Raw genomic sequence first — 112,969 nt, 5'->3', positions numbered from 1 at the left:
CGGACCCGACAGCAACGGCGTGCGCACCGAGCTGCAGGCTGACTGCTACGCAGGCGCCTGGCTGGGTGATGTCACCGAGCAGAAGGACGAGAACGGCGTCGCGTACCTCCAGAAGCCGACCGAGGCGCAGATCACCGACGCCCTGAACGCCGCGTTCACCGTCGGCGACGACAACATCCAGGAGCAGCAGGCGGGTCGGGTCAACCCCGAGAGCTTCACGCACGGCAGCAGCGAGCAGCGCCAGGCGTGGTTCGCCAACGGCTACAAGAACGGACTCGGCGTCTGCGACACCTTCGCCGTCTCCGGCGACGACCTCTGATCGGCGGGCAGGGGGGTCAGGCGCGCAGCGCCCGGAGCAGCGTGCGCAGAAGCACCGGGATGCCGCCGTGAGCGCGGAACCTGGTGAGGCCCTCGCTCACGGCGGATCCGGTGCGCGACGAGACGAACCATGGCGGGGTCGGCAGGATCGTGATGCGACCGCCGCCGTTCAGCAGGGGCAGCGACCGCGGGAAGGGACGGAACGGCCCGCGCAGGACCGACCGCTCCACGTCGTCGAGCAGCAGGGCGTTGTGAACCACCCCGATGCCGCTGCCGACGTCGTCGAGGGTGCTGCCCGGGAACGCGCCCCAGGTCAGCGTCGGCGTGATGAACCCGAACGCCGTCCACGCGTTGATCGCGATCGACCCGTAGCGCAGCTCGGCGATCGCACGCTCGAAACCCCTGCCGAGCGACTTCTCGGTGGTCGGGTCGATGATGAGGTTCGCCCCGAGGGTGCCCTGCAGCTCATCGTTCGCGTGGGCGATCGCGGCATCCAGAAACGCCTGTCCGGTGCCGGGCAGCTCGACGACGCCGAGCACCGGGGCGAAGTACTCTGTGGACTGCAGCGCCGTGGCATCCGCGCCGTCGCCGATCTCGATCAGCAGCCGGTCGGCCAGCACCAGGGCATCCGGATAGTCCTCCGCGGCCCTCCGCATGCGCGCCGCCGAGCCCGGGTACCAGATCGGTCGCTCGGGAGCGGCCGCGTACGCCCGGCGCAGCGCGGTGCGGAACTGCTCGGCCTGCGGCCAGTCCGACGAGATGATCACGACCTGACCGGCGATGCAGTTGTGCCCGCAGTTCTGCAGGCGCATGGTCGCCACGTGCTCAGCCTGGAAGGCGATGTCGGCGTCGCTCCACTCGCCGGGCACCACGATGATGGGCGACACACCGCCGAGTTCGGCCGTGATCGGCTTCGTCAGCAGCGGTCGGTTCTCTCGCCGACGCGCCGCGGCCTGCGGCTGCTGCCCCCAGACGATGGCGTCGAAGGTCGCCGCCGACCCGGTGATGTGCACGTGCATCAGGTCGCGATGCGCCGTGAGGTACGACCCGACCGCGGCCCCGCCGCGCACGATCCGCAGGAACCCGGGCGCGATCAGCGGCGCCAGTGCGCGCTCGTACACGGCGACGAGGGAGTCCTGCGTGGGATTCACCTTCAGCAGCGCCACGCGATTGTGTGCGAGAAGCTCGTACAGCACGTCGAGCACGGGGATTGCGGTGACGTTACCCGCACCCAGCACGAGACCGACGCCGCCCGGGGCATCCGACCGCTGTGCCAGTCCGGCGTTCGCACGGGCCGTGCTCGCGGTGACGCCGGGCCGCAGCCACACCTCACCGCTGAATCCGGCCAGCAGGAACCGGTCGAGCCCGGTGAGAGGGAACGCGGCCACCGTGGTGCGATCGCCCGGTGCGCGACCGAGCGTCACGCCGTCGAGCGGCGAGCGGCCTGCCGACAGCTTCGCGAGGGTGTCGATGTACGCATCGAGCGCGCCGAGCACCGAGTACGGGCCGCTCAGCCACTCCTCGCCGCGCAGCGGATGCCGCCGGTCGAGGCCCTTCGAATCCGCTGCGGTGTTCGCCCAGTCCTCCGCCGCGGCGGCGACGCTCGAGCGCAGTGCTCGCAGCAGCGTCGCGCGCTGGCCCACGGTGAGTCGCGCCCACGTGCGCGAACCCTGCTGCAGCACGTCGACGTCGGCGTCCAAGGCCGCGCGCTGCGCGTCGTCGAGTTCGGCGGCCGGCGCCGTCTCCTGCGTCATCGTCGTGTCCCGGTGGCGGTGAGGAAGCGGACCGAGGTCAGATGAGCGAGAGCTCGCGCAGCTTCGCCTCGACGTCGGCGTTGCTCGGCTCGACGTGGTGGCTCGCGTCAGGGTAGACGACGACGGGGATGTTCATCCGGCCCGAGATCTCCTTGGCGATGTCCGCAGCCGCCGGATCGGCGACCAGGTCGATGTAGGTGTACTCGATGCCCAGCTCGTCGAGCTGCTTCTTGGTGCGGACGCAGTCGCGGCACCAGTCGGCGCCGAACATGGTGATGGTGTCGGAGGCGGGGTTGCTCATGCCACCAGCCTACGGCTGCGCCGGTGCACGGGCGCGGGATGCGCCCGGCCACAGCGAGCCGTGGAACGATGGATGCTGCGACGCCGCGCGACACCGCAATCCAGAGGACACCGTGGAGGAGAACCCGTGAGCGCCCCCTCCCTTCCTCCCGTGACCGTCATCGTGCCCACGTTCAACGAGCGCGACAACGTCGCCGAGCTCGTCGCCCGCACCTCGGCCGCGCTCGCCGGGATCACGGCCGAGATCCTGTTCATCGACGACAGCGCCGACGACACGATCGACGAGATCGCCCGCGTCGGGGCGTCGGCGACCCTGGCCGTGCGCGGCATCCACCGAGACCGCAACACGGGCGGGCTCGGTGGCGCGGTCGCGCTGGGTCTCGCCGAGGCCGCTCACGATGTGTGCATCGTCATGGACGGCGATCTGCAGCATCCGCCCGAGCTGCTGCGTGCCATGCTCACGCGCTACGCGGAGGGCGGGGTCGATGTCGTCGCCGCCTCGCGCTACGTCGGCGGGGGCGACTCGGCAGGCCTCGGCACGGCCGTGCGCTACGGGGTGTCGAAGGCGGCGACCGCCGTCACCAAGGCGATGTTCCTGCGGCGCCTGTGGCACAGCACGGATCCGATGACCGGGTTCTTCCTCATCGATCGCTCGCACATCGAACTCGACGAGCTGCGGCCGCAGGGATTCAAGATCCTGCTCGAGATCCTCGTGCGCGGCGGCGAGCGGCGCGAGCTGCGCATCGCCGAGGTGCCTCTGGAGTTCGGCGCACGTCGGCACGGCGACTCGAAGGCGAGCCTGCGGCAGGGCGCGACGTTCCTCGCCCACCTGGCCCGTCTGCGGTTCGGCAAGATGGGCCGCTTCGCCCTGATCGGCGGGATCGGCGCGGTCGTGAACATCGGCATCATGTGGGCGCTCACCCACCTCGGCGTCGACTACGTGCTGGCCGCGATCGTCGGCGCGGCCGTCACGATCGTCGGCAACTTCGTGCTGCAGGAGCTGTTCGTCTTCCGTGACGACCGCCAGGACGCTCCGCGGCTGTGGGTGCGCTTCGCGGCATCCGTCTCGTTCAACTCCATCGAGGCGGCGCTGCGCATCCCGCTGATGGCGCTGATGGTCGAGACCTGGCACATCTCCAGCGTGATCGCCACGGCGATCTCGCTGGTGGTCGCCTTCTTCGCGCGGTTCCTGTTCCACGCATTGGTCGTGTACGCGCCCCGCCGGCGGTCGGATGCCACGGACGAGCCGCCCGCTGACACCGCGGCGCTGCGGGTCATGCGCGCCATCGATGCCGAGGCGATGCGGCCGGGAGAGCTCTGAGGGTCAGACGCTGTCGGCCGTCGCGGCGTCGTCGTCCGGGGTGTCCGACTGCTCGTCGTGACCGATGCTGCGGGCTTCGAGGTACGAGCACAGCTCGGCGGCGACCGCGAGCTCGCTGGCGAGGGAGTGCAGCTGGTGGCTGTTGAGGATGGTGTTCTCGTCGCTCGGCTCGAGCGTGACGTTCCACCGCGCCTCGCCGATCTGGATCGGCTGCATGAAGATGCTGACGGAGGAGTTCTTCACCGGCACGATGACGAGCCCGGTGTCGGAGCCGTCCGAGCCGTCCTGGATGATGACCCGGATGAGGTCTCCCGCCTCGCGCGCGGAGCGGAACTCCTCGAGCCAGGTCTCCAGCGTCTCCTTGCTTCGAAAAGTCACAGATGTCCTCCGTTTGCTGCGTCTGGCGGTCTTGTGGACCGCCTGGATCCCCTTGTCCTCTCCTATCATGACTTATGCGGGTAGCTCGGGCGCTCGCTGAAGGAGCGAGTGTGGCGGAATCACAGGCAGACGGCTATTGGTACGACCAGCGGAGCGAGCGTGAGCGCGCGCGGGAGGTGCTCGAGGCTCTCCGCACGTACCGCGCAGCCGAGCGTGCCATGCGGCGACGCACCCGCGATGAGATGTCGATGGGCGAGAACGAGCTGCTCGCGTTGCGCTACCTGTTCCGTCAGCCCGGCCACACCGCGCAGCCGTCCGCCCTCGTCGCCTACCTCGGCATCTCGCCGGCGGCGACGTCGGTTCTGATCGATCGGCTCGAGCAGTCGGGTCACGTGCAGCGCGAGGTGGACGCGGCCGGATCGCCGACCGCGGTCCGCGCCACCGCGCACGCCGACGAGGACGTGCGTCAGACCCTCGGTCGCATGCACGGGCTGATGTATTCGGTGGCGGCGGGGATGGATGCTCAGGCTCAGGCGAACGTCACCGGGTTCCTCCGCGCGATGACCGACGCGGTCGACGGGGTCGAGCCCGCGGCCGCGGGGCAGTACCGGCAGGGCTGAGGCCGGTCGCTCGACCCGAGCCCGATCCTCCCGGTCGTTGTCAACCCCATTCTGCGGCGCGCGTGCGCTTGGGATTCTTGACGTCAGGCAGGCCGGACGGTCCGCCCTATCGAAGGGAGCAAGAGATGACCATCGGCACTGGAGTCGTTCTGTTCGTCATCGGAGCGATCCTCGCTTTCGCACTCAACATCGACGTCGGCTGGGCTGACCTCACCATGATCGGCTACATCCTGATGGGTGCGGGTGTCGTCGCGTTCATCGTCGGGCTGCTGCTGATGGCACGTCGGCGTCGTACCGACGTGGTCACGCGCACGGACGCCGCTCCCGGCGCGTACGAGACGCGTCGCACCACGCGCGCGGCTGGAGACGACGAGGTCTTCTGACCGGAGGAACGTTCGCGCCCGGGTCCCGAGTGAGGCCCGGGCGCGAACTCTGTCTGCAGTGGTCTGACCGGCGCGGTCCGACTGGCGGACCGGATCAGGGAACGATGACGAGCTTGCCGCGGGTGTGACCGGCCTGGTTGGCACGGAAGGCGTCTGCCACCCTGTCGAGCGGGAACGTCTCGGAGATCTCGACTCTCAGGTGCCCCTCCTGCGCGAGGTCTGCGAGGCGGGCGGTCTGCGTGCCATCGGGGCGCACCCAGATGTAGCGGCCACCGTGCTGCATCACCGAGGGATCGGCCGTCGAGGCATGCGCCCCGCCCTCGCCGAGCACGTCGAGGGTCACGTCGAGCTGCCCGCCCACGAAGTCCGCGACAGCATCGACGGGCCCGCCGGCGAGCCCGCGCACGCGTTCGGCCAGTCCTTCGCCGTACGTGGTCGGCTCTCCGCCCAGCGAGCGGATGTAGTCGTGGTTGCGCTCGGATGCTGTGCCGATGATCTTCGCGCCTCGGGTCGCGGCGATCTGCACGGCGAAGCCGCCCACGCCGCCGGCGGCGCCGTGGATCAGCACGGTGCGTCCGGTCAGGTCGCCGAGGGCGTCGATCGCCCGCAGCGCGGTGCCACCGGCGAGGGGGAGGGCACCTGCCTCCTCCCAGGAGAGAGCGGCCGGCTTGCGTGCCACAGCCGAGACCGGAACGGCCACGCGCTCCGCGAACGTGCCCGCGCTCACGGTGTCTTTGCGTGCGTAGGCCATGACCTCGTCGCCGACCGCGAATTCGGGGGTGTCCATCCCGACGGCGACGACGACACCCGCCACGTCCCACCCCGGGATCACCGGGAACTGCGTGGGCAGCAGAGCGTCGAGCCCGCCCCCCATGACCTTCCAGTCGACCGGGTTGACCCCGGCGGCGCGCACCTCGATGAGCACCGCCGCGGGCGGCAGCTTCGGGTCGGGCATCTCGCGCACCTCGAGGGTGTCGAGATCCTTCGAGTACCGGTCGTACACGACGGCGCGCATGATGCCTCCTCGGAGTGGGTGCGAATGGCATCCACTCTTTCATGCGACGCGGGGCCGTGCTCGAGATCCGTGCGGGGCTTACAGCCCCTGCCCCGCATCCCACAGCCGCTCGGTGCGGCCGGCGAGCAGCGCGTCGAGCGAGATCGCCTGGGCGTCGGTGAGCGAGGCGACGTAGTCGATGATGCCGCGACCCCGACCGAGCATCTCGACGCCAGGGCCGTCTGCGCCGCTCCCGCCGAGGCGGCGATGGTCGTCGGTGGCCAGGTCGACGAGGTCGATCAGGCGGCGGGGCGCACGGCGGGCGTCACGCGGATCATCGAGCCACGCGGTGAACCCGTCGACGAGACGCTCGAGCACGCTGGCCTGACCGCGCTGATAGACCGCGAGGTCGGGTCGCTCGAGGATGAACCGCTCGTGCAGGAACTTCAGCACTGTCACCTCGTGCCATGCCTGGCGGTTGAGGCTGACGTGCCCGGAGCGGATGTCGGGATGCCGGTGGACCTCGATAGACGACTGCAGCCGGGCGATCCACGCGGTGGTGAACCGCGCGAGTGCGCGCTCGCTGGCGAGCGATCCGTCGAAGGGCTCGGCGACGAGGCCGTCGATCACCTCGGACGACACCTTGGCGACGGCTTCGCTGAACGCGTCGGGGTCGGCGATCCAGCTGTCCTTGACCTGCATCCGGCGCCACACCAGCTCGAGGGAATGACCGGGCGTGCGCGTGTCGGACGCGAGAGTCGAATACTCCGCCGCGCGCAGCTGGGCGAGGTTGCGACGCCACGATCGGAACTCGGCCGACAGGGTCGCCGGGTTCAGCAGCCCGGCGCGGTAGAAGTCGTCGAGGTCGTGCAGGGAGTACGCGATGTCGTCGGAGAGGTCCATGATCGAGCACTCGACGGTCTGCTGCCCAGCGGCGATCGCCGGGTATGCGGAGAGCGCCTGACGGGCATCCGGTTCGTCGATGGCGTAGAAGCTGAACTTGCTGCCGCCGCCGCGTCGCGGCCCGCCCTCGCCACGCAGCCAGGGGTACTTGAGCACCGCGGCGCGCACGGCGGCGGTGAGGTTGAGGCCGACGCCGGGCCGGTCGTGCTCGTCGAGACGGGTGAGGATGCGGTAGGTCTGCGCATTGCCCTCGAAGCCCTCGGCGAGACCGAAGCGGGAGCGCGCGAGGCGGTCGAGCGTCTGCTCGCCGAGATGTCCGAACGGCGGATGCCCGAGGTCGTGCGCCGCGGCGGCCGCCTGCACCACCACGGGGTGTGCGCCGCCGAGCTCGCCGACGATCCGGTTCGCCTCGTCGGTGCGCGTCGAGAGGTGGGTCGCGATGGCCCGCGCAACCGCCGCGACCTTGATCGAGTGCGTGAGCCGGTTGTGCACGGCGAGGCCGGCGCCCGCCTGCGAGATGACCTGCGTGACGGCCGAGAGGCGCGAGTAGTACGGCGAGAAGCGGATGCGCTCGACGTCGACACGGAACTGCGGGTGCCCTTCCGCCCGCTGGAACTCGTCGAGCGTCTCGGGCAGTCGTCGCGTCTGGCGGGGATCATCCGGCTGCTGGGGCATGGATGTCAGTGTGCCACGCGCCCGTGTGACGGTCGGCGGAATATCCGCCCGCTCGACGGGTTGTGTCCGATATGACGACTCTCGGAATCATCGGCGCAGGACACATCGGCAGCCAGATCGCTCGAGCAGCGATCGGCGCAGGCTATGACATCGTGATCGCGAACTCCCGCGGGCCGGAGACCCTCACGGATCTCGTCGCCGAGCTCGGCGACAGCGCCCGCGCGGCGACCGCGGAGGAGGCCGGCGCGGCCGGTGACGTCGTGGTTGTGACCGTGCCGCTGCATGCTCTGAAGCAGATCCCCGTCGAACCCCTCGCCGGGAAGATCGTGCTCGACACCAACAACTACTACTTCGAGCGGGACGGCCACATCGACGCTCTCGACCGGGGACTGACCACGACCTCCGAGATGCTGCAGGAGCACCTGCCGACGTCTCGCGTCGCGAAGGCGTTCAACCACATCCAGGCCGAGCAGATCACCGCAGGCGGCATGCCCGCCGGCACCCCGAATCGTCGAGCGCTGGCGACGGCGAGTGACCATGCCGATGCCGCGGAGTTCGTGACCCACCTGTACGACCAGCTGGGATTCGACACGGTCAACATCGGCCCACTGAGCGAGTCGTGGCGCGTCGAACGAGACCGCCCGGCATACGTCGTGCGGCAGAACGCCGAGGAGCTGACTCAGAATCTGGCGATCGCCAACCGGCTGCCCTGATGACCGCGAAGACGATCGTGCTGACGGGTGCCAGCGATGGCATCGGCGCCGCAGCATCGCGCACGCTGGTCGCTGACGGGCACACGGTCGTCCTCGTCGGGCGCTCGCCGCAGAAGACTGCAGCGCTGGCCGGCGAGCTCGACGCCGAGTACTTCACCGCGGACTTCGCGGACCTGTCTCAGGTGCGCGCGCTGGCAGGTGAGCTGAAGCGCGCCCACCCGCGCATCGACGTCCTCGTCAACAACGCCGGTGGCATCTTCGGCGACAGGACCAGAACAGTCGATGGCTTCGAGAAGACGCTGCAGGTGAACCATCTCGCGCCGTTCCTGCTCACGAACCTCCTCCTCCACACTCTGTTCGCGAGCAGCGCGTCGATCGTCAACACCTCCAGTGCCGCCGCGCGCCTGTTCGGATCGATCGACATCGACGACCTGAACAACGAGCGGGACTACTCGCCGAACAAGGCGTACGGCGACGCGAAACTCTGCAACATCCTCTTCACCAAGGAGCTCGAGCGTCGTTTCGGCCGCCGTGGTCTGTCGGCCGTCGCCTTCCACCCCGGCATCGTGCGCACGAGCTTCGCCTCGGACACCACGAGCGTGATGCGGTTCCTGTACCAGACGCCTCTGGCGCGCCTCATGGGTCTTCTCAGCCCCGAAAAGGGCGCCCGACCTCTGGTGTGGTTGGCAGAGGGTGATCCCGGTACGGACTGGGTGCCTGGCGAGTACTACGAGAAGCACGGGGTGGCGGCGACCAGTCCGCAGGCGTCCGACGAGCAGCTCGCCTCCCTGCTGTGGCGTCGCAGCGCGGAATACGTCGGATTGCCGGACGACGCCTCACCAGGGCAAAGCAAAACCCCCGCCATGTAGAAGCTAGGCGAGGGTTTCTGGGCTAATTGTAATGATCAGCCGTGTGGCTCCGACCGGCATCGATCCGGTGACCTTTCGATTTTCAGTCGAACGCTCTACCAACTGAGCTACAGAGCCGTGCGGCACATCATGATCTGCCGCACCCTAGACGAAGAGCCTCCTCGAAAGAAGGCTCAACGCTCGGAGCGACCCTGACGGGACTTGAACCCGCGACCTCCGCCGTGACAGGGCGGCACGCTAACCAACTGCGCTACAGGGCCATAACTTTTAAATTGTATCGGAAGAGTGACCCCAACGGGATTCGAACCCGTGCTACCGCCGTGAAAGGGCGGCGTCCTAGGCCGCTAAACGATGGGGCCGAAGAGATTCCCGGGGGTTTCCCTTGCCGACGCTCAAGCATAAGGGCTGTCGGCGGCAAAAACGAAATCGAGGGCGCGTCGGCTTACATCCCGGGCGTTTCGGGAGGACGATGGGGTGAGAAGAGGCACGCCTCGCGCCTCCGCGCGCCGTCGCGGAAGAGCCGGCACCTGGTGTGACTGTGACGAATGTTGTTACTGTTACAGCTGTGAATCCGGCGGAAGGAGCCGAGTGAACGAGGACATTGCTGCGGATGCCCGATCCGCAGGGGCCGACTGTGGGTGCGCCCCGACGCCCGCGGAACGCGAGGCCCTCTGGTCACGCTCGAAGCTCACCCGCCGCGGCGCACTGACCGTCGGTGCACTGAGTGCCATCGCCCTGTCGGCATTCGGCGTCTCGGCGACCACGCAGGGCGCCCAGGCCGCCGACTACCCCAGCTGGGACGACGTGCAGCGCGCGAAGGCCAACGAAGCGGCCAAGGCGTCTGAGATCACGCGCATCGAGGCGCTGATCAAGCAGCTCACCGATCAAGCCGCAGCCGCGGAGGCCGCTGCCCGCAAGGCCGGTGAGGAGTTCTACGCGGCACAGCAGGCGTACTTCGACCAGGCGGCCAAGGCGGACGATCTGCAGGCGCAGGCCGACGAGCAGGCCGAGATCGCCGCCGACAGTGCCCGCAAGGCCGGTCAGGTGGCCAACCAGCTCTACCGCAGCGGTGGCGACGAAGCCGCGCTCGAGCTCTTCCTCTCCGAGTCCTCCAACGGGGCCGACGACCTCCTCGCGCGCCTCGGCAGCATGGACAAGCTCGTCGAGTACAACCGCACGGTCGCCGAGCGCGCGGCATCGGCTCGAGACACCGCTCAGTCGCTCAGCAACCAGGCATCCACCGCGCGCGACGAGCGCGACCGGCTGCAGAAGATCGCCGAAGAGAAGATGCAGGCGGCCCAGCGCGCCGCCGACGCGGCGCAGGCCGCGCTCCAAGAGCGCCAGTCCAACCTCGTGACACTGCAGGCCCAGCTCGCCGCGCTGAAGGACAACACCACCGCGACGGTCGCCGGCTACCAGGAGGGCGAGCGTATCCGCAAGGCAGAGGAGGCGCGCCGTCGGGCCGAGGAGGCCGAGCGTCAGCGACGCGCCGCCGAAGAGGCCGCCAAGAACAACCAAGCCAGCGGCGGCGGCGGCGGCGGAAGCAGCAGCGGGGGTGGCGGCGGAAGCGGCGGCGGCGGCGGTGGAGCCGGGTCCGGTGCGTGGCGACGCCCGCACGGCGGGTACATCTCGTCGCACTACGGTCCGCGACCGCCGGTGTGCACGGGCGGCGTCTGCCGCTCGACCAACCACGGCGGCACCGACTTCGCGAACGGCTGCGGCGCGCCGATCTACGCGGCAGCGAGCGGCCGAGTGGACGCCGCGTTCTACAACGGCGGATTCGGCAACTGGGTGCGCATCCAGCACGGCAACGGCGTCGCGACCAGCTACGCGCACATGTCGGGCTACGCGGTCTCGTACGGCCAGCAGGTCAGCGCCGGTCAGGTCGTCGGATACGCCGGCAACACCGGCGCCTCCCAGGGATGCCACCTGCACTTCGAGGTGTACATCAACGGCGGCCGCACCAACCCTTACAACTTCCTGGCCGCCCGCGGCGCGATCTGACCCGCACAGCACCGAGAACGACAGAACCCCCGACCGACAGGCCGGGGGTTCTGCTGCAGATGCGGGGTGCGCGGGTCAGTGACCGTCGTTCGCGAAGCGCTCGATGGCCTCGTCGAGGATGCGCTGCGCCTCGGCGGCGTCGCCCCACGCGTCGACCTTGACCCACTTGTTGGGCTCGAGGTCCTTGTAGTGCTCGAAGAAGTGCGCGATCTCCTTCTTGGTGTACTCGGGCAGGTCGTCGATGTCCTGGATGTGCGCCCAGCGCGGGTCCTTCGACAGCACGGCGACGAGCTTGTCGTCGCCGCCGGCCTCGTCGCTCATCTTGAGCACGGCGACGGGGCGCACGTTCACGACGACGCCCGGGTAGATCGCGTGGTCGAGCAGCACGAGCACGTCGAGCGGGTCGCCGTCCTCGCCGAGCGTGTTGTCGAAGTAGCCGTAGTCGGCCGGGTAGCCGAAGGTGGTGTACAGGACGCGGTCGAGGTGGACGCGACCGGTCTCGTGGTCTACCTCGTACTTCACGCGGCTTCCGCGCGGGATCTCGATGACGGCGTCGTGTGCGCCCATGTGCTGTTCTCCTTGGATCGACGGTGTCGAAAGACGGGTGGATGCGCAGACCAGCCTACTCGGGCGACGTTCTCGTGACATGTGACCGCAGCTAGCCTGGACGCGTGCCCTCGCTCGATCCCGCCGTCGCCGAAATCCGCCGTGCCGTCCGTGCCGCGCTCGCGCCCCTCGGCGCTGCCCCCGTCGTCGTCGGTCTCTCCGGCGGGGCGGACTCCCTCGCGCTGACCGCAGCCACCGTCTTCGAAGCGCGGAAGCTCGGCCACAGCGTGGTGGCCGCGATCGTCGACCATGGCCTGCAGCCCGGGTCGGATGCCGTCGCCGCCCGCGTCGCCGACCGGGCTCGTGAACTGGGGGCGGATGCCGTCGTGCTGCCCGTGCGGGTCGATGCCGGGCATCCGGACGGGCCGGAGGCCGCCGCCCGCGCGGCGCGGCACACGGCGCTCGCGCGGTGCGCCGCCGACCGCGGTGCGACGGCCGTGCTGCTGGGACACACCCTCGACGACCAGGCGGAGACCGTGCTGCTCGGCCTCGCTCGCGGCTCGGGAGCCGCGAGCCTGCAGGGCATGGCGGCGGTGCGCACCGGCGATGACGGGATGCGGTGGATCCGGCCGCTGCTCGCGGTGCGCCGCGTCACCACGCGCGCGTTCTGCGCGGCATCCGGACTCGAGGTCTGGGACGACCCGCACAACCTCGATGACAGGTACGCCCGCGTGCGCACCCGCAACCGGGTGCTGCCGGTGCTCGAGGCCGAGCTCGGCCCCGGAATCGCCGAGGCGCTGGCACGCACCGCGGAGCAGCTGCGCGAAGACGCCGAGGCGTTCGACGAGATGATCCACGAGACCATCGAAGACATCGTCGAGCATGCCGAAGCGGGCATCTCCGTGAGCGTCGCGGCGCTCGCCGCGAACCCGGCGGCGCTGCGCAATCGCGTCATCCGCCTCGTCGTCGACAGCGAGTTCGGGGTCAGCCTGACGCGGTCGCAGACCCTCGAAGTGGCTCGCCTGGTGACCGACTGGTCGGGCCAGGGGCCGATCGATCTGCCCGCATGCACCGCACGACGGGCAGGCGGGCAGATCGTGTTCAGCGCGCGGTAGCTACTTGCGGCCGCCGAACAGCCCGCCGAGGATGTCGCCGAGGCCGCCGCCCAGGCCGCCGCCCGACGAGCCGCCCGAGCTGCGGTCGCCGCCGAGCAGACCGCCGAGGATGTCGCCCAGGCCGCCGCCCGAGCTGCCCTTGCTCTTGTTCGCGAGGATGCCCATGATGATCGGCGCGAGGATCGGCAGCAGCTTGCCGAAGTCGATGCCTCCGGCCGTCTTCTCGCTCTTGTTGAGCTTCTCGGCGACCTCGCCCTTGCGCTCGCCGAAGACGTGCGTGACGATCTTCTCGCCGTCGGCCTGGTCGACGTCGTCGACCGACGAGGCGCCGGCGAAGCCGCCGTGCCGGTTCAGCGCCTTCTCGATGGCGGCCGAGCCCTCGCCGCTCTCAGCATTCTTCGCCAGACCGCCGAGCAGCGTCGCGCCGCCCTCATGCACCGCCTGCCGCGCCACCTCGGGGCTGACGCCGAAGCGCTTCGCGATGTCATCGACCGGCACCTGCTTCAGGATCTCATCGACGTTCATGTCTTCCCTCCACGCAGGACGGATGCCCCGCTTCACCGCTCACAGTAGTGCGGAAGCGCCTGTCGATCGACCTAAGATCTATGCATGCGCGCTGCCGACATCCAGGACGACCTGACCGACATCCTCGTCACCGAGGAGGAGATCCACGCGAAGCTCGAGGAGCTCGCGGCGCAGGTGGCCACCGACTACTCCGGCAAGGACCTCCTGCTGGTCGGCGTCCTCAAGGGGGCGGTGATGGTCATGGCGGACTTCTCGCGCCGGCTGCCGATGAACGCGTCGATGGACTGGATGGCCGTCTCGAGCTACGGGGCGAGCACCAAATCGAGCGGCGTGGTGCAGATCCGCAAGGATCTCGACACCGACCTGCACGGCAAGCACGTGCTCATCGTGGAGGACATCATCGACTCGGGCCTGACGCTGAGCTGGCTGCTCGAGAACTTCGAGTCGCGCGGCGCCGAGTCGATCGAGGTGCTCGCACTGCTGCGCAAGCCCGAGGCGGCGAAGGTGCAGATCGACTGCAAGTACGTCGGGTTCGACATCCCGAACGAGTTCGTCGTCGGGTACGGCCTCGACTACGCCGAGAGCTATCGCAACCTGCGCGATGTCGCCGTGCTGGCGCCGCACGTCTACAGCTGACCGCACGCGCCTGGCGCGGGTACGCCCGTGGTGAACGTTCAGCGGACGCCTGAGTGCCGAGCGGTACGCTGAACGCATCATGGACGTCAAGAAGGTCTCCCGCAATCCGCTGATCTACGTCGCGTTGATCGGCGCGCTGCTCTTCGCCGGTTTCCTGCTGATCTCGAACCTTTCGGCGCCCACGCAGGTGACCGTGCAGCAGGGTCTCGAGCTGCTCGACGGCGACACCGTGACGAAGGTGGTCAACACCGACGGCGACCAGCGGGTCGACCTCACGCTCTCGAAGGAGTTCGAGGGTGCGAAGAACGTGCAGTTCTACTACGTCGAGGCGCGCGCCGACCAGGTCGTGGAGGCCATCGACGCCGCCGAGATCAAGGCGAAGGACGCCAGCGACGTGGTGCCACGGGCGACCTGGTTCGACGGCTTCATCTCGCTGCTGCTTCCGCTCGTGCTGCTGGGCCTGCTGTTCTGGTGGCTGCTCTCGTCGATGCAGGGCGGCGGCAGCAAGGTGATGCAGTTCGGCAAGTCAAAAGCCAAGCTCGTCAGCAAGGAGACCCCGACCGTCACCTTCGGCGACGTCGCCGGGGCGGAAGAGGCCATCGAGGAGCTGCACGAGATCAAGGAGTTCCTCCAGGATCCGGCCAAGTTCCAGGCCATCGGCGCGCGCATCCCGAAGGGCGTGCTGCTGTACGGCCCTCCCGGAACCGGAAAGACGCTGCTCGCCCGCGCCGTGGCCGGCGAGGCCGGTGCACCCTTCTACTCGATCTCCGGTTCGGACTTCGTGGAGATGTTCGTCGGCGTCGGAGCCTCCCGCGTGCGCGACCTGTTCACCCAGGCCAAGGAGAACGCTCCCGCCATCATCTTCATCGACGAGATCGACGCCGTCGGCCGTCACCGCGGTGCCGGCATGGGCGGCGGCAACGACGAGCGCGAGCAGACGCTGAACCAGATGCTCGTCGAGATGGACGGCTTCGACCCCAACGCGAACGTCATCGTCATCGCGGCGACCAACCGCCCCGACATCCTCGACCCCGCTCTGCTGCGCCCCGGTCGCTTCGACCGCCAGATCGGCGTCGACGCCCCCGACATGAAGGGTCGCCAGCAGATCCTCGAGGTGCACGCCAAGGGCAAGCCGCTCGCGCAGTCGGTCGACCTCGAGGTCGTCGCACGCAAGACCCCCGGCTTCACCGGTGCGGATCTCGCGAATGTGCTGAACGAGGCGGCCCTGCTGACCGCGCGCTCGAACGCGCAGCTGATCGACAACCGCGCGCTCGACGAGGCGATCGACCGCGTGATCGCCGGCCCGCAGCGCCGCACCCGGGTCATGAAGGACAAGGAGAAGCTCATCACGGCGTACCACGAGGGCGGCCACGCCCTCGCCGCGGCGGCGATGAACTACACCGACCCGGTGACGAAGATCACGATCCTGCCGCGCGGCAAGGCACTCGGCTACACGATGGTCATGCCGCTGGATGACAAGTACTCCGTGACCCGCAACGAGCTGCAGGACCAGCTGACCTACGCCATGGGCGGTCGCGTCGCCGAGGAGCTCGTCTTCCACGACCCGACCACCGGCGCCTCGAACGACATCGAGAAGGCGACCAGCATCGCCCGCAAGATGGTCATCGAGTACGGCATGACCACCCAGCTCGGCCCGGTCAAGCTCGGCTCCGAGGGCGGCGAGCCGTTCGCCGGTCGTGACATGGGGCGCGGTCGCGAGTACTCCGAGACGGTCGCCGAGCGCGTCGACGCCGAGGTGCGCGCGCTGATCGAGCAGGCGCACAACGAGGCGTACAAGGTGATCAGCGAGAACCGCGACATCCTCGACCGCCTCGCCCTGGCGCTGCTCGAGGAGGAGACCCTCGACCACAACCGGATCGCCGAGATCTTCACCGAGGTGCGCAAGCTCCCGGAGCGCCCGCAGTGGCTCTCGAGCGAGGAGCGCCCGGTGTCGACGCTGCCGCCCATCGCCGTGCCCCGCCGCGTCGAGGAGGGCGTGGCCGCGCAGACCGCGCAGACCGCCGGCTCGGCTCGCACGTCGAGCGCACCCGCGACCGGCGGGCAGGCCCGACCGGCGACGGCGTGACGTGAGCGTCGACAGGGCGCGCGTCGAGCGGCTCACCCGCGAACTGCTCGAGGCGATCGGCGAGGACCCGGATCGGCCGGGTCTCACGCAGACCCCGAGCCGCATGGCCGAGCTGTACGGTGAGTTCTTCGCCGGCGTCGGCGAGGACCCGGCGTCGCACCTCGCGCGCACCATCAGCGTCTCGCGAGGGCCGGCGCCGGACACCCTGCCCTCCGGGGCGGTGCTGATGCGCGACATCCGCTTCCGCTCGGTGTGCGAGCATCACCTGCTGCCCTTCGCCGGAGTCGCGCACATCGCCTATCTGCCCGGTGAGCAGGTGGTCGGCCTGGGTGCGCTGGTGAAGGTCGTCGAGACTCTCGCGACCCGTCCGCAGGTGCAGGAGCGGCTCGGCGAGCAGGTGGCGGATGCCATCGCCGAGAATCTCGACACCCGCGGCGTGCTCGTCGTGCTCGACGCCTCGCACGGATGCGTGACCATGCGCGGCGGGCGACAGCCGCTGGCGACCACGGTGACCATCGCGGCACGCGGCGCGTTCACCGATCCGGCCGCCCGCGCCGAGCTCATCGCCCTGATCAGCGCACCGCCCGCAGGCTCAGGTGTCCAGGGCGCCGGAGGCCACGGATGACGGGCATCTGGGGCATCCTGAACATCACTCCCGACTCGTTCAGCGATGGCGGCCGCTACGTCGAGCTCGACATCGCCGTCGCGCGCGCTCGCGCGATGCGCGCGCAGGGAGCCAGCATCATCGACGTGGGCGGCGAGTCCACCCGGCCCGGTGCGGAGCGCATCGGCAGCGCCGAGGAGCAGCGCCGTGTGCTTCCGGTGATCGAGGCGCTCACCGCCCACGGCATCCCCACGTCGATCGACACGCTCAACGCCGACACCGCAGCCGCAGCCGTCCGCGCCGGGGCGCGCATCGTGAACGACGTGTCCGGTGGCCTCGCCGACGACGAGATGCTCAGGACGGCGGCCGATCTGGATGCCGACATCGCCATCGGCCATTGGCGCGGACCGTCGACGGACATGTACGCCCGCGCGCAGTATGCGCGGATCGCCCGCGAGGTCGCATCCGAGCTGCGGGAGCGGGTCACGGCGGCTGCCGTCGCCGGCATCGCGCCGTCGCGGGTCATCCTCGACCCCGGCATCGGCTTCGCGAAGTCGGGCGAGCAGAACTGGGAGGTGCTGCGCGGGCTGGACGAGGTCATCGCCCTCGGGCACCGCGTGCTGGTCGGCACGTCGCGCAAGCGCTTCCTGGCCGAGACCCTCGACGGTGAGCCCGACCAGTCGCGCCGTGACCTCGCCACCGCCGTGACGAGCGCACTCGCCGCACGCGCCGGAGCGTGGGCGGTGCGGGTGCACGATGTGGGCGCGACTCGGGATGCACTGGCCGTGGCGAGCGCGTGGGATGGAGCCTGACATGGACGAACTCGACGAGATCACCCTCACCGGGCTGACCGTCTTCGGCTATCACGGCGTCTTCGACTTCGAGCGTCGGCAGGGCCAGGAGTTCACGGTCGACCTCACGCTGCAGCTGTCGCTCGTCGCGGCGGCCGCGTCGGATGACGTCGCCGACACCGTGCACTACGGCGAGCTGGCAGACACCGTCGCGGCGATCGTCGCCGGCGAACCGGTGAACCTGATCGAGACCCTCGCGAATCGCATCGCGGATGCTGCGCTGGAGGATGCGCGCGTGCAGAACGTGGTGGTCACGGTGCACAAGCCGAGCGCGCCGATCGAGCAGAGCTTCGCCGACGTGTCGGTCACCGTCCGCCGGGGGCGACCGTGATGGATCGCCGTCTCACGCACCTGCCCGCACCGCCCGACCCGCGGCCGGGCCGGCTGCCTCAGGTCGCGGTGATCGCGCTCGGATCCAACGAGGGCGACCGCGGTGAGATGCTGCGTGCCGCCGCGGACCGACTGCGTCGTCTGCCGCTGGTCGACGACCTCGTGATGTCGGAGCCCATCGAGACGGTCGCGGTGAAACCCGACGGACCCGACCCCGACGCGCCACCCTACCTCAACGCCGTCGCACTGATGACGACTCGCCTTGCACCGCAGGTGCTGCTCGGCATGCTGCACGCGGTGGAGGAGGAGCAGGGTCGGGTGCGGCTCGAGCGCTGGGGCGACCGCACGCTCGACCTCGACCTGATCGCCTACGGTGACCTCGCCAGCGACACCCCGCACCTGCAGGTGCCGCATCCGCGCGCTGCCGAACGGCTCTTCGTGCTGGAGCCCTGGCTCAGCATCGACCCCGACGCGGTGCTCCCCGGCGCGGGCCGAGTCGACGAGCTGGTGCGCAGACTGCGATCGTCGGACGACCGATGAAGCGCACCTCGGCCGCGTCGCTTCTCCTGCTCGCGCTGCTGTCTACCGGCGCCGGCTTCGCGTTCGACCACATGCTCACCGTCACCGGACGCGCGACCTTCACCCCGTCCGGCTTCCTCCCGGTGCTGCTCGTGCTCATCGCGATCGCCGTGCTGCTGCTCGCCGTGCCGGTGCGGCGCAGCACCCGCGGCGGTCGGCGTATCGATCCGTTCCGGGCGCTGCGCGCCGCCACCCTGGCGCGAGCGTCGAGTCTGCTCGGAGCGATCCTCGCCGGTTTCGGGGCCGGCCTGCTGCTCTACCTCTCCACCCGCCCGGTGCCCGCGCCGGTAGGGTCGGTGGTAGCGATGATCGCCCTCATCATCTGCGCAGCGCTGCTGGTCGGGGTGGCCCTCATCGCGGAACAGTTCTGCACCCTGCCGAAGGATCCTGATGAGCGACAGCCAGACGAACCCGCCTCGTGAGCCGAGCCTCGAACGTCCGGCTCCCGCAGCGGCCGACGTGCTCGACGAGGGCACGTACTCGGGCATCCGCATCCCGCGCGGCAGCGGAGCCCTCGCGCTCGACGGGACCTGGCACCAGATCTCACCGCGCTACGTGACCTCGCAGCTGGTGCAGAACGCGATCATCATCGTGATCGTCGCGATCGCTGCGGCCATCGCCGCCGTCGTTCTCGAGATGACGTGGGTCTGGATCCCCGCGGGCGCTCTCATCGCGATCGACGTCATCACGCTCGCGATCCTGCCCCGGCAGGCGAAGGCGCTCGGCTACATGCTCCGCCCCGACGACATCGTCTTCCGCCGCGGCATCCTGTGGCAGCGGATGGTGGCCGTGCCGTACGGGCGGATGCAGCTCGTCGACATCACGCAGGGGCCTCTCGACCGCGTCTTCGGGCTCTCGCAGCTGAAGATGGTCACCGCCGCGGCCGCCACCGGCGTGCAGATCCCTGGTCTGACACAGGCGGCAGCCGAGGCGCTGCGCGACACCCTCATCGAGGTCGCCGAGACGCGACGGACCGGTCTGTGAGCATCCCGGAGCAGCACCCCACGGCGCCCGGCGCCCTGCCCCAGGGCGGGTCGTCGTCGCTCGCCGACGGCGAGTGGCACCGGATGCATCCGCTCACCCCCCTGTTCAAGGGGGGACTCGCGCTGCTCGTGGTGGCGGGCATCATCATCACCAACATGCGCGACAAGGTGATCGACTGGGCCGTTCGGCTCTTCGCTCCCGACTCGGGCTTCCGCGCCAGCGGCGGCGACCCCGTCGACTGGGTCCTCGAGAACGACCTCGTGCTGCTCGCGCTGCTGGCCGTGCTCGGACTGGTCGTGCTGCTCATCGCCGTGTTCTGGTTCCTCTGGCGGTTCCAGCAGTTCCGGATCACGGGCGAGCACGTCGAGGTGCGCAAGGGGCTGCTGTTCCGGTCGCACCGCCGCGCACCGCTGGATCGGGTGCAGGGCGTGAACCTCACCCGCCCGTTCCCCGCGCGCCTGATCGGGCTGGCCAAGCTCGAGGTCGTCGGCGCCGGCAACGACGCGAACGTGCCCCTCGAATACCTCTCCACCGGAGTCGCGGAGGCGGTGCGCGCCGACATCCTGCGGCTGGCCGCCGGCGCCCGCAGCGCTCGACTCGTGGCATCCGGAGCGACGCCGCCGCAGACGGCCCGCGAGGCGATCATCGGGTCGATGAACGCGGGTGTGACGGGTCTGATCGAAGGGGTCGATCTTGCCGACATCGAACCCGAGAGCGTGGTCAAGATCCCCACCGGGCGGCTGATCGGCTCGCAGCTCGTCTCGGCGGTGCTGTGGCTGCTCTTCTTCGGCGGCATCTACGTCGTCTCCGTCGTCGCGATGTTCCTCGGGATGAGCGGCGACGGCGAGGATCCCGCCGAGATCGCGCTTCTGACGCTCGGCGTCAGCCTGGGCGTCGGCATCCCGCTCATCATCGCCGTGGTCGGCATCACCTGGGCGCAGATCTCGAAGTCGCTGCGCTATTCGATCGCGTCGACCCCGGACGGCGTGCGCATCACCTTCGGCCTGCTGACGACGGTCACCGAGACACTGCCGCCGGGGCGGATCTTCGCGGTCGAGGTGTCGCAGTCCCTGCTGTGGCGCCCGTTCGGCTGGTGGACGGTGAAGATCAACCGCATGACGGGCAAGAGCGCCGCGCAGCAGACATCCGGCAGCGCGCAGCAGTTCAACATCGTGCTGCCGGTCGGTCGCCGCGCAGACGTGGAGCGGGTCCTCGGACTGGTTCTGCCCGGCATCACCCCGGCCGAGATCGCGGAGATGTGGGAGGACGGCGTGGTCGGTCCAGGGGCTGACGATCCGTACCGGACCATCCCGGCGCGGGCGGCCTGGCGCCGCCCGCTGTCGTGGAAGCGGCACGGATACCGCCTCACCGAGCACGCGGTGCTGGTGCGCCGAGGGTTCCTGTGGCGACGCCTCGCCGTGTTCCCCCTCGCGCGGCTGCAGAGCCTGTCGATCTCGCAGGGGCCGATCGACCGACTGCAGCGGGTCTCGCACGGGCAGATCCATTCGGTCGCGGGACCCGTCACCGGCACGATGTCGGGTCTCGAGCGCGACGACGCGATCGCGCTGCTCGACGGCGTCAGCCGGGCGGCCGCGCTCGCCGCTTCGGCCGACCGCACCCATCGCTGGGCCGAGCACGTGACCGACGCGGTGCGCGCCGACGGTCAGGCGGTGCGCGCCGACGGTCAGGCGGTGCGCGCCGACGGTCAGGCGGTGCGCGCCGACGGCGAGGCGGTCCCGCCGCCCGGATGGGTGCAGCGATGACGCGCGAGGGGCGCCTGGGCATCGGCATCATCGGCGCGGGCCGCGTCGGCCCGATCATCGGAGCCGCGCTCGCCGGCGCCGGCCACGCGATCACCGGCATCACCTCCGGCTCGGACGACGACCGAGCGGCCGCCGTCCTGCCCGGCGTGCCCGTGCTGGATGCGCTGGAGGTGACGCGGCGCAGCGAGCTCGTGATCGTCGCCGTGCCGCACGCCGAGCTGCCAGGGCTCGTCAGCGGCATCGCCGAGCTCGGAGGCTGGCAGATGGGTCAGCTCGTGCTGCACACCGATCCCGCGTACGGCAGCGAGGTGCTGCGCCCGGCCGCCGAGCGCGGGGCGATCCCGCTCGCCGTGCATCCGGCCATCTCGTTCACCGGCACGACGATCGACCTGCGACAGCTGCAGGTCGCCTTCGCCGCCGTGACCGCCCCGGCGGCCGTGCTGCCGATCGCCCAGGCCCTGGCCGTGGAGATGGGCTGCGAGCCGGTCGTCATCGCCGAGCCGGATCGGCCGGCGTACGCCGAGGCGATCGCCACGGCATCCGAGTTCTCCCGCTCCATCGTGCAGCAGGCCACCGGTCTGCTGCGCGGCGTCGGGGTCGACAACCCGGGCGGCTACCTCTCGGCCCTGGTCGGCTCGACCGTCGAGCAGGCGCTGCGCGCGGCATCCGATCCGCTCGCGCCTCCTGCCGACTGAACCCTCCGCCGCGGCTCGCGTCAGCGACCGCCGGAGAAGCCGCCGCCACCGCCGCCACCCGAGAAGCCACCGCCGGTCGACCCGCCGGATGAGCTCGAGGCGGGCGTGTACGTCGCCGCGGTGGTCATCGAGGTGGAGTAGGTCGACAGGCGCGTCGCGAGGGAGACGCCGACGTAGGTGCTGACCCAGTCGGGGTCTCGTCCGGTGTCGGCGTACGTCGTCTCGAGCACCGTCGACCAGCTGCGCTCCTCGCCGAAGAGCATCGCGTACGGCAGCAGCTTCTCGTACAGATGGATCACGTCGATCGAGCCGTCGGCGCGACGTTCGGCGCCATCGACCGACTGCAGCATGCGCAGCCGATCGGTCTCCGCGACCCGGATGAACTCCCGCACCCCCCGCAGGTACTCGGAGCGCTCCGCGCCCTGCGGGGTGAGCACCGTGTGCCGGCTGAACGCCACGATCGCCGAGACCCCGACACCGACGGCGGTGATGACGAAGGCGATGATCGACAGCGGCAGCAGGTCGCGGTCCTTCGAGGCCGTCCAGATGAGCAGAGCGAGGGTGACGGCCAGCATCCCGAGCGACACCCAGCCGATCGTCGTAGCCGCTCGGCTGCGCTCGGAGGTGACCCAGCCGCGCCGCCTCGCCTCGGCCGCGCCCTTGCCGACCAGCTTCTGCATACGCTTGGCGAACGTGGTGCTCGTGCGCGGGATGCGACGGACCGTGGTCTCTCCGGGGAACAGGGCATCCAGGGTGGCGGCATCGAGAGGATGCCCGGAACGGGTCCTGTCGAGCAGGCGCAGGGCCGGCCGATCGTTGCCGTCGTCTTCCAGGCGCAGCGCACCCTGCACCGCGAGGTGCACCATCTGCGCGGGCGCGGGGTTCGGGGCACCGACGATGAGAGGGGCCGCGACGAGGGGCGGCAGGTCGGCGGGCACATCGAACTGGGCGACGATGATGCCCGTCGCGGTGCGACGGCGACGCCGCATGCGCGCGACCGCGATCCAGGCACCGACGGCGGTGACCAGCGTCACGCCGCCGGCGACGACCGGCGCGAAGTCCGCCACCGGATCGGGTTCCCTGGCGGCGGGCTGGGTGACCGTGCCGCCCGCGAACCCGATGGCCACGGTGACGCCGTCGCCCGCCTCGCGGGCGCCGGAGCGCACCCGGAAGGTGGAGCCGTCGTCCGACTCCTCGATCTCGCAGGCGATCCGCTGGCCCTGCTGCCCGGCATAGCAGGCGGTGTCGCCGGTCGCCGCAGAAGCGAGCTCGGGCGCGAAGCGGATCTCGCCGTCGAAGCGGCCGATGGCCTGGGTGCTGTTCAGGGGCAGGAGGTTCCAGTAGAACTCGTCGTTGCCCGACTCGGTGCCGTGCACCATCACGTCACGCATCGTCGAGCGGATCACGTACGTCGTCGAGCCGTGCACGTAGTCGTCGGTGCCGGTGAGCACGAGCACCATGTCGTCCTCGGTCTCGACCTCGAAGGGCACGTCACGCCCCTCGGCATCCGTCACGGAGACGATGTCGATGTCGAGCCCCGCGCCCAGATACCGCTGCGGGTAGCCGCGGATGATGCCCTTGTTCTGATCGTGCGACGGGAACTCGGCGACCAGCGTCTCGGTCACCTGTGCGATCGATCTGCCCTCTGCGTCGAGGGCGACGTCGTATTCGGCCGACCATGACGAGTACGAGAAGTCGTCGACGTCGGCGGACGCGGGAGCGACGGGGATCAACGCGGCGATCAGCCCGACGGCGAACGCGAGCGCGATGAGCACCCTCCGGACATCGGGCAGGGCGGATTCTCGCGGAGCGCGCATGCCGAGAGGCTATCGCGGCAGCAGACGGCAGCTCCGGGCCGACAGGCGCGCGCCGGTAGACTCGAGGGGACTTTCCAAGGAGCCCCACCCATGACTGACGCGCCCGCGCCGACCCCCGCATCCGCCGAGCTGGAAGACGACGTCTTCGAGCAGAAGGCGGTTCGCCTCGCCAAGCGGGAGCGGCTGATCGAGAAGCGGGCGGATGCCGGCGGTGGCGCGTTCCCCGTCTCGGTGCCGGTGACGCACAGCATCCCGTCGCTGCGGGCCGAGTACGGCGAGCTCGAGCCCGACACGGCCACCGGAGTCACCGCGGGTGTGGCCGGACGCGTGGTGTTCAGCCGCAACACCGGCAAGCTCTGCTTCGCGACGCTGCAGGCCGGCGACGGCTCGCGCATCCAGGCCATGGTGTCGCTGGCGAACGTGGGGGAGGAGTCGCTTGCCGACTGGAAGGCGCTCGTCGACCTCGGTGACCACGTCTTCGTGCGCGGCGAGGTCATCTCCAGCCGCCGCGGTGAGCTGTCGATCATGGCCGATGCCTGGCAGATCGCGTCGAAGGCGATCCTGCCGCTGCCGAACGCGTACTCCGAGCTCAGCGAGGAGGGCCGCGTGCGCAGCCGCTTCCTCGACCTCATCGTGCGCGATCAGGCACGCACCACGGTGCGCGCCCGCGCGGCCGTGAACGCCAGCCTGCGTGCGACGTTCACCTCGCACGACTTCCTCGAGGTCGAGACGCCGATGCTCCAGGTGCAGCACGGCGGAGCCTCGGCGCGACCCTTCATCACCCACTCCAACGCGTTCGACACAGAGCTCTACCTGCGCATCGCGCCCGAGCTGTACCTGAAGCGCGCGGTCGTCGGCGGCATCGAGCGGGTGTACGAGATCAACCGCAACTTCCGCAACGAGGGCGCCGACTCGACCCACAGCCCCGAGTTCGCGATGCTCGAGGCGTACCAGGCGTACAGCGACTACAACGGCATCGCCGACCTCACCCAGGAGCTCATCCAGAACGCGGCGGTCGCCGTCGCCGGATCCACTACGGTCACCTGGGCCGACGGCACGGAGTACGACCTCGGCGGCGAGTGGGATCGCATCTCGATGTACGGCTCGCTGTCTGCCGCCGCGGGGCGCGAGTTCACTCCGCAGGACGATGTGGCCGACCTCATCGCCTTCGCCGAGGCGAACGGCGTCGACATCCCGCCGCACCCCACTCACGGCAAGCTGATCGAAGAGCTCTGGGAGCACTTCGTCAAGGTCGATCTCGTGCGCCCGACCTTCGTGATGGACTTCCCCGTCGACACCTCTCCTCTTGTGCGCGAGCACCGTTCGATCGCGGGCGTCGTCGAGAAGTGGGACCTGTACGTGCGCGGCTTCGAACTCGCCACCGGGTACTCCGAGCTGGTCGACCCGGTCATCCAGCGCGAGCGCTTCGTCGAGCAGGCGAAGCTGGCAGCCGGTGGTGACCTCGAGGCGATGCGCGTCGACGAGGAGTTCCTGCGTGCACTCGAGCACGGCATGCCGCCGTCCGGCGGCATGGGCATGGGCATCGACCGCCTGCTGATGGCCATCACGGGCCTCGGCATCCGCGAGACCATCCTCTTCCCGCTTGTGAAGTGACCGGACCGGGAGCATGACGCCGAACGTCGTCGACCTGCTGATCGCCGTGCTGCTGATCGCATCGGTCGGCACGGGACTCGGCGCGGGACTGTTCGCCGTGCTCGGTTCGGTGTGCGGTCTGGTGCTCGGCGCGCTCGCCGCACCGTGGGTGCTGCCCCTCGTGGCGCGCGCCGTGCCGGAGAGCGGACCGCGAGGGCTTCTGCTGGTGCTCACGGCTGTCGCGCTGCTCGCCGTGGGCGCGAGCATCGGCGCGGCTATCGGCCGCGTCGTTCGCCGCGGTGCCGACCGGCTGAAGCTCCGGCTGGTGGAGCGGATGCTCGGCGGGCTCACCGCCCTGGTCGCCTCGGCCCTGGCGATCACGATGGTCGGCTCTTCCATCGCCGCCGCGGGTGTGCCCGTGCTGTCGGCCACCGTCGCGTCGTCGAGCGTGCTGCGCACCGTCGAGCGGTACATCCCGCAGCCGCTCGCGGATGCCGCCGCCCGCCTCAACGCGTTCGCGTTCGGAGAGACGGTGCTGCCCACCCTCGAGGGGCTGCTGCAGCCCGGGCAGCTGGACGCGGCTCCGGAGGCGACGCCGATCGATCTCGCCACCCCGGAGCTCGAACGCGCTGCGGGCTCCGTCGTGAAGGTCTCGGGCGCAGCGGACGGCTGCGGGGTCGTCTCCACGGGAACCGGGTTCGTGATCGCCGAAGACCGCATCATCACCAACGCGCACGTCCTGGCCGGCGTCCGCGCGCCGATCGTGGAGGTGCCGGGCGAACCGGCCCGCGATGCGACCGTGGTGTACTTCGATCCGATCGACGACATCGCCGTGATCGCCGCCGACGTGCAGGCTGAGCCGCTGGGCCTGGCCGGAGCGCTGGCCCCGGGCGAGGGCGGCGCGGTGATGGGCTACCCGTTCGGCGGTCCGTTCCGGGTCATGGGCGCAGGCGTGGTCTCGTCGTCGAGCGCGCCCGTGCGCGACATCTACGGTGACCGCACGGCGCTGCGCAGCGTCTACGCCCTGCGGGCGCAGGTCGAACCCGGCAACTCGGGCGGACCGCTGCTCACCGCGGGCGGGCAGGTCGCCGGGATGGTGTTCGCCAAGGACGCCGCCACACCCGACGTGGGCTATGCGATGACGAACGACGAGCTGCTGCCGGTCATCGCGCAGCTCGACGAGGCCTCGGCACCCGTGCCGGTCGGGGCGTGCATCCCCCGCTGATCGCGGGACCGTCATGGCCTGCGCAGCGCCCACTCGGGCAGCATGGCCGCCGCGAGGATGCTCGAGATGAGCGAGGCCATGCTGTGGCCGGGCTCGAGGCGCAGCGCTTCATCGACGTAGGTGCCCGCGTGCGATGAGCGACCCATCGCCCATGACAGCCACGCTGCGGCGGTGAGCGCGCCGACCTTGGCGTGCCGCGGCGCACGCGCCGCCGCGGAGCGCACCACCTGCAGCGCGCATCCGAGCCGATCGAGATCCGGCCGCGGGCCGCGGCCCATGAACACCTCGCCGATGGCATCCGGCACCGTCGTGCGGTCGCTCGAGAAGGCGAGCTGAGCGTCGAACGCGCGATACCCGAAGTCGAGGTCGGTCGCCCACTGCACGAGGATCGCGTCCCGCAGCGGCGGGCGGTTCATGCACCACAGCAGAGCGGCGCACGTGAACGGATCGTCGTCGCTCGGGGAGTCGAGGAGGTGCTCGACGAAGAGCGGCAGGTCGTCGAGCACCACCTCGGCGGCCACGATCGCGATGGGGTTCTCCGAACCGGTCGCCGTGCCGTGCGTCATGTGCTCGATCGCGTCGCCGAGGTCGCGCAGGGCGCGGCCGACGCTCTCCCGCTCGACGAGGTCGCTGCGAGGCAGTTCGGCGCCGGCGAGCTGATCACCGCTGACGTCCCCGACGCCCGGCACCGCGGGAGCGGCCGGGATGTCGGCGAGCGGACGCACCTGAGGGACGTCGTCGAGGTAGTCGCCCCAGCCGTGCGGGGTGACGCACAGCGCCTCGACCACTCGCAGCCCGGCGTGGGCGCACACGTCGACGAACGCCTCGGCGAGGAACAGGTGCGGCAGCAGCAGGCCGTCGGGCACATCTGCCGGTCCGTCGTCCGTGTAGACGACGACGGCGACGGCGTCGGTGTCGGGCACCTGCAGCAGTGCGCGCAGGGCGACGTCGGCGAACCGGTCGGGATCGACGTCGCCCGCCGGCAGGTCGATGCGCATCGCGCCCTGGGTGCGCGTGCCGTGGAAGGGCAGCATGACGATGCTCTGCCGCGGGGTAAAGCCGGCCAGCGCCGGCACGAGACCGAGGAACTCGGCGGGATCTGTGGCGTGGATGATCGTGGTCATGAGGGGAGTGTGCTCGACGTCGCCGACTGCCCGCGCGGCGCCCGGTGCGTCGTCCCCGGCGGTGGTGCACAGCCCTCGACCGCGACCACGGGGTGCAGGATGGATGCGCGCGCATGCGATCCCCGTCGGCCGGCTCACAGCCGCGAGCGGTACGATGGGAGTGTGGAGAGCTTCTGGGTTGCTGCGGCGTGGTCACTTCTGCCGACCGTCGTCGTGAGCGCGGTATTCGTGATCGTGCTCCGCGGCATCCTTCGCTTCGACCGCACGGAGCGCAGGGTGCACGCCCAGATCGAGGCCGAAGAGCGCGCTGCTCGCGGCCTGCCGCCCCGCGTCTGAGGCACCCGATACGCTGAGCCGAGGCTATCGGCAGGGGAGGGTCTGTGCTCGACGTGAACAGCTGGCCCTGGTGGGTGGTGCTCGGCTATGTCGTCATCGACCTCAGCGTCCGCGCCTTCGCGATCATCGTCGTGCCGCGCAACCGCCGCCCGACCGCGGCGATGGCGTGGCTGCTGGCGATCTTCTTCATCCCCGTCCTCGGCATCCTGCTCTTCCTCCTGATCGGAAACCCGAAGCTGCCCCGGCTGCGCAGGCGGAAGCAGGAGCAGATCAACCGCTACATCGCCGACACGGCCAGCGCCCTGCACCTCGGCTCGCTGCGCCCAGACCCGCCCGAGTGGTTCCCGCCGCTGGTCACGATGAGCCAGGCGATGGGGGCGCTGCCGCTCTCCGGAGACAACGGCGCGCACCTGATCAGCGACTATCAGACGTCGCTCGACGCGATGGCGGAGGCGATCCGCGGTGCGCAGGAATACGTGCACGTGGAGTTCTACATCCTCCAGGCCGACGCATCCACCGACAACTTCTTCCGCGCCATGGAGGAGGCGTCGGCCCGCGGGGTGCCGGTGCGAGTGCTGCTCGACTACTGGGCGAACCGCTGGAAGCCGAAGTATCGCGAGACCGTCCGCCGGCTCGAGAGCATGGGGGCCGACTGGCACCTCATGCTGCCGGTGCAGCCCCTGCGCGGCCGCATCCAGCGCCCCGACCTGCGCAACCACCGCAAGCTGCTCGTGATCGACGGCGTCGTCGGCTTCCTCGGGTCGCAGAACATCACCGACTCCTCATACAACCTGCCGAAGAACATCCGTCTGGGACTGCACTGGGTCGACCTCATGGTGCGCGTCGACGGGCCGGTCGTGGCGAGCCTCAACGCGGTGTTCCTCAGCGACTGGTATGCCGAGACCGACTCCGTTCCGGAGGGCATCGACATCACCAGGACCGAGACGGGCGCCGGCGATCTGGACTGCCAGATCGTGCCGTCCGGCCCGGGTTTCGAGGTCGAGAACAACCTGCGCCTGTTCCTCGGACTGCTCTACGCCGCGCAGGATCGGATCATGATCGTCAGCCCGTACTTCGTGCCGGACGAGGCGCTGCTCGCGGCGGTCACCTCGGCCGTCGATCGTGGTGTGCAGGTCGAGCTGTTCGTCTCCGAGCAGGGCGATCAGGCGATGGTCTACCACGCGCAGCGCAGCTACTACGAGGCGCTGCTGCGCGCCGGCATCCGGATCTGGCTGTACCCGAAGCCGTACATCCTGCACACCAAGAGCCTCACGATCGACGACCAGGTCGCGGTGATCGGCTCGAGCAACATGGACATGCGCTCGTTCGGCTTGAACATGGAGGTGTCGATGCTCGTGCGAGGCGAGGAGTTCGTCGACGAGATGCGGGTCGTCGAAGACGACTACCGCTCGCTCAGCCGCGAGCTGACGCTGGAGGAGTGGATGCAGCAGCCGCTGCGCTCGACGGTGCTCGACAACCTCGCCCGGCTCACCTCCGCGCTGCAGTGAGCCGAGCGGGGCGCACGCGTGAGCCCGCTTTGGGACGATCGTCGCCGTCGTGACACCATCAAGGCATGAGACTCCTCCGCGCATCCTCCGCCGCCGCGACGCTCGCCGCTGCCGCTCTGCTCGCCACGGCGTGCGCGGGCACCCCCGGCTCGGACGCGCCGACGAGCTCCCACACGCCGAGCGATGACCCGACCGCGCCGGTCGCCGACGGGGTGAGCGAGGTGGAGGTGGCATGGCTCGATGGCGGACGCGCCATCGCCGTGATGACCTGGGGCTCGTCGTCCTGTGCCCCGATGCTGGGTGATGTCGTGGGCGACGCGCAGAGCATCCGGGTGATCCTCGCCGCGAGCGGCGAGAAGGCATGCACCGACGACCTGACGCCGAGGGCCGTGATGGTGCCGGTGCCGGAGGGGGTCGACGTCACCACGGAGGTCGAGGTCGAGGTCGTGTACGGGCAGCGCACCGACATCGCCGACCTGGAGGCCCTCGCCGAGACCCCGCAGGGGCAGACCGATTACCAGCCGACGGCGAGCTGGTACGACGACGACGGCCTCGTGCTGCTCACGTGGGGATCCAGCTCGTGCCCGCCCGTCGTAGACGACGTCCAGGCGACGGATGCCGGCGCGACCGTCACGTTCCAGGACATCGATCGTCCCTGCACGATGGACATGGCTCCCCGTCTGACGCCCCTCTCCGTCGCCTCAGGCGCCACGGATGGGCCGCTCGAGCTGACCCTCGTGGGCGGCGGTCTCGACGGGAAGGTCACCGCGGGCTGATCGCGCGGGGGCTCAGAAGTCGGAGGTGTCGTGTCCCTCGGGCAGGACGATGGTGAGTCCGCCGCGCTGCACGCGGCACACCATCCGCACAGCCAGGCCCAGTTCGTCCCCGTCGAGCTCGATCGAGGTCGGTCCGATCATGGCTGCATCGGCCACCGCTCCGCGCAGGTAGCGGATCGACGCGTCCCTGCCGCGCCGCTCGAGCACCCGCCGACCGGCCCGCGTGCGCCGCAGCACCGAGTTGTCCCACCACACCTTGCGCCAGATGCCGAGCCAGCCCAACGGTCCCGTGGCCTGGATGAGCGCGATGTCCATCGCGCCGTCGTCGAGGGAGGCATCCGGAAGCAGCGCGATACCCGCCGGCAGCGCGCCGCAGTTGGCGAACAGCATGCTGTGCACCTTGGTCGAATGCAGCCGGCCGTCGTCGACCTGGTAGACCACGCGGAACGGCTTCGCTCCCGGAAGCGAGCGGGCGGCGCCGTCGAGATAAGCGACCCACCCGACCGAGCGCTTCAGGTCGGGTCGGGTGTTGGCGATCATGTCGGCGTCGAGCCCCATCCCCGCGAGCACGACGAAGCCGTGTTCCGTGATGGTGCCGTCGGGCCGATTCAGACGAGCCCATCCCATATCGACCGGGTAGGTGAACCCGGTGAATACGGCCTGCATCACCTTGTCGATGTCGAGCAGCGGCAGACCGAGATTGCGGGCGAAGAGATTGCCGGTGCCGCCGGGAAGGACGGCGAACGGGATGCCCGTGCCTGCCATGCTCTCGGCGACGGCGCGGATCGTGCCATCGCCGCCGGCCGCGAGGACGGCCGCCGCGCCGGCCTCGATCGCGGCGCGCGTGACCCCCTGACCCGGGTCCTCGATCGTCGTCTCGTAGAAGCGCGGGGGAGCCCACCCGTGCGCCCGAGAGAGCGCACGCAGTGCGGAGCGCAGCCGATCGGCGTCGACCTTGACGGGGTTGAGCACGAGAGCCGCGTGCGCACGATCGCTCCCGGATGCCGACATGCCGCCACTCTACGACCTGCGCGCGCCGCGCCAGCGCCGCCCGGCCGCGCCCGACGCCGTCGATAGACTTGGGCCATGATCGATCTCGCCCTCCTCCGCGACGAGCCCGAGCTCGTCCGACGCTCACAGATCGCGCGCGGGAACGCGCCCGACACCGTCGACGCGGCGATCGAGGCGGACCGATCGCGCCGTGACGCCCTCAACGCGTTCGAGACTCTGCGCGCCGAGCAGAACGCCTTCGGCAAGACGGTCGCCAAAGCGCCGAAGGACGAGAAGGCGGCGCTGGTCGCTCAGGCGAAGGAGCTCGCCGACCGCGTCAAGGCCGCCCAGCAGGCCGCGAACGAGGCAGCGGATGCCGCAGCCGCAGCGCTCGAGCGCATTGAGAACGTCATCATCGACGGCGTGCCGGCCGGCGGCGAGGAGGACTTCGTCGAGCTGCGCCGCGTCGGCGACGTGCCCACCTACGACTTCGAGCCGCGCGATCACCTCGAGCTGGGCGAGATGCTCGGCGCCATCGACATGGAGCGCGGTGTGAAGGTGTCCGGCTCGCGCTTCTACTTCCTGAAGGGGGTCGGGGCGCGCCTCGAGATCGCGCTGATGAACCTCGCGCTCGACAAGGCGCTCGCGAACGGCTTCACGCCGATGATCGTGCCGACCCTCGTGCGGCCCGAGATCATGCAGGGCACCGGGTTCCTCGGCGAGCACGCCGACGAGGTGTACCACCTCGACAAGGAAGACCTCTTCCTCGTGGGCACCAGCGAGGTTCCCCTCGCCGGCTACCACAAGGACGAGATCCTCGACCTCAGCCAGGGGCCGCACCGCTATGCCGGATGGTCGACGTGCTACCGCAGCGAGGCAGGCTCGTACGGCAAGGACACCCGCGGCATCATCCGCGTGCACCAGTTCAACAAGCTCGAGATGTTCGTCTACACGACTCCCGAAGCAGCCGAGGCGGAGCACGATCGCCTCGTCGCCCTGCAGGAGGAGATGCTGACCGCACTCGGCCTGGCGTACCGGGTGATCGACGTGGCCGCAGGCGACCTCGGCTCGAGCGCTGCGCGCAAGTTCGACATCGAGGCCTGGGTGCCGACGCAGGGCGCGTTCCGTGAGCTCACCTCGACCTCGAACTGCACGACGTACCAGGCGCGCCGCCTCGACATCCGCTACCGGCCGGAGTCCGATGACGCGGCCCCGGCCAAGACGCGCTCCGTGGCGACGCTGAACGGCACCCTGGCCACCACGCGCTGGATCGTCGCGATCCTCGAGACGCACCAGCAGGCCGACGGCTCGGTCACGGTGCCCGAGGTGCTGCGGCCCTACCTCGGCGGCATCGACGTGCTGCGTCCGATCGGCTGGTCGGAGCAGTCGACTCGCGCGCAGGGCACCGAGTGAGGCCCCGCGGCCTGGTCGGGCTCGACGTCGACGGCACCATCCTGCTGCAGGACGAGACGTTCAGTCCCGGGGTCGCCGAGGCCGTCGCCGAGGTGCGCGATGCCGGCTACGAGGTCATGATCGCGACCGGGCGCAGCTGGAGCGGCACCGAGCGCTACGTCGACGAGCTCGGCCTGACCGCCGAGTACGTGGTGTGCTCGAACGGTGCGGTGGTGATGCGTCGCGTGGGCGACGGGTGGGAGCGCTGGCGCGTCGAGGTCTTCGACCCCGCTCCCGTGCTCACTCTGCTGCAGGAGACCCTCCCCGAGGCGCGATACATGGTCGAGCTGGGCTCCGGCGAGCGGCTCTACACCGACATGCTCCACGATTGGACGCTCGACGCCGGTCGTCGTGTCGAGTTCGACGAGCTCATGCAGCAGCCGGTCTCGCGGATCGTGGTCGTCTCGCCGGAGCACGACGAGGCCGACTTCCAGCGCATCGTCGCCGAGGTCGGGCTGAACGAAGTGTCGTACGCGGTCGGGTGGACGGCCTGGCTCGACATCGCACCGAAGGGCGTCGACAAGGGGACCGCCCTCGAGCGGGTGCGTGCGCAGCTCGGAACGCCGCCCGAGGACGTGCTCGTCGCGGGCGACGGACGCAACGATCTGGGCATGTTCGCCTGGGCTCTCGCCGGCGGCGGGCGCGCCGTGGCGATGGGGCAGGCGGTCGACGAAGTGAAGGATGCCGCGGGCGAGCTCACCGGCGTCGTCGAGGACGGCGGTCTGGCATCCGCTCTCCGCACCCTTCTCTAACGCACCGCCTCCAACCGCATCCCCCCAGAAGATCCCCAGGCGGCCGCGCAAGAATGGGTCGTCCTGATCGGCTTCCCCGGAACCGATAGACTCGACCCCTGACCGTCCGGTGCGAACCGGCGTCGGGAGGGTTGTCCGAGCGGCCGATGGACCTGGTCTTGAAAACCAGTGGGCAGCAATGTCCCGTGGGTTCGAATCCCACACCCTCCGCTTCCTGTCGAAAGGCCACCCGAGTGAGCACGTCCGTCAAACGACGCCAGCCCGTGGCACGTCATGGCCAGCTGCGCTCGCCCAGTGCAGTGGGGCAGCTTCTCAAGATCATCGGCGTCGTGCTCGCGGTCGTGCTCGTCAGCGGCGTGGGCGTCGCGGCGTACGTGGTCGGCGGGTTCACGTCGACCGTCAACGCGAACGCGGTCGAGCTGGAGGGCACCAAGGAGCTGCCGCCGGACATCGGCGCGTACCCCGGCGGATTCGACATCCTCCTCGCGGGTGTCGACACCTGCGAGGAGAAGTACGCGCACCTGTTCGGCGAGCGGTGCACCGGCAAGGACGCGGGCGGCACCCTGAACGACGTGAACCTGCTCGTGCACGTGTCGGCCGAGCCGCGTCGCGTCACCGCGGTGAGCTTTCCCCGCGACCTCATGCTGCCCATTCCCGAGTGCGTGGACTCGAACGGCGACACGAAGCCGGCGATGAGCAAGCAGGCTCTCAACGTCGCCTACGAGCACGGCGGTGAGAAGGGCGGCCTCAACTGCGTCGCCAAGACCATCTCCCAGCTCACCGGCGAAGACATCGAGTTCGCCGCGAAGGTCACCTTCGGCGGCGTGATCGAGATCACGGATGCCATCGGCGGCGTCGAGGTGTGTCTCGCGAACCCCATCAAGGACCGATACACCGGACTCGACATGGAGGCCGGTACCCACACGATCCAAGGGGTGCAGGCGCTGCAGTTCCTGCGCACCCGCCACGGCGTGGGAGACGGCTCCGACCTCGGCCGCATCGGCAACCAGCAGCAGTACATGTCGAGCCTCGCGCGCAAGATGATCAGCAGCGAAGTGCTCGGCAACGTGCCGGTCATGCTCAAGCTCGCCGACACCGGACTCAGCAACCTCGAGGCGTCGACGTCGCTGGCCGACCCGATGAAGATCGTGCAGATCGCCCTGGCCGTGAAGAGCGTGCCCTTCGAGGACATCGTCTTCGTGCAGTACCCGACGATGGAGGACCCGTACGACGCGAACAAGGTCGTCCCCGACGAGAGCGCCGCGACCGTGCTGTGGGATGCCATCAAGGCGAACAAGCAGCTGCAGATCACGCACCAGAACACCGAGAACGAGGGCGTCGTCGTGCAGGAGCCCGAGACTCCGGCGCCGACGGCATCCGCGACCGCAGCGCCGACACCCGACGACGTCGTCGCCCTGCCCGACACGATCAAGGGCAACTCCGCCGCCGTGCAGACCTGCTCGAACGGCAACGTGCGCGGCTGATTCGTGACTGCTGGTGAGAACGGGTATGCTTGCAAGGCGCATCCGGTCTTCTTCGTTCGGATGCCTGGAGACGTCGCATAGTCAGGCCTAGTGCACCACCCTGCTAAGGTGGAGTCCTCGCAAGGGGACCGAGGGTTCAAATCCCTCCGTCTCCGCCAATCGAAACCGCGCCCCGCACTCGCTCCTCGGTAGAGTGCACCGCATGACTGCGTTGAAGGTGCTGTTCATCGGCAAGTACGTCTTCATCAGCTCGGCATCCGCCTATCAGAAGCCGGTGGCGCACCTGCCGATCACGGAGTCGACCCCACTTCGCAATCCGCGCTGGCAGTACTCGCGCCACAAGATCGCGTGTGAAGAGCTGCTGACCCGGGCGTATCGCGATCGCGACTTCCCTGTGACGGTGCTGCGTCCCTCGCACACCTACGACAAGTGGACGATCCCGGCGTTCGGCGGGTGGACGGCAATCGATCGGCTCCGCCGGGGCGAGGAGATCGTCGTCCACGGCGACGGTACGTCCCTGTGGACCCTCACCCACTCCACCGACTTCGCCGTCGGGTTCGTCGGGCTCATCGGCAACCCGCTCGCCTACGGGGACACGTTCCAGATCACGAGCGACTTCGTCTACACGTGGAACGAGATCTACTCGATCCTCGCGCGGGCCGCCGGCGGGGAACCACGGCTGCGGCATGCACCGACCACCGAGATCGAGCGGCTCGCTCCGGAGCGGGCGGGGCAGCTGAGCGGCGACATGGCTCACTCCGTCGTCTTCGACAACACCAAGATCCGCCGTCTCGTACCGGATTTCTCGCCTTCCGTGGCCCTCCATCATGCGGCGCGCGAGATCATCGAGTGGCATGACGGGCATCCCGAACTGCAGCGCGTCGATCCTGATCTGGACGCCCTGTTCGCCGAGCTCCTGTCACACAGCCGCGGCGGCGCCGACGGTGCGGCCACGCCCTAAGCTCGATCGCATGCAGCATCGCACTCTGGGTCGCACTGGTCGCGACGTCTCCGCCATCGGTCTCGGCACATGGCAGCTCGGCGCCGACTGGGGCGAGGTGAGTGAAGCGGATGCCCGAGCCGTACTCGACGCGAGCGCCGCAGCCGGCGTCACCTTCTTCGACACCGCCGATGTGTACGGCGACGGGCGCAGCGAGTCGCTGATCGGGGCGTGGCGGCGCGATAACCCAGATGCCCCGCTCACGGTCGCCACCAAGATGGGCCGCCGCGTGGAGCAGGTGCCGGCGAACTACGTGCTCGAAAACTTCCGCGACTGGACCGACCGCAGCCGGCGCAACCTCCGTGTCGACACGCTCGATCTCGTGCAGCTGCACTGCCCGCCGACCGCGGTCTACTCTGACGACGCCGTGTTCGACGCGCTCGACACGCTGGTCGAGGAACAGGCGATCGCCGCCTATGGCGTGAGCGTCGAGACGACCGCCGAGGCGCTCGACGCCATCGCGCGACCTGGCGTCGCCACCGTGCAGATCATCCTCAACGCATTCCGTCTGAAGCCGCTCGACGAGGTCCTTCCCGCAGCCATCGAGGCCGGGGTGGGCATCATCGCCCGCGTGCCGTTGGCGAGCGGGCTTCTCTCGGGACGCTACTCCCACGACACGGAGTTCGCCGCGAACGATCACCGGAGCTTCAACCGGAACGGCGAGGCCTTCGACCAGGGGGAGACGTTCTCGGGCGTCGACTACGACCAGGGCGTGGAAGCCGCGCAGGAGTTCTCCGCGCTTGCCGCGGGAGCAGGCCTCGCTCCGGCAACGGCGGCTCTCGCGTGGGTCTCCCAGCTTCCGGGCGTCTCGTCCGTGATCCCCGGTGCGCGCAGCACCGCGCAGGCGGAATCGAACGCGGCCGCGGGGTCGGTGCCCGAGCTCGGTGCGGATTTCACTGCGGCTGTGCGGGGTCTCTACGATCGCCGGTTCCGGGCGCAAGTCCACCCCCGGTGGTGACCGAGACGTCCTGAGCCCTTGCGACAGGCGCGGGCGTCAGACGTTCGTCGCCTCCGCCACCACGTCGTCGATCGCCCGAAGCGACTCGATCCCTGCTCGGGCGCTGGCCGTGTGGTCGTAGCCGAGCTCGGCCAGATGCACGGCCACGTTGCGAGCCACGAGCGGCAGCGCGTGGTCTCGAAGCAGCTCGGTGACCACATCGGCGAAGCCGGGCAGCGCGCGCGGGATCTCGCCGCTGAGCACCACGATCTCGGGGTCGATCATGTGGCAGACGTTGATCAGGACGCGCCCCAGGATCTTGGCGGCTCGCAGGCTGATCGCCATGACCGCCGGGTCGCCCTCGTGCGCGAGAGCGACGAATTCCTCCCAGTCCGTCACGCGGCCGGTCCCGGTGCTGGAATCGCGCAGCATCGCCGGGATCGACGCGTACTGCATCAGGCATCCGGAGTTGCCGCACGTGCACAGCGGCCCGTTCCAGTCGTAGACGGTGTGCCCGAGCTCGCCGGACCCGCCTCTGGCGCCGGTCTGGATCTGCCCTTTGATCATGTGCCCTGCGGTCACGCCGTAGCTGACGTCGACGTACAGCACGTTGTCATGGCCGCGGCCGGCCCCCCACAGGTACTCCGCAAGCCCCTCGAGGCGGGCGGAGTTCTCGGTGTGCACCGACACCGCGAAGCGCTCCGTGAAGTAGCGCTTGGGATTCACGCCGTACCAGCGGCTCGAGGCGCGCTGCGCGTAGACCTCTCCGGAGCGAGCGTCCATCTGCGTGTCGACGGCGAGATGAAGAGCCCGGAGATCGCCAGGGGTCAGCTCGCGCTCGGCCAGCAGCCGCCCGAGGAGGTCGGCACCCGCAGCGAGGCGGTCGGTGGCGGAGACCTCTGCCAGCTGGCCGAGTGTGAAGCTCTTTAACACTGTTCCGTCGAGCGTCGCGACCGTCGCCGTGCAGGTGTCGACGAGGAACATGACGGAGGCGAGCACGCCCAGCTTCGGTGTGGTGCCGATCAGATTCTTCAGCGCCCCCGGTTCCGGGTCGGTCTCCTCGATGAGCCCGTCGGCGCTCAGCCGGTTGGTGAGGTTCGTCACCGTAGCGCGGGATACCCCCAGGGCTCTCGCAAGATCGGCGCGGTACGCGGGGCCGTCGGCGACGAGGGTGCGCAGCAGTCGCTGCGCGTTGGGGGTCAGTGCGGTCACGCGAGGTCACTCCTTCGGCCTGGGTGGAGCGCCCGCGGCGGTGTGCCACGGCGCTCGCACCTGCGGACCAGTCTAATACTGTTCAGAATCTTGACACTTTCGATTTCGGCGTGCATTCTTTAGGTCGGCTCACAATCTCAACGCCGAGACCCTACACAGCGCTCCACGCGGCAGTGAGCTTCACGGAGCACGATTCCATCGGAGGGATCATGAACTTTCGCAGAATCCTGGCAGGCGCCGCAGCAGCGTCAGCCGTCCTCGCCCTCACCGCGTGCAGCTCAGACGCCGGAGATGCCGACGCCACCGCCACCGACGAAGCCGAAGCAGGCACCGTTCGCATGTGGGTGATGGAGGGCTCGCTCTCCGAGGAGTCCCAGCAGTACCTCGCCGACGAGTTCGCCGAGGAGAACCCCGGCAGCGAGCTGAAGATCGAGGTTCAGCAGTGGGACGGCATCGTCTCCAAGCTGCAGACCTCGTTGGCGTCGAAGAACGAAAGCCCGGATCTCGTCGAGATCGGCAACACGCAGACCACCACCTTCACCACGGTGGGCGCCTTCGCCGACGTCACCGACATGAAGAAGGCCCTCGGCGGCGACGACCTGATCGATTCGTTCGTCGACGCATCCACCGTCGACGGCAAGATCTACGCCTACCCGTTCTACGCCGGCGCCCGTGGCGTGTACTACCGCACCGACCTGTTCGAGAAGGCGGGCATCGAGGTGCCGCAGACCATCGACGACTTCACCGACGCCGTCATCGACCTGCAGGCGAAGAACCCCGACGCGGTCGACGACTTCTCGGGCATGTACCTCGCCGCCGTCGACCCGCACGGGGTGGAGTCGTACCTCTTCGCCCAGGGCTTCGAGTACGCCAAGAAGGACGGCGACACGTGGGTCGGTCAGGCCTCGTCGAAGACGTCGCTCGCCGCGCTCGAGAACCTGCAGAAGCTTTTCCAGAGCGGCACCACCTACGGCCTGGACTCGCAGGCCGGCCAGAAGTCGTTCGAGCGCTACTTCAACGAGAACAAGACCGGCGTGCTGATCGGCACCGGCAACATCGGCACCAAGATCGACCAGGCGCTGTGGGACGAGGACAAGGTGGGCGTGTTCGCCATCCCGTCCGACGAGCCCGGCGTGCCCGGTGCCACCTTCGCGGGCGGCTCGAACATCGGTCTGGCGACCAACTCCCAGAACCCCGCTCTGGCCAAGAAGGCGCTGGAGACGATCTTCGGCGAGGGCTTCCAGGCGCGCCTCGCCGAAGAGGGATGGGTGCCGGGCAACACCGCGTACGGAGACGCCGTCTCGGGCCCCTTCGGTGAGATCGCCGGCGAGATCGTCGCGAACTCCAAGCTGACCCCGAACAGCCCGGAATGGGGTGTCGCCTTCGGCAGCACCCAGCTCAACGAGTTCTTCACGCGGATCGCCAAGGGCGAAGACGTCGCCGCCGTCGCCAAGGCGTTCGACGAGCAGCTCGACACCGCGCTGAACAAGTGACGACCGCTCCGCGAACCGAGGCGCACGCAAGAAGATGACACAGACGACAGACCGGCCCACTCGCGCGTCGAAGCGACGCTCGCTGTGGAGCCAGCCCATGAGCCGCACGGTGCGCACCACGCGCCGCGGACTCGCGCCCTGGATGCTGCTCGCCCCCGCGAGCGTCATGGTCCTGGTCGCTCTCGGATACCCCCTCGTCCGTCAGCTGATCATGTCGTTCCAGCACTTCGGGCTGGAACAGCAGTTCGGCCGACCCGCCGAGTGGGCCGGCCTGTCCAATTACCAGACCATCCTCACCGACCCCTACTTCTGGAGCGTGTTCCTGAAGTCGGTGCTGTTCTGCGCGGTGACCGCCGGTATGACGATGCTGCTGGGCATCGCCTTCGCCGTGCTCATGCTGCGCCTGAACACCCTCGTCCGGGCCATCTTCAACACCACGCTCATCGTCGTGTGGGCCATGCCGGCTCTCGCGTCGCTGACGGTGTGGCAGTGGCTGGTCGACCCGCGCTCGGGCCTGCTGAACTACTTCCTCACGTCGATCGGGCTGGACGGCTTCAAGAACTTCCACTGGCTGGGTGAGAACTTCTGGACGTTCTACCTGATCGCCTCGGCCGTCATCGTCTGGGCATCCCTGCCGCTCGTGGCGATCACGATCTACGCCGCGCTCGCGCAGGTGCCGGGCGACGTGCTGGAGGCGGCGGAGATCGACGGCGCCTCCAGCTTCCAGCAGATCCGGCGCATCATGCTCCCGATGATCGCCCCCGTCATCTCGCTCATCGGGGTGCTGCAGGTGATCTGGGATCTGCGCGTCTTCACGCAGATCTACGTGCTGCAGCAGGCCGGCGGCATCGCCAGCGAGACGAACCTGCTGGGCACCTACGTGTACGAGACCGGCATCGCCAAGGGTGACTACGGCGTGGCATCCGCGCTGGCCATGGTCATCCTCCTGCTCACCCTGATCCTCACCGGCCGCTATCTGCAGATGCTCTACCGCCAGGGAGGCATGGACTGATGACCACCCCGCAGCTCCTCACCACGCAGGATGTCGCCGCCACCGCACACGCCGAGGCCAGGAGGTCTCACCGCGCAGCCAAGCGCAAGGAGTTCTTCTCCCACCCCCTCGCCAACATCGGCGGCGTCCTGCTCGCCCTGCTCTGGCTGATCCCCGTGTACTGGATGGTCAACTCCGCCTTCCAATCCGAATCCGAGCTGATGTCCTGGCCGCCGCACCTTCTGCCGCAGCAGTTCACCTGGGACAACTTCTTCACCGCGTTCACGAACAAGAACTTCTGGCCGGCGCTCGGCGCCTCGCTCACCGCAGGAGTCCTGACCGTCGTCTTCGCATCCGGAGGTGCGCTGCTGGCATCCTTCGCCCTCTCTCGATTCCGCTTCCGCGGCCGCACCATCATGATCATCGCGATTCTCGTGGTGCAGATGATCCCCGCCGAGGCCCTGTTCATCTCCCAGTACCGGATGCTCGACGGCTGGGGACTGCTGAACTCCGTGCTCGGACTGTCGATCCTCTACATCGGCACGATCGTGCCGTTCATCGCCTGGATGATGCGCGGCTTCGTCGACGGTGTGCCCATCGAACTCGAGGAGGCGGCGATGGTCGACGGATGCTCACGCGTCGGTGCCTTCTGCCGGGTCACCCTGCCGCTGCTGGTGCCAGGGATCATCTCCACGTCGGTGTTCGGGTTCCTGTTCGCCTGGAACGAGTACACCCTCGCTCTGATCGTCTTGTCGAAGGACTCCTCGGTCACCCTCCCGATCTGGCTGCAGTCGTTCCAGCAGGGGCTCAAGGCCACCGACTGGGGCGGCGTGATGGCCGGTGCCACCCTGATCGCCGTACCCGTGATCATCATCTTCGTCCTGGTGCAGAACAAGATCTCCAAGGGCATGGTCGCCGGGGCGGTCAAGGGATGAGCCTGCATGATCTGCCCGAGGTCGACGTAGGCCCCGTCACCGGGCGCTCCGCCCGCGCCGAGTGGCGCGGACTGCTGATCGACTCGGCGCGCACCTGCTACCCGGTGGCCGTCATCACGCGCGTCATCGAACTCGCCGCCCGGTACGGCTTCAACCGTCTGCACTGGCACCTCACCGACGATCAGGGCTGGCGTTTCGAGGTGCCCGAGTACCCGATGCTCACGGCCGAGGGGGCTTTCCTGCCGCGCGGCCGATTCGACGACTACGACTCGCTGCTCGGCGACACCCGCGAGCGCGCCGTGGCCGAGCAGGACGAGAGGTGGACGAACGGCTTCTACACCGACGCCGAGATCGCCGAGGTCGTCGCCCACGCCGCGGAGCACGGCGTGATGATCGTGCCCGAGGTCGATCTGCCCGGTCACATGATGGCGGCCGTCGGGGCATACCCGCACCTCGGCCGACCCGCGGCGGCGCCGCTGCCCGAGGGATCCATGCGCGAGCACATGTGGTGGCCCGCGCGCAACGACCTGCTGTGGCCGACCGACGAGGCGCGCGACTTCGTGACGGCGATCATGCGGCGCATCGCCGAGCTCTTCCCCGGCGACTACGTGCACATCGGCGGCGATGAGTGCGCCTTCCCGCAATGGGCATCCGATCCGGGTATCGGCGAGTGGATGCGACGGCGCGGCGTCTCGCGAGTCGAGCAGCTGCAGAGCTGGTTCATGGACGTCGCCGCCGACGTGCTGCGTGAGAACGGCAAGCGCGTCGCGGTGTGGGACGAGGCGTGCGAGATCTGGGACGATCAGGACGCGCTCGTCGTGGCCTGGGACGAGTCGCGCGGGATGCAGCGCATCGCCGCCGCCGGTCAGCGCTTCGTCTTCGCCGACGCCCGCACCCTGTACCTCAACCGCATCGACCCAGACGCCGAGTCGCCGCAGAAGGGCATGGTGCCCGGGATCTCGGTCGCCGACATCCTCACCGCGCCGTGGCCCGAGACGGCCGATCCTCGTTGCATCGGCGTGCAGGCCGGGGTCTGGTCGGAGTTCGTGCTCGACGGCGACGACCTGATGTCGATGCTCTTCCCCCGGCTGCTCGCGGTGGCCGAGCGGCTGTGGAACCCCGACCTCGACCCGGCCGACGCCGCGGCCCGTATCGCGCAGGAGCACGCTGCGCTCCACGCAGCCGGAGCGCTGCAGGTTCTCGAGAAGGAGACGCACCGATGACCACCGCACACAAGCGCCCGAACATCGTCATGATCCTCACCGACGACCACGCCAGCCACGCGATCGGGGCATACGGGTCGGTCGTCAACGAGACGCCCCGGATCGATGAGATCGCCGCGGCTGGGCGACGCATCGATCACTGCTACTGCACGAACTCGCTGTGCACACCCAGCCGGGCGAGCATCCTCACCGGCACCTACAGCCACGTCAACGGCGTGACGACTCTTCTCACGCCGATCGACGCGAGTCAGCCGACCTTCGTCTCGCTGCTGCGGGATGCCGGATACCGCACGGCCATCGTCGGGAAGTGGCACATGGGCGAGGGTGAGGGTCACGACCCCCAGGGCTTCGACTACTGGGCGGTGCTGCGGGACCAGGGCGAGTACTTCGACCCACAGATCCGCACCGAGGACGGCGTGCACATCGAGAAGGGCTACGCGACCGACATCATCACCGATCTGTCGCTGCGCTGGATCGAGTCGCTCGACGGCGACGAGCCGTGGTGTCTGCTCATCCACCACAAAGCGCCGCACCGCTCGTGGGAGCCCGATGAGGCGCACGCCGACATGTACACCGATCCCATCCCGGTGCCATCGACGTTCGATGACGACTACGCCGGGCGCTCGGCCGCGGCGAAGCATGCCACGATGCGCATCGCCGAGCACCTGACCCTGCAGGACCTCAAGGTTGCCCCGCCGGACGACCTCGCCCCGGACGAGCTGGCGCTGTGGAAGTACCAGCGCTACATGGAGGACTACCTGCGGTGCGTGGCGTCCGTCGACGACAACGTCGGCCGGGTGATCGACTTCCTGCGCGACCGAGGCGAATTCGACGACACCCTGATGGCGTACAGCTCCGACCAGGGATTCTTCCTCGGCGATCACGGCTGGTTCGACAAGCGGTTCATGTACGAGGAGTCGATCAGGATGCCGCTGCTGATCTCCTGGCCGAACCGCATCGCCCCCGGCGAGCCGATGGAGCAGATCGTCACGAACGTCGACTTCGCGCAGACCTTCCTCGACGCGGCCGGCGTCGACGCGCATGAGCGCATGCAGGGGCAGAGCTTCCTTCCGCAGCTCACCGAGCAGCCCGACAAGCCCACGCGCGACGCGTTCTACTACCGGTACTACGAGAACGACGACGAGAACCATCACGTGCTCGCGCACTACGGCATCCGGACCGAGCGCTACAAGCTCATCTACTTCTACAGCGACGGGATGGGGCTTCCCGGATCGTCTCCGTTCACCTACGTGCCGGAGTGGGAGCTGTACGACATGCACACCGACCCCGACGAGCTGGTCAACGTGTACCACCACGCCGACTACCACGAGGTCCGCGAGCAGCTGAAGGTGCAGCTCGGGGAGCTGCAGGCCTCGCTCGGTGACGAGCCGCACCCCGCCCAGCCTCTACCACTCACGCCGTCGCCCGGCCAGGGCCTCCCCGTGGCCGCCGCCGGGCAGTCATCATCCTGAACATGTCCGACAACACCCGCGAACCAGAAGACATGACCCGCGAGCAGAAGCTGCGCGACCAGTTCCTGCGCGCCGAGCACTCCACCGAAGCCGACGCCGCACCGCGCATCGAGGTGACCGAGCACGACGGGAACGTGCGGATCGACGTGGCCGACACCGCCGCGGTGCGCCCCGGCCCGGGCCCCGGCGTCGAGGGTGCGGACGGCGAGGGCCGCGACGACCCGGCCCGCTGACGTCCTGCGCTGCGCGCGGACCGGGTCCCGGCATCCATCCGCGCATCCCGGCACTCGTCACGTCGTCTCGGCGGCCGCTCCGGTAGCCTCGGAGCATGGCGAATGCAACGGCGCAGACCAAGAAGCGCGAGGCCTTCGGCTCGCGCAACGTCTTCATCCTGTCGGCGATCGGGTCTGCGGTCGGACTCGGCAACATCTGGCGCTTCCCGTACGTCGCCTATGAGGGCGGCGGCGGCGCGTTCCTCATCCCGTATCTGTGCGCGCTGCTGACCGCGGGCATTCCGCTGCTGTTCTTCGACTACGCGATCGGGCACCGCTTCCGCGGCTCCGCGCCTCTGGCGTTCCGGCGCATGAGCCGGGCGGCCGAGCCGCTGGGCTGGTGGCAGGTGCTCATCTGCGTGGTGATCGCCACCTACTACGCCGTGATCATCGCCTGGGCCGCGATGTACACCTGGTTCTCGGCGCAGATCGCCTGGGGCGAGGGCAATGAGAAGGACTACTTCTTCTCCGACTTCCTCCAGATGGGCGACCTCAAGAACGGTGTCTCGCTCGACTTCGTGCCTCAGGTGGGCATCCCGCTGATCGGCGTCTGGCTCGTCGTGATCGTCATCATGGCGCTGGGCGTCAAGCGGGGCATCGGCCTGGCGAACATGATCCTCATGCCGCTGCTGACGCTCATGTTCGCCACCCTCGTGGTGCAGGCGCTGTTCCTGCCCGGCGCCATGGACGGACTCAACGCGTTCTTCACCCCGAACTGGGAGGCGCTCGCCGACCCCGGCGTCTGGGCATCCGCCTACGGGCACATCTTCTTCTCGCTGTCGGTCGCCTTCGGCATCATGGTCACCTACTCGTCGTACCTGAAGCGCAAGACCGACCTCACCGGCTCGGGCCTCGTCGTCGGCTTCGCGAACTCCGGCTTCGAGATCCTCGCGGGTATCGGCGTGTTCGCGGCTCTCGGCTTCATGGCGCAGGCGCAGAACACCGATGTCTCGGGCGTCGCGTCGTCGGGCATCGGTCTGGCGTTCATCGCCTTCCCGACGATCGTCTCGCAGGCCACGGGCGGCTCGATCTTCGGTGTGCTCTTCTTCGGCGCCCTGGTGTTCGCGGGCATCACGTCGCTCATCTCGGTGCTCGAGGTGGTCGTCGCCGCCCTGCAGGACAAGCTCGGCTGGAGCCGCGTGCGCACGACGCTTACGGTGGCGATCCCGGTGGCGCTGGCCTCGATCGCGTTCTTCTCGACCACCACCGCGCTGCAGGTGCTCGACACGACGGACGCGTTCATCAACGCCTTCGGGATCATGGCCGTGGCCCTGGTCGCGGTCATCCTGGTCGCCTGGATCCTGCGGAAGCTGCCGGTGCTGCGCGAGCACCTGAACAAGCGCTCCAGCTTCCGGCTCGGCCGGCTGTGGATGGTGCTGGTCGGGGCGCTCGCGCCGATCGTGCTCGGGTACCTGTTCGTCAGCGAGATCATCGCCAAGATCACCACGCCCTACGAGGGCTATCCGCTCTGGTTCCTGGCGATCTTCGGCTGGGGGATGGTCATCGCCCTCATCGTGTTCGCGATCATCCTGTCTCTGCTGCCGTGGAGTCGCCGTTCGCACGCGAAGGACGATCCCGAATACGACGAGTTCCTCGTCGTCGAGAACTACGAACCGGATGCCGAGACTGGGAGCATCGCCGTGGCGGATGACCGCCGGAAGGGAGCACGACCATGACCCCCACCGCCGTCGTCATGATGATCGTCGCGATGGTCACCGTGTGGGGAGGGCTCGCCCTCGCCGTCGTGAACCTGGTGCGTCACCCCGAGGCTGCGGAGGATGAGCCGGCGCCGCCGGTCGAGCTCTGACCGGTCGAGCTCTGACCGGCCGAGCTCCGCCCGGCCGACGCGGCCTGCCGAAATCCCGGAACACTGGCCGAATAGCCCGCGGGGTGGTTGAATCCGATCATGCCGTCAGCTGGAATGTCGGGCCTCGAGTCGGAGCGTGTCGCCGACGCGCTCCGGGAGGACATCGTCTCGGGACGGCGTCCGCCGGGCTCCCGATTGGTCGAGCGCGACATCGCCGCTGAGCTGCAGGTGTCACGGCTGCCGGTGCGCGAGGCGATCAAGGCGCTGGTCGCCGACGGGATCGTCGTGGCTCGACCGCGCAGCTGGGCGACGGTGCGCGAGTTCTCCCCGCACGACCTGCAGGGATTCTTCGAGGTGCGCGAGGCGCTCGAGACGCTTTCGTTCGTGCTCGCCGCACAGCGCGTCGACGAAGCCGGCATCGCGCTGCTGGAGTCGCTCGTCGCGCAGGAGGCGGCCGCTGCGGCGCTCGGCGACGTCGAGACGGCCCGCAAGGCCTCGACCGCGTTCCACATGGCCGTCGTCCGACTGTCGCAGAACGCGATGCTCCTGGAGCTGGCGAGCTCCCTGGTCACCCGGCTGCGCTGGCTGTTCGGTCAGCACGGCGATCTCGCCGAGATGGCATCCACGCACCGCGAGATCCTCGACGCGATCCGCGCGCGGGATCTGGACGTGCTGCGCCGCCTGGTTCCCGAGCATCTGGCCGAAGGGCGTGCGGCAGCCCACGAGCGTCTTTTCGGGGCATCCGCGCCGCGCCCGTGAACCCACCCCACCGCTGTCGGTGGGGTGCCGGTACGCTCGATTCGGGAGGTACTCGTGGGACGAACAGCTGATGCCGTCGCCGAGGGCGTAGCGATCGCCACGGCGGCCGTTCGGCTGACCGTGAAGAACCAGATCCTGGTCGGGACGATCGCGCAGGGTGGCACCTTCGAGATCGACCATTACATGGACGAGGCCCGCGTCGCGCTGCGCGCGATGGCCGACGAGTCCGAGCAGGCCGCCGAGCACCTCACCGCCCTACGCAAGCGCGCGCGAGGTCGGCACTCCGACCCGCACGGCACCCACGACTACCGCGACCGCGACGTGCGCAACCTGCGTCGTCGCGCGAAGCAGTCACTCGGCGTCGCCACTCACCTGCGCGACATGACGGATGACTCCGAGGCGCTGCGCGCGCTCGTCGAAGAGGCGAGAGCGGCGGCGTGGGCCGACGTGCGCAGCAACCTCGATCGCAGGCTTCGCGTCGAGGGGATGCGCGCGGATCAGGATCCCGAGTACGAGCAGATGCGCGAGGCACGGATGCAGGCGCTGAAGCTCGTCGATCTGCAGGCGCTCTCGTCGGAGCAGCGAGCCCGACGCAAGCGCGAGAAGGCCGCGGACAAGGCGGCGGAGCAGGACGGATCGCGTGCGGAGCGAGACGGCAAGCGCGCGCTCTGGACACGCCGGGGGTGAGTCGGTCGAGCCCCGATTTCACTTCTCCGTGAAACGTGTTGTAGGCTGTTCTTCGGCCCGCTGAGCGGGCCGTGCGCCCCTAGCTCAATGGATAGAGCATCTGACTACGGATCAGAAGGTTGGGGGTTCGAGTCCCTCGGGGCGCGCACTGTGTTGAGACAGTAGTGAAATCCCCGTCGCGAAAGCGGCGGGGATTTCGCCTTTCCTGCGGTCTGATCCGCCAGCGCTCGGCGCGAGCCCTGCGGCCCCGAGAACACCGGTCGGACGTAGGCTGGATGCGTGACTGCGTACGTCTCGGCTTTCGACCTGTTCTCCATCGGTGTGGGGCCGTCGAGTTCGCACACCGTCGGGCCGATGCGCGCCGGAGTCGACTTCGCCGATCGGCTGACGGCAGAAGACCTGCTCAGTCGCGTCGCGCGGGTGCGCTGCGAGCTGTTCGGCTCGCTGGGGGCGACCGGGCTCGGTCACGGCACTCCGGATGCCGTGGTCGCCGGCCTGCAGGGGCTGCACCCCGAGACGTGCGATCCGGCCGACGTGCGCGAGCTGTGGAGCGGCTGGCCCGAGGGGCGCGAGCTGCTGCTGGCGGGAGAGCAGGGCATCCCGTTCGCGAAGGACGACATCGCCTTCGTCCCGCGCACGCGCCTGCCCGGTCACCCCAACGCGATGACCCTGCACGCGCTCGACGCCGAGGGTGAGCCCGTGCTCGAGCAGACGTACTACTCGGTCGGCGGCGGTTTCATCCGCCGCGACGGGGAAGAGGCCCGCGTCGCCGCCGCCGCACAGCCGTACCCGTACGACACCGCCGAAGAGCTGCTCGCGCTGTGCGACGAGACGGGCATGTCCATCGCCGAGATAGCCCGGGGAAACGAGATGGCGGTGCGCTCGGAAGAGCAGGTCGCCGCAGGGCTCGATGCGATCTGGGATGCCATGGCGTCGTGCGTCGACGCCGGGCTGCACTCCGGCGGCACGCTGCCCGGCATCCTGAAGGTGAGACGACGTGCGGGTGACATCCGCCAGCAGCTCGAGGCGGTCGAAGCCGACGGGCATCCCGCACTTCCCGGCGAATGGCTGGGCGCGTTCGCGCTCGCCGTGAACGAGGAGAACGCGGCCGGCGGTCGCGTCGTCACCGCCCCCACCAACGGCGCGGCCGGCATCCTGCCCGCTGTCGCGATGTACTGGTGGCGCTTCCTCGCCGACTCCGGCCTGGGCGTCGGCAACGCGGTCACCCCGCACGGCGAGCTGGTCGGCAGCGCCCTGCTCGGCTTCCGCTCGTCCCCCGCGGTGACCGCCGCCGAGGGATCCGTGAGCGCGTCGAACGGCGATGACGACGCAGTGGCCGAGGCGAACCGGCGCCGCGGCATCCGGCGATTCCTGCTCACCGCCACCGCGCTCGGTTCGCTGTTCAAGGCGAACGCGTCGATCTCGGGCGCCGAGGGCGGCTGCCAGGCCGAGGTCGGCTCGGCGTGCGCCATGGCCGCCGGCGGTCTCACCGCGGTGATGGGCGGCACGGTGCGGCAGATCGAGAACGCGGCCGAGATCGCGATGGAGCACCATCTGGGGCTCACCTGCGACCCGATCGGCGGGCTCGTGCAGATCCCGTGCATCGAGCGCAACGCGATCGCCGCCTCGACCGCGGTGACGGCCGCGCGCCTCGCCCTGCGCGGCGACGGTCACCACTACGTGTCGCTGGACGCCGTGGTCGAGACCATGCGCCAGACGGGCCTCGACATGTCGACGAAGTACAAGGAGACCAGCGAGGGCGGCCTCGCGGTGAACGTCATCGAGTGCTGACTCGTCGGCTCAGTCGCGAGCCGCCCGTCGACGGGTGTGCCGCGTCGCCGTGGCCGACCAGGGGTCTTCGGGCCAGGGGTGCTTCGGATAGCGCCCGCGCATCTCCCCCCGCACCTGCGCGTACGGACCCGACCAGAACGAGGCGAGGTCGGCGGTCACCGCGAGCGGACGGCCGGCGGGGGAGAGCAGGTGGAACAGCACCGGCACACGCCCGCCGACGACCCGGGGCGTCTCTGCCCAGCCGAAGCACTCCTGCAGCTTCACGGCCACGACCGGCTGCCCCGCCGGGTCGTCGAGCGGCGGGTAGGTGATCCGCGCCCGGGAGCCGCTGGGCACCTCGAGCCGTTCGGGCGCGAGGGCGTCGAGGTCGGCCGCGGCCGGCCAGGGCAGCAGCCGGCGCAACGGCGCGGCAAGGTCGATGCGATCCGCCGGCGTGCCGCCTGCGAGGGCGCTCAGTTCCGGATCGAGCCACTCGGCCAGACGGGCGAGCAGGGCGTCGTCGCAGACATCGGGCCACGGCTCGCCGAGCTCACGGTGCAGCAGAGCCATCCGCCGCCGCAGCTCGTCGGCGGCATCCGACCAGGTGAACACGTCGAGACCATCTGCCCGCACCGCGCGCTCCACCGCATCCCGACCCTCTGCGGCAGACGCGCGCACCGGAACGGACGAGCGCACGATCGCCCCGACGCGCCGCTCGCGGCGGGCGCTCACGCGGCCGCCGACCAGCTGCGCCTCGACCCGATCGGTGATGAGGTGGTCGGCGGCGCGCTCGACCTGCTGCTCGGTGATGGCGGCGGCCGCGCGGATCACCGCTCCTGAGCCCGCGGCGATGCGACCGGACGCGCGCGCCACGTCGGCCACGGCCAGCCACTCGGCATCCGCGAGCGGGCCGCTGACTCCCGCGCGGGTTCCGGATGCCAGCAGGAATGTCGAGCCGTTGGACGAGCGCTCGACGCGCCTGGCGATCCGTCCCGGGAACGCGAGCGCGACGACCAGACCGGCGTCATCTGCTCGTCCGCGCCCCGAGCGCGCCGGCGGCGCGAGGCGCATCAGGCGGTCGACCTCGCGTGCCCAGCGCTGAGCGTCGGGACCGCGGCCGTTCCGAAGCGCCGAGAGAGCCGAGACGATGTCGGCGTCGCGGACACGGATGTCACCGCCGACCAGGGCGACCACCTCGGCAGCCGTGCGTGCGCCGACCAGCGCCGACCCGTCGCGGAGCGCCCTGGCGAGGCGCGGATCGGTCGGGATGCGGGAGAGCGCGCGTCCCGCGTCGGTCACGCGGCCGGTGTCGTCGACCGCGCCGAGGGTGCGCAGCACCTCGGTCGCGTGGCGCAGGCTGTCGGCCGGCAGCGGGTCGATGAGCCGCAGGCCGGCCCCGCCCGGTGCGCCCCAGCACGCGAGCAGCAGCGCCGCGTCGGCGAGGTCGGCCGTCGCGATCTCCGGCGTGGGCCTCGCGGGGGCGGCGGCGTACGTGCGCTCGTCGACGCATCGCACGACCGTGCCGGGGCCCTGTCGTGTCGCGCGTCCGGCGCGCTGCACGCAGGAGGATCGGGATGCCGCTGCGGTCACCAGCCCGGTCATGCCACGGGACGCGTCGCGCTGCGGCTGGCGTGCCAGGCAGCTGTCGACGACGAGGCGCACGCCCGGCACGGTCAAGGACGACTCGGCGAGCGACGTCGTGACGATGATGCGCGGCCGATCGTGGCCGGCGCGGCCGCGGATCACGGCGTCCTGCGTGGCCGAGGGCAGCTGCCCGTGCAGCTGCCGCACGTCGACGTCCGGAGCGAGGTCGGCGATGCGGCGTGCGATCTCGGCGACCTCGCGCGCGCCCGGTGCGAAGACGAGGGTGTCGGCGTCGGGTGCGGTCCGGACGAGGTCGCGGGCAGCGGATGCCGCCGTGCCGGCGACATGGTCGAGGAACGAGCGGGTGACGCCTCGCTCATCGAGCCGCGGCGCGGGGCTCGGCGCCCACCGCTCGGTGAGCGGATGAGCCGGGACGCTGTGGTCGACGATCGGCGCAGGCACGCCGTCCGAGCCGAGGACGGCGGCGATCCGCTCGGCGTCGAGCGTCGCCGACATCGCGACCAGCGTGAGGTCGTCGCGCAGCTCGCGCACCTCGCCGAGCAGGCCGATGAGCAGGTCGGTCTCGAGCGCACGCTCATGCACCTCGTCGATGATCACCGCCGAGATGTCGTCGAGGCCCGGGTCATCGAGCATCCGGCGCAGCAGAACCCCCGCCGTGACGAACTCGACGCGCATCTGCGGGCTCGTCTTGCGCTCGCCGCGGACGGTGAAGCCGACGCGCTCGCCGAGCGGCGAGCCGTCGAGCTCGGCGAGGCGACGGGCGGCGGCGCGGGCCGCCACCCGCCGCGGCTGCGTGACGATCACGCGTCCCCTGGTGCGCATCGCCAGCAGGGGAGGCACGAGGGTGGTCTTGCCCGTGCCGGGCGGCGCGCTGATGACCAGCGCGGTGCTCGCATCCAGGGCGCGCTCGACGTCGTCGACGGCAGCCGCAAACGACAGGCCCGCGCCGACGCGGGCGAGATCGAACGTGCGAGAGGTCACGGTTCCAGTCTGCCCGTCCGACGAACCGGGGCCGACACGCCAGGCGCCGCCGGGCGCCCCGGCCCGGGCCGGGTGGCGGGTGCAGGGCGGTACGAACCGGGGCCAGGGCGGGGTCGGGTGCCGGATGCCGGGTGCAGGGCGGTACGAACCGGGGGCCGACACGCCAGATGTCGGACCGATCCTGCGAATCCGTCCGACATCTGGAGTGTCGGCCCCCGGTGTGGGCGGCCGGGAGCGCGTTACGCGCCGGCGGCGGCGGCGTCGGTCGGGTCGTCGAGGGTGCGCTCGACGACCGCGGTCGCCGCGCCGGGGGCGGGGGATGCCGAAGGCGAGGCATCCGTCGCCTGAGCGACACCGGCGCCGAAGCCGCGGCCGACGGCCTGACCCTGGATGATGGCGGCGAGGTCGAGACCCGTCGCCGCGCTCACGCTGTCGAACACCGAGCGCATCGCCTTGGCGTTGTCGCTGCCGACGACGCTGGACGCGCCGTCCTCACCGCTGCCGCCGATGATCGAGACGTTGCCGATGGCGGAATAGCCCTTGGCGAACTCGGCCATGATCTGGGGCAGCACCTCGAGCACGCGCTGCGAGAGGAAAGCCTCCTGGTTGGAGGCGATGGCCTTGGCCTCGGCCTCGACGGCCGCAGCGCGCGCCTCGCCCTCCGCGCGGATCGCCTCGGCCTCGGCATTGGCCCGCAGGCGCCGAGCTTCTGCCTCGGCCTCGGCCTGCGCGCGCAGCGCGTTCGCATCACCGGTGGCCTTCGCCTCGGCCGCGGCGGCCTCACCGGCGGCGCGCGCACGGTCGGCCTGAGCCTGCTGTTCGGCGATGCGGGTGCGTGCTTCGGCCTGCTTGACCTGCTCGATCGCCGCGGCCTCAGCGGACTTCTCGCGGGTGAACAGGTCGGCCTGCGCGCGGGTCTCTGCTTCGTAACGCTGCGCATCGGCGACGCGCTTGACGTCGGCGTCGAGCTGGGCCTGCTTGTTCTCGGCCTGCTGCTGCAGAACGGCCTGCTCCGCCTGCGCGCGGGCCAGCTGCTCGGCCTGCTCGGCCTCGGCGCGAGCCCGCCCGATCCCGGCGTTCGCGTTGGCGGTGTTGGTGTCGAGCGCGGTCTGCTCGATCAGGTTCGCCTCCTGGTTGGCGATGTTCTTCTGGTTGATCGCGCGGTCGGCGTTGGTCTGCGAGATCTCGGCCGCCTGGCGCTTCGCCTGGATCTCGGGTGCGCCGAGCGACTGGATGTAGCCGACCTTGTCGGTGATGCCCTTGATCTGGAACGAGTCGAGGATGAGGCCCTGATCGGCCAGCTCGCTCGAGACGTCGGCGGCGATCTGGTCGGAGAACTTCTTGCGCTCGCGCATCAGCTCGACGACCGACAGGGTCGCGACGATGCCGCGCAGCGCGCCCTCCAGCTGCTCGGTGGTGAACTGCTCGATCGCCTTGTCCTGCGAGGCGAACCGCTCGGCGGCGCGACGGACGTAAAGGGGGTCGGAGCCGATCTTGACGATCGCGACGCCGTCGACGTTGAGCGTGACGCTGTCGAGCGATTGCGCTTCGGCGTTCAGCAGCACCTGGCGTGAGCGCAGCGAGATGATCTCGTGGCGCTGCGTGATCGGGTTGACGAGCGACTTCCCGTTCACGATCACGGTGACGGGCGACTCGGCCATCTCCGAGCTCGTACTGCCGTCGGCGTTGATGACCGCGCGCTGCACCTTCTGCTTGCGACCCGAGATGACGAGCGCCTCGTCGGCTCGGGCGACCTTGATCCAGCTGCGCGCGAACAGCAGCAGGATCAGTGCGACGACGATCGCGGCGACGACCGCGATTCCGATGATGACCAGGATGCCGAGTGCTCCGGCGATCTCCATGGTGACCTTCCCTTCCCCCTTGCAGGTGTCAGGTACACCCTGCCAGAGTCTCGGCGGTCACATCCCCCGCAGCTTCTCCGTGAGGCGAAGCAGCTGCGTGAGCTCGGTGTCGTCGAGGGGAGACATCTTCTCGGCGATGGTGCGGCCGTGCACCGTCGCGAGCTGTCGGAACGCCTTGGCGCCGGCATCCGTCGCGGTGATCAGCGCACCGCGACCGTCGTCGGGATCTATCGCCTTCGTGATGAGGCCGCGCGTCACCATGCGGTCGATGAGCCTCGAGACGCTGGGCTGGCTGATGAGCGACTTCGCGGTGATGTCGCGCAGCCGAGAGGTCATCTCGGGCGCACGCGCGACGGTGAGGAGCACGTCGTATTCGCCCTGCGTGAGGTCGGATCCGTCGAAGTCGACGGCCATCTCCGCCAGCAGCTGGTGCTGCGCGCGGAATAGGCTCTCCCAGGCCTGCAGGGCGAGCTCGCGGTCGGTCATGCTCTCAGCGTAGTGTCGCGGGTCGACGTCGGGCGGCAGCAGTAAGGGCCGGTCGGAGAGGCTTCCGACCGGCCCTTGTCCCTTGCACCAAAGAGAGTCCTGCAATCACATGCGGTGGATGCCACAGCAAACATTCACCGTGTGATGAGCATATAACGACGAGGTAACGAATGCAACGGTTTGGTTACAAAGATTCGGTTGCGCCCGGGGCGGGTCAGCGACCGGCGCGGTCGGATCGGTCGTGTTCACGCTGCTCACGAGCTCGCTGGTGGCCTATGCGCTGGCCCGCAACCTGCACCGCCCGTTCTTCAAAGGCGTCTTCTACTACCTGCTGGCAGCGCTGTTCGTCCCGTTCCCGATCATCATGCTCCCGCTCGTGAAGCAGACCTCGGTGCTCGGCCTCGACAACCCCGCGGGCATGATCATCCTGTACACGATCTACGGTCTCAGCCTGAACGTGTTCATCTACACGGCCTTCATCCGCTCGATCCCGATCGAGCTGGAAGAGGCGGCCCGCATGGACGGAGCCTCGACGTGGCGGGTGTTCCGGCAGATCGTGTTCCCGCTGCTGATGCCGATGAATGCCACGGTCGGCATCCTCACCTGCGTGTGGGCATGGAACGACTTCATCATGCCGCTCGTCGTGCTGACCTCGCCCTCAGACCGGACGCTGTCTCTCGCGCAGTATGTGTTCCAGGGGCAGTACAACACCGACTACACGGTGGCGTTCGCGTCGTACCTGATGGCCATGGCGCCCCTGCTGATCGTCTACATCTTCTCGCAGCGCTGGGTCATCTCCGGCGTGATGCGCGGGTCGATCAAGTAGGGCTGACCAGAGGGATCGGCGCCGACGCGGGAACGCACGCGTCAGTGCCCGACCACGCCCAGCTCGTAGGCGCGGATCACCGCATCCACGCGGTTGCGCAGCTCGAGCTTCGACAGCACCCGCCCGACGTGGGCTTTCACCGTCGAATCGCTCAGGTGCAGGGCCGTGGCGATCTCGCCGTTGGTGCGCCCCTGGCCGATCAGCACGAAGATCTCCCGCTCCCGCGCGGTGAGTTCCCCGAGCGCGCGCTCCTCGTCGTCCGTCTGCCGCCCGCCCAGGTGGGGTGCGGCGGTCGCAATCAGGTGCGCGGTGATCCGCGGCGAGACGACCGCGTCGCCGGCGTGCACGGCATGGATCGCGGCGACGAGCTGCTCGGGCCTGGTGTCTTTCAGCAGGAATCCCGCCGCGCCGGCGCGCAGCGCGCCGAAGGCGTACTCGTCGAGGTCGTAGGTGGTGAGCACCAGCACGCGCGTGCGGGGCCGGCGGGCGAGGATCCGCCTGGTCGCTTCGATGCCGTCGGTGCTCGGCATCCGCACATCCATCAGGATCACGTCCGGATGCAGACGCTCGGCCGCCCCGACCGCCCGCTCACCGTCGTCGGCCTCGCCGACGACGACGATGCCGGGCGTCGCATCGAGCATGAGCCGGAAGCCGTAGCGCACGAGCTCCTGGTCGTCGACGAGCAGTACGCGGATCTCGTCGTTCGTCATTCTCTCTCTCCCCGTTCGTCCCGTCGAAGGCGAGCGGAGACCCGCCACCCTCCGCCGTGCGGGCCGGCCTCGATATCGCCGTCGTACAGCGCGACACGTTCTTGCATGCCTACCAGGCCGCGACCCGGCGAGCGCTCGGCGGTCGGCAGCAGCGGGGCAGCTGAGAAGTCCTGCACGATGATCCTCACTTCACCGTCGTGCCACGCCACCTCGACCTCCACGGAGCGGATCTCCCGGCTGTGTCGAAGGGAGTTGGTGAGCGATTCCTGCACGATCCGGTACACCGTCAGCCCGAGCGCAGCGTCGGCGGGCGGGCTGCCCGTGACAGCGAGCCGCACCGGCAGGCCGGCAGCAGCGAAATCCTGCACAAGCGAGGGCAGGCGAGCGGCGTCGGGTTGCGGAGCCTGCAGCACGTGCGGCTCGGTGTCGTCGGCACGCACGCTCCCGAGCAGCCGCCGCACCTCGCCGAGCGTTCTGCGTCCGGTCTCGGCTACCCGACCCATCGCCTCCTTCGCCTGCTGCGGCTTCTCGTCCGCGGCCAGGCGCGCGCCGTCCGATACGGCGATCATCACGGTCAGACTGTGCGCGATCACGTCGTGCATCTCGCGCGCGATGCGCTCGCGCTCCTGCGCGCGAGCCGTCTCGGCCTGCTGATCGCGTTCGCGCACCAGCTGCGCGGCGCGTTGCCGAAGCTCCCCGAGCTGGCGTCGACGGTGCCCCGCGTTGATCCCCAGCAGTGTCGTGATCAGCAGCAGCGCGGCGAGCAGGCTGAAGAAGTTCAGCCAGTCCAGCAGGGTGTCCCGCGCCTCGATCGGAGGCGCGGACCCGAGCATGTGCGGCAGTCGCGTGCCGCGCAGAGTGAGGGCTCTCGCACCCGCCGCGGCGAGCAGCAGCGCCACGCCCAAGGCCGACCAGGCCGTCATCGGCCGGGCTCGCAGTCCGACCAGGTACATGGCGCCGACGGCGAGCATCCCCTCGGCCCCCGATCCGACCGCCGTCGACGCCAGGGCGAGGGCCATCGCGCCCGCGAAGGCTGCGGGGGGATGTCGATGCCGCAGGACCAGCACGACGATCCCGCCCACTCCGAGTGCGACCAGCGACCACAGCGGTGTGACGAACGGCGGCTCGAGCGAGAGTGCGGCCATCGTGATGGCCGTAATAAGGTACAGCGCCGGCAGCAGGGCATCCGCGATCGAGAACCGGCGCGCCGGACGCGGCGCCTCGGAGGAGGCGCCGCGCAGGCCGGACGATGCCGTGTTCAGACGTCCCCCCGACGCAGGCGCAGCAGACCGAGCAGCAGGAACGCGAGCGCCCAGGCCGCGGCGATGATGCCGCCGGCACCCCAGCTGACGTATCCGTCGACCAGATCCACGAGCACTCCTTGGTTCTCGGGGGCGTTGCTCATGGCATCCCCCGCCTTCGACATGGTGAGCAGCTGCATGTTGCGCACCGTCTGAGAGACCGGCAGCGCCGACAGCACCACCGGCAGCAGCAGCGTCAGAGTGACGGCGCCCGCGATGCTCGGCGCCACTCCGCGCAGCAGCGCGCCCATGCCCACCCCGAGGATAGCCGAGAGGCCGAGGTAGACCGCGGAGCCCGCGAACGCCGGCAGCACTCCCGTGGCGGTGAGCCCGACACCGAGGCCGAGCGCATCGAAGAACGGCAGGGTCGCGGCCCACGAGCCGAGCACGGCGAGCAGGCCTGCGGCCGTGACGGCGACGAAGGCGACGCACGCCTTCGCCAGCAGCACGGGGGTGCGCCTGGGCACCGCGACCATCGTCGGCTGGATCGTGCCGCTGGCGTACTCGCCGCTGACCACCAGCACTCCCAGGATGATGGCCACCAGCTGCCCGAACAGCACGGTGCCCACGGTGACCTCGTCGAGCATGAAGCTGGTCGAGGGCTGGTCGGGGATGCCCGCGTCCACCATCGTCACGGCCAGCGCCAGCGCCGTGCCCATGCCGAGCAGCACGATCGAGACGAGCATGGCGACATTCGAGCGCAGGCTGAAGAGCTTGATGAACTCCGAGCGCAGGACGCCGGGGAAGCGGAGCCTCGTGGGGGCGGGGATGAAGGTCGTGCGCTTGTGGTCGATGGCGGTCATCGAAGTGCTCCTGCGTCGGTGGCGGTCGAGGTGAGGGACGAGCGGTATTCGACGTCTCCGGCGGTGAGTGCGAGATAGGCGTCTTCGAGGGACCCCGACGAGGTCATGACCTCGTACAGCACGATGCCCGCAGCCGAGGCCGCCGCGGCGACGAGCTCGGCGCTCAGCCCGGTGATCTCATAGGCGTCGTCACCGACCGTCGACACCGACACATGAGCGTCGGCGATCGCGGCCATCAGTCGGGCTCCGTCGTGCGTGCGCACGCGCACCACCTGACGGGTGACCTTCGCCACGACGTCGCCGACCGTGCCGTCGGCCAGAATTCGACCCCGCCCGAGGACGATCAGCCGGTCGGCGGTCTGCGACATCTCGCTCATCAGGTGGGAGGACAGCAGCACCGTCCGGCCTTCGGCGGCAAGCGTGCGCATCAGCGTGCGCACCCATCGCACGCCCTCCGGGTCGAGCCCGTTGACCGGCTCGTCGAGGATGACGATGCCCGGGTCGCCGAGCAGCGCCGTGGCGATGCCGAGACGCTGGCCCATGCCGAGCGAGAAGCCGCCCACCCGCTTGCCGGCGACCGACTCAAGGCCGGCGAGCTCGAGCACCTGCCGCACCCGGGAGGCGCCGATGCCGTGCGTCGCCGCGATGGCGCGCAGGTGCTGGTACGCGGTGCGGCCGCGGTGGGCCGCCTTCGCGTCGAGCAGCACGCCCACCTCGCGCAGCGGCGCCGCGTGCTCGCGATACGCCCGCCCGTTCACCCGCACCGACCCGGAGGTCGGTCGGTCGAGGCCGACGATCATGCGCATCGTGGTGGACTTCCCGGCGCCGTTCGGGCCCAGGAACCCGGTCACCTGACCGGGTTCGACGGTGAAGTCGATGCTGTCGACGGCGGTTCTGGAGCCGTAGCGCTTGACGAGCGCTTCGGCGGAGATCACTGGTTTCCCTTTCGCATGTCATCGACAGTACGAACGGTGCCCGACTCGCCACATCGGACGCGGGTGCCTCTTTCCGACGCAGCCGATACCTGGGTACCGGCTAATCCGGAGGGGAAGATCAGCGCCGGACGATCGCCGCAGACTCCGAGAGCAGAATCGTGCCGTCCGTCGTCGATGCGAACTCTCGCGTCGCCAGCAGAACCTGCCCGGCGACGTCGAACTCGACATCGGCGGAGGTCAGGTTGATCAGGATGCTCAGCCCGCCCCGATCGATGCGGAACGCGCGGCGCTCGGGTTCGTCCGCCGGCACGACGAGATCAACGGACGGCTCCCGGATGCCGGGTTCGGTCAGCTCCGGGAGCTCGCGCCGCAGCGCCGCGAGCCGTCGGTACAGGTCGAGCAGTCGGGCGTGGCGGGAAGACGCCAGCTCCCCCCAGTCGAGGTGGGACCGCTCGAAGGTCTTCGGATCCTGCGGGTCGGGTACGACCGCGGCATCCCATCCCATCCGGGCGAACTCCGCGATGCGGCCCTCGGCCGTCGCACGGCCGAGCTCGGGCTCGGGATGCGAGGTGAAGAACTGCCACGGCGTGGACGCGCCCCACTCCTCGCCCATGAACAGCATGGGTGTGCCCGGCGCGGTGAGCGTCAGCACGGCCGCGACCGCCAGCCGGTCATCCGACAGCGTCGCACTGAGGCGGTCGCCCGCGGCGCGGTTTCCGATCTGATCGTGATCCTGGGTGAACGTGACCAGCCGCCAGGCGGGCACCTCGTGCGGGATCGGCGCGCCGTGCACGTGGTCGCGGAACGACGAGAACGTGCCGTCGTGGAAGAATCCGCCGTCGGTGACCTTCTCGATGGCATCCGGCGCGGCGAAGTCGGCGTAGTAGCCCGACGTCTCGCCGGTGAGCGCGACGTGCACCGCGTGGTGCCAGTCATCCGACCACTGCGCGGTGAGCCCGTACCCGCCGGCCTCGCGCGGCAGGATCAGAGTCGGATCGTTCAGGTCGGATTCGGCGATCAGGGTGAGCGGCCTGCCCTCGTGGGCCGAGAGGGCGTCGGCGCGTTCGGCGAGCTGCTTCAGGATGTGGGTGCGACTGTCGTCGTGCAGCGCGTGCACCGCATCCAGACGAAGACCATCGACGTGCCGGTCGCGCAGCCACATCAGCGCGTTGTCGATGATGTAGTCGCGCACGGGTGTCTGATCGAGATCGATCGAATCGCCCCACGTGGTGCGGCTGCCCGCCCGCAGGTAGGGGCCGAACTCGGGCAGGTAGTTGCCGCTCGGGCCGAGATGGTTGTACACGACGTCCTGGATCACGGCGAGACCGTGCGCGTGGGCGGCGTCGACGAACCGCTGATACCCCCGCGGGCCGCCGTAGCCCTCGTGCACCGCGTACCAGAGCACACCGTCGTATCCCCAGTTCCATGGCCCGTTGAACGCGTTCACCGGCAGCAGCTCGACGTGGGTCACCCCGAGCTCGACGAGATGCGACAGCCGGTCGATCGCCGCGTCGAACGTGCCCGACGGGGTGAAGGTGCCGACGTGCAGCTCGTAGATGAGCCCGCCCGCGAGCTGGCGTCCCGTCCACGCGCCGTCCGTCCAGGTGAACGCCGTCTCGTCGAACGCCGCCGACGCGGCATGCACCCCGTCGGGCTGCCGACGCGAGCGCGGGTCGGGCCGCAGCTGATCGCCGTCGCCGAGGACGAACCCGTAGCGCTCGCCGTCGGCGAGGGCCGCGTCCACCTGCCACCAGCCGCCCGGGCCGGAGGTCATCTCCCTCTCGTCGAGCGTCGAGCCGTCGACGCCCAGGCGCCGCAGTCGCACCCGCGTCGCGCGCGGCGCCCAGACCTCCGTCTGTGCACCGGCCCGCATCACCGCACCTCCCGCAGCAGCGCGACGGGGTAGTGCTCGAGCAGCTCGGCGAGTCTCACCGGACCGCCGGTGAAGTGCCGTCCGGTGAGCACGTCGATGGACGGCATCTCCGAGCGCATCAGCGTCGTCTCGCCCCACCCGCCGACTCGCTCCAGTCCGACCGGAAGGCGCGTGGCGACGACGGTCAGTCCGCCGCGGTCGACCGCGACGGCATGGGCCGCGGCCGGCCCGGTGACCGTCTCGGGGCGGTAGGTCGTGAACAGCTCGGGGTGGTCGCGGCGCAGGCGCAGCACGCGAGAGGTGACCAGCAGCTTCGCGGCCCCGGAGCCGTCGATCGGGGGCAGGCTGCCTTCGGCGACAGCCGCGTCGAGCTCGGCGAGCATGCGCGAGCGCTCGGCGAAGTCCACCGGTCGGCGGTTGTCGGGATCGACGAGCGACAGATCCCACAGCTCCGAGCCCTGATAGACGTCCGGTACCCCCGGTCCGGTGAGCTGCAGCACCTTCGCGGAGAGCGAGTTCGACCGCCCGTGTCCGACGATCTCGCCGACGAAGCGCTCGATGATCGGCTTCGCGGCGCCGTTCGCCGCGTCGGCGATCGCCGCGAGACCCTTCTCGAACTCGGCATCCGGATGCTGCCACGCGGTCGACTCCGATGCCTCCCGCGCCGCCTTCTGGGCGTAGGCCAGCAGCCGGTCCGACGAGATCGGCCATGCGCCGACGGCCGCCTGCCAGAGCAGGCTGTCGAGCGGCCCGTGGCCGGTCGAGGCGACGCCGCGCAGCTCGTCGAGCACGTCGGCCCAGCGCTCCGGCACCTCCGCGAGCACCGCGAGGCGGGTGCGCACGTCTTCCGATCGCTTCGTGTCGTGCGTCGAGAGGGTGGTCATCGAGCACGGCCAGGCGGCCAGGCGCCGCTGCTGCGCGGTGTGGAACTGCGGCACGCTCAGCGCCGTGACTGAGGGGTCGCCGCCGACCTCGGTCAGCGTGCCGAGTCGTGTGTGACGGTAGAACGCGGTGTCCTCCACACCCTTCGCCATGATCGCGCCGGAGGTCTGCTGGAAGCGCCGTGCCACGGGCAGATCCGGGTCGGCGAGCAGCGGTTCGAGCTCGGCGATCGCGGATGCCAGGTCGGGCCGTCGACGGGCCGCCTCTTCTGCGGCATGGCGCAGATGCTCGCGACCGGCGGGCAGGTACGAGCGGTAGACGGGGAAGCAGGCGAGCAGCTCGGCCAGGGCATCGCCTGCGCGCACGATGCCGAACGGCAGGTCGTGCACGAGCCGGCGCACCTCCGACTGCAGCAGTCCGTCGGCCATCGCCCGCTTGGTGTCGTGGATGAGGTCGTGCCACTCCTGCGCCTCGGGGAGACCGCTCTCGGCCCGCAGCCGCGCGTCGAGGGCGGTGAGCTCGTCGACGCCGGCAGGGTCGATCAGCACCCGGTCGATCTCGCCGAGGGCGTCGTACCCGGTCGTGCCGTCGGTGCGCCACCAGGGCGGCAGCTCCTCGCCGTGCTCGAGGATCTTCTCGATCAGCGTGTACGCGCCGCCGGTGGCGTCCGCGAGCCGTTCGAGATACTCCTCCGGGTCGTCCAGTCCGTCCGGGTGATCGACTCGGATGCCGTCGGCGAGGCCCTCGCGGATCCACCGCACGATCTCCTCGTGCGACTGCGCGAACACGTCGGGAAGTTCGACGCGCACAGCGGCGAGCTCGGTGACGGCGAAGAAGCGCCGATAGTTCAGCTCGTCGTTCTGATCCTTCCAGTGGCGCAGCTCGTAGTGCTGCGCGTCGAGCAGGGCCGTGATGTCGTCGCTGTGCCGACCCGTGCCCGGTGCCAGCGGGAGCACGTGCTCGAAGTACGACAGCGTGCCGTCCGGGGCATCCGGTGCCGGGGACGGATCGACCACGATCTCGCCGCGCGCGAGCACCTCGGCCGGCGTGCCGCCGAGGATAGGCAGCCGCACCTTGTCGTGCCCGCGCTCCCAGTCGATGTCGAAGGCGATCGCGTGAGCCGAGCCGCGGCCGAGGCGCAGCACGTCCCACCACCAGGGATTCTGGCGCGGCGCCGCGACCCCCACGTGGTTCGGCACGATGTCGACCAGGATGCCGAGGCCCTCGGCGCGGGCCGCGGCCGAGAAGGCCGCCAATCCTGCCGCCCCACCACGGGAGTCATCGATGCGCGAATGGTCGACGACGTCGTATCCGTGGCCCGAGCCGTCGGTCGCGGCCAGCAGCGGAGACAGATACGCCCAGTCCGCGCCGAGTCGGTGCAGGTAGCCGGTCACCGTCGCCGCCTCCTCGAGCGTGAAGCTCGAGGTGATCTGCAGTCGGTAGGTGGAATCGGGGCGGCTGGTCATCTCACACCTCAGGTTTCGGGGCGGGGGAGCGGATCGCCGCGTTCTCGACTTGCATCCGCAGGGACGCCTCGACCGAGTCGTCGGTCGGCTCATCCGCGTCGTCGACCTCGCGCAGCACGAGCATCGACCCGGCTCCGAGATGGACGTCAGCTTCGGCCGGAAGCGGATCGGCGTGAGTGAGCTCTCCCGCCGTGTCGACCACGGCCTCCCACGTGGCGCCGTGCCTGGCATCCGGAAGGACGACCTCGACGGTCTCGTCGCCGCTGTTGAAGTACACCAGGAAGTTCACGTCGGCCACCGGCCGCCCCTGCCGATCCTTCTCACGGATGCCGCGGCCGTTGAGGAACATGCCGATCGACAGTCCGAAGCCCGACTCCCAGTCCTCCGGCTGCATCGTGCGTCCGTCCGGCCGCAGCCACTCGATGTCGGGCACCGGGGAGCCCTCCTCGACGCGCACGGGCTTGCCGTCGAAGAACCGGCTGCGCCGGAACGTCGGATGCATCGCGCGCAGCCGGGTGATCGCCGCGGTGAACTCGATCAGCGGCAGATCCGCCGCCTCCCAGTCGATCCAGGTGATCTCGTTGTCCTGCGCGTAGCCGTTGTTGTTGCCGTCCTGGGTGCGCCCCAGCTCGTCGCCGTGCGAGATCATCGGCACGCCCTGTGACAGCAGCAGCGTCGCCAGCATGTTGCGCTGGCGCATGGCGCGGCGCCGGTTCACGCCCGGATCGTCGGTGTGCCCCTCCACGCCCAGGTTGTCGGAGCGGTTGTGGGATTCGCCGTCGTTGTTGTCTTCGCCGTTGGCCTCGTTGTGCTTCTCGGCGTAGCTCACCAGATCGCGCAGCGTGAAGCCGTCGTGGGCGGTGATGAAATTGACGGATGCCACCGGCCGGCGGCCCGAGTGCTCGTAGAGGTCGGCGGATCCGGTGAGGCGCGAGGCGAACTCGCCCAGCGCCTGCGGCTCGCCGCGCCAGAAGTCGCGGACCGTGTCGCGGTACTTGCCGTTCCACTCCGACCACTGCGGCGGGAAGTTTCCCACCTGGTAGCCGCCGGGACCGATGTCCCACGGCTCGGCGATGAGCTTCACCTGCGAGACCACCGGATCCTGCTGCACGAGCTCGAAGAAGGTCGCCAGCCGGTCGACGTCGTAGAACTCCCGGGCGAGGGTGGAGGCGAGGTCGAACCGGAACCCGTCGACGTGCATCTCGGTGACCCAGTACCGCAGCGAGTCCATGATCAGCTGCAGGGCGTGCGGGTTGCCGACGTTCAGGCTGTTGCCGGTGCCGGTGTAGTCGGTGTAGTACCGGCGGTCCTCCTCGAGGCGGTAGTAGGCCTCGTTGTCGATGCCGCGCATCGACAGGGTGGGGCCGAGGTGGTTTCCCTCGGCGGTGTGGTTGTAGACCACATCGAGGATGACCTCGATGCCGGCGGCATGCAGCGCCCGCACCATCGCCTTGAACTCCTGCACCTGCTGGCCGTGCTCGCCGCTGGACGAGTACGTGTTCTGCGGCGCGAAGAACGACAGCGTGTTGTAGCCCCAGTAGTTCGACAGGCCCTTGTCCTGCAGCGTGCTGTCGTTCACGAACTGGTGCACGGGCATGAGCTCGATCGCGGTCACGCCCAGCCGCGTCAGGTGGTCGATGATGGCGGGGTGCGCGACGCCCGCGTAGGTGCCGCGCAGCTCTTCGGGCACGTCCGGATGCCGGATGCTGAGGCCCTTGACGTGCGCCTCGTAGATCACCGTCTGCGCATACGGCGTCTTCGGCAGCCGGTCGCCGCCCCATTCGAAGAACGGGTTGATCACGACGCTCTTCGGCGTGTGCGCCGCCGAGTCGTCCTCGTTGTGCGAGTCGGGGTCGCCGAAGTCGTAGGAGAACGCGGCCTGGCCCCACTCGACCTGCCCGGCGACGGCCTTCGCGTACGGGTCGAGCAGGAGCTTGCTCGGGTTGAACCGCTTTCCGTTGGCGGGGTCGTACGGTCCGTGCACACGGTAGCCGTACAGCTGCCCAGGCTGAACAGAGGGCAGGTAGCCGTGCCAGACGTAGGCGTCGACCTCGACGAGGTCGACGCAGGTCTCCTCGCCGTCGTCGTCGAACAGGCACAGCTCGACCCGCTCGGCGCGCTCGCTGAACAGGGCGAAATTCGTGCCCTGACCGTCGAAGGTCGCACCGAGCGGATGGGCGGATCCGGGCCACACGTCGACGGTCATGCCGCGAAACGTCCGTGGTCGCCGGCGCCGCGCGTGTGCGCGGCCGCCTCGTGCACGCGGCGCACGGCCTGTTCGAAGTCGAAGACCTGCGCCACCTCGATCGCCGCCGGGTAGGGGTGCCCCGAATAGCAGATGAACAGGGGCGGGATCACCTCGACGTAGCCGACGGGGCCGTCGAGGGACACCTCGTAGCGATCGATGTCGACGAGCTCGTACCGGGGCTCGGCGCACTGCGGCTGCGCGGTCGGCTCGACCGGGGGAGCGGGGCACCGCCCGGTGGATCTGGTTGCGGCAGACATGAGGACTCCTGACTCGACTGCCTTCCGGCGAAGCGCCTCGAGGTCATTGCTGTTGAGAAGAACCTACGATGGTGACCTCCGCGTGGCTACGGGGTTGTCACACGACGGCGTTCGGGGTAACACACGGCATCACTCCGAGCTCGACGCCTGCGCGCTCTCCCCGTCGTCCGGCTCCGGGTCGAGCACCGGCTCGAGCATGCTGAGGATGCGCTGCAGGTGCATCGCGCTGAGCACGCCGGGGCCGGCGACGGCATCCGTCTCGACCGATCTCGCGTGCACCGCCCGCAGCAGGACGTCGACCGCCTCGGCCGCATGCGCGTGCAGCTGCTCGACGTCCTCGTCCTCCCCGCCGAGCAGATCGGCGACCGCCTGGCAGGCGGCGGCGAGGGGATCGACGAGAGCCGGGTCGAGCGGGAAAGCCGAGGGACGATCGTTGATCGTGTCGCTGAGACACCCCGAGACGTCGCGGATCTGGTGCGCCACCTCGACCAGCGTCTCGAGTCGGGCGTGCTCCTCGCTGGTGTCTCCGCGTCCGTGCCACGCGCGCGGGTTGCCGCGCCGGCTCTCGTCCGCTTCGATCAGCGCGTCGCGCAGTGAGCGGCTGGTCTCGGCGAGCGCGCCGGCATCCTGCATCCACCCGTCGCGCTCCGGCGGCCACTCCTCGGTCAGCGCCGCCGCGATGTCGTCGAGGTGAGCCGCCAGGCGCTGCTGGAACGCGTCGATCCGCGCGGCGGCCTCCGACACCAGCGGCGCCGGCGGGATGATCGCGTTCACCAGCAGACCGACGATCACGCCCACGGCGGTCTGGGTGACGTAGCCGAAGGAGTAGTCCTCGGCATCCGCTCCGCCGATGATCAGCACGAACAGCGCCGCCATCGGGATGTACTCGCGGCCCGCGCCGAACCAGCCCGTGCCCGACACGATCACGCCGACGCCCACCACCGCGGCGATCGACCACACGCTCGGTCCGACGGTCATCAGCACCAGCGTGGCCAGCGCGATGCCCGCCCCCAGGCCGAGGAGCGTCTGCAGACCGGTCTTCGCCGACGACATCAGCGTCGGGTACATGCTGATCAGCGCGCCGAACGGTGCGTAGTAGGGGTACTCGTCCGCGACGCCGGGCATGTGCGGCGCGATGGTCCATGCGATGCCGACCGCGAGGGCGGTCTTCGCCGCGAAGAGCAGCCGGGCGCGGCTGACCGCGCCGCGCGCCGCCGTTCCGATGCCCGTGCCGCGCAGGCGGAGCGGTCTTCTCATGCGCACTCGATCACTCCCTGTCGATGGCAGCCTGTGCCGCGTCCGCGTCCGCGTCCGGCGCGACGATGACCGGCATGTCGTGCGGTACAGCCTGGCATCCGGATACGTGCGCGGCGGCATCGGCGCGCTGACCGGGGGCAGCTCGGGATAGGGTCTGCCCATGGGGGTGAACGGCGAGACGGGGTGGATGCGGCGCAGGCATCCGGTCTGCGCCGTGAGTGCGAACGACGACGCACCCGAGAGCAGCGACCGGTGGCCGACGACCATCCCGGCGGTCGCGCAGCTGCTTCGCGACGGGGTGCGGTTCTCGCCCGGTGTGACGTTTCTCGTCGGCGAGAACGGCAGCGGCAAGTCGACGATCGTGGAGGGCATCGCGCTGGCGTACGGGCTGTCGCCCGAGGGCGGGTCGCGTTACGCCCGTCACAGCACTCGACCCACCGAGTCGCCGCTGTCGGACTGGCTGCGGCTCGAGCGCGGCGTCGGCGCGAGTCAGTGGGGGTTCTTCCTGCGTGCCGAGACGATGCACTCGTTCTACACCTACCTCGAGCAGAACCCGTCTTCGGGTCCGGACGCGTCCTTCCATGAGATGAGTCATGGCGAGTCGTTCCTCGCGCTTCTCGACACTCGATTCGATTCGCCCGGGTTCTACTGCCTCGACGAGCCCGAGGCCGCGCTGTCGTTCGCCTCGACCCTCACTCTGATCTCGGTGCTGAGGCGCATCGCCGATGATGGCGGGCAGGTGCTCTGCGCCACGCACTCTCCGGTGCTCGCGTCGCTGCCGGGCGCGACGATCCTCGAGCTCGGCGAGTGGGGTCTGCGCGAGACGACGTGGGAGGAGCTCGAGCTGGTGCGGCACTGGCGGTCGTTCCTCGGCGATCCGGATCGCTACCTGCGACATCTGCTCGACTGAGTGCACGCCGGCTGCTGCGGGTCGATGCGCGACAGGCGTCATCCGGCCTCGCCGTCGTGGCGATCCTGCGAGAATGGAGACCCCGACGACCCGAGGAGCCCTCGTGCTGTACATCTCCACCCGCGGCGGCATGCAGCCGCAGCCGTTCAGTGAGACGCTGCTCGAGGGGCTCGCGCCCGACGGCGGGCTGGCGGTGCCCGAGCGGCTGCCGCAGGTCGACGCGGAGACGCTCGAGCGCTGGCGCGCGCTCACCTACCCGCAGCTCGCGACCGAGGTGCTCTCGCTGTTCGCGACCGACATCCCCCGCGACGACCTCGCGCGGATGACGGCGGCGGCGTACGCGGACTTCCCGGATGCGGTGGTGCCGCTGCGATCGATCGGCGGCGGTCTCACGCTCGTCGGCCTCTCCGAGGGCCCGACGCTCGCGTTCAAGGACATGGCGATGCAGTTCCTCGGGCAGGTGCTGGAGTACGTGCTCGAGAAGAAGGACCGCGTGCTGAACATCGTCGGCGCCACCTCGGGTGACACCGGATCGGCGGCGGAGCACGCGCTGCGCGGCAAGGAGCGCGTGTCGGTGTTCATGCTCTCGCCGCAGGGCCGGATGAGCTCGTTCCAGCGCGCGCAGATGTACTCGCTGCAGGACGAGAACGTGCACAACATCGCCGTCGACGGGGTGTTCGACGACTGCCAGAACCTCGTCAAGAGGCTCGCGGGCGACCTCGAGTTCAAGCGCGCGCAGAATCTCGGCGCGGTCAACTCGATCAACCTGGGCCGCATCGCCGCGCAGGTCGTCTACTACTTCTGGGCGTGGCTGCGGGTGACGGATGCCGTCGAGCCCGAGTTCCGCCCCGGATTCGAGGTCTCGTTCACGGTGCCGTCGGGCAACTTCGGCAACATCCTGTCGGGCTTCTTCGCGAAGGGCATGGGCGTGCCGATCCGCCGCCTCGTGCTCGCCGCGAACGAGAACAACGTGCTCGACGAGTTCTTCCGCACGGGCGTCTACCGCCCGCGCTCGGCCGCCGACACGCACGCCACGTCGAGCCCGTCGATGGACATCTCGAAGGCGTCGAACCTCGAGCGCTTCATCTTCGAGCTCGTCGATCGCGACCCTGCCCGGGTCGTCGCGGCGTGGGACGCTCTCGACGCCGTCGGCGCCATCGACTTCTCGGCGGAGCAGCCTCGCTTCGAGAGCGAGTTCGGCATCGTCAGCGGCACCTCGACCCACGCCGACCGGCTCGCCACGATCCGCTCGGTGTACGACGAGACCGGCGAGATCATCGACCCGCACACCGCCGACGGCGTGAAAGTCGCTCGCGAGCACGTCGAGTCGGAGGTGCCGATGCTCGTTCTAGAGACCGCGAAGCCGCAGAAGTTCGCCGAGACCATCACCGAGGCGATCGGCGTCGAACTGGATTTCTCGCCCGAACTGCGCGAGATGCTCGCCGCCCCGCAGCGTGTGACCGAGATGGCCGACGACGAGCAGGCACTGCGGGCCTTCGTGGCGGAGCACGCGCTGCGCTGACGCCCGCTCCCACCCCCAACCCCGGAACCGCTTCTCGCTCCGGTATGAGTTCGTGCCGCCTGCTTCGCGTTTGGGCGGCACAAACTCATACCGGAAGGAGGGGGGGTTGTGGGTGAGGGAGCGAGTGGGCAGTGCAGAGTGCACTTGGTGACGCGATTCTCGTGCTGATCGCACATGTCATGGGCCCGGAGGGCGTGGTTACTGTTGCCACAACCCGTTCCCTCCTCTCGAAGGACCCCTCATGGCACGCACGGCGCACCCCGATGATTTCGCGCTCTCCCGAGTCACACCCGACGCACGCAAGCCCTGGTTCGGCATCGCCATCCAGCGTTTCGGCCAGGTGTCGGCGCTCTCGCAGTTCCTGCTCGGAGCGACGCTCGGCTTCAGCATGACCTTCGGCGAGGCCGCCCTCGCCTTCCTCTTCGGCTCGATCATCCTCGAGGTGGTCATGTGCGTCGTCGGCTTCATCGGCCAGCGCGAGGGCTTGAACACCGCCCTGCTGGCGCGATGGACCGGCTTCGGCGAGATCGGCGCCTCGCTCGTCGGACTCGCGATCGGCATCAGCCTGATCGGGTGGTTCGGCATCCAGTCGGCGATCTCGGCGCAGTCGCTCGATGCGCTCATGCCGGGTGCCCTGCCGGTGTGGGCGTGGAGTCTCATCTTCGGCCTCGCGGTGACGGCGATCGTCGCCTTCGGCTTCGTCGGGATGCAGTGGCTCGCCAACGTCACCGTGCCGCTGTTCCTGATCCTGGTCGGCTGGTCGGTGATCAGCGAACTCAGCCGTCACGACATCGGCGAGCTGCTGACCAGCCCGGCCCCCGGTCCCTCCATGAGCGTGTGGGCGGGCACCGGCATCGTCGCCGGTGGCCTGATCGTCGGCGCGATCATCACCGGCGACATGACCCGCTTCAACCGCTCCCGCGCCGACGTGGTCAAGCAGACCGTGGTCGGGGTCACCCTCGGCGAGTTCGTGATCGGACTGGCGGGAGTTCTGCTCGCCCACGCCGCCGGCACCGGCGACATCGTCGCGATCGTCACCTCATCGGTCGGCCTCATCGGCCTGTTCATCGTGCTCACCGGCACGCTGAAGATCAACGACTGGAACCTGTACTCGTCGACGCTGGGACTGGTCAACTTCATCTCCACGGCGTTCGGCCGCAACCTGCACCGCGTCACGACGACCATCGTGCTCGGCATCGTCGGCTCGATCCTCGCCGCCGTCGGAATCCTCGGGCAGTTCACCTCCTTCCTCATCGTGCTGAGCGTGGCTTTCCCTCCCATCGCGGGGATCATGGTCGCCGAGTACTACTTCGTGCGCCGCTGGCGCGCTGATCTCGACACCAGTCGCGAGGCCGGGACGCTCCCCGCGACCGCGCCGCGTCTCGTTCCGACCACCATCGTCGTGTGGCTGGTGTCGTCGCTGGTCGGGTACTTCGTGACCTGGGGCATCCCGTCTCTGCTCAGCCTCTTCCTCTCGATGGTGCTCTACGTCCTGGCCGGCAAGCTCGGTCTCGTCCGCGGCGTCGGCGTCGCGACCACTCGACAGGCCCCCGCACCCGACTCCGAGCCCGTCAGCGCCTGAGCGCGGCCTCCACACAGAAAGCGAGAACCATGCACATCGGCATCGACGTCGGCGGCACGAACACCGACGCAGTACTCATGGCGGGCACGCGCACGCTGGCGGGAGTCAAGCACTCGACCACGGGAGACGTCACGAGCGGCATCGTGCAGGCGATCGAAGAGCTGCGCGCCGCGCACCCCTTCGACGGTCCTGACATCGACGCGGTGATGATCGGCACCACCCACTTCATCAACGCTCTGGTCCAGGCCAGCCGACTCGCGCCGACCGCGGCGCTGCGTCTGGGGCTGCCCGCGACGCGTGCCCTGCCGCCGCTGGTCGACTGGCCGGAGGCGCTCGTCGAGGCCACTCACGCCCGCAGCTACCTGGCGCACGGCGGCTACGAGTTCGACGGCCGGCCCATCTCGCCGCTCGACCCCGATGAGTTGCGCGCGCACGCCGAGGACATGAAGGCCAACGGCATCCGCTCCGTGGCGGTCTCATCGGTCTTCAGCCCCGTCAACCACGACCTCGAGATCCAGGCGGCGGAGATCATCGGCTCGGTCCTGGGCGACGGCGTCGCGATCTCGCTCTCGCACGAGATCGGCCGGATCGGCCTGCTCGAACGCGAGAACGCCACGATCATCAACGCTGCGCTGCGGGAGCTCGCCTCGGAGATCGTCGACGGGCTCACCTCGGCCGTGCGCGCGCAGGGGATCGAAGCCCCCATCTTCCTCAGCCAGAACGACGGCACCCTGATGGACGACGAGTACGTGCGCCGATACCCGGTGGCCACCTTCGCTTCGGGCCCGACCAACTCCATGCGCGGTGCGGCCGCGACGAGCGGACTGGTCGACTGCGCGGTGATCGATGTGGGCGGCACCACCGCCGACATCGGCCTTCTGATCAACGGATTCCCGCGCGAGACGGCCAATGAGGTCAAGGTCGCGGGCATCCGCACCAATTTCCGGATGCCCGATGTGCTCTCGCTCGGCATCGGCGGGGGCAGCATCGTCGACGAGGAGACCGCCGAGGTCGGTCCGGCATCGGTCGGCTACCGGCTCACCACCGACGCGCTCGTGTTCGGAGGCAGCACCCTCACAGCCACGGACATCGCCGTGGCCGCCGGCCGCGCCGACATCGGCGACGCGACGAAGGTCGCGCACCTCGACCCCGCCTTCGTCGACCGTGTCCTGCAGCGCATCGCCGAGCGCGTCTCGGAGGCAGTGGATCGGATGCGCACCTCACCCGAGCCGATCGCGGTGGTCGCCGTGGGCGGCGGGTCGATCCTGCTGCCGGATGAGCTGCCCATGTTCGGCACCGTGCACCGCCCCGAGAATTACGCGGTGGCGAACGCGATCGGCGCATCGATCGCCCAGGTCGGCGGTGAGATCGACAAGGTGTACGCGATCGAGCCCGGTCGGCGCGACGAGACGATCGCCGCGGTGCGCTCCGAAGCTGTCGACAGGGCGATCGCCGCGGGCGCCCGTCCCTCGACCGTCTCGATCATCGACTTCGACGAGGTGCCGATCCCGTATCTGCCCGGCAACGCCACGCGCATCCGCGCGAAGGCTGTCGGCGACCTCGACATGGAGGCGTGAGATGAGCTGGACCATCACCGCCGAGCACATCGACGGGCTCGCCCGCGGTGCGGCGGTGCTCGGCACGGGCGGCGGCGGTGACCCGTACATCGGAGCTCTGCTGGCCCGGCAGGCGCTTGCCGACACGGATGTCACCGTCGTGGGCCTCGACGAGGTGCCGGATGATGCGCTCGTGCTGTTCGTCGCCATGATGGGCGCGCCGACCGTGATGGTCGAGAAGCTGCCCAGCCTGGACGAGGTCGTCGAGCCGGTCCGGGCGCTCGGCGTGCACCTCGGCCGACCCGTCACCCACATCGCGTGCGCCGAGGTCGGCGGCGTGAACTCCACCATCCCGATCGCCGCGGCCGCGGCGCTCGGGTTGCCGCTCATCGACGCCGACGGCATGGGCCGCGCGTTCCCCGAGCTCCAGATGGTGCTGCCCACCCTCCACGGTGTGACAGCCTCTCCACTCGCATTCAGCGACGAGAAGGGCAACACGGGGGTCCTGCAGACCGTCGACAACTCGTGGACCGAGCGCATCGCCCGGGTCGCCTGTGTTGAGATGGGATGCTCGGTGATGATCTCGGGCTTCTCGATGTCGGGCGTGCAGGCGCGAGAGTCGCTCGTGGCCGATTCGCTGTCGCGCTGCATCGAGATCGGTGAGGCCATTGCCAGAGCCCGCGACTCGAAGACCGACCCCGTCGCCGCGGCTGTCGCACTGCTGCACGGCCGAGAGCTGATCGACGGCAAGGTCGTCGACGTGCAGCGGGCGACCACCACGGGATTCGCACGCGGACGGGCCCGGATCGACGGGGCTGGTGACACGTCGATCACGCTGCAGTTCCAGAACGAGCACCTCGTCGCCGAGCAGGACGGACAGGTGCTGGTGACCACGCCGGACCTCATCATGGTTCTCGACGGAGAATCGGGTGAGCCGGTGACCACGGAGGCCCTGCGTTACGGGCAGCGCGTCCGCGTGGCCGCAGCGCCGGCCGATGAGCGGTGGCACTCGGCAGCCGCGCTCGCCATGGTGGGGCCGGGCTACTTCGGCTACGACATGCGCGCCCACCGCTTCGACGGCACCATCTCCACTGGCGGCACCGAGACGGAGTCCGGTGTCCTGAGCGAAGGAAACGAACCCAGATGAGCTGGCAGCTGACCGCCGATGACCTCCCCGACCTCGCGCGCGGGGCCACCCTGCTGGGCACGGGTGGGGGAGGAGACCCCTACATCGGGAAGATGCTCGTCGAGCGCGTGCTCGGTGACGGAGCGATCACCATCCTCGATCCGGATGAGCTGCCCGACGAAATGTTCGTCATCCCCACGGCGCAGATGGGTGCGCCCACGGTCATGGTCGAGAAGATCCCCGCCGGCACCGAGCCCACACTCGCACTGCGCACCCTCGAAGACCACCTCGGGCGCAAGGCCGACGCGACCATGCCCATCGAGTGCGGAGGCATCAACTCGATGATCCCGCTGATCGTCGCGGCCGAGACGGGCCTGCCCGTGGTCGATGCCGACGGGATGGGTCGCGCGTTTCCCGAGCTGTCGATGGAGACGTTCGCCGTCTACGGCGTGCACGGCTCGCCTCTCGCCCTGGCCGGGGAGCGCGGTGAGCGCGTCATCATCGACACCGGTGACGATGATCGCCAGATGGAGTGGCTCGCCCGCGGGATCACGATCCGCCTCGGCGGTGTGGGCCACATCGCCGAGTACGCGATGACCGGCGCCGACGTGCGTCGCACGGCCGTGCCGCGCACCATCTCAATGGCGCTCGCGCTCGGCCGTGCGATCCGCTTGGCGCGTGAGCAGCATCGTTCCCCCTTCGATGCGATCTCCGCCGCGCTGGCTTCCACTCTCTACCCGCACATGCGCGAGCTGTTCGTCGGCAAGGTGGTCGATGTCGAGCGGCGCACGACCGAGGGTTTCGCGAAGGGACGGGCTGTGATCGCCCCGCTCGGCGATGAGGGCGACCCGCTTGAGGTCGCGTTCCAGAACGAGAACCTCACCGCTCACCGAGGGGGCCGGCTCGTCGCGATCGTCCCCGATCTCATCTGCATCGTGGACCAGGAGACGGCGGAGCCGATCACCACCGAGGGGCTGCGGTACGGGCAGCGGGTGCGGGTGCTCGGGATCTCGACTCCGGCGATGATGCGCACTCCGGAAGCGCTGGCTGCCTTCGGGCCGTCTGCCTTCGGCATCACCGAGGAGTTCGTCGCCGTCGAGGAGCTGGCGGAGCCGTAATCTGGAATCATGGTGAGCCTGCTCGGGCGTGACGATCTGACCGCGCTCGCGCGTGGTTACGCGCTGTTCGGCTCGGGCGGTGGGGGATCGACCACCATGCTCGAGCTCATCCTCGCCGGGTCGGCCACCTGGCCGCTCCAGGTCGCGGCACCGGAGTCGCTCGATCCGGCGACGCCGTGCCTCGGCGTGGCATTCGTCGGATCCACGATCCTGCTGGGCGAGCGGATGCCCGGCAGCGAGCCGTTCGCTCCGGTGCTCAGGGCGGTCGAGCGCTGGACGGGTCACGAGATACCCGCGGTCTGCTCGCTGGAAGGCGGCGGCATGAACGGCCTGGCGCCCCTGATGCTGGCGGATTCGCACATCGTGGTCGACGCCGACTGCACGGGCCGTGCGGTGCCGGGGCTCGACCAGATGTCGTTGTTCGTCGACGGGCTGCCCGGGATCATCGTGGCATGCGACACCGGAGGCGGGGGTGTCGCGGTCGTCGAGGCGACTCGGGGGATCGACGCCGAGCGCGTGGCGCGTGCCGCCATCATCCAGGCAGGCGGTGCGGGGTGCGCCGTGTTCGCGGGATTCACGGTCGGGGATCTGCGCGAGCACGCCATCGTCGGTCACCTCGCTCACACCCTTCGCGTCGGTCGCGCGTTCGTGGCCACATCGGATCGGTCCCTGGTCGAGCTCGCGGACGCCCTGGGTGCGCAGCTCGTGACCGAAGGGCGCATCCTCTCCACAGCATCCCTCGTCGCGGATCCGTCCGTGAGCGCCGTCGAGATCATGGGCGTCGACGGCGGGGTCCACCGCGTGATCACCCGGTCCGAGACTCTCGCGGTGCTCAGCGACGGTCGGGTGGTCGCCGCGGCACCCACCGTGATCGTCGTCGTCGATGCGATCTCGCGCGACGTGCTCGAGGTCACCGAGCTCACCCTCGCACGCCACGTCGCCGTTCTCGCGATTCCGGCTCCGTCGTGGTGGCACGCGCGCCCCGACCGGCTGCGCCGCGTCACGCCCTCGGCCTACGGCCTGGATGAGCTGGACGTGGCATGAGCAGCCCCCTGCGACTGAGCGCTCTGCTCTCCTACCCCGACAACGGCGGTCTGACGCTCGTGGCCGGACCGGAGGATGTCGAGTGGGATGCCGTCGTGATCGAGAACGACGAATCCGACCTCGCCGACCCCGTGCAGCACCGACTCGCGGTGCTCACCTCCGGCATCCCGCGCACGACGTGGCAGCAGGATGCGCTGCTCCGCCGCGTGCGCGACCGCGGGTACTCCGGTCTCGCCGTGCCGGGCGCGGCGGCGATCGACCCGGGCGCCCGTCGACTCGCCATCCGCCTCCGACTCGCGCTGCTCGACGTCGCGCGCCCCATCCAGCTGGCGAAGGCCTGCTGGATGCTCATCGAGGCCCGTGACGCGCTCACCCTGGGGCAGGTGCGGAAGGTCGCCCAGTCGTTCGAGTACTCCGCGCAGGATCTCGGGGACCTGCTGCGGCACATCGTCGCGAATCTCAGCACCGGGGTCGCACTCGTCGACCGCGCGGGAGTCGTCCTCGAGGCGGGAGGGCATCTCAGCCCAGACCTGCATGCGGGTATCGGCTTCGAATCGTGGGCGGACCTCGCCCGCACCGAGCACGCAGCGGCCGCATCCGTGCGTGTCGACAGTCCTGCACGGACGGGGCTGCGCCTCGTGCTCTTCGGCGACGGGATCGGGGAACCGCAGCTGCAGGCACTCTCGGTCGCAGCCCAGGTCGCCATGCCGGCCGTCGCCGCTCGCATCCTCATCGACGAGGTGGCCGCGATCAACGAGGTCGCCGTGTCGTCGGCGCTGCTGCGTGACTTCACCGACCTGAGGGGTGCTGCCGACGACGACGTCGATCGACGGATGTCCGAACGGGGATGGCGCACCCAGGGCCATCATCTGGCCTTCCACATGACGGCCCGGGGACGGGTCGACGCATTCTCGCTGCTGCGATCGCTGCGCTCCGGTCTCGGATCGATCGACGCCGAATCGCACGCGACCTCAGCCGGAAGCGGAGTGAGCGGGTGGCTGACCTTCGCGCAGCAGCCCAGCGCAGAGAAGGTCGAGCGCGCGGTCGCTGCGCTGCGCGAGCTGCATGCGGAGGCTCTACGTGATTTCGCCGTCGCGACCGGCGTCGGCTCGCTGCAACCCGGCCCTGCGGGATTGGGCGCCACGCTCGACGAAGCCGCAGACGCGGCGAAGATCGCCGCCGCGCGCTCGGCAGCAGGCTGGTTCGTGCGGGTCGACAGCCTCGGCCTCGAGCAGCTGCTTCTCGCGTGGACCGGCAACGACACCTTCGTGCCGGCTGCGGAGTCGCTGCTCGCCCCGCTTCGGGAGGGAACGGGTGAGCTGCTGACCACGCTCGCCGCGTATCTCGACCACGAGTCGGGCATCGCGGCGACCGCCATCGCCCTCGGCCTGCACCGCAACACCGTCGCGGTGCGCATACGCCGCGCGCAGGAGCTGCTCGGCATCGACATGCGGGATCCGGATGCGCGGCTCGCCCTGCATCTGGCCTGTCGCAGCGTCCTGATGCGCTGACCCCCCGCCCCCGGAACCACTTCTCGCTCCGGTATGAGTTCGTGTCGCCTGATCCGCGGTTGAGCGGCAGAAACTCATACCGGAAGGAGCAGCGGTTCCGCTTGGAGCACGGGGCGGTCAGGCAGGGGCGGGGTGAGCAGCGCGCGACGGATCAGAGCGGGGGTGCAGCAGGCCAGAGAGCGCGCCCAGCGCGGCGCCCGCCAGAGTATCGACAACCCGTTCCATCGCGATGGACATGTCGCCCGTGCTTCCCGTGGCCGCGCCGAGAAGAAGCAGCACCAGCGGGGTGATGAGCGTCAGCGCCAGGGCGTAGTGACGCACGACCACCAGCTCGATCGAGAACTGCAACACGCCCAGCAGCGCCGCCAGCCACAGACCGCTCGGGTGCAGCAGCGCCAGCAGCGCATAGACTCCGGCGCCCGCGATCGTTCCCAGCAACCGGTGCGTCGCACGCTGCAGCGCCGCCCGTCTGCTCGACGCGATCCCGATCACCGCGACCGCAGCTCCGACGATCCAGTACGCCCGCGCGGGGTCGAGGAACAGACTCACGACCACCCCGAGCACGCTCACGAGGACGACACGCAGCAGCAGCCTCCGGGCATCCGCATCCCACGACGGCCCAGGGAAGAGCTGCCGAAGTGGGCGGGCACGACGGGCGCGGACCCGAGCCAGGGCCAGGGGTGACACCGCGATCAGATACGAGAACGCGCATCCGGCGGCGATCGCGGCGACGTAGCCGGCGGGCGTGATCGGAGCGGAGCGCACCACCGTTGCCGACAGGCCGAATACGAGCACGAAGAACAGGGGTCCGGGCGGGCCCAGCCGGAAGCCGAAGGCGAGGGCTGCGCTCACACTCGCGACGAGCACGATGCCGATGCTGACCAGTAGAGGATCGTGCGCGACCGCGGCCCCGAGCGCCGCGCAGATGACGAGAGCGGCACCCACGAACGGCAGCATCCGCGCCCGTTCGATCACGGGCAGGGACCCGGCGAACAGCACGGTGAAGGCTCCCGACGCGGCGATGTACCCCAGCATCGGCTGATCGAGCACGGTCATCACGGCGATCGGCACGGCGATCCCCAGAGCCGCCTGCAGGCCGAGCTGCCAGCGCGGGCCGCGGGAGGGGCCGAAGGCGAACAGACTCACCGGATCATTCTTTCAGCGGCGGCGCTCGCCGGCTCTCTGGCCGGTGGATCGCCCCAGGTGGAGCCGCTGGTCGGTCGGCTCCGCATGTTCCGAACAGACGTCGGGCGGGGGAGAGCACGTCTCGCGGAACGGGCCGGGCACGGCTCAGTGCGGGGCGTGGTACTCCGCCTCGTCGCGCTTCCAGTAGCCCTTCACGACGGCCTTCGCCACGTCGACGCCCCAGCGTGCGAGCAGTGCGCGGCCGTGCTTGACGATCTGCTGCTCGGCGGCGATGAAGACGAACGGGTCCGAGCCCACGGCATCCGTCTCGCCGAGACCGTCGAGGAAGGCGATCAACGCCGATCCGGCCGGCGCGTCCCCGCGGTGCAGCCACTCGACCGCGAGCGGCGCGTTCAGAGCGAGCTGATCGGCGTCGGAGACGACCTCGATCACGATGCGCGCCGGGGTGCCCGCGGGGATCATCCCCGCGAAGCGACGGATCGCGGGAATGGCGGTCTCGTCGCCGACGAGCAGCCACGACCCCGGGGCGCCGGTCAGCACGGCCGAGCCGCGCGGCCCGCCGACGCCGACGGGAGAGCCGAGCGGAGCGGATGCCGCCCAGCGGGCACCCACGCCGTCATCGCCGTGCACGGCGAACTCGACGTCGAGCCAGTTCTCGCCCCAGGCGAGCGGGGTGTACTCGCGGTTGGGTGAGGCGCGCAGCTCGTCGACCGAATCGGTCGCCGCCTCTGTGAAGAACAGCCGCATGTGGTCGTCCGCGCCGAGTGATTCGAAACCGGCGAGGTCGTCGCCCGTCAGTCGCACGCGCACGTAGTTCGGCGCGAGCCACTGCCGCTCGGAGAGGGTGGCCGTGCGGAACCGCAGATCGAGCCCCTGTCGCTCGATCGAGAAACCTGATTTCACATCGCTCATAAAGTAAGGCTAACCTAAGTCGCGGTGACAGTGAGTTCACCACCGCGCAGCCAGCGCATCACCCCACGCAGAACAGGAGCTCTCCATGCCCGTGCCCCGAATCCTCGGCGGAACCGCACTCGGTCTCGTCAGCGTCCTCGCCCTCGCCGGCTGCGCCGCAGACCCCGCTGCCGAAGCCGACGAGGCCGCACCCACGAGCGGCACGGTCACCGTCGAGGACAACAACGGCACGCACAAGATCGCCACCCCGCCCACGTCTGTCGTCGCCACCGACAACCGCACCTTCCAGACGCTCAGCGACTGGGGCATCGAACTCGCCGCCGGCGCCGTCACCCTCATGCCCACGACGGTGGGATACAAGACCGACGAGAGCATCATCGACCTCGGCAGCCACAACGAACCCGACCTCGAGTCGGTCGTCGCCGTCGAACCCGACCTGATCATCAACGGCCAGCGCTTCACGCAGCACCACGACAAGCTCGCGAGCCTCGTGCCCGACGCGACCATCCTCGAGCTCGACCCCCGCGAGGGCGAGCCCTTCGACGACGAGCTCAAGCGTCAGGTCACCGTGCTCGGCGAGGTGTTCGGAAAGCAGAAGGAGGCGCAGCAGCTCGTCGACGACTTCGACGCCGCTGTGGCCCGCGTCAAGGACGCCTACGACGACGCGGACTCGGTCATGGCCGTCACCACGTCCGGGGGCGAGATCGGCTACATCGCCCCGAGCGCCGGCCGCACCCTCGGTCCGATCTTCGACATCCTGGGTCTCAGCCCCGCGCTCGAGGTCGACGGCGCCACCGACGATCATCAGGGTGACGACATCTCGGTCGAGGCGGTCGCGAAGGCGAACCCCGACTGGATCCTCGTCATGGACCGCGATGCCGTGTTCGCCGACCAGGAGCCGAACTACGTGCAGGCGGCCGAGATCCTCGAGAACTCCGAGGCGCTGGCATCCGTCACCGCTGTCCAGAGCGACCAGATCGTCTACATGCCCACCGACACGTACCTCAACGAGGGCATCCAGACGTACACGACCTTCCTCAACGACTTCGCCGACGCGCTCGAGAAGTCCGCGAAGTGACATCAGCGCGGTGGCGTCCGGCCGATCCCGGATGCCACCGCGCCCTCGCACCATGACACGCACACGTCCCCTCTCCGAGCCCGCCCCGGCTCCCGCCCCGCCCGCGGGTGCGGCGACCCGCGGGCGCCTCTTCGACGGCAAGCTGCTCATCGGCGTCCTCGTCGTCGCCGCCCTGCTCGTCGCCTCCCTGCTCACCGGCGTCTACGACATCTCCGGCAGTCCCGACGGCGCCGAGATGTTCCAGATCACCCGCATCCCGCGCACCATCGCCCTCGTGCTGGCGGGTGCCTCGATGGCCATGGCCGGGCTCGTCATGCAGCTGCTCACGCAGAACCGCTTCGTCGAGCCGACCACGACCGGAACCACGGAATGGGCCGGCCTCGGCCTGCTCACGGTCATGGTGCTCGTGCCGCACCCCTCGCTGCCGCTGCGCATGGCGGGTGCCGTCGTGGCCGCGTTCATCGGCACGATGATCTTCTTCCTGTTCCTCAGAAGGGTGTCGCTGCGCTCGTCGCTGATCGTGCCGATCGTGGGCATCATGCTCGGCGCGGTGGTCGGAGCCGTATCGACCTACCTCGCCCTGGCCACCAACACGCTGCAGAGCCTGGGCGTCTGGTTCGCCGGCAGCTTCACCTCGGTGCTGCGCGGCCAGTACGAGATGCTGTGGATCGTCGCCGTGGTCGGCGTGATCGTCTTCGTCGTCGCCGATCGGCTGACTGTCGCCGGTCTCGGCGAGGAGATCGCCACGAACGTCGGGCTCGACTACGACCGCATCATGCTTCTCGGCACCGCACTCATCGCCGTCGTCACCGGCGTCGTCACCGTGGTCGTCGGCAACCTGCCCTTCCTCGGCCTGATCGTGCCCAACATCGTCTCGATGCTGCGCGGCGACGACCTGCGCAGCAACCTGCCGTGGGTGTGCCTGCTCGGCATCGGGATCGTCACGCTCTGCGATCTGATCGGGCGCATCATCGTCATGCCGTTCGAAGTTCCGGTCTCGCTGATCCTCGGCATCGTCGGCGCGGTCGTGTTCGTGCTCCTCCTGCTCAGGCAGCGTCGCCGTGCTTAGGCGGGTCGACCTGCTCGGGCGGGCGAACGTCGCGCAGCAGAGGCCGATGCGCGCCGCCGCCGGCTGGTTCGCGGATGCCCGTGCCCGACGTCGCTATCTGATCGCGCTGACGATCCTGGTCGTGCTCTCGGTCGGATTCGGCATCGGACTGCTCGCCTGGGACAACCCGATGCCGTTCGGCACGGACGGTTTCTGGCGCATCGCCGAGCTGCGCTTCACGAACGTGCTCGTGATGATCATCGTCGCCGTCTGCCAGGCGGTGGCCACCGTGAGCTTCCAGACCGTCGCGACGAACCGGATCGTCACCCCGTCGATCCTCGGATTCGAGTCGCTGTACCGGGCCGTGCAGACCTCGTCGGTCTACCTGTTCGGCATCGCGGGCCTGGTCGCCATGCAGGGGCTGCTGCAGTTCGGCATCCAGATCGCCGTCATGGTGGCCCTCGCGATGCTGCTCTACGGCTGGCTGCTCACCGGACGCTACGCCAACCTGCAGATCATGCTGCTGATCGGCATCGTGATCGGCGGCGGGCTGGGGGCCATCGCCACCTTCATGCAGCGGCTGCTCACCCCCAGCGAGTTCGACGTGCTCGCCGCGCGACTGTTCGGCAACATCTCCAACGCCGACGCGTCGTACCTCCCGCTCGGCGTGCCGCTGTGCGTCGTGGCATCCGTCCTGCTGTGGATGCGCGCCCGCCGGCTCAACGTGATGGCGCTCGGCGCCGACACCGCGAACGCGCTCGGGGTGAACCACCGGCGCGAGCTGATGATCACGCTCTTCCTCGTCGCCGTGCTGATGGCGACCTCGACGGCGCTGGTCGGGCCGATGACCTTCCTCGGGTTCCTCGTCGCGACGCTCGCGTACCAGTTCGCCGGATCGGACGATCACCGCCTGGTGTTCCCCATCGCCGCGCTGACCGCCTTCACCATCCTGTCGGGCGCGTACTTCGTGATGCGCAACGTGTTCTACGCGCAGGGCGTCGTCTCGATCATCATCGAGCTCGTCGGCGGCGTCGTGTTCCTCATCGTCATCCTCAAGAAGGGACGCCTGTGATCACCATCGAGAAGGTTCGCCGCGAGTATGCGACCGACGTCGCGATCGGGCCCGTCGACCTCGTCATCCCCGAGGGCGGCATCACGGCGCTGATCGGACCGAACGGGGCGGGCAAGTCGACGCTGCTGACGATGGTCGGACGGCTGATGGGGATGGATGCCGGATCGATCGCCATCGCGGGACTCGACGTCGCGTCGGCGAAGTCGGCCGATCTCGCGAAGGTCGTGTCGATCCTGCGTCAGGAGAACCACTTCGTGACCCGGCTGACGGTGCGCCAGCTGGTCGGCTTCGGCCGCTTCCCGCATTCGAAGGGGCGGCTGACCAGGGCGGATGAGGACGTCATCAGCCGCTCGATCGATTTCCTCGATCTCGGGATGCTCGAGCATCGCTACCTCGACGAGCTGTCGGGTGGGCAGCGTCAGCGGGCGTACGTCGCGATGGTGCTCGCGCAGGACACGGATGTCGTGCTGCTCGACGAGCCGCTGAACAACCTCGACATGAAGCACGCCGTCACGATGATGGCGCAGCTGCGCCGCGCCGCCGACGAGCTCGGCCGCACGATCGTGATCGTGCTGCACGACATCAACTTCGCCGGACACTACGCCGACCGCATCTGCGCCATGAAGGACGGCCAGGTCGTCGAGTTCGGCACGCCCGCCGAGATCATGACCGACGAGGTGCTCACGCGCGTGTTCGAGACGCCCGTGCAGGTGATCGACGGCCCGCACGGACCCCTCGCCGTGTATTACTGACGCGCTCCCCGTGTGGTGTCCCGGGCAGATGTCGGCGAGAATCACGGATGTCGGTCCGAACCGCTTGTTTCCGCCGACATTCGTGCGGTCCGCCGACATCCGTGCCGCGGCACGCCGGCACCCCTTCCGGAGGGCGCGGATGACGGCACCGTCGTCAGCGGTCGCGGTGATCCTCGGGGGCGAGGCGGGCGCCGCGGCGCGGCTCCCGTGAGCCGGACGCCCAGATCAGCCGGATGATGCGCTGCCGGTGCCCGCTCCACGGGGCGAGCAGCTCGAGCATCCCGTCGTCATCGGTGCGGTGACCGGTGAGCGCGAAGCCCACCTCGTGTGCGAGATGGTAATCGCCCACGCTCACGGCGTCGGGATCGCCCAGCGAGCGGATGCGCGTCTCGGCGGAAGTCCACACGCCGACGCCGTGCAGGCTCGTCAGCACGCGATCCCGGTCGGCCCCGTCGACCGCGGCGAGGGCCGCGCGCTCGACGCTCGCCCCGCGTCGGGCCGCGGCGACGATCGTGCGTGACTGCGGCGGCTCGACAGCCGCGCGGTGCCACTGCCACGACGGGATGTCCCGCCACACGTCGTGCGCGGGGGAGGCGAACATGGGCCGCGGCACGGGGCCAGGCGCGCGCTCGCCGAAGCGGGTGACGAGATACCTCCAGGCGCCGAACGCCTGCATGCCGGTCACCTTCTGCTCGATGATCGCGCAGGCGAGGGCGTCGAAGACGCGGTCGGTTCGGGCCATCCGGATGCCGGGATGCCGCCGCGCGACCTCCGCGAGCCTCGGGTGCGTCGAGACGTCGAAGCCGGAGTCATCGTCGTCGGCACCGCACAGTCGAGGAACGACCGCCAGGGCCTCGGCGGCGCCCGGTCCCCACCCCGAGGCGTGCACCCCCTCGGTGCTCTGACGAAGGCACAGCGTCGCGATCCCGGCATCCGTCCGGAACGCCATCCAGATCCGGCCGCTGTCGACGATCATCGTCGGATCGGTTCCCCCGCGGCGCAGCATCCCGACCGTGCGACCGAGGTCGAGCGGACGCCGAGGCCGGTAGACGGACTCGCGCGCAGGCGCCACGGCATCCGTCATCAGGGTCATGCCCGCACTCTACGCGCGGTCCCTGACATCGGCCCACGGAGATCCCGTCTGCTCGTCCGCCGGCGCCCGGTGCATCAGACGGCGACACCCCGGGGTCTCAGCGAGAGCCCGGGGTGTCGGTGAGAGCCCGGGGTGTCGGTGAGGTCGGGGATCAGAAGCGGTCGGGCGAAGGCGTGCCGTGGCCGTAGCGGATCGACACGTCGGCGTGACGGTCGAAGCGGTAGCCGACACCGCGCACGGTGCGCACGATGTCCTCGTGGCGGCCGAGCTTGGCGCGCAGGCGACGCACGTGCACGTCGATGGTGCGCTCGCCGGGCGCCTCCTCGTCGGTGGATGCCTGCCACAGGGCGGAGACCAGCTCGCTGCGCTCGATGGTGCGGCCTTCGCGCAGCACCAGGTACTGCAGCAGCTCGAACTCCTTGTACGTGAACGAGGCCGATTCGCCGTCGAGCAGCACGCGCTTGCGGGAGATGTCGACGACGACGCCCGATTCCTCGTCCTTCTCCTCCTCGACGGCGGCGTTGGCACGGGCGATGGCGCCGGGCTCGTGCAGGGCGAGGCGCACGACGTCGAGGTCGCGACCACCGGCCGACTGCGGGGCGAGGGCGACGGTGGCGTGCGTCTCGGCGGTCGGAGCGAGTTCCGCGAGCGTGCGGCGCAGTGCGTCGACGAGCACGGGGAGGCTGACCCCGGCGGATGCGGCCTTGATCTCGTCGATGCCGACGTAGAGGGCGAAGCCGCGCGGCGAGCGGACGGATGGGAGGTCGGCGGCGGCGTCTGCGGGCGAGACGACGCGGACGGGGGCGGTGACGGGACGCTCGAGGAGGGCGGTGTTCGACATGATGATGGTTCCTTGCGTGAGCCGAGGGATGCGTTGCACGAATGACCGGGCGGAGCCGGTGGGGTGATGAGCGCGAAGGGTGGGCGCTCAGAGACTCGTCCCTCAGATCGAGGAGAATTCAGCGAGTCGGACTGGGTGGTTGCGCCTTAGCAACACATTCGGCAACACATGCCAACGCGACCGGGCATCATCATCCCGGCAGTCCCGTTCGCCTCCTGGGCGGACAGAGGGCTTGCGTTGGTGGTCATGGGGGCGATTATTTCCCACCGAGACGTCCCATGTCAAAACGTGACAATCCAGCGGACGAAATACGACGTAACGTTGTGGGGTGAGTTCAACCCCCAACGCCGCTGATTTCGTGTTCCTGGATGAGACGGATGCCTCCCGCTGGGCGCTCACGAGAGACGGCGAGCTGCTGAGCGTGCTGGACTACCGCGACGATGGCACGACCGTCGCGATGACCCGCGCGTTCACGATCCCGACGCATCGTGGCCACGGGTACGCCGCACGTGTGGTGGCGGGCGCTGTCGCCCAGATCGAGGCGCGCGGCGACCGCCTGATCGACCCGGTGTGCTGGTACGTCGCCGACTGGTTCGACGCGCACCCCGACAAGCAGCATCTGCTTCGGCGACGCTGACCCGATCGACACTCGCGGCCGGCTGCCCGCGCGGGTGAGCCCCGCGCGGCACGCCTCGAACACGATGTCGGAGGCCCCGCATACCGTGTGGGTATGCGCATCCTGCACACCTCCGACTGGCACATCGGCCGCACCTTCCACGGGCACTCGACCGTCGCGGCGCTGGCCGGGGTGCTCGACGCGCTGGTCGCCCAGGTGCGCGAGCACGCGGTCGACGTGGTGATCGTCGCGGGCGACGTGTTCGATTCCGCGACTCCCGCCGCATCCGCCTACAGGCTGCTCGACGACGCCCTGCTGGCGCTGCACGAAACCGGCGCCACCGTCGTGATGACCAGCGGCAATCACGATTCAGCTGCTCGGCTGGGATTCCACTCCCGCCTGCTGCGCGACGGCATCCACGTGCTCACCGATCCGCTCGCGATCGCCGCGCCTGTGACCGTGCATGACGAGCACGGCCCGGTGCACTTCTACGGCGTCCCGTACCTCGAACCGGCCATCGTGCGGCAGCACTGGATCGATGACGAGCGCGCGCTGCGCACGCAGGCGCAGGTGATGCAGCACGCCATGACGCTCGTGCGCGACGGCATGACGGCACACGGGGGTCGGTCGGTCGCGGTCGCGCACTGCTTCGCCGCCGGCGTCGACGCCACGGCCGGGCTCGAGCGCGAGGTGCGCCAGGGCGGTCTCGATCTCGTGCCGCTCTCCGCCTTCGACGGGCCCGACTACGTGGCGCTGGGGCACATCCACGGTCGCCAGCAGCTCAGCGAGCGCGTGCGCTATTCGGGCGCCCCGCTGCACTACAGCTTCGGCGAGCAGCACAAGCAGCGCGGCTCGTGGCTGGTCGACCTCGACGCGCACGGCCTCGCGTCGGTCGAATGGCTCGATCTGCCCGTGCCGCGCGCCCTGGTCACCCTCACCGGCCCGCTCGACGAGATCCTCAGCGACGAGAACGCCGCCCGTCACGCCGACGACTGGGTGTGCGCGGTCTACACCGACGCCGTGCCCCAGCACGAGCCGATGCGGCGACTGCGTGAGCGGTTCCCGTTCTGCGCCCTGGTGCAGCACCAGCCCGAGGGCGCAGACACCGTCGACGAGCGCTCGTACACGCAGCGACTGCGCTCTGCGGTCAGCGATGTCGACCGCATCGAGGCGTTCCTCGAGCACGTGCGGGCGGGCCACGGTGCGACCGAGCGCGAGGCCGAGCTGATCCGCGAGGTTCTCGACGACCGGGTGCGCGCCGAGGCGCTCGTCTGATGCAGCTGCACCGCCTCGAGATCGAGGGCTTCGGCCCGTTCCGCGGGCGTCAGAGCATCGACTTCGACGCCTTCGCCGACGACGGGATCTTCCTCATCGCCGGGCGGACGGGCGCGGGCAAGTCGAGCATCCTCGATGCCGTGTGCTTCGGGCTGTACGGTGGCGTGCCCCGCTACGAGAAGGGTGGCGAGAAGCGGCTGCGCAGCGACCACTGCGAACCCGACGACGTCACCGAGGTCGTCGTCGAGTTCAGCACCGTCGGCGGCCGGTACCGCGTGACGCGCTCACCCGAGTATCTGCGGCCGGCCAAACGCGGTGGCGGGCTCACCAAACAGGCGGCCGCGGTCTCGCTCGAAGAGCTCACGGAGGGCGGGTGGGTCGGACGCGCGGCTCGCGCGGTCGACGTCGCCAATGAGCTGAACGAGATCCTCCAGCTCACCCAGGAGCAGTTCTTGCAGGTGATCCTGCTGGCGCAGAACCGGTTCGCCGACTTCCTGCTCGCCGACAGCCGCGAACGCCAGGCGCTGCTGCGACGCCTGTTCGGCACCGACCGGTTCGCCGACTACCAGACCCGGTTCGACGAGCGTCGGCGCGAGGCCGAGCAGGCCCTCGGCGGCAGCAGGGCGATGGTCGACGCGCGACTCGACGAGGCCGAGCGGATCGTCGGCGACGCCGATCTGTGGGGTGACGACGCCGAGGCCGTCGCGGATACGACGGATGCCAGGATCGAGCGTCTTCGTCGTGCGATCGCACGGGCCGACTACCGGGTCGAGCAGCTCGGAACCGAGCGCGCCGCCGCCGAGAAGGCGCTCGCCACGGCGGACGCCGCGCTCGCGCTGCTCAAAGAGCAGCGTCAGGCGCAGACCGAGCGCGATCGCGCCCGCTCGGCACTGGCGGCGCTGGACGCGCAGGCCGACCAGATCGCGGATGCCACGACGCGGCGTGATCGTGCTCGCGCAGCCGACGCGCTGCGCGCCCTCATCGTCGCCGCGACCAGGGCATCCGTCGATCGAGCCGCGGCAGCGCAGGCGGAGGAGGCGGCCGTCGCGAGCGCCGCCGGCCTCGTGCGGGCAGACCCGACGTCGCCCGGCGCGACGCCCGACCGGATGCGCGCCGCCGCCTACCGCGACCTCGCATCCGAGCGCACGCGCGAGAGCGGCGCCTGGCAGCAGGCCGCCGAGCTCGAGGCGGGCGCCGCTCGACGCGGCGCTCAGCTGACAGCCGCGCGCACCGCGGTGGACGCGGCATCCGCAGCTCTCGCCGCCCTCGACGCCGAGCACGAGGCGCTTCCCGCCCAGATCCGAGAGCTGACCTCCGAGCACGACCTCGCCCGACGCGGCGCGGACCGGCTCGACGGCGCGGCTCAGAGCGTCGCACTCGCCGAGCGGCAGCTCGCCGGCGCGCTCGACGTCGAGCGGCTGGGGGCGGCTGTCGCCGCTGCCGCTGCTGCGGAGTCCGCGGCATCCGACGCGCACACCCGCGCTCAGGCCGAGCTCGCGCACCTGCGGCGGCGCCGGCTCGACGGGTATGCCGGCGAACTGGCGAGCGCACTCGTCGACGGCGAGCCGTGTGCCGTGTGCGGCGCGACCGCGCATCCGGCCCCGGCCGCGCACGCCGACCCCGTGTCGGCCGACGACATCGAGGCCGCCGAGATCGCGCGAGACGCGGTGGCGGCAGCAGAGCGCGCCGCATCGCGTGCCCTCGCCGAGCGCACTGCCGAGCTCGCCGCCGCGCGGGAGCGCTCCGGCGGGCTCGGCGCCGACGACGCGCGTGCACGACTCGCCGTGGTCGTCGCCGCCCGCGATGCGGCCGAAGCCGACGTCGCTCGCTCTCGGGAGCTGAGTGCCAGGCTCGACGACCTGCATCGCGGCCTCGCCGACCTCGAGCAGCGCCGAGCGCAGGCATCCGACGCTCTCGCCTCATCCCGCACCGAGCTCTCCCTGGCCGAGCAGCGCATCGCCGACGCCGACGCGGCCATCGCACGTGCCCGCGGCGATCACGACACGGTCGCCGACCGGCTCGCCGAGGCGCACGAGCAGATCGCGATCGCCACGGCTGCGGCCGAGGCGATCGAAGCGCACGCCGACGCCGCCGGGCGCGACCATGCCGCCGGCGCCGAGCTCACCGAGGCGCTCGAGGCGTCCGTCTTCGCCGACGCCACCGAAGCCCAGCACGCGATGATCAGCGCGACCGAGCTGTCGGCTCTCGATGAGCGCATCACCGCCTATGCGGTCGACGTGAAGAAAGAGCGCGCGCTGCTGCTCGACCTCGAGATGCGCATGCTCCCCGAAGAGCCGATCGACCTCGCCCCTGCCGAGCAGCGGGCGCAGCAGGCTCGCGATGCCTGGCAGGGTGCGGTCGACGCCGACAGCCGCGCGCGCAGCGTGCAGAAGAGCCTCTCCGCGACCGTCGACTCCGCGGCGCACGCCCATGCGGCGTCGGCCGAGCAGGCAGCCGAGTTCGAGGTGCTCCGCGGGCTCGCCGACGCTCTCGCCGGCCGTTCGGGCAACACGCACAAGATGAACCTCGAGACCTTCGTGCTCGCCGCCGAACTCGAAGAGATCGTGTCCGCCGCGAACCTCCGACTGCACGACATGTCCGACGGTCGCTATCAGCTGCGCCACTCCGACGCGCTGGCCGCACGCGGCGCAGCATCCGGCCTCGGGATCGTCGTCTTCGACGCGTTCACCGGGCAGACCAGACCCGCCAAGTCGCTCTCCGGCGGCGAGACGTTCCTGTCGTCGCTCGCGCTCGCGCTGGGACTGGCCGAGGTGGTCACGGCCCGTGCCGGGGGCATCCGGCTCGACACGCTCTTCATCGACGAGGGGTTCGGCTCACTCGACGCCGACACGCTCGAGACGGCGATGCGCACCCTCGACGAGCTGCGTCAGGGCGGACGCACGGTCGGGGTGATCAGCCACGTCGAAGCGATGCAGGAGCAGATCCCCGCTCAGCTGCGCGTCCGCACCGTTCCTGACGGGCACAGCGTCATCGACGCACCGCGGCGCGCGGTCTGATCAGAGCGAGTACTCGCGGCGCATGTGCTCCCAGAGCTGCGCGCTGCACGCCGCGACGACGTCGTCCCACACCTGGGTCGCGCCGTCCTGCGCACGATCCGACACGATGCGCATCACCCGGATCGGCACGTCGAACTTCTGCGCCACCCAGATGAACGAGAACGTCTCCATGTCGACCAGCACGCCGCCGAGCCCGCGGATTCTCGCGACCGCATCGGCATCGTCGACGAAGATGTCACCCGTGGCGATGGTCACGCCATCCCGACCCGTCTCGACGCGCGAGGGCAGTGACACGTGCTGACCGATCACGCCGTCGAGGTCCTGCACATCGTGCTGGATCGCCGCGCTCACGTCGTAGATCCCCGACTCGACGGAGTCGTCCACCGCGCCGGCGGTGCCGACCACGACGATCTCGTCGTAGCGCGTCGCGTCGAGCGCGCGGGTCAGGCCGTACGCGGCCATCAGCTTCCCCGGGCCGGTGACCAGGCGGTCGAAGCCGGAAAGCTCAGCGGGGAAGGCCTGCAGTTCGGATGCCAGGGCGGCGACGAGAAGTCTCACGTCCCCATCCTCTCAGCTGGGGGAGACTGGTACCGACGAAGGAGGCGCCATGACCGTGCAGCAGCAGATCATCGAAGACCTGGGCGTGAAGCCCGAGATCGACCCCGCGGGAGAGAACGAGAAGAGGATCGGATTCCTCGTCGACTACCTGCGCGCCACGGGCGCGAAGGGCTTCGTGCTCGGCATCTCGGGCGGGCAGGACTCCACCCTCGCCGGCCGCCTCGCCCAGCTCGCCGTGGAGCGTGTGCGAGCCGACGGGGGTGAGGCGACGTTCCTCGCGGTGCGTCTGCCGTTCCGCGTGCAGGCGGATGCCGCCGACGCGGAATCCGCGATCGACTTCATCGCAGCCGATCGCTCGGTGACGGTCAACATCCAGAACGGCGTCGACGGGCTCGAACGCGACCTCGAGGAGGGCCTCGGCGAGAGCATCTCCGACTTCAACCGCGGCAACATCAAGGCACGGCTGCGGATGGTGGTGCAGTACGCACTCGGCGGCCACGACGGATTGCTCGTGATCGGCACCGATCATGCCGCCGAGGCGGTGACCGGCTTCTACACGAAGTTCGGCGACGGGGCCGCAGACCTCGTCCCGCTCGCCGGGCTCAACAAGCGTCAGGGACGCGCGATGCTGAAACAGCTCGGCGCCCCCGAGCACCTTTACATGAAGGTGCCCACCGCCGACCTGCTCGACGGCATGCCCGGTCGCGCGGACGAGGACGAACTGGGGCTCACCTATGAGCAGATCGACGACTACCTCGAGGGCAGGCAGATCGACCCGGCCGCGGCCGGGATCATCGAGCAGAAGTACCGGGCATCCCGGCACAAGCGGCATCTTCCCGTCGCTCCCGCCGACGGATGGTGGCGCTGAGGACCGCCCTGAACACCCGCGCCGGGTGATGTCCGAGCCTGCGGATAGTGTCGAAGGCAGGCAAGGGAGAGGGGCATCGTGCGGGTCATCGCAGCGGAGAACCGGGTCGTCTGGAGTGCCAGCGACCTGAAGCTGGCGGCGGAGTGCGAGTTCGCCTGGTCACGGGCTCTCGACGCGAAGCTCGGTCGCGTTCCCGCGGTGGAAGAGCCCGAGGACGCCACGCTCGAACGCGCAGCCCGTCTCGGCGACCGCCATGAGGAGAAGGTCCTCGCGAGGTACATCGGCGAGCTGGGGGAGTCCGTCGACGGCGGTCCCGGCGTGGTGGTGCTGCCGAAGGTGTCGTCGGCGGATGCCGGCGAGCTGGCCGCCACGGTCGACGCCACCGTGCGCGCCCTGCGCTCCGGTGCGTCATTGGTCTTCCAGGCCGCGTTCTCGACCCCGGAGTTCGTCGGATTCGCCGACTTCATCGCTCGCGACGAGCCGCTTCCCGGGGAGAGCGCCGGGCGCTGGCGTGTGCAGGACTCGAAGCTCGCCCGCACGGCGCGCGCGACCGCTCTGATGCAGCTCGGGGCCTATGTCGATCAGCTCGATCGGCTCGGCATCCCTCGATCCGACGAGGTCGACCTGATCCTCGGCGACGGCACGACGAGCACGCACCGCGTCGACGATCTGCTTCCGCTGTTCCACGTGCGCCGCGCTCGCCTGCGCAGTCTGATCGCCGATCGCCGGCTCGCCGACGGTGCCGCGGGCGCGCCACTGGCCTGGGGCGACGACCGCGGCGACCTGCAGGTCACCGCGTGCGGGCGCTGCGCGACATGCGATGAGCAGGTGGCGGCGCACCGCGACCTGCTGATGGTCGCCCGCATGCGGCCCGTGCAGCGGCAGAAGCTGCGCGCGGCGGGCATCCACTCGATCGACGATCTCGCCGACGCCGCAGACGTGCCCGACGGGATGAACGCCGACACCTTCAGCGCGCTGCGCGCGCAGGCCCGGCTGCAGGCAGGGGCGCCGGCCGAGACCGGTGCTCCTCCGCCCTTCGAGCTCGTCTCGGCGAACGCCATCGGCATGATGCCCCGCCCCAGCCGCGGCGATCTGTTCTTCGACTTTGAGGGAGACCCGCTCTACACCGAAGCCGTCGCACCCGGTGACAGCCCGCGATGGGGCATCGACTACCTGTTCGGGTGGACAGACAACGCCGAGCAGTACTCGGCGCTGTGGGCGCACACCTTCGCCGACGAGAAGACCGCGCTGCTCGACTTCCTCGAGTTCGTGAAGCTGCGCCGGCAGACGCACCCCGACATGCACATCTATCACTACGCGCCGTACGAGACATCGCATCTGGCCGCGATGGCGGCGCGGCACGGGGCGGGAGAGGCTGACGTCGACCGGCTGCTGCGTGAGGGCGTCTTCGTCGACCTGTACCCGATCGTGCTGCGCTCGGTGCGCATCGGATCGCGCTCGTACTCGATCAAGAGACTCGAGCCGCTCTACATGGGCGACGAGGTGCGCACGAGCGACGTGCAGAAGGGCGACGACTCGATCGTCCGATACGTGCAGGCGCGCGAGCTGCGGGCATCCGGTCGGGATGCCGAGGCGCAGGCCATCCTCGATGACCTCGCCGACTACAACCGCTACGACTGCGTGTCGACCAGGCGACTGCGCGACTGGCTGATCTCGCTCGCGAGAGAGGCCGGAGTGGTGCCCGCTCCGCCGGACGACCCCGAGACCCGGGCCTACGAGCCCTCACCGCTGTCACTCGCGCTGCAGGCCGAGGCGACCCGCGCGGATGACGAGTCGGCCGCGGCGTCGTACCGGGTCGCGGCCGCGGCGATCGACTACCACCCGAGGGAGGCGAAGAGCTTCTGGCAGGGGCACTTCCAGCGCCTGCGCGAGCCGGTGTCGATCTGGGAGTCGACCCGCGACGTGCTGCGCGTCGACGAGGGCTCCAGCGGCGTCGACAGCGACTGGGCTGTCGACGAGGGTCGCCGAGCTCAGACCAGGCTCGTGCGCCTGCGCGGCGAGGTCGCCCCGGGCAGCACGCTGAACGTCGGCGGACGCCCGTTCGCGCTCTACGCAGTGCCCACGCCCTTCGACGTGCCCGCGCCCTCGCGCGTCATCCACGTGCCGCACGAGGTCGAGATCGTCGAGGTGCTCGACGACGGCTACGTGGTGCGCGAGCGCACCGTGCAGGGCCAGGTGTGGGATGAGCTGCCCGTCGCCCTCGCGCCGGCGGCGCCGCCGAACGTCCTCTCCCAGCAGGGCGCCATCGAGCAGTGGGCGGCATCGCTGCATCACGCGGCGCCGGACTTCCCGAGCGACGCCGCCACCGACATCCTGCGTCGCATTCCGCCGCGCACGACCTCCGGATCCCCTCTTGCGTCGGTCGAGAGCAGCGGCGACGTCATCGACGCGATCATCCGCAGCGTGCTCGACCTCGACGACAGCTATCTCGCGGTGCAGGGCCCTCCCGGCACCGGGAAGACCTACACCGGCTCGCACGTGATCGCTCGGCTGGTGCGCGAGCACGGATACCGCATCGGGGTCGTCGCGCAATCGCACGCCATCGTCGAGAATCTGCTCGAACGCGTCGTGGCCGCCGGCGTGCCGGCGGCGCAGGTGGCGAAGGCCCCGAAGGATCCGGATGCCGCCGAGCCCGCGTTCACCGTCATCCGCAAAGACGGCATGGCCGCCTTCCTCGCCGAGCACGCCCACCACGGGGCTGTCGTCGGTGGAACGGCGTGGGACTTCAGCAACACCCGGCGCGTCGAGCGCAACGGCCTGGACCTGCTGGTGATCGACGAGGCCGGGCAGTTCTCGCTCGCCTCCACCATCGCGGTCGCGGCGGGAGCGAAGCGGCTGCTGCTGCTCGGCGACCCGCAGCAGCTGCCGCAGGTCAGTCAGGGCACGCATCCCGAGCCGGTGAACACGTCGGCACTCGGCTGGGTGATGGACGGCTCGTCGGTCATCGATCCGCGGTACGGCTACTTCCTCGCCGAGTCGTGGCGCATGCATCCAGCCGTGGCCGCGCCCGTCTCGCAGCTGTCCTACGCGGGGCGGCTGGCCTCGGCTGCAGGAGCGGAGCGGCGCATCGTCGAGGGTGTCGAGCCGGGCCTGCACGTCGTGCCGATACGCCATCGCGGCAACTCCACCCAGTCGGCCGAGGAGGCCGCCGAGGTGGTGCGCATCGTGCACGGTCTCATCGGCCGCACCTACGTCGACGGCATGCGCGACGACCCGCCACGCCCGCTCGAGCAGCGCGACATCATCGTCGTCGCTCCGTACAACGCGCAGAAGCAGCTCGTCCACGACGAGCTGTCTGCGGCGGGATACGGCGATGTCGCCGTCGGCACCGTCGACAACTTCCAGGGGAAGGAGGCGGTCGTGTCGGTCACGTCGCTCGCCGCGTCCAGCGGGCGGGACGCACCGCGCGGGCCGGAGTTCCTGCTGCTGCAGAATCGACTCAACGTCGCCATCTCCCGGGCGAAGAGCGTCGCCTACCTGGTGCACTCGCCTGCACTGCTCGACGACCTGCCCTGGACTGCTGAGGGCGTCGCGCGCTTGAGCGCCTTCGCGCATCTCGTCGGCGCCGACCGCGAGTGATGGGCGACGCCGTGCACGCTGTCGACGACATCCTTCGTGCCTCTGCGGCGTGGGTGTGGTTCCCGCGCGGCAGCGAGCAGGAGAAGACCGACCTGCAGCTGGTGCGACACCCTGCGCGATTCGGCGGCGGGGTGAAGGCATCGCAGGTCGACTCGGCGAGAAGCCCGGCCGAGGTTCTCGAGCACGCCATCGAGCGCACACGCGAGTGGGGCGAGACCGAGCTCACCTTCTGGACCAGCGCGTCCGACAGCCCCGACCTCGAAGACGAGCTGCATCGACGAGGAGCACGGCACGTCGACACCGTCGCGGTGCTGGCTCGTCCGATCTCGGGCATGCCGACCGCCGTGCCGGACGACGCGACGGTCGAGGTCGTCCGCACCGAGGAGCAGCTCCGCGAGATCGACCGGATCAACGTCACCGTGTGGGATCACCAGAGCGCGCTCACCGATGAGAGCCTTCGCGAGGAACTTGACGAGATCACCGAGTCGCTGGCATCCGGAACCGGCGGGCGGGTGCTCTCCAGGATCGACGGCGTCGCCGTCAGCACCGGCGGATGCACGGTCGCCGACGGCTTCGTTCGCCTCTGGGGCGCTGCCACCCTCTCCGAGTCGCGGGGGAGAGGGGCCTACCGAGCGGTGCTGGCCGAACGGCTGCGGCTCGGCGCCGAGTTCGGCGCGACGACCGCGCTCGTCAAGGGTCGCATCGCGACCTCCGCGCCGATCCTCGCCCGTGCGGGATTCCAGCACTTCGGTGATGAACGCGGCTACGTGCTCACCGTCTGAGGCGAGAAGCCACTTCTCGCGTGGGAAACCCGCACCCGACCGGTTTCGGATGCGGGATGTGGTCTCTCAGTGGCGTCGACCGGCGCGGTGACCGCCGACGCGTGTCAGACCGTGCCGTAGAGGCGGTCGCCGGCGTCGCCGAGCCCGGGCACGATGTAGCCCTTCTCATTCAGGCGCTCGTCCAGCGCGCCCAGCACGAGGGTCACATCGGCGTCGCCGACCATCTTCTCGATCGCCGCGACACCCTCGGGGGTGCCGAGCAGGCAGATCGCGGTGACGTTCTTCGCACCGCGATCGAAGAGGAACTGGATCGCCGCGGCCAGCGAGCCGCCGGTGGCGAGCATCGGATCGATGGCGAAGCACTGCCGGTCGCTGAGGTCGTCGGGCAGTCGCTCGGCGTAGGTCGTCGGCTCGAAGGTCTCCTCGTCGCGCACCATGCCGAGGAACCCGACCTCGGCGGTGGGGATCAGCTTGACCAGGCCCTCGAGCATCCCGAGACCCGCGCGCAGGATCGGCACCACGATCGGGCGCGGCTCGGCGATCTTCACCCCGGTCGTCGTCGTGACCGGGGTCTTCACCTCGATCGGCTCGACCTTGACGTCGCGGGTCGCCTCGTAGGCGAGCAGTGTCACCAGCTCTTCGGTCAGCTGACGAAAGACCGGCGATGAGGTCCTCTCATCCCGCAGCACGGTGAGCTTGTGAGTGATGAGCGGGTGATCGGCCACATGAACGCGCATGGGTACAGATTACTTGCCGACCGTATGCGCACCAGCACGGGCGGCGCGGCGCTTCTTCTCGGCGGCGTTGATGCGCTTGGCGTTCGCCGCCACGACCACCGATCCGATCAGAGCCGGAAGCGTCATCAGCATGATCACGAGTGCGGGGCTGTTGTCCATGTCTTCACGCTACGGGCGCGCGGGCGGTTCATCATCCCTCTCACGGGGGAGATTCCCGGCTCCGCCGGGCGGCGGATGGATGCGGCGGGTGCCGCTCAGCGCCGTGTCTCGAAGAACGCCCGCAGCTGCGCCGTCGCCTCGTCGGCCCGGATGCCCCCGACGACCTCAGCGCGATAGGGCAGGCGCCGGTCGCGCAGCACGTCGTACATCGAACCCGCCGCGCCCGCCTTGTCGTCCCAGGCGCCGAACACGACGCGGCCGATGCGGGCCTGCAGGATCGCGCCCGCACACATGATGCACGGCTCGAGGGTCACCACGAGGGTGTGCTGCTCGAGGTTCCACACGCCGTGCTTCTCGGCGGCAGCGCGCAGCGCGATGATCTCGGCGTGTGCGGTCGGATCGTGCGTCTGCTCGCGGAGGTTGCGCCCTTCGCCGATGACGGCGCCGCGGGCATCCAGTACCACTGCCCCCACCGGCACGTCGCCGGCTGCACCCGCCTCGGCGGCGAGCACGAGGGCACGACGCATCGCATCGAGGTCCGCGGCGGTCATGGATGCGAGCCTAGCCTCCGGGCGTCGGCAGGTCCCATCTGGTCGCATCGAGCGGGGTGAGGCGGCCATATGGGCCGACTGGCCGAAGCGGCCGACAGGATCAGTCCGACGACGGGAAGACGAACGCGTCGGTCGAGGGCTCGGGATCGAGCGCCGGCCGGTACACGTCGGGCTCGAGGTAGATCACGCGGGCGGCGGGAACGGCATCCCGGATCCGGCTCTCGATCTCGTCGATGTCGGCGGCCGCCTCGCGCACCGTCTTGTCGGACGTGAGGGCGATCTTCGCCGCGACCATCAGCTCGTCGGGACCGAGGTAGAGGGTCTTGATGTGGATCAGCTTCTCGACGTCGGGACCACCGACGATGGCGTCGACGATGCGGTCGTGATCCGCGCGGCTCGCGCCCTCGCCGATGAGCAGGCTCTTCGTCTCGATCGCCAGGACGATCGCGATCGCGATCAGCAGCAGACCGATCATCAGCGTGCCCAGCGCATCGAACAGCGGAGCGCCGGTGATCAGCGTGAGGCCCACCCCGAACAGGGCGAAGGTCAGGCCGACGAGCGCACCGGTGTCCTCGAGCAGCACCACGGGCAGCTCGGGAGCCTTCGACCGGCGGATGAACGAGACCCACGACTGGCCGGGCTCGCGCACGGCGTTGCTCTCGCGCACGGCGGTGCGGAGCGACATCGACTCGAGCACGATCGCGACCAGCAGCACCGCCAGCGGCAGCCACCACCACGTCTGGTCGATCTCGTGCGGGTCGACGATCTTGTTCACGCCCTCGTACACCGCGAACAGGCCACCGAGCGAGAACAGGACGATCGACACGACGAAAGCCGACACGTACCGTTCGCGGCCGTACCCGAACGGGTGCGAGCGGTCCGCCTCCTGGGCGGCCCTGCGGTTGCCGAGCATGAGGAGCAGCTGGTTGCCCGAGTCGGCCACCGAGTGGATCGCCTCGGCGAGCATCGACGCCGACCCGGACAGCGCCCACGCGAGGAACTTCGCGAGGGCGATGCCCAGGTTCGCAAGGAAAGCCGCGATGATCGCCTTGGTGCCGCCGGATGCGCTCATGGCCCGAGTCTACGACGGCGACGCCCGCGTCTCACGGGTGGCTCGGCGCCTCGCCGGATGCGCTCGTAGGATGGGCGGCATGGCCGATTCCCTCCCCGCACTCGCCTTCCTCGGAGCAGGTTCGATGGGAGGTGCGATCCTGCAGGGCGTCGTCGCGTCCGGCGCCCCAGTCGACGGGGGGATCGTCGCGACCAACCGCACGCGAGAGAAGGCGGATGCCCTGGCATCCCTCGCCGGGGTGACCAGCATCGCGCTCGACGAGAACCCCGCCGGCAACACCGAGGCGGTCGCCGCTGCGCGCATCATCCTCGTGGGCGTCAAGCCGGCCATGGTGCCCGACCTGCTGCGCGAGATCGCGCCGGCGCTGCGCGACGACGCGATCGTCGTGAGCCTCGCCGCCGGAGTCACTCTCGCGACCTTCACCGAGGTGCTCGGCGAGAGGGTGCACACGGTGCGCTCGATGCCCAACACCCCCGCGACGGTCGGCCAAGCCGTGACCGGCATCGCCGGCGGCCCCGCGGCGACCGACGACGACATGGCGCTCGTGCGCGCGCTGTTCGAGAAGGTCGGCGCGGTGATCAAGGTGCCCGAGTCGCAGATCGACGCGCTGTCGACCGTCTCGGGATCCGGACCCGCCTACGTGTTCCTGCTGATCGAGAAGCTCACGGACGCGGCGCGCGGGATGGGGTTCTCGGATGCCGATGCCCGCCTCATGTCCGAGCAGACGTTCATCGGCGCCGCGGCCCTGCTCGCGGCGTCCGGCGAAGACCCCGCCGAGCTGCGCCGTCGGGTCACCAGCCCGAAGGGCACCACCGAGCGGGCGGTGGCCGTGCTGCAGGATGCCCGGCTCGACGACGTCTTCGCAGAGGCGACGGCCGCCGCGCTCGCGCGCGCGAAGGAGCTGGCCGCCGGCGCCTGAGGCCTGGTGACGCTCTGCGGTCCGGCCGGGACTCACCCGGCGTAGGCGTGCGGCTACCGGTCGAGGCCCGCGAAGCGCTCGATGTCGACGTTGGTGCCCGAGACGATGATGAGGTCGTGGTTGGTGACCACCGTGTTCGCCTCGGCGTAGCGGAACGGCTTTCCGGGGCTCTTCACGCCCACGACGGTCACGTTGTACTTGGAGCGCACGCCCGATTCGTTCAGTCGCACCCCGCGGATGAACTTCGGCGGGTACATCTTCGCGAGCACGAAGTCGTCATCGAAGCGGATGAAGTCGAGCATCCGTCCGCTGACCAGGTGCGCGACGCGCTCGCCGGCCTCGCGCTCGGGGTAGATGACGTGGTTCGCGCCGACGCGCGCGAGGATCTTGCCGTGCGATTGCGAGACCGCCTTCGCCCAGATCTGCGGCACCTTCAGGTCGACGAGGTTCGCCGTGATCAGCACGGACGCCTCGATGAGCGACCCGACGGCGACGACCGCGACCTGGAAGTCCTGCGCGCCGATCTGCCGCAGGGCGTCGATGTTGCGAGCGTCCGCCTGCACGGTGTGGGTGACCCGCTCCGACCACTTCTGCACGAGACCGAGGTCGCCGTCGATCGCGAGCACCTCGCGGTCGAGCCGGTCGAGCTCCCCGGCGCAGGCGGCGCCGAAGCGGCCGAGTCCGATCACGAGCACCGGGGCGTCGCCCCGCACCATCTCAACCAACGATCGGCCTTTCGACGGGCAGCGAATAGAGCTGCGATCGGGAGGTCGCGGCGACCGCCGCGGCGAGTGTCACTGTACCAACGCGTCCCATGAAGATCGTCGCGGCGAGAACGTAGCTCGCGGAATCCGGGAGCTCGGCGGTCAGGCCCGAGCTGAGGCCGACGGTGCCGAATGCGGAGATGACGTCGAAGAGCACGTCGATGATGTCTGCCTTGGTGAGCTGGGCGATGATCACCGTCGAGAGGGCGACGACGGTCGCGCCCCAGGCGACGACCGACAGGGCGACGCGCTGCACGTCCGACGGGATGCGTCGGCCGTACACCTCGACCGACTGGCGTCCCTTCGCCTCGGACCACACCGCGATGGCGAGAACGGCGAGCGTGGTCACCTTGATGCCGCCAGCGGTGGATGCCGAGCCGCCGCCGACGAACATGAGCATGCACGCGACGAGCATCGACGACCCGTTCAGATCGGACATCTCGATGACGTTGAACCCGCCCGAGCGTGTCATCGCCGACAGGAAGAACGCGTTCATGGTCGTCTCGCCGGCGTCCATGGATCCGAACGTGGCCGGGTTGTCGAACTCGAGAAGCAGGAAGACCGCGGCGCCCAGCACGAAGAGCAGCCCGGTGGTGATGAGGGTGAGCTTCGAGTGCAGCGACCAGCGCTTCACGTGCCACACGTGCTTGGCGAGGGTGTAGATCACGGGGAACCCGATGCTGCCCAGGAACATGCTGATCATCAGGATGGTCAGCACGAGGTAGTCGTCGGCGAACACGGTCACGCCGCCGGCGTTGGGGGTGAACCCCGTGTTGGTGAACGACATGGCGGCGTAGTACGGCGCCTCCCACAGGGCGGCGAACGGGTCGATGCCCGCCCACACCAGCGCGGGGTACAGCATCAGCGCGACGCTGAGCTCGATCACCAGCGTCGACAGTGCGACCGTGGTGAGCAGCTGGCCGACCTCGCCGAGCCGCACGGTCTGGCTCTCGTTCACCGGACCGCCGTGCGCGCGCATCGGGTTGGTGTCTCCGGCCGCGAGCAGCTTGGCGCGCAGCCCGAGGCGCTTCGAGATGACCATGCCCATCACCGACGCGAGGGTCAGCACGCCCATGCCGCCGATGTTCACGCCGATGAACAGCAGCACGTTGCCGAACGGCGACCAGTGGCTGGCCATGTCGACCGTCGAGAGCCCCGTGACGCAGATCGTCGACATCGCGGTGAACAGCGCGTCGCTCAGCGGCGTGACGGTGCCCTCCGCCGAGGAGAGCGGCAGCGACAGAAGACCGGTGAACAGCAGGATGAGCGAGGCGAAGATGATGATCGCGAAGCGCGAGGGCGACGAGGTCACCAGGTGCCTGGCCCGTCTGCCGAAACCGCGCAGTGTCTCCTGCGGGGACGATGCCGACGCGATGCCCGACATCGCTCCCCTCTCCGCCGACGTCGTTCGCCGAGCCTCCGTCATGGTACTCCCGTGCGGGGCCTACTACCCTGAGGGGATGACCGACATCTTCGACGTGATCGCGGACGGCACGAGGCGAGACATCCTTCGGCTGCTGCTGAGCGAGTCGGCCGAGGGCGACGGCGGCACCAGCGTGACGCAGATCGTCAGTCAGCTGGGCATCAGCCAGCCGACCGTGTCGAAGCACCTCAAGGTGCTGCGCGAGGCGAACCTCGTGACCGTGCGGGAAGAAGGCCAGCGCCGCTTCTACAGCCTCTCCGTGGGTCCGCTCGAGGAGGTCGACGACTGGCTCGTGCCGTTCCTGATCGACGCGTACGGCGATCAGGCCCCGATGATCGACATCCCGTTCGCCCCGCTGCCGGCCGCGACGGCCCACGCGGCCGAGGTCGTCGGCCGCGCCGCCGCTTCGGCGAAGCACGTCGTCACGTCGGCGCTGCGCAAGCTCGGCACGTAGCCGCCAGTCACATCCGTCTCACGTGTTTACAGCCGTCGCAGCAACCCCATATGCTGTGCTTCAGCAGAAAGGGGTGCTGGGGATGCCCGACGTTCACGATGTTCGATTCCTGACGGTGGCCGAGGTCGCCGAGATCATGCGCGTGTCCAAGATGACCGTGTATCGCCTCGTGCACGCGGGTGAGCTGCCGGCGATCCGCTTCGGGCGCAGCTACCGCGTTCCCGAGTCGGCGGTCGCCGACGCCCTGCGCACCCCGAACGCCGATGTCGGCTGACCGCCGATTCGGGCGGCGTGCGAGCATTTGATAGAATCGTCCGAGGCATTTTTTCCGTGCCCGTACCCGGGTGCCGTTTCCATGGCATCCAACCCCTGACTTAGTGAGGTTTCCGTGGGTTCAGTCATCAAGAAGCGCCGCAAGCGCATGGCGAAGAAGAAGCACCGCAAGCTGCTTCGCAAGACTCGCCACCAGCGCCGCAACAAGAAGTAAGCGGCACGACACCGAGCGCCCCTCATGGCTCCTGAGCCTGTCGAAGGGGCGCTTCGTGTCTGCGGCGACAGAAGGAGAACCGTGAAGACGATCACCGTCGACCAGCTCGCTCAGCGAGAGGGCGTGCCCCTGATCGATGTGCGCGAGCGCCATGAGTTCGAGGCCGGGCACGTGCCCGGCGCACTCAACCTGCCGATGTCGGAGCTGGGCGGGCGGCTGGACGAGCTGCCCGGCGAGGCGTTCGATGTGATCTGCGAGCTGGGCGGCCGCTCGGCTCGCGTGGTCGAGGCGCTGACCGAGCGCGGACACGACGCGACCAACGTCGAGGGCGGCACCGCCGCCTGGGTGGCGCAGGGTCGTCCGGTCGCGCAGTGACCACCCTCACGATCATCGGCAAGCCCGACTGCCACCTGTGCGAGGTCGCGAGCGAGGTGGTCGACGCCGTCGTCGCCGAGATGCCGGATGCCGCGGCTGAGCGTCTCGAGATCGTCGAGAAGTCCATCGCGGACGACCCCGCGCTCTACGAGCGGTGGTGGGAGAAGATCCCCGTCCTGCTGATCGACGGCGAGCTGCACACGCACTGGCGCGTCTCGCCGGATCGGCTCCGTCAGGCACTCGAGGAGGCCATGAAGTGATCCGTCATGTCGTCAGCTGGAAGCTGGCCGCGGAGGATGCCGCCGTGCGCGCCGAGCAGGCCGCCGAGGTCGCTCGTCGTCTGAACGCGCTGATGGGCGTCGTGCCCGAGCTGCGCGCGGTGTCGGCCGGCGCCAACATCGCTCACCCCGACGTCAACTGGGATGTCACGCTGGTCGCCGACGTGGATTCGCTCGATGCGCTCGAGGCGTACCAGGTGCACCCAGCGCACAAGGAGGCCGGCGCGTACATCAAATCGGTCGTCGCATCCCGGGTCGCCGTCGACTTCGAGATCTGATCGGTCCTGCCTTGCAACGCAAATGTGATGGCATCACGGCCCCCGGGCTGCCACGATGCTCCGACCCGCGTGACAAGATGAGTTCACCCCGCCCGCGGGCGCAAGCCCCCGTCACGAAGGAGTGGCCATGAAGCGCCGTCCTCTCATCCTCGGTACAGCCATCGCCGCTGCTGCCGTCCTCGCTCTGTCCGGCTGCGCGAGCAGCGAGAACGGATCCGACGCAGACGCGCCGGCATCCGGCTCCGGTGGTGCGGACTACGGTCTGGTCACGGACGGCACGCTGACGGTCTGCTCCGACATCCCGTACCCGCCCTTCGAGTTCGAGGGGGGCGACAACGGCACCGGGTACACCGGATTCGACATCGACCTGCTCGACGCGATCTCGAAGAAGCTCGACCTGAAGCTCGCGGTGCAGGACACCGGGTTCGAGGCGCTGCAGTCCGGCGCCACGCTGCTCGCCGGCACCTGCGACCTCGGTGCGTCTGCCATGACGATCACCGAGGAGCGCAAGGCGAACATCGACTTCTCCGACCCCTACTACGACTCGCTGCAGTCGCTGCTGGTGCGCGCCGACTCGGACATCAAGAGCATCGACGACCTCGACGGCAAGAACGTCGGCGTGCAGCAGGGCACCACCGGCGAGATCTACGCCAAGGAGAACGCCAAGGGCGCCGAGCTCGTGCAGTACCCCTCCGACGGAGAGCTGTGGCCGGCCATGCAGTCGGGCCAGATCGACGCGATCCTGCAGGATCAGCCGGTGAACCTCGTGCACGAGAAGGCGGACTCCGACTACACGATCGTCGAGACCTACGAGACCGACGAGTCGTACGGCTTCGCCTTCGCGAAGGGCGAGAAGGCCGAGCTGCGCGAGGCGATCGACGACGCGCTGCAGGAGCTGCGCGACGAGGGCGAGTACGACAAGATCTACGACTCGTACTTCGCCGCCAACTGATCCCCACGGAAGGCATCCGACGATGGCGCTGAAGCGCAGAACGAGAACGCTGCTGTATCGCGTGACGATGTACGTCATCTTCTTCGCGGTCGTCGCTGCGGTGGCCTTCTCGATCAACTGGCAGCGGGCGATTCCGCAGTTCTTCAATCTCGAGGTGGCGGCGAAGCTCTTCCCCGACATCATCCTGATCGGACTGCGCAACACGATCCTGTTCACCCTGATCGCGTTCACCGGCGGGGTGCTGCTGGGCATCGTCCTGGCGCTGATGAAGCTGTCGAGCATCGGCCTGTTCCGGTGGGTCGCGACGGGCTGGATCGAGCTCTTCCGCGGGTTGCCTGCGCTGCTGACGATCTTCTCGGTGGCCTTCATCGTGCCGATCGTGTTCGGCTGGAAGGTTCCCGGCGGGCCGGTCGGCGCCGGTCTGCTCGGCCTCATCCTGGTGGCCTCGGCGTACATCGCCGAGGTCATCAGGTCGGGCATCCAGGCCGTCCCGAAGGGGCAGACCGAGGCCGCCCGCTCGCTGGGCATGTCGCCGATGAAGACGATGTTCTGGATCATCCTGCCGCAGGGCTTCCGCATCATCATCCCGCCGATGACGAACGAGCTGGTGCTGCTGCTCAAGGACACCTCGCTCGTCTTCATCGCGGGAAGCTTCATCTGGTCGAAGGAGCTCACTACCTTCGCCCGCGACGCGAACTCGGCGAACGCCAACGCGACGCCGCTGATCGTGGCCGCGCTGCTGTACCTGGTGGTGACCATTCCTCTCACGCGGTTCACCGCGTGGCTGGAGCGACGGATGGCGAAGGAACGATGAGCACCGATCTGATCGACGTGCACGCCCCTGTGATCGAGGCGCAGGGGCTGGTCAAGGCGTTCGGCGACAACGTCGTGCTCAAGGGCATCGACCTCACCGTGTACACCGGCGAAGTCGTGTGCATCATCGGCCCGTCGGGCTCGGGCAAGTCGACGCTGCTGCGCTCGGTGAACCTGCTCGAGGAGCCCACCGACGGCCGGGTGCTCATCGAGGGGATCGACGTCACCGATCCCGAGACCGACATCGACCGGGTGCGTCAGCGCATCGGCATGGTGTTCCAGAGCTTCAACCTCTTCCCGCACCTGTCGGTGCTCGGCAACCTCACCGTCGCGCAGCGACGCGTGAAGAAGCGAGGCAAGGAGGAAGCCGAGCAGATCGCCCGCGAGATGCTCGAGCGTGTGGGTCTGGCGGAGAAGGCGGATGCCTTCCCCAGCCACCTCTCCGGCGGTCAGCAGCAGCGTGTCGCGATCGCGCGTGCGCTGTGCATGAACCCCGACATGATGCTCTTCGACGAGCCGACCTCGGCTCTCGACCCCGAGCTGGTCGGCGAGGTGCTGCAGGTCATGCGCACGCTGGCCGACGAGGGGATGACGATGCTCGTCGTCACGCACGAGATGGGCTTCGCCCGTGAGGTCGGCTCGCGCCTGATCTTCATGGACGGCGGCCACATCCTCGAGCAGGGCGACCCGCGTGAGGTGCTGGCGAGCCCGCAGCACCCCCGCACGCAGGACTTCCTCTCCCGCGTGCTCTGAGCCGCGAAGCCCGCCCCGTCGTGTGCGGCGAGGACGCGCCGATCTGGCATCCTGAACTGTGATGGAGATCGGCGCGTTCCTCGGCCTCGAGCAGCTCACCTGGGGCGTGCTCGTCCTCGTCGTCGTCGCCGCGTTCGGCGCGGGATGGATCGACGCGGTCGTCGGCGGCGGGGGACTGCTGCAGCTGCCCGCCGTGCTGCTGATCCCCGGCATCACCCCGGTGCAGGCGCTGGCCACGAACAAGCTCGGCTCGATCTTCGGCACGGCGACGAGCAGCGTGACGTACTACCGCCGGGCCAGACCCGACATCCGCACCGCCCTGCCGATGGCGGCGATCGCTTTGGCCGGCTCATTCGGCGGAGCCGCCGTGGCGACCGTGCTTCCGGCATCCGCCTTCAAACCCATCATCGTGGTGGCGCTGCTGGCCGTCGCCCTGTTCACCGCGTTCAAGCCGCAGCTGGGCGCGGCGACCGCACTGCGCTTCTCGGGGCATCGCCACCACGTCACGGCCGGCGCCGCCGGCCTGGTGATCGGCTTCTACGACGGTCTGATCGGGCCGGGCACGGGCACGTTCCTCGTGATCACGCTCGTCGCCCTGCTGGGCTACGACTTCCTGCAGGCGAGTGCGAAGGCGAAGATCGTGAACTTCGCCACCAACGCCGGAGCGCTGATCCTGTTCATCCCGCACGGCGCGGTGCTGTGGCTGCTGGGGCTCATCCTCGGCGTCGCGAACACGGCAGGCAGCTACCTCGGCTCCCGCATGGCGATCTCCCGCGGATCGGGTTTCATTCGCGTCGTGTTCCTCGGCGTGGTGATCCTGCTGATCGCGAAGCTCGGCGTGGATGTGTGGAACGAGAACCTCGCCCCCATGCTCGCGGCCGGGTGATGGCGGGCATCCGAACCGGGCATCCGGGTCACCGTCCGGATACGACCCTTGCCACCACCGGTGTCTTCCCGCGTAGACTCCGAACTGCGCTCTGTCGGGCGCGCCAGTGCTTCCACGGAGGAGGGACGATGAGGTCACTAGGCACGAAGCGGATCCTGATCGGATTCGCGGGTCTCACGGCGGCGGCGGTCGCTCTCAGCGGATGCTCGGGATCGGGGGATCCGGGCGACGGCGACAAGGTCACCCTCGAGGTGCAGTCGGCGATGGGAGACGGCACGCCCCGATACGAGGCGCTCAGCGCGCTCGCCGAGGCGTACGAGAAGGACAACCCCGACGTCAAGATCGACGTCGTCGCGCTGGGCAGCGACTACGAGGGCGACATGAAGGTGCGGATGGGGTCGGGTGATCTGCCCGACATCTGGGCCACGCACGGGTGGTCGCTGCTGCGCTACAGCGAGTTCCTCGAGCCGCTCGACGAGCAGGGGTGGGCCGACCAGCTGAACCCGGTGCTCCACTCGACGATGAAGAGCGACGACGGCGAGTTCTTCGCTCTTCCGCTGACGACCGACGTCGCCGGCATCCTGTACAACAAGACCGTGCTCGAGGAGGCGGGGATCGACCCCGCATCGCTCGGCACCATCGACGCTTTCGACGACGCGCTCGCGAAGATCAAGGGCGCAGGGGTCGTGCCGATCTCGAGCTCGGGCAAGGACGACTGGTTCGCCGGCAACGTCGCCGACTGGCTCGGCTCGGGGTCGTTCGACGAGGCCGAGTCGGAGAAGCTCGCGGACGGGGAGTTCGTCGACAGCGGATTCGAGGCCCTGTTCAGCACGCTCGAGGAGTGGGCGAAGGCCGGGTACTTCAACCCCGACTTCTCGTCGGCGACCAGCGATGACATCGCGACCGCGCTCGGAAAGGGCACGACCGCGTTCGTGATGATCCAGAACACCCTCGCCCTCGGTGCCAGGGAGTTCGTGCCCGACGCGCAGATCGGGTTCATGCCGGTGCCGGCCATCAACGGCGACGACGAGTATCTGATCGGCGGCGAGGGCGTCGCGCTGGGTGCCTGGCGCGACGGCGAGAACAAGGAGGAGGCACTCGACTTCCTCGACTTCCTCGCCGAGCCGGAGAACATCGGCCGCTTCGCCAGCGAAGACGGAAACCCCGCGGGCCTCATCGACATCGACGTCGACCTCGGTGACCTCTCCGACAGCTACGAGCAGTTCTTCACCCCGGGAGAGGTGCGCATGGTGCCGTACTTCGACCGCGCATACCTGCCCAACGGCATGTGGAACACGCTGATCTCGACGACGTCCGGCATCGTCACCGGGCAGACCACGGTCGACTCGGCGGTGAAGCAGGTCGAGGCGGAGTTCGGCACGCTGTACGGGCAGCAGTAGGCCACGCGAGAGGTGACTTCACGCTCGACGGGGATCTTCCCGCGCCGACTCAACTGGTTCTACGTGCCGGCGCTCGTGCTGTTCGCGGTGTTCTCGATCTACCCGCTGATCAGCGGCATCAGCCTGTCGCTGACGAACTGGAACGGGTACAGCCGCGACAAGGCGTTCGTCGGGTTCGACAACTACCTGCGTCTGCTCGACGACGAGGTGTTCCGCACCGCGCTGGTCAACACGCTCATCTACGGTGTGGGCAGCACCGTCATCCAGCAGGTGCTCGGACTGAGTCTCGCCGTCGTGCTCGACCGCATCGTGCGCGGGGCCGCCCTGCTGCGCGCCGTCATCTACCTGCCGGTGCTGGTGTCGCCGGTGGTGCTGGGTACGATGTACTACCTGATCTTCCGCTACAACAACGGTGCGCTGAACGACGTGCGCGCCCTGTTCGGGGCGGAGCAGGTCGCCTGGCTGTCGGATGCCGGGTTCGCCATCCCGGCGATCGTCGTCGTCAACTCGCTGCAGTTCGTCGGCATCTCGATGGTCATCTACCTCGCCGGTCTGCAGGGTGTGCCGGCCGAGTACCACGAAGCCGCGCAGCTCGACGGCGCCAGCTGGTGGCAGAGCTTCCGCAGCATCACCGTGCCGCTGCTGCAGCCGGCTTTCGCGACGAGCATCGTGCTGAACCTGATCGGCGGGCTGAAGCTGTTCGACGTCGTGCAGGTGCTCACCGGCGGCGGGCCCGGTCAGTCCACGCACTCGGTGTCGACGCTCATCGGCGAGACGTACTTCTCGAATCAGGCGGCCGGGTACTCGGCAGCGATCGGCGTCGTGCTGTTCATCCTGATCGTCGCTGTGACGTTCGTGCTGAACACGCTGCTCGACCGGAAGCGGGTGGAGCTGTGAAGAACACGGCCACACCGTCGAAGGTGCTCATCTATGCGGGTCTGGCGCTCATCGCCGTGCTGCAGCTGCTGCCGTTCTACTTCGGGCTCACCACCGCCTCCAAACCCAAGACCGACCTCTCGTCGCCCTGGATCTTCCCCGGTGAGGTGCACTGGACCAACTTCGCCACGGCGATACAGCAGGGGAACATCCTGCAGGCCATCGGCAACAGCGCACTCGTGACGGTCGTGTCGACGGTGCTCGTGTGCGTGCTCGGCGCGCTGACCGCGTACCCGCTCGCACGCCGGGTCACGCGCGGCAACCGGCTGATCTACGCCTGCATCATCAGCCTGATCATGATCCCGCCGCTGTCGGTGCTCGTGCCGTTGTACACGCTCATGAAGGACCTCGGCGGGCTGAACACCCACTGGGGCATCATCGTGCTGATGGTCACCGGCAATCTGCCGCTCGCGGTCTTCCTCTACACGGCGTTCATGCGCAGTCTGCCCGTGTCGATCGAGGAGGCGGCGACGGTCGACGGCGCAGGTCCTCTGCAGGTGCTGTTCCGGATCGTCTTCCCCATGCTCCGCCCCGTCACCGCCACCGTCGCGATCCTCGCCGGGGTCGGCATCTGGAACGAGTTCGCCCTGAGCACGTATTTCCTGCGCACCGACGAGACCCGCACGATCGCCCCGGCCGTGGCGGGATTCTTCGCGGCTCAAGGCAGCGATCCGGGCGCCGCGGCCGCGGCATCCGTGCTCTCGGTCGTGCCCGTGCTGGTGGCGTACCTGTTCCTGCAGCGCAGCTTCATCAAGGGGATGGTCGCCGGCTCGCTGAAGTGAGCCCGACGTCAGCGCGCCGGCACGGCGAACGTGCAGCCGACGTGGCGATCCGACGCGGCCGAGACGCTCGTAGAACGGTGCGCGTCGGCGCGTGCGGCACCCGCTCTCGGCCTCAGACCTTCTCGCGTACGGCGACCGGGACGGGATCGATGGTGAGGAAGACGCGCTCGCCGAAGAAGGGGTGCGCGTGCGCGTCGTGCTGCACTCGCACCCGCTCGCCCGAGTCGGTGCGAACCAGAGTGCGGCGGATGCTGCCCAGGAACGTGCTCTCCTCGACGACGCCGGCGGTCGCGGCATCCGCCTCCCCGGTGAAGCGCAGGTTCTCGGGACGCAGGTGCACGTCGACAGCGCCGGTGGCGGGCGCGTTCGTGGGAAGCGACCGCCCCCACACGGCGACCGTGTCGCCGGATGCCACACCCGAGACGACGCTCGACAGCCCGATGAACGACGCGACGTGCGCGGTCGCGGGGCGCAGGTACAGCTCCTCCGGTGTGCCGATCTGGTCGATGCGGCCGGCGTCCATCACCGCGATCCGGTCGGAGACGGCCAGGGCCTCCTCCTGATCGTGCGTCACGAAGACGGTCGTGATTCCCAGGCGCAGCTGGATGCGGCGGATCTCGTCGCGCAGCTGCACGCGCACCTTGGCGTCCAGCGCCGAGAGCGGCTCGTCGAGCAGCAGCACGCGCGGCTCGGTGACGAGCGCCCGGGCGAGCGCGACCCGCTGCTGCTGCCCGCCGGAGAGCTGGTGCGGGAAGCGGTCGGCGAAGGCCTCCAGGCCGACGAGGGCGAGCGCGTCGAGCGCCCGGCGGGCGGCCGCGGCCTTGCCCACGCCACGCCGGCGCAGCCCGAAGGCGGTGTTGCCGGCGACGTCGAGGTGCGGGAACAGCGAGTACGCCTGGAACACCATGCCGATGTCGCGCCTGTTGGTGGGGACGCGCGACACGTCCTGACCGCCCAGCAGCACGGCGCCGACGTCCGCATGCTCCAAGCCGGCCAGCACACGCAGGGCGGTGGTCTTGCCGCAGCCGGAGGGCCCGAGCAGCGACACGAACTCACCCGGTGCGATGTCGAGGTCGACACCGTGCAGCACCCGGTGCGCACCGTAGCTCTTCTCGATGCCCTGGAACTGCACACGCGTGCCCTCACCCGCCTCGGCGAGCAGCACGTTGTCCGCGGTGGCGGGAAGGGGACTCGGGGAGGTCATTGGTCAGCCTTTCGGTTGCCGCGCGCGGCGCGGCCGATGATGAGCAGCAGCAGGAAGCAGAACAGCAGCGCGAGCAGCGTGAATATTGCCGGCACGTAGGCATCCTGCTTCTGCACGACGATCATCGCGGTCTGGAACACCTGCCGGTTCAGCAGCGACGCGATCGTGAACTCGCCCAGCACGACGGCGATCGAGATGAGGGATGCCGAGAGCAGCCCCTGGCGCAGGTTCGGCGCCAGCACCCTGACCACCACGGTCGGCCAGTTCGCGCCGAGCGACCGGGCGGCCTCGGAGAGCGTGCGCAGGTCGGCGGCGTCGATCGATGCCTGGATCGCACGGTACGCGAACGGCAGCACGGTGATGCCGTAGGCGAAAGCGAGCGTCCACGTGCCGGTGCCGAGCGTGCGTCCGATCTGCAGGTAGATCGGAGAGAGGCCGACGACGAGCACGATCGCGGGGATCGAGATCGGCAGAAGCGCCGCGAACTCGAAGACCGGCGTCAGTTTCGGGAAGCGCAGGTTCACGAGGATCATCGTCGGCGCGAGCAGCACCAGCACGATCATCACGGTGACGATCGCGAGGACGAGCGAGTTGCCCAGGCCCGTCCAGATCGGCTTGATCGCCGCCGACGCCGCAGGATCCACCAGCGCCGCCCAGCGCGCGAAGGACAGGCCGCCCTCCCGGTCGCGCAGCGTGTAGAGGAAGGTCGCGACCAGCGGGATCGCGAAGAAGGCGCCGATCAGGATGCCGATGACCCACCGCGTCGCGGGGGAGGGTGCGATGCGGTTCACGACCGCCACCTCGCCGCGCGACGCTGGATGAGCGAGTACAGCGCCATCACGACCCCGACGATGACGATCATGCCGAGCGCGAGCGCTCCGGCGAGATTCTCGCGGCCGAGCACGGTCTCGCTGGTGAGCGCCGCGCGGATCTGCAGCGGCACGATCTGCGATCCCTGGCTGGCCAGCGCCGCGGCGGTCGCGTATGACGAGAACGCGTTGGCGAACAGCAGCAGCAGGCTGGCGAGGAACGACGGGGCGAGCACCGGGATGCCGACGCGCACCCAGAATCCGAGCCGGGTGCCGCCGAGAGTGAGGTTCGCCTCCGCCCACTGCGGCTTGAGTGCCGCGAGAGCCGGCATGAACGTGATCACCATGAGGGGCACCTGGAAGTAGATGTAGGGGAGGATGAGGCCGGGGACGTCGTAGAGCCACACGCCGTCCGCGAAGATGTCCACCCCGAAGGTGTCCTTGAGCAGCACGGTGACGACGCCCTGCAGGCCGATCGTCGCGATGAACGCGAACGCGAGCATGACGCCGCCGAACTGCGCGAGGACGCCCGCCGCGGCATCCACCGTCTGGCGCACGGCGCCCTGCGGGTTCATTCCCAGCATGGCGTAGCAGACCAGGGCGCCCGCCAGCGCGCCGACGACGGCGGTCAGCAGCGACAGCCACCCGGAGTTCGCGAACGTGTTGAGCACCACCGGGTCGACCAGCGCCGTGATGTTCGTCCAGGTGAAGACGCCGTCCCCGTCGACGAAGCCCGAGCCGATCGCGAGGAGCGTCGGCACGGCCAGGAACAGCACCACGTAGACGCCGAACGGAACCAGCCCCAGCCACGCCCAGGACAGACCCCACCGCCGCCGTCGGAGACGGCCCGGCGGTGG

Annotated in this window: 109 protein-coding genes and 6 tRNA genes (1 of these 115 only partly in view); 75 read left to right on the top strand and 40 right to left on the bottom strand. The window is 69.6% G+C overall.

From position 1 onward, the window contains the following. Positions 1 to 319, top strand: the final stretch of a protein-coding gene (gene ypfJ, locus H9633_RS04220; RefSeq protein ID WP_191712196.1) for a KPN_02809 family neutral zinc metallopeptidase. It extends 557 nt beyond the left edge of the window; 319 of the gene's 876 nt are visible here — the last part of the coding sequence; the start codon falls outside the window, past its left edge; it ends in the stop codon at positions 317 to 319. Between the two features lie 16 nt (positions 320 to 335). Here ypfJ and H9633_RS04215 read toward each other — a convergent pair whose 3' ends face one another. Continuing rightward, on the bottom strand, positions 336 to 2,072 hold the full coding sequence (locus tag H9633_RS04215; RefSeq protein WP_191712195.1) for an aldehyde dehydrogenase family protein: 1,737 nt from the start codon (positions 2,070 to 2,072) through the stop codon (positions 336 to 338). A 37-nt stretch (positions 2,073 to 2,109) separates the two neighbouring features. Next, a complete protein-coding gene (locus tag H9633_RS04210; RefSeq protein WP_071644891.1) occupies positions 2,110 to 2,373 on the bottom strand; it encodes a glutaredoxin family protein in 264 nt (87 codons plus the stop codon). Positions 2,374 to 2,499: 126 nt separating this feature from the next. Between H9633_RS04210 and H9633_RS04205 the strand changes: the two genes are divergently transcribed. Continuing rightward, the gene (locus H9633_RS04205) at positions 2,500 to 3,693 is read left to right on the top strand and encodes a glycosyltransferase (RefSeq protein ID WP_318247189.1); all 1,194 of its coding nucleotides are present in this window, start codon (positions 2,500 to 2,502) and stop codon (positions 3,691 to 3,693) included. 3 nt (positions 3,694 to 3,696) lie between these two features. On the opposite strand, the gene H9633_RS04200 is transcribed toward H9633_RS04205, so the two are convergent. Further along, a complete protein-coding gene (locus tag H9633_RS04200) occupies positions 3,697 to 4,071 on the bottom strand; it encodes a hypothetical protein (RefSeq protein WP_071644889.1) in 375 nt (124 codons plus the stop codon). Between the two features lie 110 nt (positions 4,072 to 4,181). On the opposite strand from H9633_RS04200, the gene H9633_RS04195 reads away from it, so the two are divergent. Then, complete coding sequence (locus tag H9633_RS04195; protein WP_256221167.1) at positions 4,182 to 4,691, top strand: MarR family winged helix-turn-helix transcriptional regulator; 510 nt, start codon at positions 4,182 to 4,184, stop codon at positions 4,689 to 4,691. A gap of 125 nt (positions 4,692 to 4,816) precedes the next feature. Further along, the gene (locus H9633_RS04190; RefSeq protein ID WP_071644887.1) at positions 4,817 to 5,074 is read left to right on the top strand and encodes a DUF6458 family protein; all 258 of its coding nucleotides are present in this window, start codon (positions 4,817 to 4,819) and stop codon (positions 5,072 to 5,074) included. 94 nt (positions 5,075 to 5,168) lie between these two features. On the opposite strand, the gene H9633_RS04185 is transcribed toward H9633_RS04190, so the two are convergent. Continuing rightward, entirely contained in the window at positions 5,169 to 6,089 is a 921-nt protein-coding gene (locus H9633_RS04185; protein WP_191712193.1) for an NADP-dependent oxidoreductase, read from the bottom strand. 78 nt (positions 6,090 to 6,167) lie between these two features. Continuing rightward, positions 6,168 to 7,646 (bottom strand): deoxyguanosinetriphosphate triphosphohydrolase family protein, encoded by a 1,479-nt coding sequence (locus tag H9633_RS04180; RefSeq protein ID WP_191712192.1) that lies wholly within the window; start codon positions 7,644 to 7,646, stop codon positions 6,168 to 6,170. A 71-nt stretch (positions 7,647 to 7,717) separates the two neighbouring features. Between H9633_RS04180 and H9633_RS04175 the strand changes: the two genes are divergently transcribed. Together H9633_RS04175 and H9633_RS04170 are read left to right on the top strand one after the other, a co-directional pair. Then, positions 7,718 to 8,359, top strand: a complete 642-nt coding sequence (locus tag H9633_RS04175; protein WP_071644884.1) for an NADPH-dependent F420 reductase — start codon at positions 7,718 to 7,720, stop codon at positions 8,357 to 8,359. Next, on the top strand, positions 8,359 to 9,228 hold the full coding sequence (locus tag H9633_RS04170) for an SDR family NAD(P)-dependent oxidoreductase (protein WP_191712191.1): 870 nt from the start codon (positions 8,359 to 8,361) through the stop codon (positions 9,226 to 9,228). Before H9633_RS04175 ends, H9633_RS04170 begins: the two co-directional genes overlap by 1 nt. 44 nt (positions 9,229 to 9,272) lie before the next feature. On the opposite strand, the gene H9633_RS04165 is transcribed toward H9633_RS04170, so the two are convergent. The 3 genes from H9633_RS04165 to H9633_RS04155 all read right to left on the bottom strand — a co-directional run bounded on the left by H9633_RS04165 (position 9,273) and on the right by H9633_RS04155 (position 9,587). Then, positions 9,273 to 9,345 (bottom strand) — tRNA-Phe (locus H9633_RS04165). A 69-nt stretch (positions 9,346 to 9,414) separates the two neighbouring features. Further along, positions 9,415 to 9,488: transfer RNA gene (locus H9633_RS04160), tRNA-Asp, on the bottom strand. Between the two features lie 26 nt (positions 9,489 to 9,514). Next, positions 9,515 to 9,587 (bottom strand) — tRNA-Glu (locus H9633_RS04155). A 229-nt stretch (positions 9,588 to 9,816) separates the two neighbouring features. Between H9633_RS04155 and H9633_RS04150 the strand changes: the two genes are divergently transcribed. Beyond that, on the top strand, positions 9,817 to 11,232 hold the full coding sequence (locus H9633_RS04150; RefSeq protein ID WP_191712190.1) for a peptidoglycan DD-metalloendopeptidase family protein: 1,416 nt from the start codon (positions 9,817 to 9,819) through the stop codon (positions 11,230 to 11,232). 75 nt (positions 11,233 to 11,307) lie between these two features. On the opposite strand, the gene ppa is transcribed toward H9633_RS04150, so the two are convergent. After that, on the bottom strand, positions 11,308 to 11,799 hold the full coding sequence (ppa, locus tag H9633_RS04145) for an inorganic diphosphatase (protein WP_071644882.1): 492 nt from the start codon (positions 11,797 to 11,799) through the stop codon (positions 11,308 to 11,310). Between the two features lie 104 nt (positions 11,800 to 11,903). Between ppa and tilS the strand changes: the two genes are divergently transcribed. Then, entirely contained in the window at positions 11,904 to 12,893 is a 990-nt protein-coding gene (gene tilS, locus H9633_RS04140; RefSeq protein WP_191712189.1) for a tRNA lysidine(34) synthetase TilS, read from the top strand. On the opposite strand, the gene H9633_RS04135 is transcribed toward tilS, so the two are convergent. Beyond that, the gene (locus H9633_RS04135) at positions 12,894 to 13,418 is read right to left on the bottom strand and encodes a DUF937 domain-containing protein (protein ID WP_191712188.1); all 525 of its coding nucleotides are present in this window, start codon (positions 13,416 to 13,418) and stop codon (positions 12,894 to 12,896) included. A gap of 84 nt (positions 13,419 to 13,502) precedes the next feature. Here H9633_RS04135 and hpt point away from each other — a divergent pair, with 84 nt between their 5' ends. From hpt to H9633_RS04085, 10 genes are all read left to right on the top strand, one after another. Beyond that, entirely contained in the window at positions 13,503 to 14,054 is a 552-nt protein-coding gene (hpt, locus tag H9633_RS04130; protein ID WP_191712187.1) for a hypoxanthine phosphoribosyltransferase, read from the top strand. 79 nt (positions 14,055 to 14,133) lie between these two features. Then, positions 14,134 to 16,140 (top strand): ATP-dependent zinc metalloprotease FtsH, encoded by a 2,007-nt coding sequence (gene ftsH / locus H9633_RS04125; protein WP_071644878.1) that lies wholly within the window; start codon positions 14,134 to 14,136, stop codon positions 16,138 to 16,140. Between the two features lies 1 nt (position 16,141). Then, on the top strand, positions 16,142 to 16,765 hold the full coding sequence (folE, locus tag H9633_RS04120; protein WP_191712186.1) for a GTP cyclohydrolase I: 624 nt from the start codon (positions 16,142 to 16,144) through the stop codon (positions 16,763 to 16,765). After that, entirely contained in the window at positions 16,762 to 17,556 is a 795-nt protein-coding gene (gene folP / locus H9633_RS04115) for a dihydropteroate synthase (protein WP_191712185.1), read from the top strand. Before folE ends, folP begins: the two co-directional genes overlap by 4 nt. A 1-nt stretch (position 17,557) precedes the next feature. After that, the gene (folB, locus tag H9633_RS04110; RefSeq protein ID WP_191712184.1) at positions 17,558 to 17,926 is read left to right on the top strand and encodes a dihydroneopterin aldolase; all 369 of its coding nucleotides are present in this window, start codon (positions 17,558 to 17,560) and stop codon (positions 17,924 to 17,926) included. Next, positions 17,926 to 18,465, top strand: a complete 540-nt coding sequence (gene folK / locus H9633_RS04105; RefSeq protein WP_191712183.1) for a 2-amino-4-hydroxy-6-hydroxymethyldihydropteridine diphosphokinase — start codon at positions 17,926 to 17,928, stop codon at positions 18,463 to 18,465. Before folB ends, folK begins: the two co-directional genes overlap by 1 nt. After that, positions 18,462 to 18,926: a DUF3180 domain-containing protein gene (locus H9633_RS04100; protein ID WP_071644873.1), complete on the top strand. Its 465-nt coding sequence runs from the start codon at positions 18,462 to 18,464 to the stop codon at positions 18,924 to 18,926. Before folK ends, H9633_RS04100 begins: the two co-directional genes overlap by 4 nt. Continuing rightward, positions 18,895 to 19,488, top strand: a complete 594-nt coding sequence (locus H9633_RS04095) for a PH domain-containing protein (RefSeq protein WP_191712182.1) — start codon at positions 18,895 to 18,897, stop codon at positions 19,486 to 19,488. The genes H9633_RS04100 and H9633_RS04095 overlap by 32 nt, the downstream gene beginning before the upstream one ends. Next, entirely contained in the window at positions 19,485 to 21,251 is a 1,767-nt protein-coding gene (locus tag H9633_RS04090) for a PH domain-containing protein (protein ID WP_318247188.1), read from the top strand. Before H9633_RS04095 ends, H9633_RS04090 begins: the two co-directional genes overlap by 4 nt. Further along, positions 21,248 to 21,946: a DUF2520 domain-containing protein gene (locus H9633_RS04085; protein WP_191712181.1), complete on the top strand. Its 699-nt coding sequence runs from the start codon at positions 21,248 to 21,250 to the stop codon at positions 21,944 to 21,946. The genes H9633_RS04090 and H9633_RS04085 overlap by 4 nt, the downstream gene beginning before the upstream one ends. Before the next feature lie 20 nt (positions 21,947 to 21,966). Here the strand turns inward: H9633_RS04085 and H9633_RS04080 are convergent, their stop codons facing one another. Next, complete coding sequence (locus tag H9633_RS04080; RefSeq protein WP_191712180.1) at positions 21,967 to 23,763, bottom strand: DUF2207 family protein; 1,797 nt, start codon at positions 23,761 to 23,763, stop codon at positions 21,967 to 21,969. 90 nt (positions 23,764 to 23,853) lie between these two features. On the opposite strand from H9633_RS04080, the gene lysS reads away from it, so the two are divergent. Both lysS and H9633_RS04070 read left to right on the top strand, forming a co-directional pair. After that, positions 23,854 to 25,377, top strand: a complete 1,524-nt coding sequence (gene lysS / locus H9633_RS04075; protein WP_191712179.1) for a lysine--tRNA ligase — start codon at positions 23,854 to 23,856, stop codon at positions 25,375 to 25,377. A gap of 13 nt (positions 25,378 to 25,390) precedes the next feature. Beyond that, positions 25,391 to 26,581, top strand: coding sequence for a MarP family serine protease (locus H9633_RS04070; protein WP_191712178.1), 1,191 nt, complete (start codon positions 25,391 to 25,393; stop codon positions 26,579 to 26,581). Between the two features lie 11 nt (positions 26,582 to 26,592). Here the strand turns inward: H9633_RS04070 and H9633_RS04065 are convergent, their stop codons facing one another. Further along, complete coding sequence (locus H9633_RS04065; RefSeq protein ID WP_191712177.1) at positions 26,593 to 27,705, bottom strand: DUF4192 family protein; 1,113 nt, start codon at positions 27,703 to 27,705, stop codon at positions 26,593 to 26,595. Positions 27,706 to 27,867: 162 nt separating this feature from the next. Here H9633_RS04065 and H9633_RS04060 point away from each other — a divergent pair, with 162 nt between their 5' ends. The 3 genes from H9633_RS04060 (at position 27,868) to H9633_RS04050 (ending at position 30,325) form a co-directional block, all read left to right on the top strand. Beyond that, positions 27,868 to 28,041: a hypothetical protein gene (locus H9633_RS04060; protein WP_177243884.1), complete on the top strand. Its 174-nt coding sequence runs from the start codon at positions 27,868 to 27,870 to the stop codon at positions 28,039 to 28,041. Between the two features lie 53 nt (positions 28,042 to 28,094). After that, complete coding sequence (gene cls, locus H9633_RS04055; protein ID WP_371261042.1) at positions 28,095 to 29,549, top strand: cardiolipin synthase; 1,455 nt, start codon at positions 28,095 to 28,097, stop codon at positions 29,547 to 29,549. A 65-nt stretch (positions 29,550 to 29,614) separates the two neighbouring features. Beyond that, positions 29,615 to 30,325: a hypothetical protein gene (locus H9633_RS04050; protein ID WP_191712176.1), complete on the top strand. Its 711-nt coding sequence runs from the start codon at positions 29,615 to 29,617 to the stop codon at positions 30,323 to 30,325. Positions 30,326 to 30,337: 12 nt separating this feature from the next. Here the strand turns inward: H9633_RS04050 and H9633_RS04045 are convergent, their stop codons facing one another. After that, on the bottom strand, positions 30,338 to 31,336 hold the full coding sequence (locus H9633_RS04045) for a diacylglycerol/lipid kinase family protein (RefSeq protein ID WP_191712175.1): 999 nt from the start codon (positions 31,334 to 31,336) through the stop codon (positions 30,338 to 30,340). A 75-nt stretch (positions 31,337 to 31,411) separates the two neighbouring features. Here H9633_RS04045 and serS point away from each other — a divergent pair, with 75 nt between their 5' ends. The 7 genes from serS (at position 31,412) to H9633_RS04010 (ending at position 36,961) form a co-directional block, all read left to right on the top strand. After that, positions 31,412 to 32,728: a serine--tRNA ligase gene (gene serS / locus H9633_RS04040; RefSeq protein ID WP_191712174.1), complete on the top strand. Its 1,317-nt coding sequence runs from the start codon at positions 31,412 to 31,414 to the stop codon at positions 32,726 to 32,728. Beyond that, positions 32,725 to 33,519 carry an HAD hydrolase family protein gene (locus H9633_RS04035; protein WP_191712173.1) on the top strand — a complete coding sequence of 265 codons (795 nt, stop codon included), beginning with the start codon at positions 32,725 to 32,727 and terminating at the stop codon, positions 33,517 to 33,519. Before serS ends, H9633_RS04035 begins: the two co-directional genes overlap by 4 nt. A gap of 125 nt (positions 33,520 to 33,644) precedes the next feature. Further along, a tRNA-Ser gene (locus H9633_RS04030) sits at positions 33,645 to 33,729 on the top strand. Between the two features lie 53 nt (positions 33,730 to 33,782). Further along, a complete protein-coding gene (locus tag H9633_RS04025) occupies positions 33,783 to 35,003 on the top strand; it encodes an LCP family protein (RefSeq protein ID WP_318247187.1) in 1,221 nt (406 codons plus the stop codon). Positions 35,004 to 35,069: 66 nt separating this feature from the next. Continuing rightward, positions 35,070 to 35,161: transfer RNA gene (locus H9633_RS04020), tRNA-Ser, on the top strand. 44 nt (positions 35,162 to 35,205) lie between these two features. Beyond that, a complete protein-coding gene (locus H9633_RS04015) occupies positions 35,206 to 35,964 on the top strand; it encodes an NAD-dependent epimerase/dehydratase family protein (RefSeq protein WP_191712171.1) in 759 nt (252 codons plus the stop codon). 10 nt (positions 35,965 to 35,974) lie between these two features. Beyond that, a complete protein-coding gene (locus tag H9633_RS04010; protein ID WP_071644860.1) occupies positions 35,975 to 36,961 on the top strand; it encodes an aldo/keto reductase in 987 nt (328 codons plus the stop codon). A gap of 36 nt (positions 36,962 to 36,997) precedes the next feature. Here the strand turns inward: H9633_RS04010 and H9633_RS04005 are convergent, their stop codons facing one another. Further along, the gene (locus H9633_RS04005) at positions 36,998 to 38,152 is read right to left on the bottom strand and encodes an ROK family transcriptional regulator (protein WP_071644859.1); all 1,155 of its coding nucleotides are present in this window, start codon (positions 38,150 to 38,152) and stop codon (positions 36,998 to 37,000) included. Positions 38,153 to 38,361: 209 nt separating this feature from the next. On the opposite strand from H9633_RS04005, the gene H9633_RS04000 reads away from it, so the two are divergent. The 12 genes from H9633_RS04000 to H9633_RS03945 all read left to right on the top strand — a co-directional run bounded on the left by H9633_RS04000 (position 38,362) and on the right by H9633_RS03945 (position 49,582). After that, positions 38,362 to 39,645, top strand: coding sequence for an extracellular solute-binding protein (locus tag H9633_RS04000; protein WP_225211045.1), 1,284 nt, complete (start codon positions 38,362 to 38,364; stop codon positions 39,643 to 39,645). A 97-nt stretch (positions 39,646 to 39,742) separates the two neighbouring features. Continuing rightward, entirely contained in the window at positions 39,743 to 40,657 is a 915-nt protein-coding gene (locus H9633_RS03995) for a carbohydrate ABC transporter permease (protein WP_218161824.1), read from the top strand. Beyond that, positions 40,657 to 41,571, top strand: coding sequence for a carbohydrate ABC transporter permease (locus H9633_RS03990; RefSeq protein ID WP_071644857.1), 915 nt, complete (start codon positions 40,657 to 40,659; stop codon positions 41,569 to 41,571). The genes H9633_RS03995 and H9633_RS03990 overlap by 1 nt, the downstream gene beginning before the upstream one ends. Continuing rightward, the gene (locus H9633_RS03985; RefSeq protein WP_083428822.1) at positions 41,568 to 42,794 is read left to right on the top strand and encodes a family 20 glycosylhydrolase; all 1,227 of its coding nucleotides are present in this window, start codon (positions 41,568 to 41,570) and stop codon (positions 42,792 to 42,794) included. Before H9633_RS03990 ends, H9633_RS03985 begins: the two co-directional genes overlap by 4 nt. Then, positions 42,791 to 44,266, top strand: a complete 1,476-nt coding sequence (locus H9633_RS03980; RefSeq protein ID WP_071644856.1) for a sulfatase family protein — start codon at positions 42,791 to 42,793, stop codon at positions 44,264 to 44,266. The genes H9633_RS03985 and H9633_RS03980 overlap by 4 nt, the downstream gene beginning before the upstream one ends. A gap of 2 nt (positions 44,267 to 44,268) precedes the next feature. Next, the gene (locus tag H9633_RS03975; RefSeq protein ID WP_071644855.1) at positions 44,269 to 44,499 is read left to right on the top strand and encodes a multidrug transporter; all 231 of its coding nucleotides are present in this window, start codon (positions 44,269 to 44,271) and stop codon (positions 44,497 to 44,499) included. Positions 44,500 to 44,594: 95 nt separating this feature from the next. Continuing rightward, on the top strand, positions 44,595 to 46,214 hold the full coding sequence (locus H9633_RS03970) for a sodium-dependent transporter (protein WP_191712170.1): 1,620 nt from the start codon (positions 44,595 to 44,597) through the stop codon (positions 46,212 to 46,214). Next, positions 46,211 to 46,345 carry a methionine/alanine import family NSS transporter small subunit gene (locus tag H9633_RS03965; RefSeq protein ID WP_071644853.1) on the top strand — a complete coding sequence of 45 codons (135 nt, stop codon included), beginning with the start codon at positions 46,211 to 46,213 and terminating at the stop codon, positions 46,343 to 46,345. The genes H9633_RS03970 and H9633_RS03965 overlap by 4 nt, the downstream gene beginning before the upstream one ends. A gap of 99 nt (positions 46,346 to 46,444) precedes the next feature. Beyond that, positions 46,445 to 47,104, top strand: coding sequence for a GntR family transcriptional regulator (locus tag H9633_RS03960; RefSeq protein ID WP_071644852.1), 660 nt, complete (start codon positions 46,445 to 46,447; stop codon positions 47,102 to 47,104). 54 nt (positions 47,105 to 47,158) lie between these two features. Further along, complete coding sequence (locus H9633_RS03955; protein WP_071644851.1) at positions 47,159 to 47,791, top strand: asparagine synthase; 633 nt, start codon at positions 47,159 to 47,161, stop codon at positions 47,789 to 47,791. Between the two features lie 73 nt (positions 47,792 to 47,864). Continuing rightward, a tRNA-Arg gene (locus H9633_RS03950) sits at positions 47,865 to 47,937 on the top strand. A 133-nt stretch (positions 47,938 to 48,070) separates the two neighbouring features. After that, entirely contained in the window at positions 48,071 to 49,582 is a 1,512-nt protein-coding gene (locus tag H9633_RS03945) for an L-serine ammonia-lyase, iron-sulfur-dependent, subunit alpha (protein ID WP_071644827.1), read from the top strand. A gap of 9 nt (positions 49,583 to 49,591) precedes the next feature. Here the strand turns inward: H9633_RS03945 and hrpB are convergent, their stop codons facing one another. The 3 genes from hrpB to H9633_RS03930 form a co-directional block, all read right to left on the bottom strand. Further along, positions 49,592 to 52,147 (bottom strand): ATP-dependent helicase HrpB, encoded by a 2,556-nt coding sequence (hrpB, locus tag H9633_RS03940; protein WP_191712169.1) that lies wholly within the window; start codon positions 52,145 to 52,147, stop codon positions 49,592 to 49,594. A 239-nt stretch (positions 52,148 to 52,386) separates the two neighbouring features. Further along, positions 52,387 to 54,009: an SPFH domain-containing protein gene (locus H9633_RS03935; protein WP_225211044.1), complete on the bottom strand. Its 1,623-nt coding sequence runs from the start codon at positions 54,007 to 54,009 to the stop codon at positions 52,387 to 52,389. A gap of 57 nt (positions 54,010 to 54,066) precedes the next feature. Next, on the bottom strand, positions 54,067 to 54,495 hold the full coding sequence (locus tag H9633_RS03930) for a MarR family winged helix-turn-helix transcriptional regulator (protein ID WP_191712168.1): 429 nt from the start codon (positions 54,493 to 54,495) through the stop codon (positions 54,067 to 54,069). 241 nt (positions 54,496 to 54,736) lie between these two features. Between H9633_RS03930 and H9633_RS03925 the strand changes: the two genes are divergently transcribed. Then, a complete protein-coding gene (locus H9633_RS03925) occupies positions 54,737 to 55,321 on the top strand; it encodes a carbohydrate ABC transporter permease (RefSeq protein ID WP_318247186.1) in 585 nt (194 codons plus the stop codon). A 41-nt stretch (positions 55,322 to 55,362) separates the two neighbouring features. On the opposite strand, the gene H9633_RS03920 is transcribed toward H9633_RS03925, so the two are convergent. The 9 genes from H9633_RS03920 to H9633_RS03880 all read right to left on the bottom strand — a co-directional run bounded on the left by H9633_RS03920 (position 55,363) and on the right by H9633_RS03880 (position 67,053). After that, entirely contained in the window at positions 55,363 to 56,031 is a 669-nt protein-coding gene (locus H9633_RS03920) for a response regulator (protein WP_191712167.1), read from the bottom strand. After that, entirely contained in the window at positions 56,028 to 57,176 is a 1,149-nt protein-coding gene (locus tag H9633_RS03915; protein ID WP_191712166.1) for a sensor histidine kinase, read from the bottom strand. The genes H9633_RS03920 and H9633_RS03915 overlap by 4 nt, the downstream gene beginning before the upstream one ends. A gap of 113 nt (positions 57,177 to 57,289) precedes the next feature. Continuing rightward, positions 57,290 to 58,135 carry an ABC transporter permease gene (locus tag H9633_RS03910; protein ID WP_191712165.1) on the bottom strand — a complete coding sequence of 282 codons (846 nt, stop codon included), beginning with the start codon at positions 58,133 to 58,135 and terminating at the stop codon, positions 57,290 to 57,292. Then, positions 58,132 to 59,070, bottom strand: a complete 939-nt coding sequence (locus H9633_RS03905; protein ID WP_191712164.1) for an ABC transporter ATP-binding protein — start codon at positions 59,068 to 59,070, stop codon at positions 58,132 to 58,134. Before H9633_RS03905 ends, H9633_RS03910 begins: the two co-directional genes overlap by 4 nt. Positions 59,071 to 59,188: 118 nt before the next feature. After that, a complete protein-coding gene (treZ, locus tag H9633_RS03900) occupies positions 59,189 to 60,943 on the bottom strand; it encodes a malto-oligosyltrehalose trehalohydrolase (protein WP_191712163.1) in 1,755 nt (584 codons plus the stop codon). Next, positions 60,943 to 63,291, bottom strand: coding sequence for a malto-oligosyltrehalose synthase (gene treY, locus H9633_RS03895; protein ID WP_191712162.1), 2,349 nt, complete (start codon positions 63,289 to 63,291; stop codon positions 60,943 to 60,945). Before treY ends, treZ begins: the two co-directional genes overlap by 1 nt. A 1-nt stretch (position 63,292) precedes the next feature. Next, entirely contained in the window at positions 63,293 to 65,497 is a 2,205-nt protein-coding gene (glgX, locus tag H9633_RS03890; RefSeq protein ID WP_071642217.1) for a glycogen debranching protein GlgX, read from the bottom strand. Beyond that, complete coding sequence (locus H9633_RS03885; RefSeq protein ID WP_191712161.1) at positions 65,494 to 65,796, bottom strand: hypothetical protein; 303 nt, start codon at positions 65,794 to 65,796, stop codon at positions 65,494 to 65,496. The genes glgX and H9633_RS03885 overlap by 4 nt, the downstream gene beginning before the upstream one ends. A gap of 129 nt (positions 65,797 to 65,925) precedes the next feature. Continuing rightward, the gene (locus H9633_RS03880) at positions 65,926 to 67,053 is read right to left on the bottom strand and encodes an FUSC family protein (RefSeq protein WP_191712160.1); all 1,128 of its coding nucleotides are present in this window, start codon (positions 67,051 to 67,053) and stop codon (positions 65,926 to 65,928) included. Between the two features lie 160 nt (positions 67,054 to 67,213). Between H9633_RS03880 and H9633_RS03875 the strand changes: the two genes are divergently transcribed. From H9633_RS03875 to H9633_RS03840, 8 genes are all read left to right on the top strand, one after another. Then, the gene (locus H9633_RS03875) at positions 67,214 to 67,963 is read left to right on the top strand and encodes an AAA family ATPase (protein WP_071644765.1); all 750 of its coding nucleotides are present in this window, start codon (positions 67,214 to 67,216) and stop codon (positions 67,961 to 67,963) included. A gap of 103 nt (positions 67,964 to 68,066) precedes the next feature. Then, positions 68,067 to 69,485 carry a threonine synthase gene (thrC, locus tag H9633_RS03870; RefSeq protein ID WP_191712927.1) on the top strand — a complete coding sequence of 473 codons (1,419 nt, stop codon included), beginning with the start codon at positions 68,067 to 68,069 and terminating at the stop codon, positions 69,483 to 69,485. 241 nt (positions 69,486 to 69,726) lie between these two features. Continuing rightward, positions 69,727 to 71,067, top strand: a complete 1,341-nt coding sequence (locus tag H9633_RS03865; protein ID WP_071644767.1) for a purine-cytosine permease family protein — start codon at positions 69,727 to 69,729, stop codon at positions 71,065 to 71,067. Positions 71,068 to 71,096: 29 nt separating this feature from the next. Beyond that, positions 71,097 to 72,644, top strand: coding sequence for a hydantoinase/oxoprolinase N-terminal domain-containing protein (locus H9633_RS03860; protein ID WP_191712159.1), 1,548 nt, complete (start codon positions 71,097 to 71,099; stop codon positions 72,642 to 72,644). Between the two features lies 1 nt (position 72,645). Continuing rightward, a complete protein-coding gene (locus H9633_RS03855; RefSeq protein WP_191712158.1) occupies positions 72,646 to 73,770 on the top strand; it encodes a DUF917 domain-containing protein in 1,125 nt (374 codons plus the stop codon). Beyond that, positions 73,767 to 74,867 (top strand): DUF917 domain-containing protein, encoded by a 1,101-nt coding sequence (locus H9633_RS03850; RefSeq protein WP_071644770.1) that lies wholly within the window; start codon positions 73,767 to 73,769, stop codon positions 74,865 to 74,867. Before H9633_RS03855 ends, H9633_RS03850 begins: the two co-directional genes overlap by 4 nt. Positions 74,868 to 74,876: 9 nt before the next feature. Then, a complete protein-coding gene (locus tag H9633_RS03845; RefSeq protein WP_191712157.1) occupies positions 74,877 to 75,911 on the top strand; it encodes an S-methyl thiohydantoin desulfurase domain-containing protein in 1,035 nt (344 codons plus the stop codon). Further along, positions 75,908 to 77,422, top strand: a complete 1,515-nt coding sequence (locus H9633_RS03840) for a PucR family transcriptional regulator (RefSeq protein ID WP_191712156.1) — start codon at positions 75,908 to 75,910, stop codon at positions 77,420 to 77,422. The genes H9633_RS03845 and H9633_RS03840 overlap by 4 nt, the downstream gene beginning before the upstream one ends. A 117-nt stretch (positions 77,423 to 77,539) precedes the next feature. On the opposite strand, the gene H9633_RS03835 is transcribed toward H9633_RS03840, so the two are convergent. Together H9633_RS03835 and H9633_RS03830 are read right to left on the bottom strand one after the other, a co-directional pair. Further along, a complete protein-coding gene (locus H9633_RS03835; RefSeq protein WP_318247185.1) occupies positions 77,540 to 78,568 on the bottom strand; it encodes an FUSC family protein in 1,029 nt (342 codons plus the stop codon). Positions 78,569 to 78,712: 144 nt separating this feature from the next. Beyond that, the gene (locus tag H9633_RS03830; RefSeq protein ID WP_191712155.1) at positions 78,713 to 79,480 is read right to left on the bottom strand and encodes a siderophore-interacting protein; all 768 of its coding nucleotides are present in this window, start codon (positions 79,478 to 79,480) and stop codon (positions 78,713 to 78,715) included. An 85-nt stretch (positions 79,481 to 79,565) separates the two neighbouring features. Here H9633_RS03830 and H9633_RS03825 point away from each other — a divergent pair, with 85 nt between their 5' ends. Genes H9633_RS03825 through H9633_RS03810 form a run of 4 tightly spaced genes read left to right on the top strand, consistent with a single transcriptional unit; the run spans position 79,566 to position 83,430 of the window. Next, a complete protein-coding gene (locus tag H9633_RS03825; RefSeq protein WP_191712154.1) occupies positions 79,566 to 80,558 on the top strand; it encodes a siderophore ABC transporter substrate-binding protein in 993 nt (330 codons plus the stop codon). Between the two features lie 52 nt (positions 80,559 to 80,610). After that, positions 80,611 to 81,627 carry an ABC transporter permease gene (locus H9633_RS03820; RefSeq protein ID WP_225211042.1) on the top strand — a complete coding sequence of 339 codons (1,017 nt, stop codon included), beginning with the start codon at positions 80,611 to 80,613 and terminating at the stop codon, positions 81,625 to 81,627. A gap of 46 nt (positions 81,628 to 81,673) precedes the next feature. Then, positions 81,674 to 82,678, top strand: a complete 1,005-nt coding sequence (locus tag H9633_RS03815) for an iron chelate uptake ABC transporter family permease subunit (RefSeq protein ID WP_191712925.1) — start codon at positions 81,674 to 81,676, stop codon at positions 82,676 to 82,678. Further along, positions 82,675 to 83,430, top strand: coding sequence for an iron ABC transporter ATP-binding protein (locus tag H9633_RS03810; protein WP_191712152.1), 756 nt, complete (start codon positions 82,675 to 82,677; stop codon positions 83,428 to 83,430). Before H9633_RS03815 ends, H9633_RS03810 begins: the two co-directional genes overlap by 4 nt. Positions 83,431 to 83,584: 154 nt before the next feature. Here H9633_RS03810 and H9633_RS03805 read toward each other — a convergent pair whose 3' ends face one another. Both H9633_RS03805 and H9633_RS03800 read right to left on the bottom strand, forming a co-directional pair. Then, a complete protein-coding gene (locus tag H9633_RS03805) occupies positions 83,585 to 84,523 on the bottom strand; it encodes a DNA-3-methyladenine glycosylase family protein (protein WP_191712151.1) in 939 nt (312 codons plus the stop codon). 151 nt (positions 84,524 to 84,674) lie between these two features. After that, positions 84,675 to 85,364 (bottom strand): winged helix-turn-helix domain-containing protein, encoded by a 690-nt coding sequence (locus H9633_RS03800; protein ID WP_191712150.1) that lies wholly within the window; start codon positions 85,362 to 85,364, stop codon positions 84,675 to 84,677. A 328-nt stretch (positions 85,365 to 85,692) separates the two neighbouring features. Here H9633_RS03800 and H9633_RS03795 point away from each other — a divergent pair, with 328 nt between their 5' ends. The 3 genes from H9633_RS03795 (at position 85,693) to H9633_RS03785 (ending at position 90,272) form a co-directional block, all read left to right on the top strand. Next, complete coding sequence (locus H9633_RS03795; protein ID WP_191712149.1) at positions 85,693 to 86,001, top strand: GNAT family N-acetyltransferase; 309 nt, start codon at positions 85,693 to 85,695, stop codon at positions 85,999 to 86,001. Positions 86,002 to 86,094: 93 nt separating this feature from the next. Continuing rightward, on the top strand, positions 86,095 to 87,255 hold the full coding sequence (locus tag H9633_RS03790; RefSeq protein WP_071644781.1) for an exonuclease SbcCD subunit D: 1,161 nt from the start codon (positions 86,095 to 86,097) through the stop codon (positions 87,253 to 87,255). Then, the gene (locus tag H9633_RS03785) at positions 87,255 to 90,272 is read left to right on the top strand and encodes an AAA family ATPase (protein ID WP_191712148.1); all 3,018 of its coding nucleotides are present in this window, start codon (positions 87,255 to 87,257) and stop codon (positions 90,270 to 90,272) included. The genes H9633_RS03790 and H9633_RS03785 overlap by 1 nt, the downstream gene beginning before the upstream one ends. Here H9633_RS03785 and H9633_RS03780 read toward each other — a convergent pair whose 3' ends face one another. Further along, positions 90,273 to 90,830: a phosphorylase family protein gene (locus H9633_RS03780; protein ID WP_191712147.1), complete on the bottom strand. Its 558-nt coding sequence runs from the start codon at positions 90,828 to 90,830 to the stop codon at positions 90,273 to 90,275. It lies immediately after the preceding gene. Positions 90,831 to 90,879: 49 nt separating this feature from the next. Between H9633_RS03780 and nadE the strand changes: the two genes are divergently transcribed. The 3 genes from nadE to H9633_RS03765 all read left to right on the top strand — a co-directional run bounded on the left by nadE (position 90,880) and on the right by H9633_RS03765 (position 96,080). Further along, complete coding sequence (nadE, locus tag H9633_RS03775; RefSeq protein WP_071645015.1) at positions 90,880 to 91,698, top strand: ammonia-dependent NAD(+) synthetase; 819 nt, start codon at positions 90,880 to 90,882, stop codon at positions 91,696 to 91,698. Between the two features lie 78 nt (positions 91,699 to 91,776). After that, positions 91,777 to 95,298, top strand: coding sequence for a TM0106 family RecB-like putative nuclease (locus H9633_RS03770; RefSeq protein ID WP_191712146.1), 3,522 nt, complete (start codon positions 91,777 to 91,779; stop codon positions 95,296 to 95,298). Positions 95,299 to 95,309: 11 nt separating this feature from the next. Next, a complete protein-coding gene (locus H9633_RS03765) occupies positions 95,310 to 96,080 on the top strand; it encodes a hypothetical protein (RefSeq protein WP_318247184.1) in 771 nt (256 codons plus the stop codon). Positions 96,081 to 96,184: 104 nt separating this feature from the next. On the opposite strand, the gene upp is transcribed toward H9633_RS03765, so the two are convergent. The 4 genes from upp to H9633_RS03745 form a co-directional block, all read right to left on the bottom strand. Continuing rightward, complete coding sequence (gene upp / locus H9633_RS03760) at positions 96,185 to 96,817, bottom strand: uracil phosphoribosyltransferase (RefSeq protein ID WP_071645016.1); 633 nt, start codon at positions 96,815 to 96,817, stop codon at positions 96,185 to 96,187. A gap of 9 nt (positions 96,818 to 96,826) precedes the next feature. After that, on the bottom strand, positions 96,827 to 96,976 hold the full coding sequence (locus tag H9633_RS03755; RefSeq protein ID WP_177243889.1) for a hypothetical protein: 150 nt from the start codon (positions 96,974 to 96,976) through the stop codon (positions 96,827 to 96,829). Between the two features lie 95 nt (positions 96,977 to 97,071). Continuing rightward, on the bottom strand, positions 97,072 to 97,527 hold the full coding sequence (gene tadA / locus H9633_RS03750) for a tRNA adenosine(34) deaminase TadA (RefSeq protein WP_191712144.1): 456 nt from the start codon (positions 97,525 to 97,527) through the stop codon (positions 97,072 to 97,074). A gap of 100 nt (positions 97,528 to 97,627) precedes the next feature. Then, positions 97,628 to 98,599, bottom strand: a complete 972-nt coding sequence (locus H9633_RS03745; protein ID WP_191712143.1) for a cation diffusion facilitator family transporter — start codon at positions 98,597 to 98,599, stop codon at positions 97,628 to 97,630. Between the two features lie 79 nt (positions 98,600 to 98,678). Here H9633_RS03745 and proC point away from each other — a divergent pair, with 79 nt between their 5' ends. Continuing rightward, positions 98,679 to 99,518 carry a pyrroline-5-carboxylate reductase gene (proC, locus tag H9633_RS03740; RefSeq protein WP_191712142.1) on the top strand — a complete coding sequence of 280 codons (840 nt, stop codon included), beginning with the start codon at positions 98,679 to 98,681 and terminating at the stop codon, positions 99,516 to 99,518. Between the two features lie 53 nt (positions 99,519 to 99,571). Here proC and H9633_RS03735 read toward each other — a convergent pair whose 3' ends face one another. Together H9633_RS03735 and H9633_RS03730 are read right to left on the bottom strand one after the other, a co-directional pair. Beyond that, positions 99,572 to 100,234 (bottom strand): potassium channel family protein, encoded by a 663-nt coding sequence (locus tag H9633_RS03735; protein ID WP_371261045.1) that lies wholly within the window; start codon positions 100,232 to 100,234, stop codon positions 99,572 to 99,574. Between the two features lies 1 nt (position 100,235). Further along, positions 100,236 to 101,666 carry a TrkH family potassium uptake protein gene (locus tag H9633_RS03730; RefSeq protein ID WP_191712141.1) on the bottom strand — a complete coding sequence of 477 codons (1,431 nt, stop codon included), beginning with the start codon at positions 101,664 to 101,666 and terminating at the stop codon, positions 100,236 to 100,238. A 76-nt stretch (positions 101,667 to 101,742) separates the two neighbouring features. Here H9633_RS03730 and H9633_RS03725 point away from each other — a divergent pair, with 76 nt between their 5' ends. From H9633_RS03725 to H9633_RS03665, 13 genes are all read left to right on the top strand, one after another. Beyond that, positions 101,743 to 102,159 (top strand): ArsR/SmtB family transcription factor, encoded by a 417-nt coding sequence (locus H9633_RS03725; RefSeq protein WP_071645044.1) that lies wholly within the window; start codon positions 101,743 to 101,745, stop codon positions 102,157 to 102,159. An 82-nt stretch (positions 102,160 to 102,241) separates the two neighbouring features. Continuing rightward, on the top strand, positions 102,242 to 102,433 hold the full coding sequence (locus H9633_RS03720; protein WP_071645022.1) for a helix-turn-helix domain-containing protein: 192 nt from the start codon (positions 102,242 to 102,244) through the stop codon (positions 102,431 to 102,433). A gap of 114 nt (positions 102,434 to 102,547) precedes the next feature. Further along, positions 102,548 to 102,646, top strand: coding sequence for a 30S ribosomal protein bS22 (locus tag H9633_RS03715; protein ID WP_003792170.1), 99 nt, complete (start codon positions 102,548 to 102,550; stop codon positions 102,644 to 102,646). A gap of 81 nt (positions 102,647 to 102,727) precedes the next feature. Further along, positions 102,728 to 103,021 (top strand): rhodanese-like domain-containing protein, encoded by a 294-nt coding sequence (locus H9633_RS03710; RefSeq protein ID WP_071645023.1) that lies wholly within the window; start codon positions 102,728 to 102,730, stop codon positions 103,019 to 103,021. Next, on the top strand, positions 103,018 to 103,281 hold the full coding sequence (locus H9633_RS03705) for a glutaredoxin family protein (RefSeq protein ID WP_071645024.1): 264 nt from the start codon (positions 103,018 to 103,020) through the stop codon (positions 103,279 to 103,281). Before H9633_RS03710 ends, H9633_RS03705 begins: the two co-directional genes overlap by 4 nt. Continuing rightward, positions 103,278 to 103,577: a Dabb family protein gene (locus H9633_RS03700; protein ID WP_071645025.1), complete on the top strand. Its 300-nt coding sequence runs from the start codon at positions 103,278 to 103,280 to the stop codon at positions 103,575 to 103,577. Before H9633_RS03705 ends, H9633_RS03700 begins: the two co-directional genes overlap by 4 nt. 127 nt (positions 103,578 to 103,704) lie before the next feature. Continuing rightward, on the top strand, positions 103,705 to 104,529 hold the full coding sequence (locus tag H9633_RS03695) for a basic amino acid ABC transporter substrate-binding protein (protein WP_191712140.1): 825 nt from the start codon (positions 103,705 to 103,707) through the stop codon (positions 104,527 to 104,529). Positions 104,530 to 104,551: 22 nt separating this feature from the next. Beyond that, complete coding sequence (locus H9633_RS03690; protein WP_191712139.1) at positions 104,552 to 105,343, top strand: amino acid ABC transporter permease; 792 nt, start codon at positions 104,552 to 104,554, stop codon at positions 105,341 to 105,343. Further along, positions 105,340 to 106,095: an amino acid ABC transporter ATP-binding protein gene (locus H9633_RS03685; protein ID WP_225211041.1), complete on the top strand. Its 756-nt coding sequence runs from the start codon at positions 105,340 to 105,342 to the stop codon at positions 106,093 to 106,095. The genes H9633_RS03690 and H9633_RS03685 overlap by 4 nt, the downstream gene beginning before the upstream one ends. A 61-nt stretch (positions 106,096 to 106,156) precedes the next feature. Further along, on the top strand, positions 106,157 to 106,981 hold the full coding sequence (locus tag H9633_RS03680) for a sulfite exporter TauE/SafE family protein (RefSeq protein WP_191712138.1): 825 nt from the start codon (positions 106,157 to 106,159) through the stop codon (positions 106,979 to 106,981). 128 nt (positions 106,982 to 107,109) lie between these two features. Further along, a complete protein-coding gene (locus tag H9633_RS03675) occupies positions 107,110 to 108,381 on the top strand; it encodes an ABC transporter substrate-binding protein (RefSeq protein ID WP_191712137.1) in 1,272 nt (423 codons plus the stop codon). Between the two features lie 12 nt (positions 108,382 to 108,393). Then, on the top strand, positions 108,394 to 109,278 hold the full coding sequence (locus tag H9633_RS03670; protein WP_191712136.1) for a carbohydrate ABC transporter permease: 885 nt from the start codon (positions 108,394 to 108,396) through the stop codon (positions 109,276 to 109,278). Beyond that, entirely contained in the window at positions 109,275 to 110,099 is an 825-nt protein-coding gene (locus H9633_RS03665) for a carbohydrate ABC transporter permease (protein WP_191712135.1), read from the top strand. Before H9633_RS03670 ends, H9633_RS03665 begins: the two co-directional genes overlap by 4 nt. A gap of 112 nt (positions 110,100 to 110,211) precedes the next feature. Here the strand turns inward: H9633_RS03665 and H9633_RS03660 are convergent, their stop codons facing one another. The 3 genes from H9633_RS03660 to H9633_RS03650 all read right to left on the bottom strand — a co-directional run. Then, on the bottom strand, positions 110,212 to 111,303 hold the full coding sequence (locus H9633_RS03660; RefSeq protein ID WP_191712134.1) for an ABC transporter ATP-binding protein: 1,092 nt from the start codon (positions 111,301 to 111,303) through the stop codon (positions 110,212 to 110,214). Next, the gene (locus tag H9633_RS03655; RefSeq protein ID WP_191712133.1) at positions 111,300 to 112,094 is read right to left on the bottom strand and encodes an ABC transporter permease; all 795 of its coding nucleotides are present in this window, start codon (positions 112,092 to 112,094) and stop codon (positions 111,300 to 111,302) included. Before H9633_RS03655 ends, H9633_RS03660 begins: the two co-directional genes overlap by 4 nt. Beyond that, positions 112,091 to 112,969, bottom strand: an 879-nt coding sequence (locus H9633_RS03650; protein ID WP_225211040.1) for an ABC transporter permease, incomplete at its 5' end; no start/stop codon positions are given. The genes H9633_RS03650 and H9633_RS03655, both read right to left, overlap by 4 nt.

Origin of the sequence: Microbacterium commune (assembly GCF_014836945.1) — a bacterium.
In the GTDB taxonomy this organism is placed as follows: domain Bacteria; phylum Actinomycetota; class Actinomycetes; order Actinomycetales; family Microbacteriaceae; genus Microbacterium; species Microbacterium commune.
This window is presented reverse-complemented; position numbering and strand designations above follow the sequence as displayed.

Excerpts from the sequence above, each read along its gene's own strand:
- H9633_RS04215 (WP_191712195.1), bottom strand. The coding sequence starts at position 2,072 with ATGACGCAGGAGACGGCGCCGGCCGCCGAACTCGACGACGCGCAGCGC.
- H9633_RS04210 (WP_071644891.1), bottom strand. The coding sequence starts at position 2,373 with ATGAGCAACCCCGCCTCCGACACCATCACCATGTTCGGCGCCGACTGG.
- H9633_RS04190 (WP_071644887.1), top strand. The coding sequence starts at position 4,817 with ATGACCATCGGCACTGGAGTCGTTCTGTTCGTCATCGGAGCGATCCTC.
- H9633_RS04185 (WP_191712193.1), bottom strand. The coding sequence starts at position 6,089 with ATGCGCGCCGTCGTGTACGACCGGTACTCGAAGGATCTCGACACCCTC.
- H9633_RS04180 (WP_191712192.1), bottom strand. The coding sequence starts at position 7,646 with ATGCCCCAGCAGCCGGATGATCCCCGCCAGACGCGACGACTGCCCGAG.
- H9633_RS04175 (WP_071644884.1), top strand. The coding sequence starts at position 7,718 with ATGACGACTCTCGGAATCATCGGCGCAGGACACATCGGCAGCCAGATC.
- H9633_RS04170 (WP_191712191.1), top strand. The coding sequence starts at position 8,359 with ATGACCGCGAAGACGATCGTGCTGACGGGTGCCAGCGATGGCATCGGC.
- ppa (WP_071644882.1), bottom strand. The coding sequence starts at position 11,799 with ATGGGCGCACACGACGCCGTCATCGAGATCCCGCGCGGAAGCCGCGTG.
- H9633_RS04135 (WP_191712188.1), bottom strand. The coding sequence starts at position 13,418 with ATGAACGTCGATGAGATCCTGAAGCAGGTGCCGGTCGATGACATCGCG.
- hpt (WP_191712187.1), top strand. The coding sequence starts at position 13,503 with ATGCGCGCTGCCGACATCCAGGACGACCTGACCGACATCCTCGTCACC.
- ftsH (WP_071644878.1), top strand. The coding sequence starts at position 14,134 with ATGGACGTCAAGAAGGTCTCCCGCAATCCGCTGATCTACGTCGCGTTG.
- folP (WP_191712185.1), top strand. The coding sequence starts at position 16,762 with ATGACGGGCATCTGGGGCATCCTGAACATCACTCCCGACTCGTTCAGC.
- folB (WP_191712184.1), top strand. The coding sequence starts at position 17,558 with ATGGACGAACTCGACGAGATCACCCTCACCGGGCTGACCGTCTTCGGC.
- folK (WP_191712183.1), top strand. The coding sequence starts at position 17,926 with ATGGATCGCCGTCTCACGCACCTGCCCGCACCGCCCGACCCGCGGCCG.
- H9633_RS04100 (WP_071644873.1), top strand. The coding sequence starts at position 18,462 with ATGAAGCGCACCTCGGCCGCGTCGCTTCTCCTGCTCGCGCTGCTGTCT.
- H9633_RS04095 (WP_191712182.1), top strand. The coding sequence starts at position 18,895 with ATGAGCGACAGCCAGACGAACCCGCCTCGTGAGCCGAGCCTCGAACGT.
- H9633_RS04085 (WP_191712181.1), top strand. The coding sequence starts at position 21,248 with ATGACGCGCGAGGGGCGCCTGGGCATCGGCATCATCGGCGCGGGCCGC.
- H9633_RS04080 (WP_191712180.1), bottom strand. The coding sequence starts at position 23,763 with ATGCGCGCTCCGCGAGAATCCGCCCTGCCCGATGTCCGGAGGGTGCTC.
- lysS (WP_191712179.1), top strand. The coding sequence starts at position 23,854 with ATGACTGACGCGCCCGCGCCGACCCCCGCATCCGCCGAGCTGGAAGAC.
- H9633_RS04070 (WP_191712178.1), top strand. The coding sequence starts at position 25,391 with ATGACGCCGAACGTCGTCGACCTGCTGATCGCCGTGCTGCTGATCGCA.
- H9633_RS04065 (WP_191712177.1), bottom strand. The coding sequence starts at position 27,705 with ATGACCACGATCATCCACGCCACAGATCCCGCCGAGTTCCTCGGTCTC.
- H9633_RS04050 (WP_191712176.1), top strand. The coding sequence starts at position 29,615 with ATGAGACTCCTCCGCGCATCCTCCGCCGCCGCGACGCTCGCCGCTGCC.
- H9633_RS04045 (WP_191712175.1), bottom strand. The coding sequence starts at position 31,336 with ATGTCGGCATCCGGGAGCGATCGTGCGCACGCGGCTCTCGTGCTCAAC.
- serS (WP_191712174.1), top strand. The coding sequence starts at position 31,412 with ATGATCGATCTCGCCCTCCTCCGCGACGAGCCCGAGCTCGTCCGACGC.
- H9633_RS04015 (WP_191712171.1), top strand. The coding sequence starts at position 35,206 with ATGACTGCGTTGAAGGTGCTGTTCATCGGCAAGTACGTCTTCATCAGC.
- H9633_RS04010 (WP_071644860.1), top strand. The coding sequence starts at position 35,975 with ATGCAGCATCGCACTCTGGGTCGCACTGGTCGCGACGTCTCCGCCATC.
- H9633_RS04000 (WP_225211045.1), top strand. The coding sequence starts at position 38,362 with ATGAACTTTCGCAGAATCCTGGCAGGCGCCGCAGCAGCGTCAGCCGTC.
- H9633_RS03995 (WP_218161824.1), top strand. The coding sequence starts at position 39,743 with ATGAGCCGCACGGTGCGCACCACGCGCCGCGGACTCGCGCCCTGGATG.
- H9633_RS03990 (WP_071644857.1), top strand. The coding sequence starts at position 40,657 with ATGACCACCCCGCAGCTCCTCACCACGCAGGATGTCGCCGCCACCGCA.
- H9633_RS03985 (WP_083428822.1), top strand. The coding sequence starts at position 41,568 with ATGAGCCTGCATGATCTGCCCGAGGTCGACGTAGGCCCCGTCACCGGG.
- H9633_RS03980 (WP_071644856.1), top strand. The coding sequence starts at position 42,791 with ATGACCACCGCACACAAGCGCCCGAACATCGTCATGATCCTCACCGAC.
- H9633_RS03975 (WP_071644855.1), top strand. The coding sequence starts at position 44,269 with ATGTCCGACAACACCCGCGAACCAGAAGACATGACCCGCGAGCAGAAG.
- H9633_RS03970 (WP_191712170.1), top strand. The coding sequence starts at position 44,595 with ATGGCGAATGCAACGGCGCAGACCAAGAAGCGCGAGGCCTTCGGCTCG.
- H9633_RS03965 (WP_071644853.1), top strand. The coding sequence starts at position 46,211 with ATGACCCCCACCGCCGTCGTCATGATGATCGTCGCGATGGTCACCGTG.
- H9633_RS03960 (WP_071644852.1), top strand. The coding sequence starts at position 46,445 with ATGCCGTCAGCTGGAATGTCGGGCCTCGAGTCGGAGCGTGTCGCCGAC.
- H9633_RS03935 (WP_225211044.1), bottom strand. The coding sequence starts at position 54,009 with ATGGAGATCGCCGGAGCACTCGGCATCCTGGTCATCATCGGAATCGCG.
- H9633_RS03930 (WP_191712168.1), bottom strand. The coding sequence starts at position 54,495 with ATGACCGACCGCGAGCTCGCCCTGCAGGCCTGGGAGAGCCTATTCCGC.
- H9633_RS03920 (WP_191712167.1), bottom strand. The coding sequence starts at position 56,031 with ATGACGAACGACGAGATCCGCGTACTGCTCGTCGACGACCAGGAGCTC.
- H9633_RS03915 (WP_191712166.1), bottom strand. The coding sequence starts at position 57,176 with ATGGCCGCACTCTCGCTCGAGCCGCCGTTCGTCACACCGCTGTGGTCG.
- H9633_RS03910 (WP_191712165.1), bottom strand. The coding sequence starts at position 58,135 with ATGACCGCCATCGACCACAAGCGCACGACCTTCATCCCCGCCCCCACG.
- treZ (WP_191712163.1), bottom strand. The coding sequence starts at position 60,943 with ATGCGGGCCGGTGCACAGACGGAGGTCTGGGCGCCGCGCGCGACGCGG.
- treY (WP_191712162.1), bottom strand. The coding sequence starts at position 63,291 with ATGACCAGCCGCCCCGATTCCACCTACCGACTGCAGATCACCTCGAGC.
- glgX (WP_071642217.1), bottom strand. The coding sequence starts at position 65,497 with ATGACCGTCGACGTGTGGCCCGGATCCGCCCATCCGCTCGGTGCGACC.
- H9633_RS03885 (WP_191712161.1), bottom strand. The coding sequence starts at position 65,796 with ATGTCTGCCGCAACCAGATCCACCGGGCGGTGCCCCGCTCCCCCGGTC.
- H9633_RS03880 (WP_191712160.1), bottom strand. The coding sequence starts at position 67,053 with ATGAGAAGACCGCTCCGCCTGCGCGGCACGGGCATCGGAACGGCGGCG.
- H9633_RS03875 (WP_071644765.1), top strand. The coding sequence starts at position 67,214 with ATGGGGGTGAACGGCGAGACGGGGTGGATGCGGCGCAGGCATCCGGTC.
- H9633_RS03865 (WP_071644767.1), top strand. The coding sequence starts at position 69,727 with ATGGCACGCACGGCGCACCCCGATGATTTCGCGCTCTCCCGAGTCACA.
- H9633_RS03860 (WP_191712159.1), top strand. The coding sequence starts at position 71,097 with ATGCACATCGGCATCGACGTCGGCGGCACGAACACCGACGCAGTACTC.
- H9633_RS03855 (WP_191712158.1), top strand. The coding sequence starts at position 72,646 with ATGAGCTGGACCATCACCGCCGAGCACATCGACGGGCTCGCCCGCGGT.
- H9633_RS03850 (WP_071644770.1), top strand. The coding sequence starts at position 73,767 with ATGAGCTGGCAGCTGACCGCCGATGACCTCCCCGACCTCGCGCGCGGG.
- H9633_RS03845 (WP_191712157.1), top strand. The coding sequence starts at position 74,877 with ATGGTGAGCCTGCTCGGGCGTGACGATCTGACCGCGCTCGCGCGTGGT.
- H9633_RS03840 (WP_191712156.1), top strand. The coding sequence starts at position 75,908 with ATGAGCAGCCCCCTGCGACTGAGCGCTCTGCTCTCCTACCCCGACAAC.
- H9633_RS03830 (WP_191712155.1), bottom strand. The coding sequence starts at position 79,480 with ATGAGCGATGTGAAATCAGGTTTCTCGATCGAGCGACAGGGGCTCGAT.
- H9633_RS03825 (WP_191712154.1), top strand. The coding sequence starts at position 79,566 with ATGCCCGTGCCCCGAATCCTCGGCGGAACCGCACTCGGTCTCGTCAGC.
- H9633_RS03820 (WP_225211042.1), top strand. The coding sequence starts at position 80,611 with ATGACACGCACACGTCCCCTCTCCGAGCCCGCCCCGGCTCCCGCCCCG.
- H9633_RS03815 (WP_191712925.1), top strand. The coding sequence starts at position 81,674 with ATGCGCGCCGCCGCCGGCTGGTTCGCGGATGCCCGTGCCCGACGTCGC.
- H9633_RS03805 (WP_191712151.1), bottom strand. The coding sequence starts at position 84,523 with ATGACCCTGATGACGGATGCCGTGGCGCCTGCGCGCGAGTCCGTCTAC.
- H9633_RS03800 (WP_191712150.1), bottom strand. The coding sequence starts at position 85,364 with ATGTCGAACACCGCCCTCCTCGAGCGTCCCGTCACCGCCCCCGTCCGC.
- H9633_RS03790 (WP_071644781.1), top strand. The coding sequence starts at position 86,095 with ATGCGCATCCTGCACACCTCCGACTGGCACATCGGCCGCACCTTCCAC.
- H9633_RS03785 (WP_191712148.1), top strand. The coding sequence starts at position 87,255 with ATGCAGCTGCACCGCCTCGAGATCGAGGGCTTCGGCCCGTTCCGCGGG.
- nadE (WP_071645015.1), top strand. The coding sequence starts at position 90,880 with ATGACCGTGCAGCAGCAGATCATCGAAGACCTGGGCGTGAAGCCCGAG.
- upp (WP_071645016.1), bottom strand. The coding sequence starts at position 96,817 with ATGCGCGTTCATGTGGCCGATCACCCGCTCATCACTCACAAGCTCACC.
- H9633_RS03755 (WP_177243889.1), bottom strand. The coding sequence starts at position 96,976 with ATGGACAACAGCCCCGCACTCGTGATCATGCTGATGACGCTTCCGGCT.
- tadA (WP_191712144.1), bottom strand. The coding sequence starts at position 97,527 with ATGACCGCCGCGGACCTCGATGCGATGCGTCGTGCCCTCGTGCTCGCC.
- H9633_RS03745 (WP_191712143.1), bottom strand. The coding sequence starts at position 98,599 with ATGAGCGCATCCGGCGGCACCAAGGCGATCATCGCGGCTTTCCTTGCG.
- proC (WP_191712142.1), top strand. The coding sequence starts at position 98,679 with ATGGCCGATTCCCTCCCCGCACTCGCCTTCCTCGGAGCAGGTTCGATG.
- H9633_RS03735 (WP_371261045.1), bottom strand. The coding sequence starts at position 100,234 with ATGGTGCGGGGCGACGCCCCGGTGCTCGTGATCGGACTCGGCCGCTTC.
- H9633_RS03730 (WP_191712141.1), bottom strand. The coding sequence starts at position 101,666 with ATGTCGGGCATCGCGTCGGCATCGTCCCCGCAGGAGACACTGCGCGGT.
- H9633_RS03725 (WP_071645044.1), top strand. The coding sequence starts at position 101,743 with ATGACCGACATCTTCGACGTGATCGCGGACGGCACGAGGCGAGACATC.
- H9633_RS03720 (WP_071645022.1), top strand. The coding sequence starts at position 102,242 with ATGCCCGACGTTCACGATGTTCGATTCCTGACGGTGGCCGAGGTCGCC.
- H9633_RS03695 (WP_191712140.1), top strand. The coding sequence starts at position 103,705 with ATGAAGCGCCGTCCTCTCATCCTCGGTACAGCCATCGCCGCTGCTGCC.
- H9633_RS03690 (WP_191712139.1), top strand. The coding sequence starts at position 104,552 with ATGGCGCTGAAGCGCAGAACGAGAACGCTGCTGTATCGCGTGACGATG.
- H9633_RS03685 (WP_225211041.1), top strand. The coding sequence starts at position 105,340 with ATGAGCACCGATCTGATCGACGTGCACGCCCCTGTGATCGAGGCGCAG.
- H9633_RS03680 (WP_191712138.1), top strand. The coding sequence starts at position 106,157 with ATGGAGATCGGCGCGTTCCTCGGCCTCGAGCAGCTCACCTGGGGCGTG.
- H9633_RS03675 (WP_191712137.1), top strand. The coding sequence starts at position 107,110 with ATGAGGTCACTAGGCACGAAGCGGATCCTGATCGGATTCGCGGGTCTC.
- H9633_RS03660 (WP_191712134.1), bottom strand. The coding sequence starts at position 111,303 with ATGACCTCCCCGAGTCCCCTTCCCGCCACCGCGGACAACGTGCTGCTC.